The organism is Bacillus cereus group sp. RP37 (genome assembly GCF_040459695.1).
GTDB lineage: Bacteria > Bacillota > Bacilli > Bacillales > Bacillaceae_G > Bacillus_A.
Genome location: NZ_JARVHP010000001.1, coordinates 4,369,908 through 4,484,842, shown reverse-complemented (window position 1 = coordinate 4,484,842; position 114,935 = coordinate 4,369,908). Strand labels below are relative to the sequence as shown.

Below are 114,935 nucleotides of genomic sequence, written 5' to 3'. Positions count from 1 at the left end.
TCTTTCTTTAATGAGCTGTTTTTCAATTTCGAAACGTTCCTCGCCAATCGGATATTGAAAAACAAGTTTATGGTCAGGGAAAGAAAATCCACCTGTTGTTTCAGGATTGAATCCGACTACAAATTTCCAATAAGGGTCTCGACTAGACAATGGATATTGTGTAACCCCTGTAGCGATTAATGTATAGCTAAAGATGAAATGCACGATATAATAAATGCCAATCATGCCAATTAGCTTTGATATAACCATTTTTTTATTCAGTTTCTTATCACCAATTATATGAGTGATAAGTAAGAAAAGAATGAGAGCTAGTAAAATAACAATACCAATCGGTCTCATAATATCGCCAAATGCAATAAGAATACTAACAAATATCCATGCATATGAATGCGAGATTCCTTTTTTTACGAGAAGATAAAAACCACCGTAGAATAGAAATGTTGCGAGATGCTGATTTGTTAGTACAGAAGTCATCATAATGTTAGGAATGTACGTTGCGAAAATAAGTGCGGCAACTCTACCGCTAAATTCATTAAATAGATGCGTAGCTATGCGATATATAAAGTATGTAATGCCAGTACAGTACAGTATGTTTAATAGTTTAATCGCTAGTACACCTTCACCAAACAATTTGATGACACCAGCTTGGTACATTGTAAAGCCTAATTGATATACCCAAGTAGTAAAATATGCTTTGTCCGCGAATGAGAAATTGTTATTTGCTGCATCAACGGCTCCGTTATACATTTGTTCGAAATCTTGTACGACATTTGTTTGAACTGTTAACACCCATGCAAGACGAAGTGTGAACGCTAGTAGACAAATAAAGATGATAAATTGTGTTTGAGTGAAAAACCGATTCACGATGATAGACATGAATATAATACCGATTAGAACGACTATAAGTGCCACTATAAGGAAATAGGGATGATCGTACTTCGGTTCAGTTATTAAAAATTGCAATGAGTATATAAGAGTCATTGCAAAAAATAACAATGTTAATATTTGCAGTGATTTAAATGCAAATGCATATAATCTAGGCATAATGATCCTCCGTCGTATGTAATATCTTTGTAGTTATTTCTATATAAACAGAAATAACTACGTCATTATATCATAAAGGATTTTACGGTTGTAAAAGGAATGGGGAGCATAGGGCAATTAATAGGGTATATAAATATTTTAATATAATAAAATATTCATTTTAAAAAGACTGTATGTTAATTTTTGTTTATCATGTTTATATAATTAGTATATAATCGGTGTTGGAATGATAAATTCGTAGATTACGAGGAGGATTACATAACCGTGAAGAAATTTTCAAAAGGTATTACAGCAGTTGCGTTAACGGGGTCATTGTTTTTAACTCCTATTTCAAGTTATGCGGCGAGTGATGATATTACAGGTCATCTATTTGAGCAGCATATGCGTACTCTTATTAATAAAGGGATCATGTCAGGATATGGAAATAATGTGTATTCACCTGACAAAGAGATAACGAGAGCAGAGTTTGCTACATTAGTAGCGAAAGCCCTGCAACTTCCACAAGCAGATTCGAATTTTAATGATGTGCCAAAAGCATACGGATTATATGACGGTGTAAGTAGAGCGTTCGGAGCGGGAATTATTAAAGGGCGTAGTCCTGAGACTTTTGCACCAAATGATGTGATTACACGTGAAGAAATGGCCGTAATGGTAAAGCAGGCACTAGATTATAAAAAGGTTAACGTAAATGTAAGCCCGCTTACATTTGCTGATACGAATCGTATTAACTATAAAGAACATGTACAAGTTATGGTAGCAACGGGTATTATTAAAGGCTATCCAGAAGATAATACGTTTAGACCACACTTATCAGCGACAAGAGGTATGGCTTCGGCGATGCTGAACTTAATGCTTGGTAAAATTGGTAACAACGGTGGGGAAACTCCAATAGAAACAAAGAATTATGTGTTGTTAAATGATGCAGGAAAAGTAGTAGAGCGTTACACTACATATAAAGAAGCTGTTACAGCTGCACAAAATAAAGGCATGAATGCAGTGAAGTATGAAAATGAATACGTATGGATTAAAGATGGCTTTGCAGCGGCGAAGCAAATTTCTGGAGATACAATTAATGTTTACGGTGATAATTTAAAAACAGTATATACGTACATTCAGTATGGAACGGAACTTAAAGTGTTAGAAGTTGGAGAAGATCGTGTGAAAGTACAACTCTCTGATTTAACAGGTTATGTGCAAAAAAATGAAGTCACTTTAATTCCTGAAAATGAAATGAAGAAGTCATCTTATTACGTAAAACCAGATGGATATTTATATCACAGATATTTCACGTATAATACAAGCTCACCTGGATATACAGAATATAGATTTGGTGCAGCCCCTTCGTTCATGAAACAAGGGCAATCAATGTATAGTGTAGATGGAAAAACATTCGGAAATGAAACGTTCTATCAATATTTTAATTACGTATCATTACGTTCTAAAACAGAGTACACGGCAGAACAATTAGATAGTTATATAAAATCAGTTAAAGCAGATTCTCCATTAATCGGTTTAGGTGCGAAATTTAAAGAAGTAGAAAGCAAGTATAATGTAAATGCATTATTCCTATATTCATTAGCAGCTCATGAGAGTGATTTTGGGACAAGTAGGCTTGCACGAGAAAAAAATAATTTATTTGGCTTAAATGCAACAGATAATAGTCCATTTGGTAACGGTCTATCATTTAATTCAAAAGAAGATTGTATTGAACATGCTGCAAAAGTATATATGAGTGAAGGATATTTAAATCCAGGGCATTGGCGCTATACGGCAACATATACAGGTGATAAAGCTGGCGGTTTAAATATGAAATATGCATCTGATGCAAACTGGGGTAAAAAAGTAGCAGGGCATATGTTCCGTTTTGATTCGTACTTAGGTAAAAAAGAGTACAACAAATATAAGCTTGCACGTGTAACGAATAAGGTAGAAGTGAAAAAGGATCCTCGTACGTCGAATGAACGACTGTATAACTTAACGGCAAATAAAGTTGTTACGATTACAGGCGAAGAAACAATAAATGGACAAGCGTGGGTTAAAATCATTTCTGATGACCCTGCTGTAAATGAAGCGTATGTGGCAAAAGAAAATATAGAGTACGTAAAACACCAATAAAGAAAAAACAAAAGGACTGGTCACTTAGAGGATCAGTCTTTTTGTTTTTCGAAAAAAATGAATGAGCGTACTGGATGTTATTTAATAACATTTATATGAAAATAATCCCACTTTATAGAAATTTATAACAAATAATTCGACAAAATAACAAAAATAAAGCGTATTCTTGTCGAAGAGTGTCGATAATTTTAAAAAGTATAAATTGTCATTTCATTTATATTATGTGCTATAATGCTATTTGTATATTAAATACAAGCGATGTATGTACGTTTACATATTAGAAAAGTTGATAAATATATAATTCGACAAATATTGTAAATTTGTCGAATTATGCGATAAAAAAATCTTTTAAAAAAAAGAATTATGACGTATTATATACATGGTTTAACTTTTTGGAAAAAGATAGTATTTATTATGGCTAATAAATTACTATTCTCCAAAAAGTGTTTGTAGATTAATATATGAATTTAGTAAATCACTAGTTTTTCAAATACATATTTCTAAAGCTAGTATTATATTTCTCAAGGAGGAAAATAAATCAATGGCAAAAAATAAGTCTTTTAACAAATTAATGGCTGGTACAATGACAGCTGCAATGGTGGCTGGCGTAGTAGCTCCAGTTGCTACAGCAGCAGAAGAGAGTGCATTTAAAGATGTTCCTAAAGGACATTGGTCTGCAGATGCGATCAACTCTATGGCTGCAAAAGGTATTATCGTAGGTATTGGTGATGGCCTATTCGGATTTGGTAACGATGTAACTCGTGCTCAAGTAGCTACTTTCATGGTAAAAGCGAAAGGCATTGAAGCTGGTTCAACGAAAACTCCATTCACAGATGTACCAGAAAGCAGCATTTATGCTAAATTCATCGCAGCTGCTGAAGCTAACAAAATCATGGCTGGTTTAGGCGACAATAAATTCGGTCCAGACGAGAAATTAACTCGTGCACAAATGGCACAGCTTCTTGTTAACGCATACGGTTTCAAAGCTGATGAAAACAACAAAAAATCTTTCAATGACATCGAAGGTTTACCTTGGGCAACTGCAAAATCTTCAATTGAAGCTCTTGCAAGTTTAGGTATCGTAGCTGGTGAAGGTGAAGGCAAATTTAATCCAAATGGTGTTGTAACTCGTGAGCAAGCTGCACAGTTCATCTACAATGCTATGAACTATCACCCAGAAGTAAAAACAGAAGCTAAAGTTGAATCTGTAAGTGCAATCAACGCGCAAGAAATTAAAGTTACATTCACAAACCCAGTAAATGAAAAATCTGCGGTTAACGAAGCTAACTACATTTTCAAACAAAATGGTGCTGATTTAACAGCTGCTGATTTTGAAGGTGAAGCTGGTAAAAAAGGTATTCTTTCAAAAGATGGTAAGAGCGTAACGTTCAAATTAAAAACTGAGAAAGCATTTGCTAACTCTGACAAATATGCAGTACATTCAACTACAGGCGTATTAGGTGCTGACTTAAAACCTGTAGAAAAATACCTTGATTCAGAAAAAACATTCTCTGATTCAAAAGCTCCAGAATTATTAGGTGCACGCGTTATTGGTAAAACAGTTGAGTTAACATTCAACAAACCAGTAAAAGAAAATGCTGACGTTAAAATTGACGGCGTTAAAATCGAAGGTGCAAAAGTTGCAAGTAAAACACCAGGTGTATACACTTTAACAACTTCTGCAATTGATAATAATGGAATCTTCGCAAAAGGCGATCATGAAGTAGTTGTATACGATGCTGAAGATACATTACGCGTAAATGCTAATAAAGCATCAATCTTAACAACAAAATACACTGTATCTTCTGATACAACAGCACCAGAAGTGAAAGAAGTTAAAGCTATTAACAACCGTACTTTCAAAGTTACATTCTCAGAGCCATTAAGCCAACACCCTGAAGTAACTGTGAAAAAAGGTAACTACACGTTCCCAACAGCAGCATATGATACTGTAGGCGGCAACGGTGTAGTACAATTTACAATTGATCCACAAGATGCAACTTCATACATCGTTTCTGTTAAAGAAGATGAAAAGGGAGCTCGTAACCCATTATATGCAGGTAGCGAAAAGAACGTTGATTTAAGTGTTAACCTTAAAAACTTCAAAGATACAGTAAACTTACTTGGTAAACCAGTTGATATGAGTGTTTCTTTAACTGAAGATACTGCTACACCAAAAGTATCTACTGATAGCTTAAACAAAATTGAAGGTAATAACTTACTAGTTAAATTCAACGGTAAAATTGCTGTAAATAATAAAAACCAAATCGTAGTACGTGACAAAGATGGCGTAGTTGTAACATCTGAAATCACAGCTGTTGGCGATGTATTAAACATTAAACTTGCTTCAGCAGCAAAAGATGAGCCATACACAGTAGAAGTAAAAGCTGGTGCTGTTAACTTTGCAAAAGATGAGAACTTAGCTTCTTACTCTGTAAACACTAATAGCAACGTTGCATTTAATACAACTGTTTCTACAACAGGTATCGTAACACCTGTAGTAGAAAAAAATGCTGACATTATTTCAATCGAAGGCGATGTAATCACTGTAAATTACGGTCAAGACATGAGCGGTAACGCGAAAGATGTAGAGAACTACAAAATTGACGGTAAAGCATTACCAGCAGGTACAACTGCAGAGTTCGTTGGTAGCAAACAAATCGTTAAGATTTCTTTACCTAAAAATTATTTTGCAAAAGCTCAAGATGCTAAATTTACAATTAGCACAAACGTATTAACTGCTTCTGGAAGCAAAGTAGTAGCTAACGCTCAAACAAAAGCTCCAGTTGAAAGCTTAATCAAATTCGCTGATAACACAGCTCCAAAATTAGCAAGCGCTGTTTATGTGAAAGCTACGAATGAAGCTGAAGTTTCAAATACAATCAAAGTTACATTTGATGAGAACGTTAAAGAGTTCGCTGCAGATGACGCTCAATTTATCAATGACTTAAAAGTTGTTGTAAATGGCAACAATACAGCAGTTAAAGGTATTAAGCATGGCGGCGAAAAAGAGAAAAACGTTGTTTACTTAACAACTGAAAAAGAGCTAAACGTTGCTCAAGCTGCAACAATTAGTGTAGTACCAAAAGGTGCATATAACCAAGAAATCAACATTACAGATGCTGCAGGTAACAAGTTATCACTTGGTAACGTAACTGCATCAACTGCTATTGTTCAAAAATAATAATAGATAGTATATCTGTTATTGACGAAAAACCCTTGCAGGAAATTTCCTGCAAGGGTTTTTTTCTATGATTCAGTTATGTGCGAGCATGGGACTTATGCTGTTTGATTGTTGCAAGAAGTAAACATAGCAAGTATAAAAAATGCCATGCCCTTAAAATAGGGGCATGGCATTTCAATGTTATTCAATTTCCAAATCAACAACCATATAAGCAAGTATGACAGTAAAGAATATACTTACGGCTGGTGCTGTTAATACGTGGCCGGACATAAAGCCGATTCCGAGCGATAGGACGAGTGTGCTAGTTAGTAGCATATGTTTTACGCTAAATAGCTTCTTGAAGTTTGTGATGATGCGAATGAATATTTTTATACCGAAATAAAGAAGCGGTAGTAAGTACATAAGGAATCCGACAATACCAAATGCGAAGAATATGTCGTAAAAATCCATTTCGACTAACTTCATTTTTGTTGTATAGTTACCAGCGTAGCCCATTCCAAATAGTTTTTGAGACAGTGGTGCTTCTTTATAGTATTGTTTATATACTTTTAAAAATTTGTCGCGATCACTGTAAATTAAACTTTTCACTTCAGAGTCTGTTAGTTCGCCTTGTTTATGTTCTTCTTCTTCAACTACTTTTCCTTCTTTTCGGTCTTTTTCTTCTTGTACTGATTTTTTGTATTCATATATTTGTAAATGGATGGTCATGTTTTTTGCGATAGGAGTTTGCGGTGTAAGTACGAGTAACCCTCCTAATACGACAGCAGCAACAATTGTATTTACAAGATATGTGAATCCTTTTCCTTCTTTTTTACGATGAATCATATATTCAATGAATAGGAAGAAAAGGGCGATACCTAGTGTAATAACGATGGCACCATAGCCTACTTTTGTTCCAATCATAATGCTTGCATACATCGCAAGTACAGTTGGAATCCAGTAATACGCTTTTGAGAAAGAAGTTGTTTTATGAACCGAGTATAAGACAACGATTGGGAACATAATGGCGAAAATGGAACTTAAATCATTTCCAGCAAAGAACCATCCTCTTGAACCGATCTTTGAGTTTGGATAGCTTGGGAAATCTGTACCAGTTGCCATAGCTGCGATGATTGAAATACTTAAAATTAACGTTGCATATAAGAAGTACGTAATGATTTTATGAAACGCATATTCGTTATTTTTTAATTCTTTTAGTGCGATAATATATCCAAACAGTAGTACAATTGGATATACACTTTTCAAAATAAATTTCACTTCTTCTCCAAATGAAACTGGAGATTTGACCATTAAATTATTCACAAGGCCGATTGCGAGTACGATGCCAAATAGACATAAATAAAGAATATACTTTTTCGCGCCTTGTTGTTTATGATGAAGAAGTAGATAACCTAATGCAAGAAGCATAAAGGCGAAACGGACTACGATTCCGACTGTTGCACTCATGTGTAATACATAGATTGAAAAAGATGTTAATAAATCTAAAATTGGTTGAAACACAATGAATAGCAGTAGGAAATGCGGGAAGGAATTAGCCGTCTGTTTTAACTTAGTAACCATATGTTCCTCCATTTCTTCATTCCTTTATTTCAAAACCTCTATATTAATAGGAAGGAAAAAGAATTTCTATATTTAATTTTTTATATCAAACTTAAGAATACACCATTTCATTGTAATGGTAAATAGATGAAAAGTATGGATAAACCGACTTTAATTTCTATATTTTTCAACGGAATTGTATGTTTTATACAAGGTCATATACAAATTACGAGATTATTAGACAGAAAATTAAGAAAAAAGAAGGGTTTTTCACCTTCTTTCTATAATTATATAAGTATAATCTTTATGTAGAAAAGAGGGGGATATATAATGGAAGTAACAAGTAAAACAGAATCTGTCGTTGTGAAATATGAAGGGCGCGTTGCAACGGTTATGGTCAATCGCCCAGAAGTGTTAAATGCATTAGATGAGCCAACGTTAAAAGAGCTATTACAAAAACTGAAAGAAGTAGCGGAGAGTTCTGCACATATTGTTGTGTTATGCGGGAACGGCCGTGGTTTTTCTGCGGGCGGAGATATTAAATCGATGCTTTCAAGTAATGATGAAAGCAAGTTTGATGGTATTATGAATACCATTTCTGAAGTTGTCGTGACTTTATATACGATGCCGAAGCTTGTGATTAGTGCTATTCATGGACCAACTGCTGGTCTTGGATTAAGTATTGCATTAACAGCTGACTATGTAATGGCGGATATTTCATCAATTATTGCGATGAACTTTATTGGAATCGCTTTAATTCCAGATGGTGGCGGCCATTTCTTCCTTCAAAAGCGCGTCGGTGAAAACATGACGAAGCAGATTATTTGGGAAGGAAAGAAATTATCAGCAACGGAAGCGCTTGATATCGGTTTAATTGATGAAGTAATCAGCGAGGATTTCCAAACGGCTGTGAAGCAAAAAATTAGTGAATGGTCACAAAAGCCGATTAAAGCAATGATTCAAACGAAGCAAATTTTATGTGAAGTAAATCGCTCTAATTTAGAACAAACGCTGCAGCTTGAAAAACGCGGGCAATATGCGATGAGACAAACAGCGGACCATAAAGAAGGTATTGCTGCATTTTTAGAAAAGCGTTTGCCAGCATTTAAAGGAGAATAAAATGAAATTTTAATTAGTGGTAGTTTTACTGCCGGCTAATTTAGAGTAAAGGGGAGAAAGTGCTAACACATTTTAGTATAATTGTGTTAGCACTTTTTTTAAGGAGTAATATATGAAGAAAATTATCGGTGTTATCGGCATGATTGTAATAGCATATTATGCTTTGCATAGTACACCATCTATGGCGGTGCGAACTGCTTTGTTTTTTGAAGGACATCCAAGCGTTGCGTTTTCTGGCGGGGTGACGAAAGAAAAAGATGTGAAAAAAGAAGCAATTCCAGCTGCGTACCAAACTTTATATGGTAAGGAAGAAGAATCAGAGCACTATTTCTTTCCGCATGTAAGAGCACATGGATCAGGAATTGATATGCTTAGTGCGTGTGTGACGAAGAAGTGGTTTTTCTATACAGCAGAGCTCGGATGTTATTAAACATAGGAGGATAAATGATGTCAGCATATAACAAGTTAGTAAGAGATCGTGTTCCAGAGAAGATTTTAATGTCTGGAAAAACATATACAGCACAAAATTTAACAGGACAAGCATACATACAAGCTTTAGCGAAAATTGGAACAGAAGAAATTCGTGAATTTGCTTCTATGAAAGAGCGTGAACATGCGCTAGATTCTCTTGCGGATGCACTGGAAGTGATCATCTCATTAGCGCGTGCAGAAGGTGCAACAATTGAAGATGTAGAACGTCTTCGTAAGCGAAAAGAAATAGAGCGCGGTGGGTTTGAAAGAGGCATTTATTTATTAGATGTTTCAGAAGAATAGTTTCGTAGGGAAAGTATGGCGTTAGTGAGTAACGCTATGCTTTTTTGTTGCAAATAAACTAATAATGAAGAAGATAGCTGTTAATATCCAGCCAATTGTAATAGAAGTAGTAGTGTGAACTGCATAAGAAACTTGTAAACAAAGTAAGGGTGCTAGAAACCAAATGAGTGCAGTGTATATATTTTTTTTTGATATATTCATATTTTATACCTCCTTTTGTATACTAAAAAGAATTTTACCGCAATTTAGAAAATTAAGCTATATGAGTAGAGGATTTATAGTAAATTCGGTATACTAAATAATAGAGAAAATGAGGAGGAAACGACAATGGCACATCATACGAAAGAAACGATGGAACTTATTAAGGAGCTTGTCTCTATTCCGAGTCCGTCTGGAAATACAGAGAAAATCATTCGTTTTATTGAAAACTATGTAAGTGAGTGGAACGTAGAAACGAAGCGTAACAATAAAGGGGCTCTCATTTTAACGGTAAAAGGTAAAAATGATGCACAGCACCGTTTATTAACGGCACACGTTGATACGTTAGGTGCGATGGTGAAAGAAATTAAGTCTGACGGTCGTCTGAGTCTTTCTATGATTGGTGGATTTCGCTGGAACTCTGTAGAAGGGGAATATTGCGAAATTGAAACATCAAGCGGTAAGACGTATACAGGAACGATTTTAATGCATCAAACATCTGTGCATGTATATAAAGATGCAGGTGAAGCGAAACGTGATGAGAAAAATATTGAGGTTCGTATTGATGAGCGTGTCTTTTCAGCTGATGAAGTACGTGAATTAGGAATTGAAGTAGGAGACTTCGTTTCATTCGATCCGCGCGTTCAAATTACAGACAGTGGATACATAAAATCACGTCATTTAGATGACAAAGTAAGTGTTGCGATTCTATTAAAATTAATTAAAAGATTACAAGACGAAAACGTAACATTACCATATACAACTCATTTCTTAATTTCTAATAATGAAGAGATTGGGTACGGTGGTAACTCTAACATTCCAGAAGAAACGGTTGAATATTTAGCAGTTGATATGGGGGCGTTAGGTGATGGACAAGCATCTGACGAATATACAGTATCTATTTGTGCAAAAGACTCTAGCGGTCCGTATCATTATGCACTGCGTAAACATTTAGTAGAGCTTGCGAAAACGAATCATATTGAATATAAAGTAGATATTTATCCGTACTATGGATCGGATGCATCAGCTGCGATTCACGCTGGATTTGATGTGAAACATGCATTAATTGGAGCGGGTATTGATTCTTCTCATGCATTTGAGCGTACACATGAAAGTTCGATTGCACATACAGAAGCGTTAGTATATGCATATGTAATGTCTCATTTAATTGAAGGATAATTTCATAGAAAATAGAAAGGGCTGATTGAAAATGTTGTTTTTAATCAGCTTTTTATTTGGGGATAAATATGAAGAAACTATTGATGGGTGGTATCGTAGTAAGTTTAGCGTTAAGTGGATGTTCTACAGAAAGTGCTAAAGAAATTTCAGGGGAAAAGGAAGTAAATAAGGTAGAGAATATTAAGGTAAGACATATGTCGAAGAAAACTTTAGGTAGTATAGAAAGGGCGATTCGTTTAATGAATAACGAATCTCTTTTTTGAATTTCATTTATATTTATTGTTCCTTATATATTCATCTTTAATAATATGAGCGGGAAACGTATTTACTACAGTGATAGAATGTTATAAACTATTATAGGAGTTATTTTCCAATTAATATTTTTAATATTAGTTTGATTAAGAGAATTATATAACGTGAGATTTCGAGAGGAGATTTAATTTTTATGAAGTACAAGGCAATAGCTGCTGGTATGTTAGCAGCAAGTTTACTAGCTTATCCAGTTAGTAGTTTAGCAGAAACGAAGAAGTTTTCAGATGTTCGAGACGACTCATTTGCAAAAGACGCAATTTACTATTTAGTAGAGCGAGATGTCATTAGCGGTATGACAAGTGATACGTTTGCTCCAAAAGGTCTTTTAACACGTGCGGAAGCAGCGACAATTATAGCGAAAGCAATTGGATTAAAAGTGGATCCAGCTGGGAAACCATCTTTTCATGATTCAAAAAATCATTGGGCAACTCAGTATATTGCAGCAATTGAAAAAGAAAATATCATTGCAGGCCGAGGAGCAGGCGTATTTGATCCTGATGGAAAAGTAACGCGTGCTGAAATGGCTTCTATGCTTGTTAAGGCTTATAAATTAAAAGGTTTAGTACCAGCCCCAATCACGAATCCATTTACTGATTTAGAAGGTCATTTCGGTAAAGAAGCAGCAAATATTTTAGTAGCGTTAGAGATTTCTGCTGGTACTGGGAAGACAATTTGGAGCCCGGATCTGTCTATACCACGTGAGCAAGCAGCGCAAATGACGTATAAAGCGGACAAGCTAAAGAAAAATAATGATAATACTAGCAAACCAGAAGAAACAACGAAGGAAATGTATATAGATCGTAAGTTCATTACATATCACCAACCATCTTTATCATCAGGAATCACTGACATGCAACATGAGCCACAAAAAGTTGTAGTAAAAGAAGAGCGAGATGGATGGATTAAAATTGTAACGAGCAAAGGTGAGAAATGGACACCTTTAAAAGAAAAAACAGAAGTTATTAATGAAGGATTTACAACATATGCAGAAGCGTCACATTCTTCTAAAGTGCTAGCGAAACGTGAAGCGCAAAAAGTAGTAGTTATTGAAGAAAAAGATAGTTGGATTCGTATCCGTACAAATAGTGGCTTCCAATGGGTTGATAAAAATCAATTAAATCCAGCGAAGCAAGATAACTTCCTAGAAGGTAAAGCGATTATTATTGATCCAGGTCACGGTGGAATTGACTCGGGCAATCCTGGTTATTATGAGAAAGAAAGCGAAACAGTATTAGACGTATCATTACGATTACAGAAAATATTTGAGCAAAAGGCACCATTTACTGTGATGTTCACTCGTACAGATGATACACGCCCAGGAACAAGTGGTCCTGATTCATTAAAGAAACGTGTAGAGTTTGCTCAAAAAAATAATGGAGATATTTTTGTAAGTATCCATGCTAATGGTTCTGAAAAGAAAAATGGACAAGGTACAGAAACATTATATTATAAGTCAGCAGCGCCAAGAGCAACGAATCCACATGTACAAGACAGTATTTTATTAGCACAAAAAATTCAAGACCGTCTTGTAGCAGCACTTGGAACAAAAGATCGTGGTGTGAGACATCAGGACTTATACGTAACTAGAGAAAATACAATGCCAGCTGTATTAACAGAATTAGCATTTGTAGATAATAAAAGTGATGCAGATAAAATTGCTACACCAAAACAGAGACAAGATGCAGCCGAAGCGATTTATCAAGGTATTTTAGATTATTACGAAGCAAAGGGTAATAGCGTATCTTCTTTCCGTTAATAAATAAAAAGAGATTGCCAATGGCAGTCTCTTTTATTTATTAACGTTTCTCTTTATTTCTGGCATGTGATATCATTTAATTTTACGTGAAAAGATATTCGAATAATTGTAATCATAATAATTTTAAACGATAAAGGATGATAATAGATTGAGTAATCATAGTAAAACACCTGCATGTATATATACGTATGCGTTTCGTGAGGAGGAGCGTGCTTTATGTTACTTGGAAATGCGCTCGTTCTTTGGAATGGAGTCTCACGTTAATATTTTGAAAAGTGATGTCAAAATTGATCCGAGTAGAAGTGCGTTTATGAAAGAGCGCGTTGAGGTTATGTATGAAGGAGACGACTTAGACAGTATTCTAAAACAAGTGGAACAAATTGATTTGGCGGGGGCGTCATTTAAAGTTATCTTCGTTAAAATAAATGACCTTGGGAAAGAAAATAAAATTGAATATGGGGAAAGACGTCTCATTGAACGCGACCTCGGTATGCATATTGAAGGAGAAGCGGATGTTCGTAATCCAGAGCGTGTATTCGGGATTGTTCCTCTTGGAGGACGCTGGTACTTCGGACACTATGTAGAAAGTGAGCCAGTTTGGTATCATCACATAAAAAAACCGCATAGCTATTCGACATCTCTTAGCACACGTGTTGCGAGATCGGTTGCAAATATTGCTGTACCAAATCCAGATGGAGTACGAGCAATTGACCCGTGCTGCGGTATTGGAACAGTAGTAGTAGAAGCACTTTCTATGGGGATTAACATCGTTGGTAGAGATATTAATCCACTTGTAGTTCTTGGAACGAGAAAAAACATCGCACATTTCGAGTTTGAAGGAACAGTAACAAAAGGTCCAATCGAAGAAATTACGGAGAACTACGACGTTGCCATTATCGATATGCCGTATGACTTATTTACGCATGCCACACCAGAAGACCAGTTCTCCATTCTTTCAAGTGCGCGCCGCATCGCTAAAAAGGTAGTCGTTGTCACGATGGAAACAATGGACGACATGATCCATGAAGCAGGATTCGAAATTACCGATCGCTGTGTTACAAGAAAAGGATCATTTACTAGACAAATTCTTGTTTGTGAATAAGAAAGGTCACCCGTTTGGGTGACTTTTTTTGCTTTGTATGAATGTGGGATTGGTTGGTGGAATGGAGGAGTGATTTGGTGGGAATTGTTGAATCGCTGATAAATGCCGAGAAGCACTCGATAACAGATTACTCTTTTTTTGTCTTCTCCTGTTCTGCAGTTAGTAAATTACGTAAGACATGTCCGCGGTAACTTTCTAATTTTCGTCCTTCATGATAGCGCACGCCTAATTTTTTTAGTTCAGCTACGTACCAGCCTTTTGTTCCATAGTACATTGGATCACTTCCTTTTTCTTTTGAACAGTATATGTGGCGGGGGGAGAGAATTTTCTATTTTATTCAGCATTAGTGCTACAAATTTGAAAAACATGTAAGAAGAATATGATATTACTTCTATTTTTAGTTTATAAAAATAGGTTTTATAGTAAGAATTTCTAAAAATATAAAGGGGGAATATGCTTTGTTTCCAGGTACTTTATATGAAACACATGTTAAAACAAAAAATTTAGAAGTGGCAAAGGAGTTTTATACTAAACTTGGATTATTTCATGCTCTCACAATTGAAGAACGCCGTGTAGCATTCTTTTGGTTTGATAAAGATAATAAAAAGGAACAAATGCTGGGTATTTGGGAGGTATCAGAAGACGCATTCCATACAAGTCACTTTGCATTCAAGGTTAACTATGAAGAAATCATTCATGCAAGAGAATGGCTTCTTAATAAAGGAATAAACCCAAGGGCCGCTTTTGGTCTTGAACCTTCCGAGCCTATGGTCCAGACTTGGACACCTACTGCAAATCTTTATTTTTATGATCCTGACGGTAATTCTTTAGAATTTCTATGTTTACTTCCTGAAAAGAAAAACGTAAAACAAGATGTCATGTATTTAAGTGAGTGGGAAAAATTGCCGAATTGAATTTGATTTTGGCTCAAATCCCGCAAATCTATTTTAAAAGGAACTATAACCTCGCCTATGCGGCATCACACCCTGAGTTTTCGGGGTTTTTTGTTTTGGATTTGGTGAGTACGGGACTAGGGGTTAATACTCACCGACTGTCTACTGTATAAAAAAGTAGACAGTAGTGTATGCTTTTTTAAACAATGTATACAAATCTATACCCTATGCGTTGGCATGATATTTGCAAAGGAAATAGTATCAACATATAGGGGAGAGATAGAAATGAAGGTTAGTAAAATATACACGACAATTGATGCGCACGTAGCTGGGGAACCGCTTCGAATTATTACGGGCGGCGTGCCAGACATAAAAGGAGAAACGCAGCTGGAAAGACGCGCATACTGCATGGAACATTTGGATCATCTTCGCGAAATTCTTATGTATGAGCCGAGGGGACATCACGGTATGTACGGTTGTATTATTACACCGCCAGCAAGTGCTCACGCTGATTTTGGTGTGTTATTTATGCACAATGAAGGTTGGAGTACGATGTGTGGTCATGGCATTATTGCTGTTATTACAGTCGGAATTGAAACTGGTATGTTTGAAGTGACAGGTGAGAAACAAAAGTTCATCATTGATAGCCCTGCTGGGGAAGTGATTGCGTACGCAAAATATAACGGTAGCGAAGTAGAGTCCGTATCATTTGAGAATGTCCCTTCATTTGTATACAAAAAAGACGTTCCTATTAAAATAGATAACTATGAATTTCAAGTAGATATCGCGTTTGGCGGAGCATTCTACGCTGTTGTGGATAGTAAAGAATTTGGTTTGAAGGTCGATTTTAAAGACTTAGCTGCTATTCAAACGTGGGGCGGTAAAATTAAGCACTACATTGAGAGCAAAATGGAAGTAAAGCATCCACTTGAAGAAGGGCTAAAAGGAATATACGGCGTTATTTTCTCAGATGAACCGAAAGAAGAAGATGCAACTTTACGAAATGTAACGATCTTTGCTGACGGGCAAGTGGACCGTTCTCCTTGTGGCACAGGAACTTCCGCAAGAATCGCAACCCTTTTTGAAAAAGATGTTTTACAAAAGGGAGAAATTTTCGTCCATGAATGCATTACTGACGGGAAATTTGAGGGAGAAGTATTGTCGGTAACAGCGGTAGATACATATGAAGCTGTCGTTCCGAAAGTAACAGGGAATGCATTTATTACAGGATTTCATCAGTTCGTTGTAGACCCGAGAGATGATTTGAATCGGGGATTTTTGTTAGGATAAGAAGAGGGGTGAATAAATATGTTAGTCATAAGCGCGAACGAACAAAGAAACTTAGTAAATATGAACGAAGTCATTGCATACGCGGCGCTTGCTTTAAAAGAATTTTCCGCAGAAAGAACAATCACGCCAATACGAGGTTCCTTACCATTTGCGAACGAGCAAAATACGGCATTGATTATGCCTTCAGTAGCGGAAGGACTTGAGGCAATCGGTTTAAAAGTAGTAACAGTAGTCCCTGAGAACAAAAAGATAGGAAAGAAAACGATAAACGGGATTGTTATGCTATCTGACTTTCAAACGGGAGAACCGCTCGCACTTTTAGAAGGATTCTACTTAACGATGATTCGAACAGGCGCCCTATCAGGAGTAGCGACAAAACATTTAGCTCGTCATAACGCCAAAACTTTATGTATTATCGGCACTGGTGAACAGGCGAAAGGAATCGCTGAAGCTGTATTTGCGGTGAGAGATATTGAAAAGGTCATTTTATACAATCGAACAGAAGAAAAAGCATATGCATTTGCGCAATATATACAAGAGAAGTTTGGTAAACCGGCTTATGTTAAAACAAATGCAAATGAAGCAATAAGCGAAGCAGACATCATCGTCACAACTACGAATGCATCCACACCAGTCTTCTCAGAAAAACTACAAAAAGGCGTCCACATAAACGCCGTCGGCTCATTCAGGCCAAGCATGCAAGAATTACCATCTCACGCTATCGCGGGTGCTAACAAAGTAGTAGTCGAATCAAAAGAAGCAGCACTAGAAGAGACAGGTGACCTTCAAGTTCCGATACAAGAAGGTCTATTTGAGGCAAGCAACATTCACGCCGAGCTTGGTCAAATTATAAGTGGTGAAAGAGCTGGTAGAGAGAACGACGAAGAGATTACTATTTTCAAATCAGTTGGTTTGGCAGTAGTGGATATTATCGTTGCGAAGTATTTGTATGAGAGAGCGGTGGAGAGTGGGGTGGGGAATAGGATTGATTTTTGAGAGACTGCCTTTTGGTGGTCTTTTTTGCATGGAATTTTGTGAAGTAAGAAAAATTGAATATTAATATTCTAATATTCAATAGAGAGATAAAATATTTAACAATTCATAATAAAATATTATAATTGTATTTAGTAAAATTAACCAATTTATATTTTGCTTATTATGTATTAAAGGGGAAATGAAAATGGCTGGACAAATTCGTATGTCACCAGAGGAGCTTAAATCAAAAGCGACTCAATATGGACAAGGTGCAAATCAAATTGAGGACATTTTAAGTCAATTACAAAACTTACAAAATGAATTAAGAGGAGAATGGGAAGGTCGTGCTTTCGAAGGTTTTGATCAACAGTTCAATGAATTAAAGCCAAAAGTACAAAACTTCGCACAGTTATTACAAGAAATTAATATGCAGCTGAATAAAACTGCAGAGGCTGTTGCTTCTCATGATGAAGAATTATCACGTAATTTCGGTTTGAAATAAAAATTGTCATACTCTATATAACAAGCATTTCAAATGAGCCATACAGCTTATAGTGTATGGCTCATTTGATTGCATACCTAGCAAGTGATATTAATAGGGATATATATTTAATGAGATTTCTTTGATGCGTTTGGAAAACTTATAGAAAGGGTTTGAAAGAATGGGACAATTTCAAAGTAATTTACAAACAGCAACGCAAATTGCTACGAAAATGGGATCAGCCTCTGATAGGATTCAAAGTGCAACCAGTCGTTCTATAACAAAGGCGACGCGTACAACGTTGTCTGTTAATTTCAAATCACAAGAAGCAAATCAGCAAGTTTTAGACTTGACGAAACAATTTTCCGCTGCTTTTCAACAAGCGGTTGATAATATTCATTCGGTAGCTAAAGAATTTGAGAGAATGGATAACGAACTTCACAATACTTTTCGCTAATGTGACAACCTACGTAAAGTAAAATAGTAGGAGGAATATGATGAGTCAAGATATTGAAAAACAAATTAATCAAGTAAATCAAAAGTTACGAAGTGTATTTGAAGAACAGGACCGAAATCAATCTGCGATTCAAGCTCAAGAACAAGCGGAAGCAGATTTTTATGAATGTAGAAGTCGAAATCGTCTTTTGTTTGATCGAATTTTAGGAACTTGGCATGGTGATAGAAAAATGTCTCAGTTTTTTATGAATACATATCAAGAGGCACAACATATTGAACGAAAAGTCACATTTGAATTGGAAAACCAAAAAGCAACGTTGCTTAAAGAAAGACGAGACCTTAATGATTTAGAAAACGCCCTTTCCTATCAACAACAACAATTAGCAAGGGAGGTCAATTCATGAGCTTAAATATGTATTTAGGAGAAGTACAAGGCCAAACTCAAAGCATGAATGCTGTATGTACCGCTACCATTCAAGGTATGGAACAAGCCATTCAGTCAATTGACGCTTTTGCAGTTGATACTGTTATAGCAGTGCAAAATCATTTTTTGTACAAACTTTTCGGCCTCTAGCGCAAGGGATTATTTACTTATGTGAAGAACTAATTCGTCAGAATGATGCTTTTCCAAGTCAATTTCAATCACAAGTCGCTTCTACAGATGTTATTGAACAAGAAATAAGAGAACAAATACAGGAAATCAATCAATCGATTGCAAGTATAGAAATGATGAATGCTGTTACACCAATGCCTGGAATAGATGCACTTGTGGCTGTTTTAGTTGAGATGAGAAAAAAACTTGAAGAAAAACTAGAGCATTTATATGAATTCAATTATACTTCTAGTATTAATTATGATACGGCACTCCAACTAGCCGCTAACATTGCGACGGGTTTAGCGGAAGTCCAAAGTGGAAAAGGTTTTAGTCCCGTAAGTGGTACATTTAGTACACAGGGATTGAATATGGACTGGACGACTTCCATTCAAAAAATGACAGAAGCTAAGGCACGCGAAGCGGATAATTTTGTAAATAACAATTTATCAGATGATAATATCGAAGAAGGTACAATGTATGATACCAACCCTGAAAAATCTACGCTTAGAAAAATTTGGGATGGTATATACGTTGGTTCCGGGGAAGTTATTGGAGGTATTGTAGAAGGGTTTGATTCATTAGATGATACAGTAACAAAAGAAAATATTAAGTATGCTATAGGTCACCCTTTAGAGACGGCATATACTATGTGTAATACTTTTTCGGATTCATTTATGAATGATGTTTGGCATGGTGATTTAGAAAGTGGTACAAAGTGGGGAACAAATATTTTTATGGGATTTGGGTTAGGATGGATTGGGGATAAAGGGATAAGCAGAGTAGGGAGAGTAACTACACTCGGTGGAGGTACGAATCTAGCAAAATTCTCAGAAGGTATCTCGTCTGTTTCGAATCAAATACCATTGAAAGATAGATTTGCTTTTGCTGGTGGAACTACTTTAAAATCTAATATTACAGGCGATACTTTTACACAAGCTAAAGATACTTTTTTATTCTTCGATAAATTCAAATCACACCCTAATTCTGTTTTCTTGAATAATAAAGCTGTTGAACATCTTTTTCATGGAAACTTTAATAGAAATAGAGAACCTGGTGGGTACCATCATGAGAGTATGATGGGAGGCGGAAAAATAAAACCTGGAACTGAGTCACCACCTAATCGTTTTGGTGTATATACTGCTGAAATCGAAGTTAGTGGGGTTCTAAAGGAATCACCATCCACCTTTTTCCCAAAACATTGGGATAGAACTCAAGTAATGGAAGCCATTCATGAGGCTTTTAATAATAAAAGACATCGACATGGCAATGTATATTCTGGTAAGACTTCTGAGGGAATGGAAATTAGATTTGTTCTTATTAATGATAAAATTATAACTGTTTATCCAAAGTACTAAAGATGGTGAGGTACCAAAAATGAAATATGATTATAAAATAACAAAATATGAAGATGTAGATTCTTTAAAAATAGAATTACCTAAAGAAATAGAAATTGTAGCCACATTTTTAGAAGATGATATCCAAGGGATTCCCATTAAATGGTGGTTACAACAAATCGATGAAGTATTAAACAACATAAAAGAATATAATGAATTCCAAGGTAATTTATGTGCGGTTCAAGTGAAAAAAGAAGAAACTCTACTAGTCGATTTATATTCTAACCATGACCCCAATATATGTAAAATAGAAACAACTGAACTTAGAGATTTAATTGAGATATGGGGAGAAGCACAAAAAAATGTATAAAAATAACAATTAAAAAATTAATTTTTATAAAAACATTTAAATTAAGACTCTTCTTAAGCGTGGGCTAGATAGCTCACGCTTTTTATTTTGGGTGACTATAACATTTATTTTTTTAAATTTATAATCATATTATTTGTTAGGGACAAACTTTAGAGGATGGAAAAATGGTAAAAGTAAAAAGCCTACATATTCGGATGATCCGCAAGAAATTCGAAATAAGTTGGTTGGAAAGGAATTCAAATCATTCGATGAATTTAGAGCTGAGTTTTGGAAAACAGTTGCTGATTCGAGCTACGCAAACGAATTTAATCGCATGAACAGGATGAGGATGCTGGAAGGTAAAGCACCTTATACTCCCGGATCAGAGCAGTATGGAGCACATAAAGTGTATGTCTTACACCACAAGCAACCTATTCATCAAGGGGGCGATGTCTATAACCTTGATAACTTAATTATTGTATCTCCTAAGACTCACCAAACCATCTTAGACCCTGCTTATCATTTTGGAAAAAAAGGGTTATAAATTTATAAGGGGTAGATAACATGAACAGTAAAATGACTAAAGATGAGCTTATTAAACTTGTAGAACAAATATGTGATCCTAAATTACCAGATGAGTTGGGTAGTAAGTATATTGATATCTTAAAGGCGAATGTGCCTCACCCAGCTCCGAGTGACCTGATTTTTTGGGATTTTAGAGACTTAACTCCAGAAGAAATAGTAGAGATTGCTTTGAACTACAAAGAAAAAGAAGAGAAATAAAATATTAACGGACAAGCTGCCCCCCTAAAAATGGGCGGCTTTCTTCATTATCTAAGCCAACTTACATAAAAATCACTAGCCGTAATATAGTACTTATGCCCCTTCGAATTATAAACACGATACTGTGGATACCCATTGACATTTACCTTTGCGTCGATTGTAAATCCAAACCCTACGCGTCAACTGTACCAGCAACATCTTTATCCTGCCAAGAAGGAGCATCATAAAAACGTATATTGTTAACTTTCGAAACAACTCGCTTCCCTACAATAGAGAAATCTACTGTACTTTTCTTGTTAAACTTCACATAAGATGGATCGTTCTTAATCCATTGTTCTCCACTAAGATTTAACCAACCATCCTTTTCAGCCAATACAGCATAATATAAATCATTAGCATCAATTTATTACTTTCCCATTAGTATTTTACCTCTACGTTATACTACATTACCTATTTAGAACTATAACAAACACATATGTTGTAAAATACATTTTTTTGAGGATACTTTAACCATTTATTGTTATAATTATATCTGCAATATTTTCTCAGGAGAGTTCCTATAAAGAACAATAGAATAATGGACATACATACTAGGCACTCTCCTTCTTTAATAGGGGGTATTAAAATGAATAATGTTACTTGGATTGGGGTAAATAAAAAAGAAATTACAGATGAACATATTCAACAAGTAGAACAATATTTGGGTGTTAAATTTCCTATTGATTTTATTGAATGTGTGAAAAAATATGATGGTGGTTATCCACGCCCTAAAATATTTGATATACCTAATCAAGATGAAAATGTGTTTAGTAAACTTTTAACTTTTGATTTAGAAAGTGAAAATTCCATTATTCAAGTATATGAATATATAAAAGATAGATTAGTAGATAAGGTATATCCTTTTGGCAAAGATTCGTTTGGAAATCACTTATGCTTTGATTATCGGAATAATTCTCAATCACCAACTATTGTATTTTGGGAACATGAGGAAGAAGAGATAGAAAAAGCAATTTATCCTGTTTGTTCATCTTTGACTGAATTGCTTAATAGCTTACGTGATTATGAAGACGAGGACGAATAATTAATTATGAGTAACAAAAGTAAGACTTATGTGTATTACGCATAAGTCTTTTTAATATTATCTCAAAGTTAAGAAGAAGTTTTTATTGTTTTTATAGTAATTAATATGTACTCTGATTCGTATACAGCATCTAAAATATTACGTGAAGAACTAAAGGATGCAGGGATTGAACCACCCCCATATTCTAATGCAGCACATCATCTAACACCTTGGAACGATAGTAGGGCAGAAAAGGCACAAAAATTATTAAAGGAATTTGAGATAGACCATGATTCGGCGACTAATGGAGTATTTTTACCTTATAAAGTTAATGAATACGTGACTACTGAAGTCTTACACATAGGAAAGCATAGTTCAGAGTACATACTTGAAGTAGAGAGAGTATTAAGTCTTGTTAAGAAACGGGACGGTACTCAAGAAGATGCTGTTGACGCCTTACATGATATAAGAGAACGGTTATTGAATGGTGAATTAAAATTAAATAAACCGAAGAAAGAGTAATCTTATAATAGAAAAATAACAAAGGAGAGTAAAAATGAAAATTTGGGAATTAAAGAGTTCATTTGATGACTATGAATCCTTTCAACTATTGAACTTAGAAGAAGATTCTAAAAAGTATTTTGAAGGAAAAATTGACTCGGCAGTAAAAGCATCTGATTCATGGGGAGAAATACGTATTAAATGTGTAGAAGAAGGAAATCAAAGTGATTTGCCTCATTTTTGGGGAGAAGTTGGTACACCAATGGTTAGTGGGAAAGCTAAAAAATTTTTAGAGTCTATACTTGGTGATAATGTAGAATTTCTTCCCCTAGTTCATGATGTGACGGGAGAAGTGTATTATATAATTAACGTTTTAAATACAATAGATGCTATCGACTATGAGAAAGCTATACTAAAGAAACTACGTTCTGGCTTAGTAATAGATTTCAAAAAATACGCATTCTTACCTAATATCGTTAAGAACCAAACAATATTTAAAGTTTACTTAAATGAAATATTACATATTCCTTCCATTTTTGTATCAGATGAATTTAGAAATACAGTGTTAGAAAGTGATTTAAAAGGTTTTGAATTTATAGAGGTATGGGATTCAGAAGCAAACATGTAAAAGAAAGGTCTAAAATAACTGATAGAAGCTGAAGCAATGGTTTACATTAACTAGACACTTACAAGATGGAGATAGTATTGATATAGATTGGCCTATACCAAAATATAATATTTATCCTAAAGGGGAATAAATTGAGAAAGAAGGTTTTTATATGTGGAAAGATACGCTTTTAGAAGTTGAAAAAACAATGAAAAGTTTTAACCTCAAACTGAATAAACCAGCAAAAGATACTGAAGTTCAAAGATTAAGAGAACGTGTTAAAGAAAGCTTTAATATTGATTTGCCTAATGAGTATGAGGAATTTCTTAGAACTGTAAATGGCTTCGAATTTGATGGTCTGATAATTTATGGAGTTGACCCTTCTTTACTAGAAACAGAAAGAGATGAAACAGTTTATGGACTTTTAGAAAATAATAAGATTTGGTATGAGAATGAGTGGCAACAAGAGTACCTTTTCCTTGGAGATTCAGATATAGCATGGTTTTGTAAAAACATATCTGAAGGTACTTACTTAGAACTTGATAAACCATCTGGTACAGTGATGGAAACATATAATGATTTCAATACAATGCTTGAGGAAGCATTGAAACCAACTCTTCTTTAGTAAGGAGGTAGTAAAAAATATGTTTAACTTTTTGAAAAAATATGTTGTAGCAGACAAGAGTGTTAAATCTAATCAAACACCTATTTTTTATCCTTTACGAAAAGAAGAGATAGCAGAAGCAGTGGATTTGTTGAAAATGCAGTTTCCAAAAGAACTAAAGCGTTTTTATGTGGAAATTGGCTATGGATTTTTAAAGGCTAATAAGACTCTTATTAACAGATTCATGGACCAATTTTCTGTTGTAGATTTTCGTTTAAGACAAGATATTTATGAATATAATCCTAATTTGGACGATGTCGATGATGAAGAATCACTAGTATTTTTTGAAGTATCAGAGATTAGCTTTTTAACAATTAAATTTAAGCAGGAAAATGAATTAGGTCAATGTCCTATATATTATGGCTCAACGAAAATAGCGGATTCTTTAGAAGAATTTTTAATAAAAATGGAAGGAAATCCTGATTATTATATTTAATAGATATCAATTCTCTTTTTTAGAGTGGTGCATTATTGGTTCATCATTTTAAGAAATGTTTTCTAGCTTATGTGATTGCGAAGATAAAGAATAATTAATTATGAGTAACAAAAGTAAGACTTATGTGAATTACGCATAAGTCTTTTTAATATTATCCCCAAGTTAAGAAGATTGAGGGGGAAAATTTTCATGAATCTAGGGGGGCTAGTTTAAAAGACAATTAAATATACCTAGATTTCAACACCCGATTAGTCAAAAAATGGTACCATTAACAGATAGTAATGGTAAAAGGATATTAAATGATAATAAACAGCCTATTATGACTCGAGAATTTACATATGAAGTAAAAGGTCAATCAAGATCATTCAGAGGGTCATAAGTTTGGAGAAGGTGGAGTTGGAGATCATCCACCGCATCATAATGTAAGACCTGAATACAATACACGAACAGGACAGGTAGATGGTATGGAGGATCATTATTATTTTGAGAAGAGAAATAATAAATAGGGAGTATAAAAATGATTGATCAATTTAAATTTTTAAATCCACAAGCGTTAATTAGTATTTTTGGGAAAATACCAAAGTTGGAAGAATCAGAGTTATTAGATGTGCGTCTTAAAAGAGATGGTCCGACTTTAGTTATTCAATTGATGACAAAGTAAAATGTTGAAAACAAGCCAAAGCGATGGAATAAGTGGGATGTAATTTATGTAGAGATATCTTTCTTTACTATTCATAATTTAACAATAAAAGGTTTAGGGACAGAAAATATAATTGATTATTTTGAAATAAATACGATAGAAGAAGAAGGTTTATTAAAAATTAAGTGTAAGAATCAAATGTTAGTTGAGTGCTCGTTTGAATGGGCAAAGGTAGAAGGGGTAACCCCAGGTTTAATAGGATTACCATAATTTTGATGGGAAGTAGATAGTTAATTTTTATAATATTCATATTTTAATATTTTGGGGTTAAATAAGGAATGTATAAAGGACATTTGAAACGTTGATAGTATTGCAAACATATGAAGCGGAAATTACTAAAATTAAGATACCTGATTATATACCTGTATTAGGTGATTATGATAGAAGTGTCAAAGGTGAGATTATAATAGGTGGGTATGGTTATAGATTCCGCAGGAGTTTCATTTAAGTTTGAGAAGGAAGCGAGATAATAGAATGCGAAAATTTTCAAAAATAGTTATATGTGTTGGTGCGTTAATAATGATTATACTGGGCATGATTGTATATGATACATGGAAGGATAGGATTTATTTTTGTTTAGCTGTACTTTTTGTTACCGTACTTTCTTTACTATGGAATATAGTTGCTCATAATATTATGGATAAATTTTGAAAAAAGGAGAATGAATAGCTATGAAACTTTTAATGATTGGAACAATAGCAGGGTGGTTTAATTAACATGAAAAGAAATACAGATTTTAATAAAAAAGTTTTTGAATATTACATGGCTCTTTATGCTGTAAATGATATAAGATCGACTATAATTACTCTTGTGATTGGGATAGCAGATATATTTGTGCTTTTGCCTGCTTTTGCGAATCCTGTTCAACCGATATATATGTACATAATAGTTCCACCAATTGCTTTTTTAAATGTATGGGCAATATGGATTGTTATAAATCCTAGGAAGCGGCAATTACAATACACTCTATTTCGTGGGGTATTTGGCATCGTATGTTCAGTAGGATTATTAGTTATAACCCAAAAGTTTGCATATGGAATGTTAGGATTACAAACTCCAATCTATTTTGTTTTTTCAGTTGGTTTGTATATTTTTGCTTTGAATTATTATTATAAAAATCATATTAAAAAACTTCAGAAACCAATCAAAAAATCAAAATCATCGAAAAAAAACTCTGGTTTCGGAGTAGTGGCGTTTATAGGATTGGGTCAACTCGTTGCTAATATCAGTCTTGGTTTTGCAACGCAAAAGATGGTAGCAATTGTATTAATGTGTGTATATTCCATGCTTTCGTTTATGTTGTTTCATTTCATTATGGAACTCCATAGGTATTATTATTTAAGGAAGCATATAGAAGATGGGGGTAGAACACATGAAACCTTTTAAAGAGGTTTATTGAATTTTAAGTATTGTGATTTATGGAAGGAAACAAAAACTTATGGTTAAAGAACCTGTGATGTATGACTATATTGGCTGTTTTTATCTAGAAGGAGGAAAGCTGATATGCAAGCATTTAAAGTTGGGAAATTAGTCACATTCGTTGCAATTATAATACTTCTTGTAGTTGCTATTTTATCTCCTTACAACTTATTTAAAAAGATTTATTTTATTATTGGTGTTCTTATTATTGGCGCAATTTCACTTGGTGCAAATAAATTCTTTGAACTGATACACAGTAAATTTGATAAGAAATGATATTACTTATGTGATATGGAAATTCCCCTCTAAATCATTAAGGTTTTAGAGGGGAATTTCCATAATATGATTTTACCGGATTACGTGGAACTAAATTAGTTTATCACTATATTGGTGGTGGTCAAGCTGTTGGTGTTCCGCTGCGACTACATCCTGGTTTTGGAGGGATTCATAACGCAGAAAAAGCGATTGGAGCATGGGGGAAAGATGCAGGATATGTAGAAATGCTTCAGAAATGTATTGAACATCATACATTAGGCGGTAAATAAAAAAATGAAAAATGAAATGGAAAATTGTTTTGATAAAATAATTAGAGAGTGGCAAGACTGTAATAATTCATTGCCAAAATCTTTATGGATAGAAGAAGCAGATACTTTTATCTATGAGGGAGAACCAGATACAGAAGGGTACGTATTCTGGAAACCTTTAGAAAAAAATATAATTCATGATTTTTCTAATATAGAAAAAGATTTGGGGATACAATTACATAATTCAATTAAAGAATATTATAATTCTTATTGGTTTTTAGACTTAGGAGGTAATTATTTAGGTTATGATTTTGAATTAAATCCTGTTATACCAGGAATTGAACTGCATGATTTTTATGTATCTTTACAAAGATACCAAGGCGCACATGATAATCAACTGAATAATATTCCTATTGGTATGGAATTTAATGGTTTCTTGGTAGTTGTAGATAATGAAAATGGACAAGTAAAGTTAGAAGATTATGAAAGCGAAAGCTTCGAAGTTATTTGTGATAGTTTAGCAGAATTAATTTTAAATCTTTCATAAGATATATTAAAAAATAAAAAGTAAAAGTTGACTCTTATGAGTCCGCTTTTACTTTTTTAAATATATAGTTTGGATTTATTTTTAAAAATTAGATAAGGAATGTATAAAGGACATCTGAAACATTGATAGTATTGCAAACATATGAAGCGGAAATTACTAAAATTAAGATACCTGATTATATACCTGTATTAGGTGATTATAATATAAGTGTCAAAGGTGAGATTATAATAGGTGGGTATGTTTATAGATTCCGCAGGAGTTTCATTTAAGTTTGAGAAGGAAGCGAGATAATAGAATGCGAAAATTTTCAAAAATAGTTATATGTGTTGGTGCGTTAATAATGATTATACTGGGCATGAGTATACATGATACATGGAAGGATAGAATTTATTTTTCTTTAGCTGTACTTTTTGTCACCGTACTTTCTTTACTATGGAATATAGTTGCTCATAATATTATGGATAAATTTAAAAAAAAGGAGAATAAATAGCTATGAAACTTTTACCGATTGGAACAGTAGCGGGGTGGTTTAATTAATATGAAAAAAAGTATAGATTTTAATAAGAAAGCTTTTGCACATTATATGGCTCTTTATCCTGTAAATGAAATAAGAGTCCACGTAATATAGTAATGACTTGGAAATTATGCGAAATTTATATATATAATATAGATTCCCCAAAGAATGTAACTAACTTGTGTTATGATATACATTGTAAATTCGAAACCAGTGAGCTTTCTTTCTCTTTTTATTTTTCGTAAATACAGATAAAAACAAAAAGTAGATAAAAGCATTAAGAATACAGAAACATTATATATATTCTCTATACTAGTAATAACCGATCAACTCCTCACCTGAAAATTAGTTAGTATAGAATAAGCATATCATATGAAAGTTTAACTTACTTCAAATCTACTTTTTTTCAACAGAATATACTTAATATTTTCATATTTAACAGAAATACTTGTTTAAAAAGATAAAAGATTCTAATTTTAGTTCATTTACTTATAAGATATCAGGCTTATTATTCATGAGGGTTAGGTGCAATATAAGCTGGAGCTGGCCCGCAAGTTACTGCAAAAGCAAATAACATCGCAGGCTTATATGGTAGCCCAAGCAATGAAAGCATTCCCAATGCTCCCCAGTAATCCCCTTTCTTAAGATACGATTTTATTTGATTAAAATATGATTTACTAATACCTAATGCATCCTGCCAACATCTTTCCCAAACATTACTTGAGTACATATTAGATGGAATATCCTCATCTTTAGTTACTTATTTCTAGTCATTAGATTTTAGATATAAAATACTCTGCTTCACATTAATGAAGTGAAAGAATTGAAGATTTTATTATTTCCAAGGGGAATCCCACTGCCGATAATGAAGAGTTGTTTTACCTTTGTAAAAGCATATCGACGTGAGGAATATTATCTTCTAAATATGTTTCCGATATAGCTTGAAAACCAAAGGAACTGTAGAATTTTTTTAAATAATCTTGGGCTTGAATTTTAACAGTTGTTTCTTTTAATTCGTTTTGAATAAAATCTAGCCCTTTTTTTATAAGTTTCTCTGCAATTCTTTGGCCCCTGTATTCTTTCTTTACAAAGACTCTTCCAATAGATATCTCTTGATAGGTAACACCTGCAGGAACAATCCTTAAATAGGCAATGATTTCTCCATTGTCTTCTTTAAAAAGATGATAAGAAAAAGAATCATTACCATCAACTTCTAGATAAGGGCAATTTTGTTCAACCACAAAAACGGAGGTTCTTTCTTTTAAAAGATTGTATAGCTCAGTATTTGTTAACTCGTCAAATTTTTTTAATTTCCAACTCATTAAATTTCACCTCTTGTTTTTTGTTGCATTTGCAATGAAAAATGCATGTATTAAATCTAACCTAACTTTATTGCATTTGCAACAAAAATAATGATGAAGTGTTTTAGCTCCCTTTTATATAATCAATAATTTCTTTTGTTTCCTTTTTTAACAAATTCCCAATCAACTTCTACATTTTTTCTCAGTTTTTGAAGAAGATTAAAAATAATCTCTACTTCCAGTTCAGAAAATCCCTCTAATGCAACCTTATTGGAATGATCATTTTCTCTTTTTATAAAAGGATAAACATTTTTGCCTTTCACTGTTGGAAAAAGCTTTTTAATTTTTTGGTTATGTTCATCATTTTTCTTATTAATAAATCCATTTATTTCTAGTTTTTTTATAGCACGAGCTGCTGTTGTTCGGTCAACTTTTATCATCTCAGCTACCTTTTCTTGAATGATTCCTGGATTTTCACATATTCGGACAAGGTACAAATATTGCCCTTTTGTAAGGTCAAATTCTTTAAATTCAATATTACTTATCGAATCCAAAGCCCTTGCAATCATTCCAATTTCACGAAGAATTTCTTTCATAATTAACTCCCTTAATAGATATTTTTTGTTGCAAATACAATGAAAAGTCTATCTATTAAACGTAACGTATTTTCGTTGTATTTGCAACAAATGATAAAGAGGGTGGGTAAAGTGCAATATGTTTTTTATGTAGTAGGAATTTTAATATTAACCCTTGGTATTTCTTTTACAATACAATCAGATCTTGGAACTTCACCTTTTGATGCACTTTTGGTGGGACTATCCCAAAACGTGGGGCTAACGGTAGGAAGTTGGGAAATCATTCTAGCTTTCCTATTGATTGGTTGTAATTCATGTTTAAAAAGACAAAGACCTGAAGTTTCGGGGGGCTGATATTGAACTACTTTATGCCAGTGACTGAAAAAGTATTAGACCGTGTATTTACACACTCTAGTACAACATCACATTCTGATACAGATAAAAACCATTCAAAATAGGATGGTTTTTGTGGTTCTTATTTCATGAAGAAGCAAGTTAGTGCCGCAAGAACGACTATACTTATAACCGGTTCCTTAACGTACAGGGAATCGGTTAATCTGTGTCTAAATTGTGTCTAAACGTAAAGTTTTGGTGATCCCATGCCCATCAACTTAAAAATTTTATAACACCCCAAAACGAGAAAATTGAACATTTTCACCTGGAGATGCCAATTTTCTCGTTTTGGGGGTATTTGCTTTTCTTAGCTTGATGGTGATGGGGTAGCACCATCAAAATGTTCTTTTTTCTTCAAAGCTTTTATTGCTTCACTTAAATAAATAGTATTCTACATACTAATTGCATTAATTATGAGGTTTAGTGCACTACTTCTTGGAAGTTGATCTTGTAGCGCTCTTTATCGTAATTCACTATGTTTTCCAAAGAAAATGGTGAAAGAAAAGGCGATGAATACATTTACAAAATGACAAAACTGTAAGAATACACGAATGTTTGTAAGAAAGTTCGATGTTTTCCTTTTTCTTTTTTTATTATAGTGAAAAAGAAGAACGAAATATTCTCTTATGTAGGAAAGGAAGATAATAATGATTGATCTATTAAATAAATGGATGTTAGAAAGTACAGGCAATTTTAATATCGTTGTAGGACTTACAGCACTTCTATTTTTGGGTTCAGTAATTGCACTTATTATTATTTACAAAAAAATTGGTAAACCAGATGCAAGAACAAATCCTATTTATTTTAAAATTATTTCTTGTATGTTTACTACTCAAATTCTAATGAATTGCATATTTATTTCTTTAGTTGGTAAAGATATCGAGAATTTCCGTCAAATTTTTATATTATTTGAAGCCTTTGTATTCTTCGTTGGAGCTATTTATTCGTTTAAATTATATAGACAAGAATTTAAATAATTTACTTGCAAGAAACAATAAAAAACAGTAGTGATTTTATACACTACTGTTTTTAGTGTTCATTTTCAAATGTAAACTTTTTATTTTTAGTTAACTGTATATTCTATACATGCTCAGATAACATAACGCATCATTATCGGGATTCAACTTATTTAGAAAACTATTAAAAGTCCTCCAGATTGTTTAACTGGAGGACTTTAGTGTTCACATAATATAACGTTATTGGAAGTTGATTAATATTAGCTTATTTGTCTTATAAGTTAAATCGAGAACAATTAGATCCCAAAATATTTCAGTTCTTTTTGTATGTTATTTAAGGCAAACCTCTTTCGTTCTTTAAAGAAGTTCTTTGGTTCGTTTGAAGATAATCTCCAAAGAAGTCGTGTATCCTGAGGTTGTTAGAGTAAGGGCTTGAACAAATTCCCAACCATCCTCAGCATGTTCGATAATAATACGCTTATAATCTTCTTTGGGTTGCCCTTTCCATCCATCAATTTCGACTTTCACAAATTTGTAATCATACATATTCTCTCCCCCTTTTTTTCCTAATTGTACCATTTGGAAGGAGCGATGTATTGTACTTTTTTGACTGTATACTCTATACACGTTTGGTTAACATAAAGCATCAAATTATCGGTAGAAAAGACAAAGTTTTCCCCTTACTCTCACAAGGGATACGCCTTTGTCTTTTTCTATGATTCTATGCATCTTTTTATACATTCCTATTCTGGTGCGGTTTTATGGCTCTCGTTTGTTACTGAATGAGCCGAAAAACTGTATAAAATCTTGCATACTCTTAGCTTGTTTTTTCTATGGAATGCTGTCGATACCTTTTTAATGCATAAAGAAAAAACACCCTAAGGTGCCTTCCTCTGACTTGAACCACTTTAATTTTAATAATATTTGGACTCCCATCCAAATATTATTTTGTCGAATGAAAATAAAAAAAGAGAGCTTCCGCTTATGTGAAGATCATTTATCTAGTAATTAGCATTTAATAATTATGATAAATACAAGCATTGTAAGGAGGTGTGTACATGAATGGAAAAAATGAGTTTTTGAGTGGAGCAGCGTTTGATCCGAATTTACTGGGTCCTACATTACCACCTATTCCGCCGTTTACTTTGCCTACAGGACCCACTGGTCCAACAGGCCCTACTGGATTAACAGGTGTAACAGGAGCGACAGGCCCAACCGGTCCAACAGGAGAAACAGGTCCGACTGGAGCAACCGGCCCAACCGGTCCAACGGGAGAAACAGGTCCGACTGGAGTAACCGGCCCAACCGGTCCAACGGGAGAAACAGGTCCGACTGGAGCAACCGGCCCAACCGGTCCAACGGGAGAAACAGGTCCGACTGGAGTAACCGGCTCAACAGGTCCCACAGGAGCAACTGAAGGCTGTCTTTGTGATTGCTGTGTTTTCCCTATGCAGAACGTTTTACAACAACTTATTGGACAGACTGTGATTCTTGGCACAATTGCAGATACGCCCAACACGCCACCACTTTTCTTTTTATTTACTATCACGTCTGTGAATGATTTTTTAGTTACAGTTACAGACGGCACCGCAACCTTCGTGGTCAATATTTCTGATGTAACAGGGGTAGGTTTTTTACCGCCAGGACCACCTATAACATTACTTCCACCTGTCGATGTAGGATGTGAGTGTGAATGTCGTGAACGACCAATTAGACAATTATTGGATGCATTTATTGGATCTACAGTAAGTCTTTTAGCAAGTAATGGTTCTATTGCAGCAGATTTTAACGTGGAACAAACAGGACTAGGTATAGTACTAGGTACATTACCTATAAACCCAACTACAACCGTTAGGTTTGCTATTTCAACTTGTAAAATTACAGCTGTGGATATAACTCCTACTGCGACGTAGTTCATTTCTATCAAGAGGTCAGGAAATCTTTGTAGAATTTGCTTCAAACCAAAATGGAAAGTTTGCTTAAGGGTCATTTTTATATACTGCTGGAACGATATTATATTAATAGATTAAGTAAAAATAAGAAGAGAGCCAATCGGCACTCTTCTTGTTTTTGGTGAAATTTCACTTCTTTGTTTTGGAAATGCTTTCTTTTATGATGAAATCAAATAATAGTATATCTAGCGTTTTCAAGTACAATGGAACTACAATCTTGTTGACGTCCATCGTACTGCTCAAAAGCCCATTAGATATCGTTACAAAATGTGAAATTTCTTATCAATTGTAAAAAGAAAATATTAATATATTGCCGTAAAAAAAGACACCCAAAGGTGCCTTCCTGCGACTTGAACCATCTTAATTTTAATAATATGTATTGGACTCCCATCCGAATATTATTTTCCCATGTTATGATAGCTATTGTATCGTCAATTCCAAAATCTCCAAAGAACAATACTTTTTCCCCATACAATGTTTCTCCTTAATTTTACTAGTTTCTTAAATGGATTATAATTAACTATCGTTATATAATGTTATAATTATGTATTTTGTAGTACTGTATATGAATGAATTCATTTAGTTAACATACACTTTGGTTAATAATGAACCAATTCCTTTTGTATTACACGAAATGGTATATAAATACTGATCTTAATGCGTTTTTTCTGGTATCCTATGCTCACCAAGTGGCACCCAAAACTCAAAAAATGTATATTTCGACCTGGAAATGCAAATTTTCTCGTTTTGGTGTATTTGCTTTTCTTAGCTTGATGGGCATGAATAGTGACCCCTATTTTAGGATTCTTTGGCTTTCTAAACGCTAAGGGTGCATGGAAAGAGGCTGGATTTTTGATGATTGTATCTGCAATAGGTTTATTTGTTTGTGTAAATCAAATTATATTTTATCTTATCTTATCTATTCCACGGCTTGGCACTTTTACTTAGTGGACTAAATAATATTTTTTGCAAGAAGTAATACATCAAGAGCAAAAAATTATTAATTAAGGAGTGGTAAGTGTGAAATATTTTGTATTTGAAGATGATGAATTAATAGGGGGATGGAATTTTAGAAAGGTTTTCTCCTGGCTTAGTAGAGGTACCAAATGAGGGAATTGTGACGGAAAACATATAAAATGTTATAATATCATTTGGAATATATAACCTTTTGATTCTAGGAAACAAAAAATCTACTAATTGTTATATCGCAAAGAGAGAAAGGAAATAAATATGTTTATAAAAAAAGTAATAAGTAGGGGGCGCGTTCAGAGTTTACTCATTCCTATTTTGTTTCTGGCACTTATTATATCTGCTTCTAGCGTAGAAGCATCAGAACAACAAGCCATAAATAAAAAACGTGAACTACGTGCCGTTTGGATTTCAACTGTGTTCAATATCGATTGGCCAGTGAAAGGTGCAAGCGCTGATGAACAAAAGAAACAGTTTATTAACATCTTAGATGATGTTAAATCAATGGGGATGAATGCTGTTGTTGTACAAGTAAGGCCAACTGGTGATGCATTTTATCCATCAAAACATAGCCCATGGTCAGAGTATTTAACAGGTACACAAGGAAAAGACCCAGGCTATGACCCACTAGCATTTATGGTAGAAGAAGCGCATAAGCGCAATCTAGAATTCCACGCATGGTTGAACCCATATCGCATTACAACAAGTCACCAAGATGTAAACAAACTAGCTGTAAATCACCCAGCTAAACAACATCCTGATTGGGTTGTTAAACACGGCAAGCAACTGCTCTATAACCCTGGCATCCCAGCTGTTCGAGACTATATTAAAAATAGCACTCTCGAAATTGTCCAAAACTATGATGTAGACGCGATTCATATGGATGATTATTTCTATCCATACGCAGATGCGGAAAATTTCAAGGATGAAACAACTTACGAAACATACGGGAAAGGTGAAAATAAAGACGATTGGAGACGTGAGAATGTCAACACACTTGTTCGCGATTTATCAACAAGTATTAAACAAACAAAATCTCACGTGAAATTCGGAATTAGCCCATTCGGTATTTGGAGAAACAAACATAATGACACACAAGGTTCTGAGACAAATGGCTTATCCGCTTACGACAACATCTATGCTGACTCAAGATTATGGGTGCATAAAGAATGGGTGGACTATTTAACACCTCAAGTTTATTGGAGCATAGGCTATAATGCCGCAAACTATGACGTAATAACAAAATGGTGGAACAACGAAGCACAAGGAAAGAACATACACCTATACATTGGACAAGCTGCTTACAAGATTAATAACGATTCGGACAAGGCCTGGGAGAACCCGGCTGAGACAAACAATCAATTGGCTCTTAACTCAACACTTCAAAATGTAAAAGGAAGTATGTTCTTTAGTTACCGCAATTTAAAGACAAATATATTAGGTATCAAAGATCAATTACGAGCAAATGCGTACAAATACCCAGCATTAATTCCAACTATGCCCTGGTTAGATAACTCTGCGCCAAGTAAGCCTTCTATACATTCTGTGACAGACGGCTCTAACGGTGCAACAATCTCATGGAATAACAATGCTGGTAATGACGCGGCCTATTTCGTTATCTATCGTTTTAACAGAGGACAACTAATCGACGGAAACAACTCATCTGTGATTGTCACAACAATTCGTAACAACGGTTCAAAGGTACTATCATATGTAGACAAGGCAGTAACGAATAGTAGTGACTACACATACGCAGTTTCAGCAGTAGACCGCCTTCATAACGAAAGTGACCTAGTTCCGGCTTCTACGCCTGAACCTGAACCTGAACCAAAAACGCAATTTAAAGATGTATCTACTAACCACTGGGCTTTGACTTATATTAATTTTCTAGCTGAAAAGAAAATTATTTCAGGTTTCCCAGACGGGACATTCAAACCAGAAGACAGACTCACTCGTTTACAAGCTATTTTTATGATTTTGAACGAAAAAGGTATTAAAGATGTATCTAATGTATCCAATCCTAATTTTATCGACGTAAATCCTAGTACTTATGGGTACAAAGAAATTGCAAAAGCAGTTGAATTAGGTATTGTTACAGGCAAAGTAAACGACAGCGGCCAAAAATATTTCGATCCAAATGGCGTGTTAACCCGTGCTGAAATGGCAACTATTTTAACTCGTAACTATAATTTAAATGGGACACACAGCGAAGAATTTTCAGATGTTCCAAAAGATTATTGGGCACATCCGTACATTCAATCATTAGCCAAAAATGGTATTGCGGTTGGATATGGCAATGGAATGTTCGGACCAGGGGATCCGTTAAAACGAGAACAGTTTGCGACTATGATGGCGAGAACGATAAATAAGGAATTACGTTAACATTTTAACGCCAAATATATTTTGAATAAAAAAGGTTCTTCACCAGAAGGTGTGATTAGAATTTTATCACAATCATTCTCCTCAGTAATTATTGATATTAAAAGTATAATAAAGTAAGTGCTAATAATATTGTATAAACAATTTATAAATTTTTGTTAAAGAATCCTTGATGAACAAGGATTCTTTTTTGTTACAAATCCACAATTGGGGTACTGCCACATGCCCATCACCCTAAGAAAAACAATACCCCAAAACGAGAAAATTGACATCTCCAGATGAAAATGTACAATTTTTTTGATTTGGGGATGCTTCAAAATATTAGCTTGATAGCAATGGGGTAGTACCCCTAAAATGTGAATTTACAATATTAATTTGTTTCTAGTCTTAAAAATGAATAACTTTAACATCGATAAGGATTTTGAGATAAGCCATACGAGATACTTGTAAGCCTTAGCTGAAGTGTAAAATTAATTAAATATCTATCAATAGAATAAATCATATTGATAGATATTTAACATTGTAAATCTGCAAGTTCTTGATGTTATTTCAGTTAAAAAAACTTCAGGAACCAATCAAAAAATCAAAGTCATCGAAAAAAACTCTGGTTTCGGAGTAGTGGTTTTTATAGGGTTGGGTCAACTCGTTGCTAATATCAGTCTTGGTTTTGCAACACAAAAGACAGTAGCAATTGTATTAATGTGTGTATACTCAATGCTTTCGTTTATGTTGTTTCATTTTATTATGGAACTTCATAGGTATTATTATTTAAGGAAGCATATAGAAGATGGAGGGAAAATACGTATAGGCTTTTAAAGAGAATTTGTTGCATTTCAAGTATATAATCGCATTCTTCTTATGGAAGCCATTCACGAGACTTATAGTAATAAAAGATGTATAAGTGGAAGATTATATTCTGGTAAAACATCTGAAGGAATGGAAATTAGGTTTGTTCTTATTAATGATAAGATTATAACTGTTTATCCAATGTATTAAAGAATGTGAGGTACTCAAAAATGAAAGTAACTACTCAGCCCATAGTTAAAAATGCAAGACAATATAGAGGTAATTGCTAAGAAGCACTCCCCCTAAGTTTCAGATGAAATTAAATGATTGAATATTTATATTTAAATAATCGACTATTTATGCTTTAATATTTCTATGTACACAACTGGGATAATTAGGGATTTATATTTAATATGTTTTAAGAAAGGGGAATGTTTTTTATATGGAAACTCCAGAAAATCAATTTAAACGTGCACTTAATCCTTGGTTCTCCATTTGGACAAAACCACGTGATACAATGAAAGAAATTTTTATATCCAAACCTAAGAATGTGTTTTTACTCATTTTATTAGGCTCATTCGTACAGACTTTAGATCGAGCATCTTCTAAAAATATGGCGGATTCAATAAGTAGTCCATTTTCACTAATCTCAATAGTTATATTCGGTACCTTCGTTGCTTTCTTAATTTATTATTTTTTGCTACCAGCGTTATTTAATTGGGTGGCAAAAAAACTTGGTGGACAAGGTACCTTTGAAAAAACACGTTACTCAGTTGCCTATTCTTATATCCCTTACGTTTATTCTCTTATATTAGTTTGGGTGCCTTCATTTTTCTTGTTTGGGATAGAAAACTTTACGAGTGAGACACCGAAAATGGAGAGTAGCATAACTTTAACGATTGTGTTTCTTATTTTTGCCATAATTGATATAGTTATTGGAATTTGGACAATCATTATTTCCTTAAAATGTTTAGGAGAAGCACACCAATTTTCAGCATGGAAAGCATTATTAACAATAATAGTGTCCTTTATGATTATTATTCTTCCTTTGGTAATAATAGTATTTCTTATAGTAGGGGTTACAACCCTTTAATAATTTATTTGCTTCTTATTTATCCAAACGTTTTCTACTTGCTGTTAGTAAGTGTTACAGGATGAACAACCACATGATTCGGATGTTCCACTTGGCGAAGCGTATAACCTTTATGATCAAATTGATCGCCCGTTTTACGGCCTGTTTTTTTATTATCGGTGTTAACAGGAATTTGTGAAGGCAAACTTGAAAATCAAAATATTAAACCATTAAAACCTTAGGGGAGCTGGGTAGATTGTCTTTGTTTGTCCCTTATTTTCCAATTGGAGAATAAGGGACAAATTTTTATGGAGGAGTAAATGCAGCCTTTGTTACCATTCCCGCCATTCTTCTGTTATATCTTCTTCGGATTCTAAGCCAGCTATTCGTGCTGCTGTATCGATAAATCCATAGAGATCTTCTCTTTCCATTGTTTCGATAAAATGGTCATGTTCGATATTTAGTTCATTTATTTTAATAACTACCTCTTTAACAACTTGCATTACTTCGACTTCGGTTGGATTCTCACCTAATTGCTGTAAATGGTTAATGTAAGTGTCAAGAACCTTATTTGTTGCACTTATATTTTCTTCAGTGAAAAATTCCCCATCTTCATCATACTCAACCCATGAGGCTGTTGGTTTGTTTTTTTTCAATTCATCAAATGTCATGATAACCTCCTAAAAGTGTTTTTTATCTTTAATCCCATTCTACATTTTTGATCATATATAACAATCATTTTAGAGGGATTTCTTTTAGGTTGCTAGTTTCTATTACCTTTAATGCCTCGGAATTTTTCATACCTAGTAAGCTCCATATATTTGATATATATAATGCTACCATGAATCAACTTTCTATTTTCCACTCTGTGTATCATATGGAGAGGGAAATTAAGTTTTAGTTGATATGTTTCAAAAACATTGAGCATGGTTAGAGATTTTGAGGTTGTTTGATTACGAGATATATGTAATTTTCACGTTATTTTTGTTTATTTTTGTCCACTTCAAGTAACATTTCAGCTGCTTGATTCATTGTTTTTATTATAAAATCAAACGTTTCACTAGCTTGGCGAACTTTAGCAGGGTCTTCGCTTAATAAACCTTCTGTTAGTAAGTCTATAAATTTGTCTATTTTTGGTGGTACTTCTTCCACTTTTGCTTGCACTTCATTATATTCTTCACTTGGATTATAACTTCTCAGTTCGTTCGCGATACCTTTTAGAGTTGCTTCATTTTCAATAATTGTCATCGCCCTATCTGAAGATGGAAGGTTTTCATTTCCACTGATAAAATTGGTGGAGAAGCAAAAGGTGCATTGATAGATGCTGGTTTTAAAGCAGGAGATTTTACAATTCATGAACAGTTGTTAAGGGCTGAAGTTAAAGCTCAATTTGGTGGAGGTATAGGTGGAGAAGCAAAGATTGCTGGTACTTTTAATGACATTGGTGTAGATCATGATTCTGGAACATTACATGTTAAATTGGGAGATGCTGAGGCTAGTGTTTTCGCTAAAGATGGTTATTATGGTTTTGGTGCAAAGGCTGATTTAGCTAAGGTTGAGGGAGAAGTTAAACTAGAGTTGCCTTTTACTGATTGGAAATTAGTTGTTGGTGGGGATGTAGCTTAGGGTAGTATAGGTGGAGAGGCCAAATTTGGATTGAAAAATGAATTCAGTGTTGGTCTTGGTATTGGTTTAGGAATAAAACTTGGAGTAGAAAAGTAGAGAAAAGGGTTAGGATGTTATAATTTATAAGGGGGGAAGTTTTTTGCTTTCATTGCAGGTGTTTAAAAAGCTTTTAATTATTTTCGGTCTTATTGCTGTTCCTTCTAGTTTATTAGCTCTTTGGTTTGGAGCAGATGCTACTTTTAAAGAGAAAATGATATTATCTCTAATTTTTGGAATAGTGATGCCATTAGCCTTTTTTATTTTTTATAAAATTACATCTTTATTTTTAAAATAATGATTAGTTTATTTAGGCGGAGTTTTGTATGGGAAATATACATATACCAAAATTACCAATTGGAGGCGAATTATTACCAATTGGTTCTGTAGTTCTTATAGAAGAAATTAATCAACCTCTTATGATTTATGGAAGAAAGCAACAACAAGCTGATAATAAATTATGGGATTATGTTTCTTGTCCATATCCTCATGGTAATTTATCAAAAGAATATAATGTGTTTTTTAATCATAATCAAATAATTCATTTATTATTTAAGGGTTTCGAAACAGAGGATGAATTAGAATTAAGAAGTAAATTATCTGAGTTTTAGTGGAAATGGAGAAAATATAATATGGTTTTAGGAATTTCATATTCTGATATTTTTCGTATCATAATTATTGTTTTGGTTTTTTTCATTTTTTGGAGATTGAATACTTGGTATAATAAAAAATATAATGTTCCTAAGGTTTTTCAATGGTTTCCTAGAAGATGGGGAAAAAGAAAAGTTTCAGAGCATTTGTCTCAACTAGATAAAAAGTTAGAAGCTGAAGGTAAAGGTATCTGGGTTACAATCTATGCTATAGATTTGTACATTGTAACTATTCCTTGTACAGTAAAAAAATATAAATCTTAATACATATATGTTTATAAAAAAGACCTTTTATTTTAAAATAAAAGGTCTTTTTTATGATGATTGAAATAGTAATTTTAAGTAAATTAAATTTGAAATGTATCAAGAATATTATCTTTTTCTTCTTTATTAATTCCAATATATTTCAGGGTGATGTGTGGTGTGCTATGGTTAAGAATTTCTTGTAACATAGCAACATCTTTTGTTTGTTTATAGAACCAATAGCCGAAGGTTTTTCGCATGGTGTGGGTACCAATGGACTCTACAATTGCAAAATCTCCGGCTTTTTGCAATTGTCGATAAGCCTGGATCTTACTAATGGGTTGATCTCCTTTTCGAGAAGGGAATAACCAGGTACTTTCTAGTATTTGGCTATAAGAGTATACTTCGTCAAAAATAGAAGTAAGGTTAATCATACGTTCTTTCTTCGTTTTTCCCTCTTTGATCTTGAATTCTTTTCTCTTTTTTCGTTTTAACTTTAATATAGTTTGTGTTTCGATTTGGAGTAGATCGCTAATACGCAATCCTGTATTGATTCCAATTAGAAATAAAATATAATCTCGTTTTGAACAGTGGCGTTTTAGGGAACATTTCATATCTTCGATCTGTTCTTTACTACGGATGGGTTGGACATCAATGAGATGTGGTGTTTTGTCCATGGATTTTCGACCACTTTATTTACAGTGTTTTGAATGTATACTTTTGTTATATAAATTGAGGATATCAAAGGGAATTGTTGAGAAGTCAATATTTAAGGGGAAATGAATGTAAACTAATAATAAAAAGTTTGCTTTTATATTAGAAAAGGTTAGTCCCTCACTCCACTCCAGCTAAAAACCTCACACCCAAAAACAAAGGGGAACTCAATTGTTCAAACTCATATAAAGTTTCAATCTTGTCTAAGCATCCATTAGGATATACAATGGATCATCCATTTTTCTTTACATAATCTCCAGATACAGTCCATATCAACTATAGATTCTTGTCTTATGCTAAATGTAATCAAAAAGCAAGTAGATAAAGATAATGACTAAAACATTAACTCTAGATACTTTTTTGATGAATATTATAAATAAACAGGAGGTAATGAAAGATGTTTAAAACATTATTAGCAGGAGCACTTTTAAGTACAGGATTAGTAGCGGGAGGTGCAGATGATGCGAAAATGGACAATTTAAAGTCAAATGAAAATAGTTCAAATCAAGTAATTACACAGAGTGCAGATGGAACAACGTCTTTCTCACAAAACTTTGATTTACCTAAAGATGCAGTGCCAGCAACTCCTAAAGGAAACGCAAAAACTGTTGAAAGAACAGAGGGTACAGGTTCTCAAGAAGGAAAAATGGTACCAACAAAAGAAGGTACAGATTCTCAACCTGGATTTGAAATGGGAGCCCCTGAAAAACCAGAGCATGCAAAAACTGTTGAAAGAACAGAGGGTACGGATTCTCAAGAAGGAAAAATGGTACCAGCAAAAGAAGGAAATTAAATAATATATAGTTATAACGAGGAGCATCCAAAAAGTGGTGCTCTTTTTATATTATAGGAATTAACTAGTTCTACTGAATATAGAACTGTAGGAGGAATTGAGACTAGAACGTGGGGGCCTATCTCTTCAAATCATGGTGTTTAGGGCAATAGTTTTGGTGGTAACGTTACAATACAAACATTTTATTAGAGATTTTCTAAATTTACATACACTCTAGATAGACTACATATCAACTTCAGATACTTATTTTATGATACAAGTAATCAAACAAAAGGAGGGCAATACAAAATGATTAAAACAGTATTAACAGGGCACTCTTTTATGTACAGGAGATTATTAGCAGGTGGAGCAAATGTTGAAGATGTACAGACAGATAAGCATATTCCATATGAACAAAATGAATTGTAGCAAATTCTAGAAAAGTAGGATTCGAAGAAGTTTGAGTTATAAAAAGAAAATAGATAAATATAGTGAAATAGATAAATAAACAAGAGAAAAGTACTTTGTGTATATCACAGGTGATTTTTATTTTCATTTGGATATAGGACTTGAATCAAATTTTTATACTAAAATATATACGGCAAAAAGGAGGGAGTACATTGCACAAAATTATTTATGGAATATTAATTTTAATTTATACTTTGTATTCATTTTTTGTAAGTGACGGAAGTGAAGTAAGGTTTATTATGCTGTTAACTATAGTACTTATCTTTTCTGTGGTTTTAGAAAAAGGAAATGCAAACAAAACGACTGATTAAGGGTCGTTTTGTTTGCATTTTTTAATTGGCTATTATAGTCCAGATGCTTTAGGGGGAGCGCCAAATTTCGTTTTTGAGACACTATTAAATTTTTAGTTGATGAAAATACGGTACAACTCCTACTAGAGAAAACACCCGCCAAAATAGAAAACTTTTAACCTATTATCCTTTATTCCGTAGCTTTTAAGGTATTTAACACGACTTTGGTTGCGTCTGCAATAAGTTTATCATCGTATTCAGCATCTTCTTTATCATGATTAGAAAGTATAGCAAGAACAATCGGATTTTTATTTGGTGGCCAAATAATTGCGATATCATTTCTTGTTCCGTAAGATCCCGCGCCTGTTTTATCAGCTACTTCCCATCCTTTTGGTACGCCAGCACGAATCAATTTATCTCCAGTTGTATTTCTCTTCATCCAATCTACTAATAGTTCACGTTTTTCTATTGGAAGTGCAGTTCCTAATGTAAATGATTGAAGTGTCTTAGCTATTGCTTCTGGTGTACTGGTATCATGTGTTTCTCCTGGATGCACTTCATTTAATTCAGGTTCAAATCGTTCTGAAGTAGTAACAGTATCTCCCATTTCTTTCAAGATTTTTTCAAATTCAGAGGGACCTCCTAACTGTTTAAGAATCAAATTATGTGCTGTGCTGTCACTATATCGAACAGAAGCATCTGCAAGTTCTTTTAACGTCATTCCTGTATCAACATGCTTTTCAGTAATTGGATTATAATTAGAAAGATCTTCATGAGTATACGTAATCCTTTGATCAAGAGCTTCTAATGAGTTCTTGCGTAAAAGAGCGCCCACAGCTAATGATTTAGATGTAGATGCAAACGCAAAACGATCATTTGAATGATAAGCAATAGTTTGATTCGTACCTGTGTCCAGTGCATAAATACCAAGCTTAGCATCATATTCTTTTTCAAGTTTAGCAAAAGATTGATTTCCTGTATTTTCTTGTTTAATTTGATTAGCTTGATTCGTTTGTTTAGGTGGTTCAGATTGAGCATTACTATTGGAACAGCCTATAAGTGATACACATGAAAGTAATACTACAGGTACAATCTTTTTGTAATGTAAAATGTTACAGAACTTGTTTAAAACGAACATAAATTTTCAACCTCTTTCAAGAATATATGGATTTTGTCTAGGTATTCTAAATACCAATGCAATTAAAGATGGCATTGGGTAACAATACTACTGCAGCTAAAATTTCACAGGTTAAATGACATCCAAAACATTTATCCCGCTATTTGCCGGGCAGTAAGACCCCCGCTGATTAAAGTTTCACTTTATAGGATTGATAAGTCACAGTTTGCGTTATTTCTTTTTTGTTTCCACTTGTAATGGTTCACCTGTGAAAGTATTACAATACATGTTTTTTACTTTTGGGAATAATAAGTCCTTTCATTTTTTTATAATACATAAAAATAGATGTCAAACGGGATATGTTGTATCCAATCTGGACAACTCATATTAGAAATACACTTATTAGACACTCTAAGTAATAAATTTGTTCCACTTTAAGAGGAGGAAGAATTTGGGGTTTGTAAAATAACAATGGAACTACGTGTTTTTTCGTCATACAAAAACCTCTACATATAAGTAGAGGTTTTTAAATTGTATATGAATGAATTATGCTTTTTTAGAAAAAGAAAATCGAGTTCAGGTAAACGAAGAACATAGAATACGTAATTTTAACTAGATTTATTATTAGCTAGTTTATCTCCACCATTAAGCTCCGCCTCAATCTGCGAAGTCTTCGATGACTCATCCATACGCCAATACGTAATAAAGCTTATTGCGATACATCCAGCTACGTAGAAGTAGAATAGTGATTCCATTCCGATACTCTTTAGCCATAATGCGATGAACTCAGCTGTTCCGCCGAATATCGCAACTGTTAGTGCATATGGTAAACCTACGCCAAGTGCGCGAATTTCAGTTGGGAAGAGTTCGGCTTTTACAATTGCGTTAATGGATGTGTAACCAGTAACGATAATGAGGCCGATCATCATGAGTAAGAATGCTACGATTGGCTCTGTCGTTTTTTCCATAAAGAAGAAGATTGGTGCTGTTAGTAACGTTCCGAGAATACCGAATGCCATTAATAGTGGGCGGCGTCCGATTTTATCGGAAAGTAGCCCTGCAATTGGCTGAAGTACGACGAAAATAAGTAGTGCGACAAAGTTAATCCAGCTTACAACTTCTTTCGGGAGACCGACTGTGTTTACCATGAACTTTTGTAAATATGTTGTGTACGTATAAAATGCAACAGTTCCTCCTAGTGTTAGACCGACTACTGTTAATACTGCTTTCGGGTGTTTCATAAGAGCGCGAACAGTTCCTGCGCTTTCTCGTTTTTGCGATTTTATGTTTGAGAACTGCTCCGATTCATCCATCGTGCGGCGAAGCCATAATACAGCTACTGCGCCCATCGCTCCAATAATGAATGGAATGCGCCAGCCCCAAGATTTCATATCTGGTTCGCTTAGTAATTGCTGAAGAACAATTTGAACACCTAACGCAACCATTTGTCCAGCAACGAGCGTTACATATTGGAAGCTTGAATAAAAACCGCGGCGACCACTACTAGCCATTTCAGATAAATACGTTGCGGAAGTTCCGTATTCTCCGCCAAGTGATAACCCTTGAAGTAAACGAGCAAGAACTAATATAATTGGTGCCATAATCCCGATGCTTTCGTAACTAGGTGTACAGGCGATAATTAAAGAACCACCGGCCATAACTGTAATCGAAAGTGTTAACGCTGCCCGGCGTCCGTGCCGATCGGCATAGCGTCCCATTAATAAACTTCCGATAGGGCGCATTAAAAACCCAACTGCGAAAATAGCCGCAGTGTTCAGTAACTGACTCGTTGGATCGCCTTTAGGAAAGAACTCAGCTGAAAAATAAACAGCGAAAGCAGAGTAAACGTACCAGTCATACCATTCAATTAAATTGCCGACAGAACCTTTGAAAATATTGCCGGCGACTCGTTTTGAGTTTGCTTGAGCCATAATAATTCCTCCTCTTGCTTAGAAATAAAAGTTAAATATGAAAGCGTTTTTATTGTAGTTGAATTGTACTGTCTATAGAATAAAATCTCAATATTGTGACAATTTTATTCTTTTTGTACTTTATGTACATGGAGAGTTTTAATAGTTGCTTCATTATTAGTTTTGTCATAATAATAGAAAAAGGAGATTGATAGTTTAGAATATTTTATCAAAGGATATGAAGCATGAAGAAATCACGCAAAGTGTCATTACAAACGAAAATAGTAAGCTTAATTATTACGTTAATTTTATTTGTCGTTCTTCTATTAGCGGGAATATTTGTGTACATTCAGTCCGTTGATACGAAGCGACAAGTGGAGCAGCTAGCACTGCAAACAGCGAAGTCGCTTTCTTTTATGCCTGCTATAAAAGATGCTTTTCAAAATAACGAGCATAAAAGTACCATTCAATCCATTGCGGAACAAGTTCGTGAGCAAGCTGGTGCAGATTATGTCATTATAGAAGATCGCTTAGGGGTTATGTATTCTCATTCTAATTCGGAGTTAATTGGCACAAAGAGTAACAATCCATATAACTATGAAGCACTTACTTTTGGTGGCTATTATACGCTCGAAGGCAATGGGAAAAGTGGTCCGGCTTTAATGGCAAAGGCACCCATTATTGTTCATAACGGAGACTACGATCAAGTCGTAGGTGTTGTGACAGTAGAGTTTTCAATAAAAGGTATCGAATCTAACATACTGAGCAGAACGAAAGACATTATACTCTTTTCCTTAGCTGTATTACTAGCCGGAATTGTTGGTGGCATTCTTTTAGCACGTAGCATTCGTAAAGATACACTCGGTTTAGAGCCGAATGAAATTGCAGCGTTATACCGGGAACGAAGCGCGATACTACTTTCTATAAAAGAAGGGATTATAGCCATCGATCAAAATGGTTTTATTACGATGATGAATACGTCGGCAGAAGAAATGCTGCATGTAAATGGTGATTATATGCAGCAGCACATTTCAAAAGTTTTGCCGGAATTTAATATGGAAAGAGTGCTAGAAAATGATCAAGAAATCGCGTTTCAAGATAAAGTGTTTATTTTAAATAGGACACCGATACTTGAAAATAATAATACGGTAGGCGTTGTATGTAGTTTTAGAGATAAAACAGAACTGAAAAACTTAGTGAATACGATATCTGAGGTAAGAAAGTATTCTGAGGATTTACGCGCTCAAACACATGAATTTACAAATAAACTTTTCGTCCTATCAGGATTACTCCAGTTAGGACATTACAAAGAAGCGATTGAATTTATCCAACACGAATCTAACATTCATCAAAGTCAAAACCATATTTTATTCCATCAAATTCATGATGCGAAAGTACAAGCTATTTTATTAGGAAAAATCGGAACAGCGTCTGAGAAGAAAATTGATTTTCATATTGAAGGAGATAGTGCGCTTCATCCGTTACCAGACCATATAAAAGTTTCGCACCTTATTACGATACTTGGAAACATAATCGACAATGCGTTTGATGCGGTGAGTACACAAGAGGAGAAGAGTGTTTCTTTCTTTGTTACCGATATTGGGCACGATATTGTGTTTGAAGTGATAGATAGCGGGATCGGGATACCGGCAGAAAAAATAACGACCATTTTTCAAAAAGGATTTTCAACGAAAGGAAACAATCGTGGTTACGGACTAGCAAACGTGAAAGAAATGGTAGATCTACTAGAAGGAACGATTGAAATTCAAAACGAGAAAAATGGGGGAGCTATTTTTACAATTTACCTTCCAAAAACATTGAGAGAAAGTACATGACAAACAGGGGGATGGGCATATGTTGAAGGTTGCAATTGCAGAAGATGATTTCCGCGTCGCGCAAATTCAAGAGGAGTTTTTATCAAAAATAAAGGACGTAAAAGTAATCGGAAAAGCATTGAACGCGAAAGAAACGATGGAACTACTACAAAAGAAAGAAATCGACTTGCTTCTATTAGATAACTATTTACCAGATGGAATCGGAACCGACTTATTGCCACAAATTCATGCTGACTTTCCAAATGTTGACGTCATTATGGTTACGGCGGCGAATGAAAACTATATGCTAGAAAAAGCAATTCGAAACGGCGTAAGTAACTACCTTATAAAACCAGTCACGTTAGAAAAATTTGTTCGCACAATTGAAGACTATAAAAGAAAGAAGCAATTATTACATCGTAACAGTGAAGTAAATCAAACACTCATAGATAATTTCTTCGGCATTTCGCAAACACAAGACATAAAAAACTTACCTACAGGTGTGGATCCGTTAACACTGCAAAAAGTGAAAGGAATTATAAAAGGATTTGAAGAGGGCATTACAATAGAAGAAATGGGAGAACAAATGGGTGCCTCCAGAACAACCGCAAGAAGATATTTAGAATACTTAGTAGCGACAAACGAATGCACAGTAGAGTACACATACGGCATTATCGGACGTCCAGAACGAAAATATCGCATAGGACGAGGACTATGAAAAAACAATTATTACTATGTATATGGATCATGACAGGAGTAATAGCTGGTTGTTCTTCGGAAAAATCTCAAACGAATACAGTAAACATAGAAGAAGTAGAAATCGTTGCGCCAAACGTTCAAGGAGCGGGATGGGACTTAACAGCACGAGCGATGCAAAAAACGCTGACAGAAGAAAAAATCTTCACAAAACCAATCACAGTCACAAACAAAGTTGGTGGTAGCGGTGACGTCGGATGGAAATATACGAAACAAAAAGGCGGCCACGTACTGGCGATTAACTCAAGCTTACTCATAACGAACAACCTACTAGGCCACAGTAAACTAACATATAAAGACTTCACACCACTTGCAACACTCGCATCAGATTGGGAAGTCGTTGTCGTATCAAAAGAATCAAATATAGAAAACGCAAAACAACTAATGGAACAACTAAAACAAGACAAGAAAAACTTCAAAATCGGCGTTGCCCCCGGCCTAGGAAACGACGATCACCTATCATTCATACAAGTAAGCAAAGCATTCGGCATAAACCCTGCCGAACTACAATTCTTCGTCTACGAAAACAAAGAAAAAATCATAAACGCTCTAACGAACAAACAAATCAGCGCCGCAACCATGACCCTATCCGAAGCCGAAAAACAATACAAATCCGGCAAAATAAAAATACTAGCCGTATCCGCACCAAAACGCCTAGACCGACTACCAGAAATCCCAACATGGAAAGAACAAGGAATCGACGTCATCTTCCAGCACTGGAAGGGAATTATGGGCCCGAAAGATATGACGGAGGAAGAAGTTGCTTATTGGGATAGTGTCATTAAGAAGATGGTGGAGAGTGATAGTTGGAAGGGGATTTTGAGGGAGCGGGGTTGGGAGAGTTTTTATAAGGGGAGTGGGGAGAGTAGTGGGTTTTGGGAGGAGAGTAGTGGGTGGTATAGGGGGATGGTTGGTGGAGCTAGAGTTGATAAGTAATTTTAGCCACCTGTATTCATGAAATATTGATATCATTCTTAGTATATTTATTTAGAATTTTAAATACAGATTAGTTGATTCAATAAGTTTTTATATAGATTTTTCCTTTTATAATGATAATTCATTATTAGGGTTTCATATTTAAGATAGAAAGGGAAATCTAAAGAGGAGTATAATTAAACTGAATAAAAAATATTAAAGGTGTAAGACGGGGGAATTATGATGATACATACTTTAGTAAGGGGACAAAAGATAGACGTTACAAAGAATCATCCAGAGATGAAAGGATTACTGGTAGATTTAACTTGGAATGCCCCGATGAATATGGATGCAGATGCATCAGCTTTTTTAGTAGGGTTTAACGGGAAAATTACTAAAGAAGAGGATTTCGTTTTCTATGGACAACCATATTCTAGTTGTCGATCTGTTCAATTAAATCAAAATATCACAAATGGAAGTAAACAAAGGTTTTCAATAGATTTTACGCATATAAAAGATGAGGTACAAAAGATTGTATTTTCGATTACAATTCATAATGCTGAAGAGAAGAAACAGGCGCTACGAGATGTTTCCCATATTCAATTGAAAATAAGTAACGCACAATCAGGATTAGAAATTATTCATTTTCCTATCACACATCCATTTACAGATGAAAGTGCTATTATTGTTGGAGAGTTATATCGACATGGAGGAGGATGGAAGTTCAATCCTATTGGATCTGGCTATTTTGGTGGGTTAGCTGCATTGTGTACAAGTTTTGGAATAGAGATTGCAGATGATGAAAAACAAACTGCTCCTTCTGTAGAGAAGAAAATAATTCCTACTCCGCCTCCAGTACAAAAAACTATTAATGCAGTGAAGGTTGAATTGAAGAAAAAACAATCTATAAATATACAAAAATCTAAAATGGTAACAGCTACTTTAGAGTGGGAAACAAATAAAGACCTAGACTTATATTGTTTTTACGTGACAACTAATGGAGAGATAGGAAAGGTTTATTATAAAAATCTAGGTTCATCTAAAGTGGCACCGTATATTGTGTTGGATGGTGATTCGCAAGAACCAGGAAAAGAAACAATCCGTATTTACCGACCAGAAGCTTTAAAATATATTTTATTTGCTGCGTATAGTGCTGTCGGAAATGGAATAGGTAGTTTCTATTCTATGAAGGCTAAAGCTGTTGTCGATAATCATATGGGAAGCGTTGTAACAGCACCGTTATTAGAAATAAATGACCATGCTTATTGGGTGTGCATTGCTCATATTGATTTCACCAATTCAAATGAGATGAAAATTTCACATGTAGAAAGTTACTCGAAAGATCACTCAGAAGCTTCGCCACTGTTGTACGAGAACGGGAAGTTTCGAATGGATGTAGGGCCGATTGAATTTAAAAATGAAGAGGATTATCAGAAGTATTTTCAATGATAATGAAGGCGTAGATAATTTTAATGATTTGCGTATATTAAATGGATTATAGCTGGATAAGTTATATATCATCTAGCTATAATCCACTTTTATTAATGAAAAAGAGTAGGAAGGAATAGTTATTTATCCATCTTGTTAATAATTTGAGCAATGTACGAATTATTTAACCAATAACACTGCTTTGTAATGTGCTGACCATCAGGTAAAGTTACTTTATCTGCACCATTGCGGGCTTTTGGTCTAATATGTGTAACACCGTTGAAAGTCATTTTTGGTAAGTTGTTTAATTCAACTTCTTTATCACCACGTTTTTTATATTCAATTTGAATACCTTCATTTATAACTTTATTAACTTCTTCCCATAGTTCACGTATTTCTTTTTCTATTGTAGGGACAGGCATGTTCCAAAGCTTAATGCCTTTAAAGTAGAGTTTACGGTTTGGGTTTTCTTTTTTTGTTTGGTTAAATTCAAAAATTACGAATAAAAATTTGGTTTGATAGAAGCGTTCTCGAATTTCGCTTTCTTCCCATGATTCGTTTGTCCATTGATGAAAATCAATCGTTTCAAATGACATGCTTTGTTCTGGCTTTCCGTTTGGTTCTAAACGAATTGTTTTGAACTCTATATTGGCTTTTGCAAATTCTTCAATTTTATCGAGTCGAGTTCCTTTAATACCAAGTAAAGAGCTTACTAGTAATGGAACAAAGTTCTTGGTTGTAGGTTTGTACTCGATAGATAATTCTTGAGCGATTTCTTGATCAGTTAAGCCTATGTAATTTTCAAATTTTGAATAAAGGATTTCTTCTAAAGATTTTCCTTTTAGTTCATTTGTTGTTGTAAAACTTACTAGTTCTTCGTTTAGGTGATACCTGCGAACTAGTGCTGTCATGTAAAAAGGCTTTAACGAAAAAGCTCTTTGCATTGCTGGAATTTCAGAATGCGGTTGTGAGCGAAGTGAATTTTTATTGGAACCTTTTGTACAAGCTCCTAAATAGTTTGTATCACCTTCGGATAATTCATGTGCTTTGCCGGAACGAATTTTATTTACGATGGTTTCCCAGTCTTGTTTAATTATTTCTAAATCAGCTTCAGGATAGGTGAACAGAAGGCTTTTTGTAATATGAAAATCTTTACGGTCTACACCAGGTACCCATTCATAGAACATTAATAGTAGTTTTTCGTTTTTCTTCCAAAAGCTTGATGTTTCAAAGTGTGTATAAACTTCTTCCATATAGTTGATAATATTTAAGACTAGTCGTTCTTTGGCTGATAATGAACCGTTTTTATTTTGTTTAAATGCAGTTACTTTTAGTTCAATACCAAGGTGTTTAAAATCAGCTTCTGCGTTCGAATTGACTTCATATCCAAAGAAGCTTTCCTCAATTACTTGCCCTAGCCCACCTTTTGATTTTGCATTTGCGAGTCGGTCAGTTGTATCGATTTCACCAAATGTTTTTCCTTCAGCTTCATGTGCTTTTTTCATTAGTTCTTCTATTGTAGTGTAGTCCATAATTATCTCCTTTCTGTATCCAGTGCTGCGTTGTATGATTTTAAACATTACATATTAAAGTTATGCTATAATAAAAAGCTGTTTCAAATTTATATAAGTAAAATTTATAAGAGGGAAAAGGCAGTTTTTATTATTAGATAATAGTTATATTGAATTTATTCAAGAGGAGTCATGTCCTTTATAATATTGATAAAGTGCGAACAGTTTTCTTAATTGGTACAAGCCAAACAAGGAAATACAAAAAAGTACGGTTCTTGAAATGTTATAGTTGATCTTTTCCTCACTTTTTATTATAATGAAGCATAGATAAATAAAATACCGAAAGGATGTTCGTGTATTTATGGTGAAAGTAGTAGAACTTTTCGCGGGAGTAGGAGGTTTTAGATTAGGACTAGAAGCAAACGAAAACTTTGAAGTTCTTTGGGGAAACCAGTGGGAACCCTCAACTAAAGCACAACATGCATTTAATTGTTATGCAACTCGCTTTGAAAATAAAGGAATACATGTAAATAGAGATATAGCGGAAGCTTGGCCGGAAATACCTGAGCATGATTTATTAGTAGGAGGTTTCCCTTGCCAAGACTATTCTGTAGCACGTACTTTATCAAATGAAAAAGGAATACAAGGGAAAAAAGGTGTTCTTTTTTGGGAGATAATGAACATAGTTAATTCTCGCAAGCCAAGATTTGTTTTGTTAGAGAATGTAGATAGATTATTGAAGTCACCAGCAAAACAAAGAGGTCGTGACTTTTCTATTATGCTGGCGAGCTTTAGAGATGCAGGATATGTAGTGGAATGGAGAGTCATTAACGCTGCGGATTATGGGAATTCACAAAGAAGACGAAGAGTATTTATTTTTGCGTACTTAAAAGAATCTCATTTCACATTTGTTCAAAGTAAAATGAAGCCGTTAGAGATATTGTGTGAAAATGGATTTTTCGCTCCGATTTTTAAAGTGCATGAAGCGCCTGAGGAAAACAAAAAAAGAGGGCAATTTGGGTTGCCGGTCGATATTATTGAGGTTTCTGATACATTTAAAGCTGAATACTATAATTCTGGCGTAATGATGGATGGACAAGTTTATACTGAAGAAGTAGTTCCGGTAACTGAAAATCCAGAGACTTTAGGTGAAGTTGTTCAAAAAGTATATGATAAATTTGGCCCTGCAGATGAATCATATTATTTGAAAATGGATAAGGTTAACAAAAAGGGCAGAACGGAATTTGAGGAACTCAAGTATCTTAAAGGTCCTAAAAAAGAAGAAAGAGTATCAAAAGCAACAGGTCATAAATATTTCTACTCTGAGGGAGGAATGGCTTTCCCTGATGATTTAGATAAGCCTGGACGCACAATGTTAACAAGTGAAGGAACATGTAATAGAAGTTCCCATGTAATTGAAGATCCTTATACAAAAAGGCTAAGATATTTAACGCCAGCTGAATGTGAGTTATTAAATGGTTTCCCGATGGATTGGACGAATACGGGGATGCCACAAAGAAATAGATACTTTTGTATGGGTAATGCTTTAGTGGTTGACTTGGTGGAACGAATGGGTGAGAGGATTTTAGAGATTAACGAAGAAGAAGAGAAGATGGATAGTATTGTGCAGTTGAGTTTATTTTAGGAAACATATATAACATATGTTTAGGAGATATTTAAAATAATAAAGTGTTGGGATAACCTGGGTGCTATAGTTATAGGCTTGGGTTATTTTTTTTGAATTGAGAATGAAGGAGGTAATAGGGGAATAATCAATTTTATTGTGGAATGATAATCCACTAATTTCCTTTTTCTTAATACCAACAATTCCTCTATAGATATTGTATAATATGGAATATATTCGAAACGTATTTTTATATTAAGAGGTGTTACATCATTGGAGAAATATACATTTGATTTTCTACAAGAGATCTTCCCTGAGTTATCGGAGATGGGTAGGGATATTGAAAATATTTTTTATCAAGATCCCCAATCGGTTTTAATTAAGGGAAGAATATTTGCAGAGCTATTATCAAAACGCATTGCGGAAGAGCATGAACTGTACGACGTACAATATTTAAAGCAAGTAGAACGTATCCAAAAGTTAGAAAGAGAAGATATTTTATCAAAGGAAATTTCACGTGCGTTTGATACAATTCGTTATCTAGGAAATAAAGCGGCACATGAACATATTGAAAGTGGAGTAGAGAGTGCTTTTAAAATGCATAAAAATCTATTCCAAATCGCAGTGTGGTTTATGGAGATATACGGGAGTTATGAGTTTGTTGCCCCGAAATACAAACATCCACAGCCGAAGAGTAGTGTACATATTGTGGAGAAATTAGAAGAAAAGATATCTGCTAGTTTAGAAGAAAAGTTAAAAATGCTAATTGAGATTGCAAGTAAACAAAATACATCAAATCAAACTGAGGAATTAACAGAAATAAATAACGCTGAGATTGCAGTAGGGTTAGAAATTGAAGATAAACAGTCTGTGGATAATGAAGAAGAAGCAGATAACAATTTTGTGTATGATGATTTTATTTTAGGAGAAGGAGAGAGCTATTTACTAGCAGAACTCTCGAAGCTGAAAGAATCATCTCAAGAGGCTATCGAAAATCCTAATGAATTTAGTTCGTTTAAGGATTATTTACATGTTGAAAGAACGATACAGAACGATATGATGTCTGCTCTAACAGCAGCAGCTGGGCAAAATACAAGTCAATTAATTTTCTTGTGTGGTAGCGTTGGAGATGGGAAATCACATTTATTATCGTATGTCAAAAATAAATATCCTGAATTGATGGGAGAGTTTTCGGTGCATAATGATGCTACGGAAAGTTTTGATCCACAAAAGAGTTCCCTTGATACATTAGCGGAAGTATTAAAGCCATATAGTGACAGTGAGATTGATGGTTCTAGATGCAAGCTAATTTTAGCTATTAACCTAGGAGTTCTGCATAACTTTATTGAATCAGATTATGCAAAAGAGCACTATCAAATTTTAACGAAATTTATTGAGGAATCAGGAATATTCGAGGCAAATGAAGTTGCTACTAATCAACAAAGCGGTAATTTCCACTTGATTAGCTTTAGTGATTATCAACCTTTTGAATTAACTAGTGAAGGGCCAAAATCAGATTACTTTTCATCTATTTTAAAGCGAATTGTGGTTGAGTCAGAAAAAAATCCATTCTATCAAGCCTATTTGAAGGATAAGCAACGTGGTATAAATGGATTCTTCATGGTGAATTATGAGTTATTGCAACAGCAACAAATACGAGATGGTGTTTTAAGTATATTAATTGAAGCAATAGTTAAGCATAAGATGATTATTTCGACACGTTCTATGCTTAATTTTATTTATGATATTTTAGTACCTTCTCATGGGAATGAAGATTTTCTGGGGGCAGGTATGATGGAAAAAACCGAAGCCTTATTGCCGAATTTATTATTTGATGGTCAAGAAAAATCAAATTTACTAGCAGTTATTTCTAAAATGGATCCAATTCATTTACGTTCAAATAGTGTAGACCAAATGCTAATTGAGCTAAACAATTCAGTAAATATGAAGAATACTTTCCAAAAGCATTTGGATTTACATGGACTTGATGGATGGATAGAAGAGCTAGAAGAGATGGGGTCTTTCTTTGAGCTAAGTGATTCATCTAGACAGGTATTCAATAAAACATTAATACGTATGTCATTCTTTTTATCTCCCGTTTTGAATGAAATGTTTGCGGATGAAAATTATAAAAAATATATGGAATATTTATATGCCTTTAATAAGGGGAATCGATCTGATTTAAGAGAGATGTATAATTTAGCGAGAGAATCGATATTCTTGTGGAACGGACGTCCGAAATCAGATTATGTATTTATGGATTATTCAAATGATACTACTCAGGTGGCACAGTCTCTTAAAATCAAGCCATTTGTAGGACATTTGAAAGGGGTAGAACCAGAGGTTTTAAATCGATTTAAATTAAATATATTACTTGCTTTTTCTAATGAAGATAAAGTAGCACCTGTATATTTAGAAATTGATTATCCGTTATATGAAATGATGGTTAAACTTTCAAAAGGTTATCGTCCGAATAAAAAGGATAAAGAAGATTGTATTCAGTTCGTTGAATTTGTGGATAAGATAATGAAATTAGGAAATAGAGAAAAAGAATTATTGTTTGTTCAATCTAATGAAAATGGAATGTTTAAACTAACATACGACGAAGATTTTGAAGAATTTACGTTTAGAAGGGATTAAAAAATGATTGTAAGAGAGAATTTAGAGGATTTAAAAAGCTCGCTGAGTATTAAATCAGAAAAATTAGGATTAAAACATACAATAAATAAAAAAGCTCCTCTGTTACCTTTCTCTACCCGAGGAACAGAGCGGGCAAAATTTGCAAAAGGGTTTCAGGGAGTATTAGGAGAGTTTACGCGTCTAGTCAGCGGAAATAAGTTAAAAATGGAAGTTAACCTAGAAGAACTTATTGGAGAGATTAGTAAATCTGTTGATGTATCAAAGCAAGATAAGTCGCAATTTGAACAAATACTACGTACCTTTCTGCAGGATAGTGACAATATAATTAAAATTTTTCATTTGCATTTGTTTCAATATTTACCATTAAGTGATAAGGCTGATAAAAAAGGAGAACAAGATATTGCTAGATTCCTTTTAGACGTCTTATTAGGTGAAAAAGAAACAGTAGAAGAGATTTTTGGAAAAAGCGATTCAACAGATTTAATGTCACGTCTTGTGTTAAAACAATTAAATCATTTGGAGAGCGACGAAAAAGAACGCCGTCCTTATATTAATCAAATTCCATTTATCTCGAAGCTATTCAAAGAAGATTTTCAATTTTTAGCGGAACATAAAGATTATTTTAGAACTCATTATCACTTGTTTCTTAGTTATTATTACTTTTTATATATTACTCAATTGACTTTAAAGCTTTCACAAGTTGGGAAAGCGAACTTTAGTGAGAACAACGAAGTTTATTTTACACTTGACTGGGAGTCTACGAGTAGGAATAGAAAAGGTTATACTCATGGTTATCAAATGATTAAAGATACAGGTAGACATTTACTACTACATATTAATTGCTTAGAACATTTAAATTTCCTAATGGGAGTAGAAAAAGCAGGTGGCTATCCTGAATTAAAGGAAACATATCAGCAATTATCTGATGAGGATAAAAAAGTATTTTTAGAGATGCTTTGTGATTGGGTTATGGAATATAGAAGACATTTAGGTCTTGGGGCTTATGAAGGAAATTTAGAATTAGAATATGATACGCTTGTACAATCCTTATTCCGTAGTATAGAAGAAGCCTATGAAAAAGATACGATGCAAGGCCCTCGACATAGATACTCTTTATCAATAGAAGAGGTTGGGAAAAAATATTTCTTAAAAACTCGAGGTTCACTTGGTTATATGCTTAATATTAGTCAAGATATGTTATTGCTACTAACAGCATTGAGTTTAAAAAAGGAAAGAAAACCTTTGAAGCAAGTATTTATAGATTTAGAGGCTAGAGGTTTATTCTTCGATCGTTATTCAAAAGAAGAAATTGTACAGTTATTTGATAAGCTGAATTTAATAGACAAAAAAAGTGATAGCGGTGATGCACAGTATGTTAAACCAATTTTATAATTATCTTTCAGATAAACTAATAAATTATTTACAAGCGGAAAATCTTAGAGGTGGAGAGCGATTTTACCTTCAATTTGATAATCATGAACAAGTGCAAGCATTTTATGACACATTAAAAGAACAAGATTTATCGCAGGCGTTTTATTATCAGCATAAGCAAGGAGCTCCATACGAAACGATTGCTATTAAGGTTTCAGAGGAAATGAAAGTAGTTGTTGCGACTACATCGGCAAATGTTACTCCGGACTTTTTAGTAACACTTCGTAATGAAGTCGGTGAACAAAAGGATGTTTGGGAGAAAACAGCTTTACTTAGTATATGTCATGAGACACTGGACAGTATTAAGGGTGGGAGCAGTGATTTACAAAAAGAAGGTATGCCATTTAATGTGAAATCAATTTTGAAAACATTAAAAGAGGAAATTGAAACTTCTAAGTTAAACAAAGATGAAAAGGAAGTACTATCATTTTATTTACGTAAAAAATTGGATGATACAATTGTGCGACCATCTCTTTGGGATTATGAAGAAATTCTTGGTTTTTTATCAAAACAAGAGATTACTAGAGAAGATTATTCTAATTTAGGCATTTTCTATGATGAAAATTTAAATCAATTCACTTCAGCTCAAATGAAAAAAAGATTAGAAGAGAATGCTTCATTCTTTGAGAAAGTACAACATATGCACGAGTATGAGCATTTAGAGAGTCAATTAGAAAAATTATTTGATGAGAAGGGTGTTACTCGTTTAAAGAAAGAAGATTGGCAGCAAGAGGATTATGTTTTTGTTAAAGAGTCTAATGACAATTTGATAGCAACAGATCGTGCGCTAGAATACAGTGAATCCACAAAAAAATATTCAAAAGAGGGTTTGTTGTACTGGGAGAAAGCACAGGCTGATACAAAGGCTGGAAGACGTAAACGACATATCATTGTATTTAATCCTACACAGATAGAAAATATCAATCTGAACTTTGAATTTGAAGAAAAGTTGAAGAAGGAATATATTCATAAAAATTCACAGGGTTTTTGTGGGATATCTGGGAAAAAGCTAACTGTTAGTTTAGCGCACAAGAAAAATGTAACTTCATTCCATAAAGTTGTATATACACATAAAATGCAATCTAAGTCGAAATATGAGTTTCATATTGCTGTTGTAGAATGTGAAGCCGCGTTTTTACAATCTCTGCAAACAATTTATGAAGTGAATGTGAATAAGAAAAATGTAGTTATGAATAAAGCTGAAGAATGTATTATTTTTGGAGATATTTCTAATGAGCCAGAAGAAGTATTTATTGAGGAAGATGCACAGATTATAAATTGGCAAGGTGGAAGTTTTGAAGTCTCTGAATCTTCCCCTGCATGGAATGATGATAGCTTATCATTTTCTGTTCAAATTGAAACATCTTTAATTCCTATTCTTATTAGAGAGCAGGTTGCAAAGACTGTTCCAGTATCAGGAGAAAGGATATGGAAATTAAAAAGAGAACATCAAGAAAGCTTTGAATATAACCTTGATACAAATAAATTAAAACAAGGTGCAAGGGAATTTTCAGCACGAGAAGGATTTCGAAATTATTTGCAAGACGAGAGAGTATGGGTTGAAAATGAAATTGCTTTTGCAGTTAGAGGGGTATCAGGCCTAAATAAGGTTGAATTAGCAATTAATCCATCATTGAGAGAGGTGTACCAAGAATTATTAAATTACTATAAATTTAATAATACGGTTCCTAGTCTTTGTTTTGTGGATGATCAATTAAGAGAGTTGTCCATAAGATACTTGAAAGCTTTTAACGAAAGCGTTGCTCATATACAAGAAAATGTAATGTTAAAAGAAGAAGAAAAGAACCTATTTAAATTGGGAGTTATTGAAGAGGAACAAAGAGTTATACTAACACCGTTGCATCCTCTTAATGTTGCCTACCAGTTAAGTATTAATGATGAAATGAAAAATGAAGTAATTGAGATGCATATTTTAAATCGTATGCACCCTAACAATCTATTGCCATATATATATGGACAGAATGATGAATTGTATCGTCCAGTTTCTCAAAATGAAGCGCCTGAATGGATTGTTTATGAACCACTTCATAAGGTTGCGATTGGGGAATCAAATGCATTTTTAGCTAATGTAGTTGAAGAAAAGCTTCAACAATTTGTGGAGCATTTCCAATACTTATTTTTACAAGAATCTAAGTCTCCGATACGAATCAATGTGATTAATATAAATAATGATAAAGAAGTTGTAAGAGGTTTAGTACAGTTTATTAAGAAGCAGGTAGATAAAAAAGGGCCGTCCAAAATTATACCAGTAGAGGTTGCTTTATATCATGAGAGTAATATACTAAGCGCCTTTGAAAAGTTTTCTATATATGATGATGTTCAAAAATTCGAGGAGTTCTTTGAGTTATCGTTAGCATCAAAGAATCTCGATGCTGTAGACGTATTAAGGCTGATTCGAGAAAATGTTTTCTATTATAAACTTATTGGTACGAAAGAATATGGTTACGCTCATATTTCATTCTATAAAATGATTTCAAATGAGAAGCATGCGAAAAGTACAATGGAAGATATTGAAACAGGATTATCTTTAAATGGAATGTTATCATCTCTATCATCTATTAGTACAGAAGTAGATTATCGTACAGGATTTGGATTAAAAAATGTATTGAATAATGAACATTTGTTAATTCAAACTGCTAGAGGAATGAATGAATTAGGAAGTAATTTAAATAACGATGGTACAAACCCTTATCGTAAGAACGAAACAATTGTTACGAGAACATCTACCTATGATGAACAAGTTTTAGAACATTTATATGAATCTTCTTATTGGGTAACATTTATTGAACCTAATGTAGGTTTAGATTTCTTCCAAGATTCATCACGTAATTTATTGGTTATTCATTATAGTGATCAATATTCTTCATCAAGTCAGTATGATGCAATTACAGTAACGGATAAAGCAAGACAATACCGAGCGGTTATTGAACAGTATTTAGCGGAAAAAGAAATTGTATCGACACCTGAAAAAATTAATACAGCTATTAGAGCTTTCAATAGTTTAAATGGTGAGTGGTTACTACGAATTATAGGAAGTAAGGGACAATTCTCAAGAGAAAAGTTAAGTATTATTTCAGCTGTGAAGTATATATTAAGTGCTTTAGATCATGAGAATATTTTATGGGTTCCTATCTCATTAGAAGAAATATTGCGTGTTGCTGGAGCGGTGAAATTAACGAAAAGTGAAGGTGTATTTTCTGCGAAAAATCTAGGCGGAAAAGGTGCACATAGTGACGATTTACTGTTAATCGGAGTAGAAATGCAAGATGATAATTTATCAGTGCATTATTATCCAGTGGAAGTGAAAATCGGCTTAAATCAAGACAGTGCTATTGCAAAAGCAAAAGAGCAAATTAATGCTACTAAGCGACTATTTGATACGCAACTTTCTAAAACAAGTGAAGATGGTTTACATGTATTTAAACATAAGTTTTTCCGAAACTTCTTTGTACAGTTATTGCTAGCAAATGCCAAGAAATTTATTACAAACAACATTTGGCCAGAAAAATCTTATGAGAAAATTGAAGAACTAAAGAAAAGATTATTAAATGATGATTACGAAATGAGTGGACATTTGGATGATAAAATCGGAAAAGGAGCAATTTTATCATTCAAAAAGGAACAATCATGGAGGTCCATGAAAATAGAAGAAGATATTTTATTAGTGGAATTAACCGAAGAGGATGGATATGAAGGAGTAGTCGAAGAAATTGAGGCACTCAAAATGAAAATCCATTCTGGTGGGACTGATATTAATCCAGATAGATTATTGAATCAGAATCATGACTTCAATCAAGATTTAAAAAACTCTAGCAATAAAGTCGTTCCAACTGTACCTCATTCTGAAGAAGAAAAAGAATTAAAGGACATCCGTGTTTTGTTAGGAACAGTAGAGGGATCGACTCAAGAAATATATTGGGAATTCGGAAATCCAGAGCTAGCAAATAGACATATTTTAATTTCGGGTAAATCAGGGCAAGGTAAGAGTTATTTCATTCAATGTCTGCTTCTTGAACTGGCGCAAAATGGAATTTCTAGTATGATATTTGACTATACAGATGGATTTAAGAATTCTAAGTTAGAACCGGAATTTAAAGAGAAACTGCAAGATAATGTTGAACAATTCCTAGTAGCAAAAGACAAATTCCCAATAAATCCATTTAGACGAAATCAAAAAGAATTGGATGAAGGAATTTATATCGATGAAGATAATACAGATGTTGCTGAAAGAATTAAAAGTGTATTTTCTGCTGTATATAAAGATTTAGGTATCCAGCAACAAAACGCTATATATGAAGCGGTAATGCGTGGTTTAGATAAATATGGTGAGGATATGAATTTAAATTATTTATTAGCGGAGTTAGAAGAAGATACTTCTGGACCAGCTAAAACAGCAAGGTCACAAATTAAGCCATTTATTGATAAGAATCCATTTAATCATAATGCTGTATATAATTGGGGAGACATACTGAACCAAGAAGGTAAAGTGTTTATTGTACAATTAACAGGTTTTAATAGAGATGTACAGCTCATGATTACAGAATTTATCTTATGGGATATTTGGAATTATCAATTGCACCACGGAGATAAAAATAAACCATTCCCAGTTATATTAGATGAAGCACAAAATCTTGATCATAGAGAGAAATCGCCAAGTGCCAAAATTTTAACTGAAGGAAGGAAATTTGGCTGGTCAGGTTGGTATGCAACACAATCATTAAAAGGCCAATTTACAACGGATGAAATTTCACGACTACAAAATTCAAGCCAAAAAGTGTATTTCATGCCGCCAGAAAATGAAATTAGTGCTATTGCATCAAACCTTGCGCAAGATTCAGCTGTACGTAAAGAATGGGAAAAACGACTTGCAACATTGAAGAAAGGCCAATGTATTACTTCTGGACCAATGTTACAGAAGGATGGTACGTTGAAGTCGGGGAGTCCTGTTATTATTAATATTAGTGCGTTGCAGGATAGATTGAAGTAGTAATTTAATAATGATATGAAAGTTTTAGAAAACCACTTTGGACGGTATATTTGTTTGAGGTGGTTTTTGTATTGTTAATCATGTTGAAAGCTAGAAATAATAGGAGGTCCTCCTTGCCAAGGCTTTTAAAATTTTTAAGTGATTTTCATAGAGCGTAAGGTGAAGGGAATTCGTGACTAGATAAATTCTTAGTATTTAAAGAGCCTGTATACGGTTGATCTTTTAATTTAGCGGAGATATAATAGGTGAATCATAAAAATGAAAGGGGGAAAAGGGGTGAATTTTATGATTCCTTTGACTGGTATTTCAATCTTGTTTCTCTTCTATTGGTGTGTTGTGAATCAATATATTGTTGTTAAATGGAACGCTATTTTTAAGAAATTTAATGAAAATGTAGTGTTTGGGATATTTATTACATGTATGTTATTTTGGTTGGAGTATTTATTTCAAATGTTTTTTGATAGATAATCAGTTTTTATGAGATAAATAGACACAGTGGGGTATGTAAGATGTTTCATTGTGTCTATTTTTTCAGAACTAATTATAGTTTCTTTCTTGCACCTCCCCCAACGTCATCCCCTAACCTAAAGAAGGCAAATCAAAAAGGGGGGCAAAACCACTCATGAAAACCACCACAAAAGAAAAAAGAAACACCATCATCATGTTACTACTCTCAGCCGCAATAGGAATCTTTTCACCACTACTCATGTACATTACATTGGCACGGAAAAATGAGGTGTACAAATATCATTGCCGAAAGGCGTTCAACTTTCATTTATTAATCTTTCTTCTATTTAATATTAGTTCACGTATTAGTGATGTTTTGTTTTGGATTGTATTTGCCTTTGAGGTCGTTCAAGTAATTATTGTTGCGTGGAAAGTAATACGCGATGAACCATATCGTTATTTCATTCTAATTCCGTTCTTTAAAGAAGATAAGTACACGGTGGAAGGAGAATAGGTGATGAAACAAGAAGTGGAGATAAGGGGAAAGCGAATTTTTATTATGATTGCAGTGTTGTTTATTGCGATTTATATCGTTTTACGAAATAGAAAGTATGAGTACTTTTATGATGGTATTAATGAGTATGAAAATCGTTATAGAGGGAATGGTCCCCTTGTATTGCTTGTTGTAGGTTTGTTTCAATATTGTAGGCAGAATGAGATGAGTTTTTCTCATATGCTCCAGTATGTGACAGAGAAGTTAGCGGAGTAGGTGATGATATGGCGTGGATGATTAGTGAGTTTGCAAGTGTTGGGGATGTTACGGTGCGGACGCTTCGTTATTATGACAAAATTAATTTATTAAAGCCAAGTGATTATACTGAGGGTGGGCATCGATTATATACGAAAGATGATTTGTATGTGCTACAGCAAATTCAATCGTTTAAGCATCTCGGTTTTTCACTTGGGGAAATTCAAAATATTATATTGCAGCGTGATATAGAGACGGAAGAATTTTTAAGGCAAATGCATTTTCAAAGGGAATTGCTTTTGGCAGAGCAAGAAAGAATTGCGAAGGTACTTTCGCATATGGATGAGATGACGAAGAAGTTTCAAAAGGAAGAACAAGTGGATATCGCTTTGTTTTCTTCATTTTTGCAAACTTTTATATGGGAGAAAGAAAATAAGGAATGGTTAGAGGAACATTTTTCAAAAGAGAGTGTTCGAGCGTTTTATAATAATAAGGAACTAAAAGAAAAATTTGATCGGCGATTTATGGATGTGATAGGGAAATTAAAAAAGTATAAGGAAGAAGAGAAGGATCCGGGTCATCATGACGTTCAAGTTAGCTTGAAAGAATTTTTCAATTTAATAGAAGAGGTAACGAATTATCTTGATACACCTCAAAGTGATATAGAGGATATAATTAATCAATCGAGCTTTCCACTATCCAAATTCCCAGCTCTCTTCACAACTGAAGAAGAAAACTATATAAAAGAAGCAATGAAGCAGTTTAACAACTAGTTAAACTGCTTTTCCATTATAATAGAAGAAAAAACTAAACGGAGGAAAACCCCATGCCAACCTACAACAAACTAATCCGAAACAAAATCCCACAAATCATAAAAGCTAACGGAAAAACACCCACAACAAGAACCCTATCCGAAGAAGAATACATAAAAGAAATCTGCAAAAAAACAGAAGAAGAACTAACCGATAATTAACCCCTCATAAGCCCCTTACAAGCCCCTACCAAGTAATAAATCACTAAGAAAAAACATAACAAAACAAAAACACCAACAAACACCGTAGTAGGAGTCGAAAAAAATTTTGAAATAACACGCCAAAAACCCTGCCATCCTCCCATATATATTATGAAGAGGTTTTCACTTTTGAACGGAGACGGGAGGAATTAGGATGGCGGTGTATCGTAATGTGCAGGTGAATTTTTGGCAGGATGATTTTGTTTTGGATTTGACGCCGGAGGAGCGGTATTTTTATGTGTATTTGTTGACTTGTTCGAAGACGACGCAGTGCGGGATTTTTCCTTTTCCGAAGCGGTTAGCTGAGATGGAGACGGGTTATAATCGGGAGACTGTCGATAAGCTTGTGCAGCGCTTTGTTGATTATGGAAAGATTCTTTATGATGCGGATACTCGGGAGTTATTTGTTTTAAATTGGCTTCGTTATAATCCTGTGACGAATACGAATGTGGAGAAGTGTGTGTTTCGTGAGCTTAAGGGTGTGAAGAATAAGGAGTTTGTACATATGTTTCTTCAGAAATGCGTAGAGGAGGAGCTGAATGTTCCGATGCTGTTAGCGCATTTCGGTATGCCAGGTGATTTGGCTGTGGATGATGCCGATCCGATTTGTGAGGAGGCAGAGGAAGAAGAGGTTGTAGAGGAGGAAACGGGAAGTCGCGTGTTTTCTTTTTATGAGCAACATTTTGGTAGTTTGTCTCCGCATACGGTGGAGGAATTGAGTGCGTGGATGGAAGATTTGTCAGAGGAGCTTGTGCTAAAGGCTCTTCAAATTGCGTTTGAGAATAATAAGCGGACGGTTGCTTATGTGAAGGGGATTTTGAGAGGGTGGCACGGGAAAGGGTTTACGAAAGTGTGTGAGGTTGAGGCGGATACGGCTCAGTTTCGGAAGAAGGAGTCGTCTGTTAGTACGGGGGAGACGGAGGAGTTTTTGGCGAGGTGTGAGGAGTGGGAGAAGAGTGCGCCGTCTGAGGAAGAGTTGCAGCGCTTTTTAGCGGAGCGCGGGTGGCGGCCATGAGTATTCAAAATGTGGAGGCGGAGAAGACTGTGTTAGGTTCTCTATTACTTGATGGAGAGCTTATTAAGGAGTGCCGTTTGACGGAGCAGTATTTTTCGATGCCGGTGCATAAGTCTATATTTCAGTTAATGCGAAAAATGGAAGAAGAGGGGCAAGCGATTGATCTTGTGACGTTCACTTCTAGGATAGATCCGAAATTTTTGCAGGGAATCGGGGGAATGGAGTATTTTATCGGGTTAATGGATGGTGTGCCTACTACTAGCAACTTCTCTTATTATGAGGGGCTTGTTCGAGGTGCCTGGAAAATGTATCAGGCTGGTGTTCTCGGGCACAAGATGGGAGAGCGTCTTATTGCGGAGAAGAATGAGAAAATTATTGGTGAGACGATTACGGCACTTTGCGAGTTAGAGGAAAAGGACTGTGTATGTGAGTTTGATTTGAAGGATGCGTTAGTTGATTTATATGAAGAGCTTCATCAAGATGCGAAAGAGATTACTGGTATTGAGACTGGTTATATATCGCTAAATAAAATGACGTGCGGATTGCAGGAAGGTGATTTTGTCGTTCTTGGTGCGCGTCCTTCTATGGGGAAGACTGCGTTTGCGCTAAATGTTGGACTGCATGCGGCGAAGTCTGGAGCGGCGGTTGGATTGTGTTCATTAGAGATGAGTAGTAAGCAATTGTTAAAAAGAATGGCTTCTTGCGTAGGCGAGGTGTCAGGAGGCAGACTGAAAAATCCGAAGCATCGTTTTGCGATGGAAGACTGGGAGAAGGTGAGTCAGGCGTTTGCGGAGATTGGTGAGTTGCCGCTTGAGATTTACGACAATGCAGGAGTTACGGTGCAAGATATTTGGATGCAAACTCGTAAGTTAAAGAGGAAGCACGGTGATAAAAAGATTTTAATTATTGTAGATTACTTGCAGCTTATTACGGGCGATCCGAAGCATAAGGGCAATCGATTTCAAGAGATTAGTGAGATTTCGCGTAAGCTTAAGGTATTAGCACGTGAATTACATGTTTGTGTAGTAGCGTTGTCGCAATTGTCTCGTTCCGTAGAGTCACGTCAAGATAAGCGCCCTCTTTTATCTGATTTAAGAGAGACGGGACAAATTGAGCAAGATGCGGATGTCATTATGCTTATGTATCGAGAGGATTATTATGATAAGGAGACGATGCAGAAAGAGATGACGGAGATTCATGTGGCGAAGCATCGGAATGGACCTGTGGGTAGTTTTAAACTGCGATTTTTGAAGGAGTTTGGGCGGTTTGTCGAGGAGAAATAGTGAAAAGGATCGAGTATCGCTTTGCAAATAAAATAAAGCATAAGTGTTCCATTTCATTAACTTATGCTTTATTTTTTGATTCTTTCAATATGTTTCTTATTTTCCCATAAAGAAAGATCTTCTCTCTGCAGTAATCCATTGCTGCAAATCATCTTGGCTACGTCGGACAAGTCGATTTACTAAAACATCATGCCATACATAATCCTCTAATAGGTATATATGAACGGGGTCATCTGTATAAAAAGCAATATTACGCTCTTCAAGTGATGGTCCATAAATCATCTCTTTAGAATCTATCGATAAAATGAACCAATGTTCTGTAGATAAGGTTTCTGTATAAGGTGTTATACGATGGGCTTCTAGATTTTTGATGGGATTTTCAACATGCAGGGTAATACCTTGTATTGTAACTTTATCAGCTACTTCAGATAGATCCTCTTCTAACGCTTCATACATCTCATCCCACATTGAAATGACAATACGTTGTTCTGCTTTTTTTATTAATGCCTGACAATAGCTAATGATTGTTTTATTGTCTTTTAACGTAATCACTCGATTATCCGTTTTTTCCTCGGAAGTTTCTAGTTTTTTTAATGAATCACTGATTCCTTCATAAGTAGACTGCCATTCTGATTGAGCCTTTTGTAAAAAGACTTCAACCGGTAGAGGTGAATAGCGAGTGGTGTCATTTATTTCTTCCTTCATGACAATTCCTTTTTCTACAAGGTTACCCAAAATCTCATAAATTCGCGCTCTTGGGACACCCGAATCCTTACTCACTTGGTAGGCTGTGACAGGCCCTTGTTTAACAAGAGATACATAAGATTTAGCTTCATATTCATTAAAACCCATTTTTTTAAGCTGTTGCACTATGTAATCCACTTTTTTCGTCCTCCGATGTTTGCTTTTATCCCGCTTTAACGGGCAGTAAGACCCCCACCTCAAAATTCAGCGGAAGCAAAGAAGTTAGGTGGGGGATCAACTGCCCGTAAAAGCCCGATTGGTGAGGGCTAATAATCAGTGGGGGATGAACAAAACCCCCCACTGATTAAAGTTTCACTTTATATTTCAACGTTACAATAACTGTTTACATTTAGCAAATTATTAGTTACTATTCTGATAGTCACTAAAGGGGAGGTTAATAACATGGATTTTTATTTAGACCCATCCGTATTAATGATTTTGATTGCTTTTGGATTTTTAGCTGCATTTATTGATTCAGTTGTAGGTGGTGGTGGACTCATTGCCTTACCTGCTTTATTATTTACAGGATTGAATCCAGCAAGTGCAGTAGCTACGAATAAACTAGCGTCGACAATGGGGTGTGCAACTAGTAATATTGTGTTTTATCGTTCTGGTAATCTTGATTTGAAATCGGCGTTTAAATTAGTTCCACTCACTTTCATAGGTTCCATAATAGGGGCATGGACCGTCCATTTAATGAACCCAGAAGTACTGAAGCCATTGATGCTGATCATGCTTGGTGCGGTGGCTATTTATACGATATTCAAAAAGGATTGGGGTAGTATTTCCACTCATAAGAAATTGTCTGGTCGACACGTCATTATTTTTACTTTTTTTGTTTTTACTATTGGTTTTTATGATGGATTTCTAGGTCCTGGAACAGGTTCGTTTTTAATGTTTTCTCTTTTATTTATCGGGTATGATTTTTTAAAAGCAGCAGGTAATGCGAAGCTTCTTAATTTAGGAAGTAATGTTGGGGCATTGTTGATGTTTATGTATGTAGGGCAAGTAAACTATGCGTATGGTTTTATAATGGGGATTGCTCAAATTGCTGGAGGGATTGTTGGTTCCCAATTTGCTATAAAAAAAGGAAGTGGGTATGTTCGTGCTCTTTTCATTACAGTAACTTGTTTATTGTTAGCGAAAAATCTGTATGACTTTATTCAGTAAGTAATCAAAGAACGTAGAAAAGGTCAAATATGTAAACTACATCAAGTATAAGAAGATACTAAGGAGAAATTCCTTTTAACATTTTTTCGATGCTACCTTGTTTGAAGATAGCATCGAAAAAGAAAATCTAAGTGAAGAGCATGAAAATAATATAAACTCATATTTTTCTAGGGTATGTTTATTGATCATAGTGAAATGTTTACTCTATATTCTTCTTATAATTAGGCCTCAACAAACTCTTAAAATCCAACTCAGCAATCAACACACTTACTAATATAAGTGTCGCCCCTAAGTATCCTTTTCCAGTAAGTGTTTCACCCGTGAAAACGAAAGCAAAGCCTGCGGAAAAGACAGGTTCTAATGAAAAGATAAGTCCGGTATGTGTGGGCGTCGTGTATTGCTGGGCAATTACTTGCACGATGAATGCGACTGCGGTGCAAAATATGCTTAAGGCTAAGATGATGAGCCATGAGTTGGTTGTGCTAGGCAGCTTTGGTGTTTCTATAATGAATGAAAAAATAAGACTAAATAGGCCGACGAAACCGAGTTGTATGACTCCAAGTGCAATGGAATTTACATGTTTCGTTACGCTTCCAGTAATGATGACGTGGATCGCATAAAATAGGGCAGACAGTATGCAAAATATATCGCCATTACCGATTTTGAATTCGCTCGTTAATGTTAATAAACCAATTCCTATTATCGTTAAAATGATTCCTACTATAACTTTCTTTTCAGGAATGTGTTTTAAAAATATAGCTGATAATATTGGAATGAAAATGACTGTGAGACATAATAAGAAACCAGCATTAGAAACACTTGTATACTTTGTACCGAAAGTCGCGAAAATGTAAACGATAAATAAAACAGAAGCCAGTATAAATGCATATTTTACAGTTTTAAAATCAACTTTGAATAAATGTTTGTAAAATATTAAACCTGATAAAAGAAAGGCAATAATAAATCGTAATGCGATTAAATTATATTCTTCTATGCCATCAAGTCCAAGCTTTGTAAGTAGGATGGATGCACCCCAAAAGAATGTAACTAGTAGTAGCATTAAATCCGCTTTTAATTGTAGTTTCATTTCTATTCCCTCGTTATGTATAAAATTTTAAATCCCATACCCCTATCCCCATTTTTTATTTTAATATTAATTCTGAATATTTGAAATAGAAATTTATCGACGTTTTTTTTCATAACAATTGGGAAGTAATAGCATGTATATAAAAAGCCCAGTTTAGAAGGGCTTTTTTACTATGTAAAATTTCATTTGTTTTGTTTACATAATATCTTTACAATCATTTGATAAAACAAAGTCAACTGCATATTGTGAGGGGGGATGGTTATCCCTTCTTTCTATTCGGAAGGAAAGGAGGTGATAATATGGAGTTTTTGATTGATCTTGTAAAAGAGTTTCTGAAAGCGACTGTGCGCGAAGTTTCAGCGTATTTTTTGCGGAAGCAACTTCTAGATAAGGACAACAAAAAACCCACTCCGCGCCGTAGGAAGCAGAAGGGTGGGTTTCGTAAAAAGAAATAACTTATAATAACTACCACCCTATACGGTAGCAGTTAGGGAAGAGATGTTAGCGCATCTCTTCTTTTATTATATGCCATTTTATTTGATGTCATACTTATATAGTATTCTACCGAAAATATATCATATTCCTATTTTATGGTCAATTTGATTACATTTCCTCCGTAACATCATACCGAAGCAACTGTCCCTGATCATAAAACCTTTCAAAAATAAGCCCCATTACATAGAAAAATACGAGACCGAAACCAACATGAATAAGTGTAAAAGTAGCGCCAAATGAAGAAAATTCATACACGAGAATTGGCAATTTTGCAGTTGTCCAAACGCCTAAGAAAAATACGATGTACCGAATGCTGGCGCCTTTTTTTAATAGTAGTGCTGCCATTGGGAAGGCAACGTAGAGAGGGCCAGCTGCAATTCCGCCTAATAATAAAGAGAATAAGATTCCATATATGCCGGACTTTTCTCCCATATATTTCATGAGCGTTTCTTTCTTCACCCATTGATCAAGTAATCCTACAAATACTAGGACAGGGGGGAGTAGAAACAACATATCTAAAATGCTATTCCCCGTTAATTGTAATGCGCTCCATCCTAAAGATTGATTTATAAAAGTTAAGACAAAGAGCCCCAGTAATAAAATGAAAAAGAAGCGATATTTTTTTAGTTCCTTCATACCATCACCACCCAAATGATATAGGAGAATAGGAGTGACATGAGTAATGCAGATGCATTACGTGCGTAAGCAAAACTTCGTCCGAATATTTTTTGTTCCATCGGCAATGTTGTAATTCCTACTGACATAAATGTAGACATGAGTGCCGCAACTTGAGGTAGACCTGCGCCGTGTTGTAATAGCGTATTACCAAGTGGGAACACGACGAAGCTTGGAATAAGTGCAACGGAGCCGAGTATCGCTGAATAAATAATACCTAACAATCCAGACTGTTCTCCAATGATAGAAGAGATGAAGGACGGTGTTAATATAGAAAGCGATAAGCCAACGAAAAGCATGATGGAAAGCATGGCGGGTAGAAGATTGCGAAACATTTTCCATGACTTACATAGAGCTTCTTTCGTTTTCGTACGATCCTTCATAAAAGAAATCCCCGTAAGAATAATGGCTAAAGTGTAAAGGATCACGCCATTAATCATGATCAGATTCCTTTAAGTCTTTATATTTATCTAAGAAAAAGGATAAGTTCTTCATTTTTTCTTCAATATCCATTTGGAAATCTGCCAATTGTTCCTTTCCAGCAGGTGTAATTTTGTACATCTTTCTCGGTTTGTCTTGATGATCTGTACTTACGTAAGATTCAATTGAACCTTCGTTTTCTAATTTTTTTAGTGTGCGATATAAAATGGCGCTATCGATTGGATTGACTGGAAGTTCTTCTTCGCACTTTTGCAATAATTGCCCACCATAGTTATCCCCCTCAGCTAAAAATAACAAAAGAAATGCACCTGTATGTCTTCCTGTATGTTTCATGAATAGACCTCCTAGAATGAATTAGGATTTATACTGTTAATGACAGTATACTGTTGTTAACAGTATATGGTGCATGAAGTGTTATGTCAATTTGTAATGTTACATGTACTGAAAACGGTGTAAGAAAACTTGCTACGAGCAAAGCACAAATGGAAACTAAAATAAAGGAAGGGTAGGATATTTAAAATGAAGTGTACAACAGAATTGGTATGAGGGTTATTGGATGTACATCTATGGCCGCACTTCATGCAACAGGGGCAATAGCGCTTATAATAAAAATGATAGGTAAACAAGAAATAGAAATACTTCTTTATCTGGTGAAATTCTATCTAATTGTTTATTCTCAACGACTAGGATTTCCAAATACACAAGAAGGTTATGGATTAATCCAATTCAAATAAATAAAAAAGGCACCTTAGTATGCCTTTTTTATTACCACACTATGATATGTAGTTAATAATAAACTAATAAATTTCTTCATTTCTCTCTTCATTGGCAAACATGGTTTTTCTAATATTAAATGTTATGATCGCAAGTATAGAAATAATAATAATATTAGTGAGCTGACTGAAAAACTCATTATTTAATAACTGCGGTAAATTTCCTATCAAGATAATACAGATTGTTGTATATACTAAAAATGTTCCAATCCAAGAAATAATGTAATTAATAAATGCGGCTATTCTAGGGAAGTTAATAACTAGATAATTTAAAACAATGTAATATAGAACACAAGAAAGGATAAAAAATATAATATCCCAAAAATAAACGGCATACCCACTTGCTATGTTTACCGATATGAGTTTATGTAATGAATAAGCAGTGAATCCTCCTAAAAATAAAAAATCAACTAACACAGCTACGGTTCTACTAACCATTTTAGAAATCTTATAAAGGATAAATAATAAGAATAACAGTATAGGTAATATTAGTATCATTATTTTTTCACCTCCAATTTATTTATATAAAATAATTATAACAAATATAGAAAAATTAACCATATGAATAGGGGGAATTTTTATAATTATCAATCATATTAGGATGCCGTATTTAGGTGGAAAAATACGAAAGGTTCTTATCCGTCTGTTCCACATTCTACAGAAGATAGGAGCTGTACATCCAAAAACACAAAAAAAAGACACTCTCAAGAGTGCCTCCCCTTAGCAGCCGAATCCGCCGCCCCAACAACTAGCTCCAACGATGATTAATAAAATAAAGAGTACAACAAGTAAAGCAAATCCGCCGCCGAAACCACAGCCTCCACCACAACTACCGCCATAGCCCATATTAACTCCTCCTTCCATAAAGACCATTAATTAATGGATTTAATTTACTTTATGTTTTTACGGATAAACTTGAGCAGGTCCTTTTGAAAAATAAAAGATACTTGGGATTTTATAAGAGTTGACAACCTTATTTTGTCACCGGTATTGGGTCGTTTACATATTGTATTTTATTCTGTGTATTGGGGGAAGGAGGATCTGTATGGCTAATTCTGAAATGATTTTACGCTTACTTACGGATTTAAAGATTGAACAGCAAGCTTTAAAAGAGCAGTTGGAAAAAATACAAACAGCTGTGACTACTCTTGAAGAAAAATCAGCGATTGTGGAAGAGAAACCAACGACTATTGAAGAAAAACCAGCTGTTGCTGCTGCAAAGCAAAGAGCTTATTCTGGACGCCCAACATCTTTTCGTGATTGGAGAGCATCTTCGCAAAAAAATTCTTAAAAATATAAGAAAAGAAGACATCGATTACGATGTCTTCTTTTGCTTGTACAATCCAAATGCGATAAGAAGGTATATATCATATTGCTTTAAAAATAAGAAGAAAATAACGATTGTCGACTCCTGTTTTAGTATAGCACGTAATGATGAAAAATTTTATGTAATATTGCATATATATAGATTATATAATCTTTAGCGTATATATTTTAGTTGTCTGTTATTTTTTTAATTCATTTACTTATATTATTTTTGGAGCGCCCCAGTGATGGGGCCTTTTTTTATAATTGTGTTAAAGCGGAAACCCCTCAAGCATAAGGAGGGGTTACATGACTAGGAAAATGGTTATTGGTGTTTAATGAGGTGAAGACCTGGATGTTGCTTCTGAATTTCTTCTAAATGGATTACTATTTGTTTTTAAACTGTTCCCCATAAGTGATAAACCATGCCGATAACAAAAAATGCTAGTCCTACAAACAAAACAATTAAAGCAAGCATTCCGTTTTTATTATGTTCCATACAGTCAGCTCCTTTTTTTATATACATACAAAAAGCCCTTAGTCGTAATTATGGCTAAAGGTTCCATTTCTCATACTTTTTAGTTTTTAAAGAAAAGGTACCTTATGGTGTCTTTTCTTTAAGGGGCATGGTAACGATTAGATGTTCTGGTTACAAAATAAAACAGGCTCCATAAAGGAGCGACCTTATTACGGACATAGTATTCTACTTTTTTTTTCTTTGTAATTCAATGCAATCTCTACTATTTCTTCAGGTGTTAAGTCTCTAAAATCCCAAAAGATTAAGTCACTTGGAGCTGGGTGGGGTACATTCTCTTTTAAGATATCAATATACTTACTACCTAACTCATCTGGCAATTTAGGATCACATATTTGCTCTACAAGTTTAATAAGCTCTTCTTTAGTCATTTTACTATTCATGTTATATTCCTCCTATCATTTATAGCCTTTTTCTCCAAAAATGGTAAGATGGATCTAATATTGTTTGATGAATCTTAGGAGATACAATGATTAAGTTATCAAGGTTATAGACATCTCCACTTTTATTAATAGGCTGTTTCGGATGTAGTATATATTTATTATTGTTACCGCAATGTTCTGTTATTGGTGAGTAAGGTGCCTTACCTTTTTTCATAAGTTTTATATTCATAGAACTAAATTCTTTAGCATAGCTCGAATCAGAAAGTGTTTTCCAAAATTCTTCTCGAACTTCTTGCGGAATAATACCAATAGCACCATCATTATACATTAACTTCTTTTGGGTACCTAAACTTCGTTCGAGGTTAAAACTTGAGGTCACTGTACCTGGTGTCTTTCTTTTTACTGCACTTGAAGTTTTGGTAAACATAATGGAGGGATTTTTTGGGGAGAAGGAACAGCTTAGAGCAGTATTAACAAAAGGTAAACAACTAGCAGGAGAATATGAAGAATGAAATAGGCAATATAATAGGGCAAAGAGACATATTCTTTTAAGTGGAGCCTTACTAGTAATCATTTTAGTTATTTTAGAAATAATTGTTATATCAATAAAATAAATTATATCTATGACTCTTATATTAAAAGAACTTTTTATAACTAATACAGGTCAATGGCCTATGCTGATAGGAATTAACGTAATCATAGCATTAATTCTTTTGTTTTTTCCAATTATTAAACAAGTCACTAAGATTTATGTTTATTTCATAGGCAAGTGCTTTTTATTAAATAAACAAAAAAGACTAAAGAAAGAAATGTCACATAAGTTGGATTAACTTATTCATTCTACACAATTACCTCAATTATTTTGCGAAACTAAAATAATTGATAAATTTATGGAGTATTTAGATATACATCAAGCTGATAGTCTAAAGGAATGTGTAAAGCTTTATAAAGAAGAGGAAAGACATGATAAAATATTAGAGGGAATAGGAAATCTAAAAAAAGAAATGTCTGCCGTCGGCGAAAAAGTATCCGATGTTAGTGATAGAATATAAATAATCTTTTTTTATGCAAAAATAAAGAAAAGACACCCATATAAGAGTGTCTTTTCCGATAGTTTGTTTAGCAGAAGCAAGAAGCTCCAACGATGATTAATAAAATGAATAACACAACTAATAATGCAAATCCTCCAGAAAAACCGCAGCTTCCGCCGCAACTACCACCAAATCCCATAACAGTTCCTCCTTTAATAAGAGGGGAAAACAAAGGGTCACTCGTGTTTTTTAACGGATTCCATTTACTTTATGTTTTGACGTATAAACGTGAGCAGGTCCTTTTGAAAATAAAAAAGACACCTTGAGGTGCCTTTTGTCCCATGTATTTCATTCATATTCGTTAGTATAAAATTCTTTTATTAGTTTTATTTCATTTGTATCTGGGTTAAATTTAAATATTTTAATTTGATTAGATTCGTCTTTATAGGCAAATGTATTATCGCCAACTTGGGTCATATTGCTGGTGTTTACGATAGGGTCACTACCATGGTCAGTGATTTCCACAGTTTTCTCACGATCCCAAAACGCAATGACAATGATCAAGATGATAAGGCATATACGTATGTTACGTAGTTCTCTCGATACAGTATTCTCCATTTAATAGTCTCCTTCGTTGTTTAATAGATTTTGTTTATAAAAGAGATAATTATTATGAAAATAAATAAAAAAGACACTTTCAAGTGTCTTTTTTATTTGAGTTATGCGCATTACTTAATAAGACGCTAGTTCCTCATTCCGGATATGAGTAACTATGTAGGGTAATTAAATTATAACATTTTAACCAGTAATGGGTCTATATGGAATTTTATAGATAATTATGTTTGATTATTTAGAATGATATATGTAGTGAAAGGTATACGTTACCTACAGTAATTGTAAAATATAATGATGTATATAACTAGTCTTGTAATGAATGTAAGCAACAGCTGATCGATTGTTAGTATTTTCTTTGTAAAAAAATATTCAATAATTTATCGTTGCAACCGCTTACTCTTTGTGTATAATAAAGGTAAGTTAATAAGTAAAAGGATTGTTACTGTTCGGCAGGCAAAACCTAAATTGATCTAGAGGCTACGGGTGTAGTGTAGCTTTTGGAATCAGTTTAGGTTTTTTTATTACCTTTTGTGACTTTAAGAAGAAGAAGGCGGAACAATATGAGAATCCATAAAATCTTAAATAACAATGTTGTTTGTACGATGAAGGATAATGAGACAGAAGTTGTACTTATGGGCAGAGGTTTGGGATTTCAGAAAAAAGTTGGCGATGCGATTGATGAATCTAAGATAGAAAAAACCTTTGTGCTAGAAACAAGAGAATTGTCAGAGAAACTTGCTAGGTTACTTACTGAAATTCCTGTAGAAAATTTAGAGATTACAGAGAGAATTATTCAGTTTGCTAAGACTGTTTTGCCGGGGACTTTAAGTGATTATATTTATCTTACATTAACGGATCACTTAAGTTTCGCCTTAACTCGGCATAAAGAAGGAATGGATCTCAAAAATACTTTGCTTTGGGAGATTAAGAGATTCTATCAGAAAGAGTTTGAAATTGGTCTACAAGCTTTGAACATCATTGAAGAAGAGACTGGGTTTAGACTTTCTGAAGATGAAGCAGGGTCAATTGCACTACATTTCGTGAATGCGCAGCAAGGAGAGCCGGCGATGCAACAAACGGTAGCGATGACGAAAATCGTCCAAGATATTTTAAATGTTGTAAAGTACCACTATAAGATGAACTTAGATGAAAGTTCATTTAATTATAGCCGGTTTGTAACACATTTACGATATTTCGCTCAGCGTTTAATGCAGAAGGAATTGAACTCGGCCGATGATGATTTTTTATACGAGCAAGTAAAAAGTAAGTACGAAGAGGCATATTGTTGTACAGAAAAGATTGAAGCATACTTGCAAAAAGCACATAATAGTCATCTTTCAAAAGATGAAAAAGTGTATGTAACGTTGCACATTCATCGTGTAACAAAACGCAATGAATTATGTAATTGAATAAACGGGATTGTTACTGTTTGGCAGGCAAAACCTAAATTGACTTGTAATGGAGTGATTCGTATGTATCGCACCGTTATGGTTAGTTTAGGTTTTTTCTTTTATAAAAATGGGATGATTGTAGGGAGGGGAAATTACTATGAAGTATGAGCAATTGGCAAAAGACATACTGAAACATGTTGGGGGAAGAGAAAACATAAATAGCGTTGTACATTGTATAACTCGATTACGATTTCAGTTAAAAGATGAGGGGAAAGCAAATACGGAAGTACTGAAGGGCATGGAAGATATTGTGACTGTTATGAAAAGCGGCGGACAATATCAAGTTGTAATTGGTAACCATGTATCCGACGTGTATAAAGCGGTTATTGTTGCCGGGGGATTTCAAGAAACAGAGGAAGAAAGTGCGAGTGAGAAGAAAAAGAGTAGTCTTATAGATATTCTTTCTAGCATTTTTACTCCTATTTTAGGGGTGTTAGCTGCAACAGGGATGATTAAAGGGTTTAATGCACTATTTGTGGCGTTAGGCTGGTTAAGTACACAGTCAGGAACGTATCAAATATTAAATGCGGTAGGCGATTCGTTATTTTATTTCTTCCCAATCTTCCTTGGATATACAGCAAGTAAGAAATTCGGGGGATCACCATTCATCGGTATGGCAATTGGAGGAGCGTTAGTCTATCCGGCTTTATCCGGTTTAAAAGCAAGTGAGCCATTATATACGTTATTTGCAGGAACGATGTTTGAATCACCCATTCATATTACGTTTTTAGGCATACCAGTTATTTTAATGAACTATGCATCATCTGTAATTCCAATTATTCTCGCTTCTTATTTTGGAGCGAAAGTAGAACATTCTTTAAAGAAAGTGATTCCAGATGTTGTGAAAACATTTTTATTACCATTTTTCACATTATTAATCGTTGTACCAGTTACATTTCTCGTTATTGGTCCAATTGCGACGTGGGCAGGGCAGTTTTTAGGACAGGCGACGCTTTGGGTTTATCATGCAAGCCCATTAGTAGCGGGTGCTTTACTCGGTGCTTTCTGGCAAGTGCTTGTCATATTCGGCCTTCATTGGGGCGTCGTTCCGATTGGCTATAACAATTTAGCAGTACACGGTATTGATCCAATACTAGCGCTTATATTTGCTGCTTCATTTGCTCAAATTGGTGCTGTGCTTGGCGTTTGGGTGAAAACGAAAGATAAGAAATTAAAAACACTAAGTATTCCAGCTTTTATTTCAGGTATTTTCGGTGTTACAGAGCCGGCGATTTATGGTATTACACTTCCTCTTAAAAAGCCGTTTATTATGAGTTGTATCGCTGGAGGAATTGGCGGCGCAATACTTGGCGTATTTGGTACACAAGCTTATATGACAGGCGGGCTTGGCATATTTACGCTTCCCACATTTATTAGTCCGAAAGATGGGATTACAGCTGGATTTTGGGGAGCAATTGTTTCGATGGTTGTTTCTTTAATAGTCGGTTTTATTCTGACTTACTTATTCGGTTTTACGAAAAAACAAACATCTACAGAAACAGAGGAAACAAGTAATAAAATTGCTGCATCAAGCGATGATGAGGTAATATTTAGTCCTTTCCATGGTGTAGTTATGCCACTTCAAAATATTGACGATGCTGCATTTGCATCAGGTGCGTTAGGAGAAGGAGTTGCGATCGAGCCTTCAGAAGGAAAGTTGTTTTCACCAGTTTCAGGTACGATTTCTGCGCTTTTCCCGACGAATCATGCAGTAGGAATTACATCGGATTCAGGAGCTGAAATTTTAATCCACATTGGGATGGATACTGTGAAATTAAATGGCGAATTTTTCTCTTCTCATATTGAACAAGGAGCGAGAGTAGAAAAAGGGCAATTACTTATTGAGTTTCATATAGCTGAAATTCAAAAGGCGGGTTATATTGTGACAACACCAGTTGTTGTTACAAATTATGATAAATATAGCTTGAAAAAAACAGAAGTAGAAAAGATACAAGCAGGAGATTCCTTACTAAAGTTAGGAGTTAAACAGTAGTACATTTCATACAGGTTCAAACGAAGAAAGGTATTCTTTAAAACTTATAATACCTTTCCTCGTTCATTCTTATATAAAGGAGTTTTTCTATATGTCTAAAGTGATTTTTCCTAAAGGATTTTTATGGGGTGGAGCGACTGCAGCCAATCAAGTTGAAGGCGCATATGTAGAAGACGGAAAAGGATTAACGACGGTTGATTTATTACCAACTGGTGAAAACCGCTGGGACATTATGAAAGGAAATATTCATTCCTTTACACCGGTAGAAGGGGAGTTTTACCCATCACACGAAGCAATTGATTTTTATCATCGTTATAAAGAAGATATCGCTCTATTTGCAGAAATGGGATTTAAAGCGTTACGCGTATCTATTGCTTGGACACGTATTTTCCCAAATGGTGATGATGAAAATCCAAATGAGGCAGGATTACAGTTTTATGATAACGTATTTGATGAACTATTAAAGCACGGTATTGAACCAGTCGTTACGATGGCTCACTTTGATGTGCCTGTTCATTTAGTAGAAAAGTATGGAAGCTGGAGAAGTAGAAAGCTTGTAAACTTCTTCGAGACGTATGCAAAAACGATTTTTAATAGATATAAAGATAAAGTGAAATATTGGATGACATTTAACGAAATTAATATGCTTTTACATTTACCTTTCATGGGAGCAGGTCTAGCCTTTAAAGAAGGCGATAATAAAAAACAAATTCAGTATCAAGCGGCGCATCACCAGCTTGTCGCAAGTGCGTTAGCTGTAAAAGCGTGTCATGAAATCATTCCAGATGCAAAAATCGGTTGTATGCTTGCTGCTGGTGCAACGTATCCATATACATGTAATCCAGATGACATCCAACGCGCGATGGAACAAGACCGTGAATCATTCTTCTTCATTGATGTACAAGCAAGAGGAGCATATCCTGGATACGCAAAACGATTCTTTACAGATAACAATGTAACAATTGAAATGGAAAAAGAAGACGAGGTAATTTTAAAAGAACATACAGTTGATTATATTGGATTTAGCTACTATGCAAGCCGAGCAACAAGTACAGATCCAGAAGTATTAAAAAGCATAACGAGCGGAAATGTATTCGGTTCGGTTGAAAATCCGTATCTTGAAAAATCAGAGTGGGGATGGACGATTGATCCGAAAGGCTTCCGCATTACGGCGAACCAACTTTACGATCGTTACCAAAAGCCTTTATTTGTCGTTGAAAATGGCCTCGGTGCAATTGATCAATTAAATGATGAAGACGAAGTGAACGATGAATACCGTATTGATTACCTAGAAAAGCATATGATTGAAATGTCAGAAGCAATTCAAGACGGAGTAGATATTATCGGATACACAAGTTGGGGCCCGATTGACCTTGTAAGTGCTTCTACTGGAGAAATGAAAAAACGTTACGGATATATATACGTTGATAAAGATAATGAAGGAAAAGGTTCATTAAACAGATCGAAGAAGAAAAGCTTCGATTGGTATAAAGAAGTAATTGAGACGAATGGTGGGAGCTTGGAGTCTTAAGTATGAAAGGGAGACATCTTAATGGATGTCTTCTTTTTTCGTTGTGAATAAAGTATGGAAATTGATTTCCCTTTACACAAAGATAACGGTATAATATAGTTAAGTTAAGTGAACTTAACTATTAAATAAAACAAAATAACAGCATGGAGGAAGAACGCTATGACGAGAACGTATAAAGAAGTAATTAATGAAATGAACCGAGCCTATAATGAATTCTACATTTTACTATTTCAGGAGTTGAAAGATGAGTACGGTCTTACAGGACAGCAAGAGAGTATGCTATTTCATATTAATTTAAATGAAAACACGACAGCAAATCACATTGCGACTACTTTTAATATATCAAAAAGTGCTGTTAGCCAAGTTTTATCGAAATTAGAAAAACAGAAGATGATTTCGAAACAAGTTAATCCTAACAATAAACGGGAGTATTTCCTTACGCTTGGTCCAAACGGTAGTAAGTATATAGAGCGGTTGTCTGAGTTAGATGATGTATTAATTGAGAAGTATTTTTCTAAAATCGATATCGGTGCTTTAGAACAAATGACGGATACATTAACGAAAATAAATAAAGTGATATTAGAAGAAAAACAGAAGGATCTTGATAGTAATGAGTAAGAACTTAGATGAGGTAATGAGTAGAAAGGAGGAGAAGCGTGTGATGAGTTACATACCAAATATGATGACGATAGCTAATTTTATTTGTGGGATATTGGCCATTTATTCTGTTTTCGTTCAAGATATGTATGGTGCAGTCATGTTCATTATTACAGGTATGGTATTTGATTTGTTTGATGGTATAGTTGCTCGGAAACTGGATGCTGTTTCGGAAATTGGCGGAGAGTTAGATTCATTTGCGGATTTAGTTACCTTTGGTGTGGCGCCGTCTATTCTTGCCTATAGTGTCGCGTTAAAAGATTTGCAGTCTATCGGGATGATATGCGCACTTGCTTATAGTATTTGCGGAATGCTGCGGCTTGCGAGATTTAACACGCAGCAAAGCAAACTCCCAACATTTATCGGCATGCCCATTCCATTTGCGGCAATGTGTCTCCTTATTTTATGCCTCCTGAACAATCCAGTTTCCGTGGCGTTTGGCACATGCGTACTCGCTTATTTAATGGTAAGCAAAATCAAATTCCCCCATTTTAAAAAAGATATATCGGAAAGCTTGAAGTCCGAAAGATGGAATTAAAGAGAAAGGTAAGGAACAGAACATGATTCGTATGGCATTAAGATCATTCAACATACAAATGTATTGTTTACTAGGCGTAATGTTATTAGGGTGGCTTGTGACACCTTTTCCAGCCCAGTTTGTAGGGATAAGCATTGGCCTTTTGGTGAGTATGTACTGCGCCTGGATTTTAGGAAGGCGTATTGAAAAGTTCGGAGATAGCATCGTAAAAAAAGAGAAAGCACCGATGCTCGGCATGATGAATCGGTTTGCAGCCGCAATACTCGGCGCGATTATTATGTATGAAATTGAACACCGTGAATTCATGTGGACATTTGCTGCGGGAATTATGGGTGGATATTTCTTGGTTATTATTAATTTGGGGTATTACAGTATGAGAGATGAGAAGGAATAAGGTGCTGTGTAAATAACTAATTTGGATGATTTGAATGTAAAAACCTAAAAACCTAAAAACCCTCCTTTATAGAAAGCTTTTTATTACAAAGAAAAGACACCCATATAAGAGTGTCTTTTCCGATAGTTTTTTAGCAGAAGCAAGAAGCTCCAACAATGATCAATAAAATAAACAATACAACTAGTAAAGCAAAGCCGCCGCCACAACCACTACTACAACTACCACCAAATCCCATAATAGTTCCTCCTTTAATAAGAGGGGAAAACAAGGGGTCACTCATGTATTTTAATGGATTCAACTTACTTTATGTTTTTTACACAATAATTGAGCAGGTCCTTTTGAAAATAAAGAAAAGACACCCTAAGGTGCCTTCCTCCGACTTGAACCATCTTAATTTTAATAATATTGGACTCCCGTCCGAATATTATTTTACCATGTTAAGTTGTTTTGGGAAATGTTCCATATCGATAATTGCAATAAACGTTTTAGTTTTGGAATTATGTATCTGTCTAAACGTTGAAATTAATAAAGGAACGATATACGTGAGGGTATTTATGAGTGATTACAATCATACGATTAAAAAGAACCCCATAAATGATAAACCATTCCACTAACAAAAAACACTAATCCTAAAAACAAAACAATTAAAGCAAGTACTCCATTTTGATTATGTTCCATAAAATTAGCTCCTTTTAGAATTATTTTTATCCCGCTTTAATGGGCAGTAAGACCCCCACCTCAAAATTCAGCAAAAGCAAAGAAGTTAGGTGGGGGATCAACTGCTCATAAAAGTCCGATTGGTGAGGGCTGATTAAAGTTTCACTTTATATACAAAAAAGCCTTTAGTCGTAATTATGGCTAAAGGCTTTGAGCGTTATACTTTTTAGTTAATAAAATCTTATAAGAAGAATTTATAACGTTTTTTATCGAATTTGGAACTGAAAATGTACTAGCTTGATAATGAAGCCTGGCTATTAGAATTGAAAAATTTTAGTTTTATTATAATTAATAGAAATGAGAGTAGTGTGAATATAAAGCCGCTCCAAATAAGCTGGTGAATACCTAAGTTTGAAATGAACCAGCCTCCAATAGTGGTTCCTAAAGTAATTCCGAGATTTGAGAACGAAACGAATAGACTGTTACCAAATTCAGGTGCTTCTTTAGCTTCACTTATTAACCATGTTTGACCAACAATTAATCCACCAGCATGTACGATTCCCCAAATGAATACTATAAAAATCATTGGAACAAGGTAGGAACCTAAATAATAAACCAATATGTAAACAATAGAATATAGAATAGGGAATGATATTACAGTGTTTATTATGCTTTTTTGCAGAAGACCACCAAATAAATGATTACCTAAAATCATAACTATACCAAATATGAATAGCATGATACTGATGAGAGATCCATTCATGGAAGTTACTTTTGCAAGGTACTCAGCGAAGTAGCTGTATACGGAAAACATGGCTGCAAAAAGGAATGTGACGGTTAAAATATTTAACCATAATCCTGGTTTGCCGAGAATACGAATTTGTTTGCCGAAAGACATTTTTTCTTTAACAGGCATAGAAGGAAGTAGCAGTAGTATTCCAATGAATGCAAGAGTGTTAACGAATGCTCCGAATAAGAAAGCCATTTCGAGTGAAAATTGGTCTGCAAGGTAAGAGGTTAGTGGTACACCTAAAGCAAAGCCAACAGTAATTCCCATGAAAACTTTTGTAACTGCTTGACCGCCCTTTTCTGGAGGGACAAGTTTAGCAGCTGTTACAAGAGCGATTGAAAAGAAGAGTGGATGAAGCGCTGCCGGTAAAATACGAAAAATAAGCATGATTTCAAATTGTGTTGTATAAGCGTAGATTATATTTGAAATAACAAAAACAAAGATTGCTGTTAATAAAATTATTTTGCGATTAATACTAGAGACGAGCAAAATTAAAAATGGACCAGAAATAGCAACAACTAGCGCGAATATACTTACTAAAAATCCAGCTTGTGTAGTTGAAATTCCGAACTTTTCAGTGATTTGTGGTAATACGCCGACAATACCCATCTCGGTAGTAATAATTCCGAACACACCTATTGCGAGTGTCAGAATAAGTAAAGGATTTACTTTTTTCATTTATAAAACTCTCCATTCGTATCAGTATTTTGAAAGTAAATTCATTAACAAAGAAGCATTATTATAAGCGTGATTGGATGCCAATATTATCTGGAGTATGTAATCCGAAATACAATAACAGATATCTAAATAACTAGATATGATGTGTTAAAAAAAATTCTCCTTTCGATGTTTCTTGCTTTTATAGGCAGTGCAATTTATACAAAAATTATTGGATACCTGTAAAAAAGCAGAATGTGTGAAAGCTAATAATCAATTAGTATGCTGATTGATTATTAGCTTTCATTTTATAATTCGTTTTGGACGTATTCAGAAAACTCTCGTATTGTTTTTTCATTTCGACGATAGTAGGTCCATTTTCCAATTCGGTCAGACTCTAGTAAGCCTGCTTTTTTCATAGTTAATAAATAACTAGAAATAACCGATTGGGCTAAGCCAGTTTTAAGCTGGATATCTCCTACACATACGCCAACTTGAAAGTTAAGGTCTTGTTCTAGATAAGGTTTTTCATCGAAATGGTTTTCTGGATTTTTCAACCAGGATAAAATTTGACATCTTGTTTCATTTGACAATGCTTTATAAATTAATAAAGGTTCCATAAGGATATTATATCTACTTTTATAGATTTGTAAATGGGTTTTAGTGATTTTAAGGGAAGAAGGTATAGTTGATCCCTTTGAATAGGCATAAGGTGCTCTTGATCTGTACCCTTTGTAAAGGACATTCTAAAAAAAGTTAGGCAACCTAAAAAAGATGATTTCTGTATGCAAACAGGAGTCATCTTCTTTAAATTCTATTGATAGCAAGAGTGATTATAGTACGGCATATATTTCTTAATTTCATGTTTTAACTGAACAAACGATTCACATGATTATATATACTGTATGGATGAAAATACTATAGAGGTTGCATGTGAAGATTTAAGAAAAATTTTATGTTTACCCCACTTTTTATTTTAAAAGTTTTTCCTATCCTATAAACAAGTTACATCAAGAAGGATACTAAAAACGACAAAGTCATAGATGAAGATGTAAAGTTAGGGGATTCTACATGCATACAGAGGTTTTGATTAGTTATTTATATACTTATTTTTTTACTATTATTTTTTGTATTATGTTTCAAGTTGGAGTTTATTTTAAAGCGAAAAGAACTATATCTATTCGGCATTTTCTATGGGTATATGTTTTTCTGTTTTACCTTTCGCTCGTGTATAAGGTGACGCAAATCGCGACTGTATGGGATATAAGTAGATACGAAACGTGGATTCGTGTAAATCAAATTAATTTGACTCTATTTGATACGGCAGGTAGTACTACGTATCTTTTGAACATTGTACTGTTTATGCCGTTTGGTTTTTTATTACCGACTATTTGGCCGCAGTTTAGAAAAATGAAAAACACCGTATGTGCAGGATTCTTTTTTTCATTGGCAATTGAGTTAAATCAATTACTAAATAATAGAATTACAGATATTGATGATTTATTTACGAATACCCTCGGGGCAATTGTTGGGTATGTAATATATAGAGTTTTATTTAAAATGATATGTAAAAGAGAGGGGAAAAAGCTTGATACCGACTCGTCTCTAGTTATAAAATACGAGGCTGTTTTTTGTTTAGTGTGTTCATTTGTAGGGGCGATGTTAATATATTATCCAGCTTTATTTGGAAGACCTGTCATCATTCAGTGAGGTGATTATGCTCTTGTGAGATATCCTAGTTTATAAAATGATTCTAGTTCTCTAGGCTCAAACAAGGTAAAATGTGAACGGCTCATCCCTTTTTCTAACTTAATAGATACAGTTCATGTATTACATGTTAGGTAGGTGTAAATGTGTTAAGTGTTCAATTATCTCAATACTTACTAAAAGAGTCTCAACCAGCTCTTCATACTGATGGAAAACGAGTGTATATGTTAAAAGATGAAGGGTTATCACCGTATCCTATTTATTTAAATCACCCTATTATGATAGGAGTGGGGACGAATTGGAATCAGCATATAGGATTTGAAGAAATCATTAAAGGGTTTTTCCATCTTGAGCAGATTACAGATGAGCTAACTATTGATTTAAGAATATGAGAGAAGAAATAGATGAGTAAACCCTCAAGTATAGAACGATATACTTGAGGGTTTTTATTATATAAATTTTTAGTTTGTAAAATTTATATAGATGTTTTTACATAAAAAAGTTTGATCATTTTATACTTGCGTATCTTCCTCAATTGCGTCCGATTGTTGAATCATGAAATGTGAAAAAATCTTTATAAATGAAACATCAGTTATTGACGTTTAATAATTCTCTTTCAACTATGCTTCCTTCATAAACAAAACGTTTAAATAGGCTACACTCTCCTGTAAAAAAGCTTGATGCTCTTCAATACCTCTTCTTTTACACCAACCAATGGCATTAAACGCATCGGTAAAGCGATAAAACGGTAAAACTTCTTGTAAATTAATAAGTGGACGAATGGACTCATAGCCTTTTTTATATGCATCCCATGTTCCAGGAGATTTCATGAGAATATCACTATTAATTTTTGTAAAGTTTATTTCGGTTGCACCAATTCGGGCACTTTCAAAATCAATGATGCCGACTACTTGATTTTCATGAACTAAAATATTACCTGGTCGAAAATCCATATGTATAAAACTAGGTCCATCTGGAGCTGGAAGTAATTTCACTTGACGGTCAAAATGCTTCAATGATTGTTCGTATAAACAAGGATCGATCACTTCTTTTACATCTTCTGCAAAGGAATAAAATTGTCGCTCAATAAACTCAGACCATTTCCCATATACATTGGAAACAGAGCTTTTGAAATCCTGCTCATTTGGAATGATTGCATGCAGCATGGCATGGTGTACTCCGATATGATAAGCTAAAGCCGTATCCACCTTCTCTGTAATCGGAACACCTTTGATTTCGGATAATAATAAAGCACCAGTGACATCTTCATTACCTTCCCAATAGTCTAATCTTTCTGGTACAGGTAGCTCATTGTGTAATCGTTTAAGTACAGTATACTCACGTTCAAGCTTTACTTTGGAATAAGGAATTTTTATATATACCGTACGATGATTAATTAGCTGGATTTTATATACAGTTGAACTAAAAGACTCAGGAACGTTCTCGACTGATAACACATTCAACTTAAATTTATCTATTACTTGTTGTAACATATCCATTAGAAAAACCCCATTTCAGTACCGTTTATCTTTTTCAGTACCTCTAACAATATTTCAAATATAATATATATATATGTTATATTTGAAATATTAATCTATTACATGTTCCTTTTTCGGGGTTCACTTCATTTCGCTAGAAGGCTTTTTTATTTTTTCCTAGAATGAACAGTAATGTATAATCTAATTCCTTCATGTAATAAGGAGGCAGTAAAATTTGAACAGGAAAATTTGGTTTGTATTTACTTGTTTTGCTTTTTTAGTAGCTAGTTATATTGTTGTCCAATATTCTATTATGGATGGATTTCAAACAGGACTTGTAAAAGCGAAGCTTATGTATGGGTCTAAATTAAGTGAGTTCTGGTATAGTATGTTATTTATACATATTACAACTAGTATAGTAGCATTAGTAATTGGTCCGTTTACATTATCCACAAAATTTAGAGAAAGGAATATCAACCGTCATCGAATAGTTGGGAGAATCTATATGGTTGGTATATTATTAGGCGGCGTTTCTGGACTGTACCTATCCTTTTATGCTACGGGAGGATTGGTAGCGAAGCTAGGTTTCGGTTTGTTATCCGTATTTTGGCTAACATCAGCATATCAAGCATTACATAGAGTTAAGAATAAAAAAATTAAAGAACATCGAAAGTGGATGATTAGAAATTACGCTTTAACCTTTGCGGCAGTTACATTAAGAATTTGGCTACCGTTGTTTATCGTTCTATTTGGAATAGAGCGGTTTGAATTTAGCTACGCTATTATTGCTTGGTTAGCGTGGGTACCCAATTTAATTGTTGCAGAATTATTCATAAGACAAAGACGTAATAAAGGAAAATACCAGGGAAATGAGGATTTACATTTTTAATGTAAATTTGCTGTAATATTGAAGGCAGAATTCCTTAGTAATTGAATTTTTTTAAATAGGTGAACTACGTACAAAAATAGGAGGGCCAATTGAAGCCATCCTATTTTTATTTGTATTACCAACTAGCAGTTTCTGTAGTTTCCTTCAACCACTTCACCCAATCCAAATCCTCCACCTTAAGCAAACTGAGCGAAACACCTTTCATATCTAAAGAAGTTAGAAGGGTACCGACCTTTACGAATGTAATCTGTAATCCTTCCAGTTCACATAAACGGCGAATGTCATTTGCGAAAATGTATTGTTCCATTAATGGCGTTGCACCGAGTCCATTAATGAGGATGGCGAAGTTGTCACCTTTTCTCCAGCGATAAATACTTTTTAGTTTGTTCATCAGTTCGATCGCTAATATTTCAGAAGAGGATAGTGCTTCTTTACGGTAACCTTTTTCACCATGAATGCCGACGCCGTAAAAGACTTCATCGTCGTTTAATGTGAATGAAGCTTTACCTTGTACTGGATCGTTTGCAGGTGAAAGGGCGACTCCTAATGTGTGTAAGTTTTCGGTGATAGAACGGCCGAGTGCTGTTAGTTCTTCTAAAGAATGACCTTCAAGAGCGGCCGCACCAAGTATTTTTTGAACGAAAACAGTGCCAGCGACGCCGCGTCTTCTTTTATTAAAAGAAGCATCATCTTCAATTGAAACGTCGTCATTTACGATGATGTGTTCAATTTGTCTTCCTTCTTCTTTTGCGATTTGCATTGCTGCTAGGAAGTTCTCAACGTCATCTTTAAAGTTTTTAATGATGAATAAAATACTTTTTTCTTTTGGCATGAGGCGAGTAGCCGCTACAATTTGTTCGACTGTAGGCGGAGTGAAGATGCTACCGTTTACTGCCACTGTAAGCATTCCTTTTCCTACATAGCCAATATCAGCAGGCTCATGTCCGCTACCACCGCCGCTTATGATAACAACGTTTTGCTTCAGCTTTTCGATATCTTTTACATAAATGATGTTATTTGCTACGTCGTAACTTACTTTGTCGTTATGTTCAAAATAAAAGCCATGCAGCATATCTTGAACGATATTTTGTACATCATTCATAATCTTTTTCATTGCTTTTGCCACCCTTTAATTACTTTGCTGATTGCTCCAGTAATAGTAGTAATTGATTGTTTATCATATTTTTCATGAGTGAAGACATAATAGACGGATCTACTTCGCATTTACTTTCAATCCAATCTTTTATCGTTCCAACGAAGCCGTGACTATAAAAGGAGGCAATCGTATTTTTTGTCTCATCAGAAAGGCTGAATCCACAGCTCACAGATAATTCATCAATAATCTTCATATATAAGTTTTTCGTATGCTCAAATAAATAGTGATTAAACGAGTTTTGCTCAATGACTTTAAAAGCATTTCGGTAAAATTTTTGATTTTCATAAAAGTAATCAAATAATAAATCAAAAATGTTTTCCCATGTTTCATAGTCGAGAAAGTCGATAATATTTTCTTTCGTTTCTTCTTTATAAATCCAGCTTAATAGTTCGAATTTATCTTTAAAATGATAATAAAAAGTTTGCCTACGCATTTGACAGTGTAACATAATATCGCTCACTGATATTTTATGAAACGACTCTGTTTCCATTAAATACTTCAATGAGTTCGCGATTATCTTTTTAGAAATTATAGAAGAGGTCATCTAAATCATCCCTAGAATGTTATTAATATAAAAATCCTATCTATAAATGAGAGCGGTGTCTTTAGACAGATTGTCCATTTTGTCCGTTTACTATAAAACGCTTTCATTTTAACATGAGTAGTAAGAAGAAGATTTCAAATATATCACAATATATTAAAGGAATTGAGGGAGAATCACAATGAAAAAGATTATAAACAAACCAGAAACATTAGTAATGGAAATGTGTAACGGAATGGTTATGGCTCATCCAGAGCTTGAGCTTTTGAAAAAATATAAAGTCATTAAGAAGAAAGAAATGAACGAAAACAAAGTAACGTTAATTAGTGGCGGCGGTAGTGGTCATGAGCCAGCGCATGCAGGACTAGTCGGAAAAGGAATGTTAGATGCGGCGGTGTGCGGAGATGTGTTTGCGTCGCCTTCACAAATTCAGGTGTATCAAGCAATTAAAGAAACAGCTAGTAAAAAAGGTACGTTATTAATTATTAAAAATTACAGCGGCGATATTATGAATTTCAAAAACGGAGCGCATTTAGCGACGGAAGATGGAATTGAAGTTGACTACGTAAAAGTAGACGATGATATTGCAGTAGAGGATAGTTTGTATACAGTAGGACGCCGCGGCGTTGCGGGCGTTATTCTCGTTCATAAAATTGCCGGCGCAGCAGCGGAAGCAGGTATGGATTTAGGAGCGGTGAAAGCTGTAGCGGAAAAAGCAGCGGCTAACGTGCGCACAATCGGTTTAGCGTTAACGTCTTGTACAGTTCCAGCGAGCGGATCACCTACTTTCACACTTGCGGAAGATGAAATGGAATACGGCGTAGGTATTCACGGTGAACCAGGAATTAAACGTGAAAAAATGTTGTCAGCGGATGAATTAGCGAACCGTATGACAAACGATCTTGTAAAAGATTTAGGAGTAAAAGACGGCGAAGAAATTGCGCTTCTAGTTAACGGTTTTGGCGGAACACCACTGCAAGAACTTTACTTATTTAATAACGCCGTGACGCGAGAATTAGCTGCTAGAAACATTAAAATTAATAGAGTATTCGTCGGAAACTATATGACGAGTATCGATATGGCTGGTATGTCTTTAACAGTAATGAAACTAGACGATGAGCTAAAAACATTACTATCGAAAGAGTGTAATACACCAGCGTTTAAAGTAGATGGGCCAGTTGAAAGTGTTGAGTACGTGAATGTGCTTGAAGAGACAGAAGAGAAGGAAGTTTCCTTTGAAATAGAAACGGCGGAAGAGCACGCTGTTATTAAAGATAATGTTATTACATTAAACAACATGATCTATCTCGTTGATAAAATGAGCGACGTTATTATTAAAAATGAAGTACCGTTCTGTGAGTTAGATACACACGCAGGTGACGGCGACTTCGGAATGAGTGTGGCAAAAGGATTTAAGCAACTAAAACGTGAGTGGCATTCTATTGTAGATCAAGAGAACGTAACGATCGGATCATTCCTTGACGGTTGTTCGATGATTATTATGGAACATTGCGGCGGCGCATCTGGTCCAATTTGGGGCGGAGCATTCCGCGCAGCTAGTAAAGCAGCAGGCGAGAAGCGTGAGTTAACAGTGAAAGAATTCGCTGAAATGTTGCAAGCAGCACTGCAAGGTATACAATCTATCGGAGAAAGATCGTTCGGTAGAGGAGCGGTAGTTGGTGATAAAACGCTTGTTGACGCACTTGCTCCATGTGTAGACTCTTGGTTAGCTAGCGCTTCAAACGAAGAAGACATGAAAACTGCCTTCGAAAAAGGAGCAGAAGCAGCGGTTAAAGGAGCAGAGTATACGAAAGAAATCGTAGCTCGCATGGGCCGCGCCGGTACAGTTGGTGAAAGAAGCTTAGGCTATCCAGATGCAGGTGCGCATGCGCTTGGAGTTATCTTTACGGAGATTGCGGGTAGTTTGAAATAGAAGTTAGAAGATCCCCTCTGCCTTGTGGTGGAGGGGATTTTTTGTAGTTGAGTGATATATAATTTAGCTAGATGTTTTCTCTGTAAAGATATGTATGTTTATAAATACGATAAGGATTTTAAAAGAAGAAACGTGAGTTCTCATATAAATATGGATATGATCCAAAACTTGTACCAACAGTGACGATTGAAACAGGAAAGGGGTTATTACATACTATTATTACTAATGCGCAGAACTTGAGACGTGATGAACGTGTAGCCTTAGGAAATGAAAAATGGAGCTCTTCTTTACAAGAGGAATTAAAGAATATAGTTTCTGATTTTGAAAAAGCGGGATTTTCTAAAGAAACTATTAGAGGAACTTTAGAACAACAATATAGAATGCTTGATAAGTTAAAAGTAAAATATGAAAGGATTGAGTATTAATGAGTATACTTGAGAACTTAAATGCAGTTTTCACTTTAGAAACACAAGAACCTCCAGCAACTAAAGAAACGATTCAAGAATTACAAGGTTTTTCATCAATAGATGTTCCTTCAGATTATATAGAGATAATTCAACATTGTACAGATGCAGAGATTAATGTAAATAATGAAATATATATCCGTATTTGGAGTCCAGCAGGTTGCATAGAGATGAATGAAGCTCATAATATCCAAAAATATATACCTAACTCACTTGCAATTGGTGATGATGAAGGTGGGAAAGTGCTATTATATGCAAATGGAAAAGAAGGATTTGGATTATATATGGTGGATTTCGGAGATTTAGATATCGAAGAAGCAATTAAAATATCACCTTCTTTGAAACTGTTATTAATAGATGGTGTAGGTGTAGAAAAGTTATTGTTATAATTTTAGGGACATATGAAAACCACTGTATTTTGAAAAGATATGGGCCTTATGCAGCAATATTATGGTTGGCTAATAATGCGAAAGAGCATTCTAATGTGTTTAATAAATTGTATTTAAATTTATTTGTAGAAAGAAACAGTAAATACGTTTGGGTATGGATATTGTCTACAAGTTTTGTGTCTGCACTCATGCATGAGCCTAGTGTATTGAATTTCGCATTCTATTTATATATGCTTTACTTTTCTTAAGATACGGTCTTTTTTCGGCTATATTAGCTCATAGTTCATATAATTTGTTTTCAGGAATTATATATGGAGTAAATGTTTCAACGGAACAATCAAAGGTTAATACAACAAGCGTTATACAATATACGCATGGAGAGCCGTGGGGCTGACGTAATATTGAAGTATAAAGAGTTATTAGATCAAAGTGAAGAAAAAGTAATTATTAGGTATTATATAGATGAAACGCTCAAATGAGCGTTTTTTTATTTTTATAATCAGATGATTTATTTTCATATATACCGCAGTAAAAACTTATTCCTGACTAAAAAAAGACACCCTATGGTGCCTCCACCGGAATGGTATTTGTATTAACTACAACCACGTCTACCAAGAGAATTAGGTTGAAGGACATCTCGATTCTAATGTTTTATTCATTAAATATCTCCGGCTTCTCCACTCTAAATGATTTCACCTCACCACATTCTAAACAAAATGTAGTTAAGAGTTTGCAACGTTTCCCTACTGAAAAGAGCCTACTAGAATCATCTTCACAAACATATGCATGATAAGCAGATCCAACTCTTCCTTCTTTAAATGTAGTAGAACCACAATTCTCACATCGTTTATTTTTCATGCTACTAACACCTCTTTTGCTGTGTTTTTAAGATAGAAGTAAAGCAACTTGGTTATACATGATGTTTTCGACATAAGACACCATAGACCTTTATATATTCGCAAGTAAAGAAACATAATACCCTTATAAATCGCTATAACAATATGATTTTTCATATATCATTTAATGTATATCGGAAAAATAAGTATTAAAATATTGATTTTTATTATTCAGATGATTATAATAAATGAAAATCAAACAATTCTTATGTTGAGAAGTGGAGGGACGGGCCCTATGAAACTTCGGCAACCTCGTATGAGACGAAAGGTGCCAAATCCTGCAGGTGAAGAAACACCTGAAAGATAAGAGCGGTTCAATTAGTCAAGAAGGCTACTCTTATTTGAATAAGAGTAGCTTTTTTTATGGCTAAGAGATGAAGGGGGAGTATGTAGTGGAGTATGGTTTTTGGTTGCCGATTTTTGGGGGATGGCTTCGAAATGTAGGTGATGAATCTATGCCGCCTACGTTTGAATATGCAAAACAAACAGCGCAAGCGGCAGAACAATTAGGTTTTTCAACAACACTTATTGCAGAATTAAACTTAAATGATATAAAAGGTATTTCAGCACCAAGTTTAGAAGCGTGGACAACTGCGGCAGCACTTGCAGCAGTAACGGATAAATTAGAGATTATGACAGCTGTAAGACCTGGCTTCCACAATCCAGCGGTTACAGCGAAAATGGCAGCGAATATCGATCAATTAAGTAATGGTCGTTTTACATTGAATGTAGTTTCAGCGTGGTGGGAAGAAGAAGCGAGACAGTACGGCGGAGTATTTACCGCACATGATGAAAGATATGATCGCACAGAGGAATTTGTAACAATTTTGAAAGAGCTTTGGAAAGAAGACGAGTTTTCTTATAAGGGGAACTTTTATGAGCTTCAGAATACACATTTAAGTCCAAAACCTGTGCAGAAACAAGGTATCAAGCTTTATGCAGGTGGTGAGAGTGAGAGAGGAAAAGAGGTCATTGTAAATCACGCAGATGCATATGTCATGCACGGCGGAACAGTGGAAGAAGTATCACTGAAAATAGAAGATATGAAGAATCGTAGAAAGAAAGTTACAGAGGAGCCATTGCAGTCATTCGGGCTTGCGGATTACGTCATTTGTCGTGATACAGAAGAAGAGGCAGTAGAGGAATGGAGACGCATAACGGATGTGAAAGACGATGCGTTAGGTTACGCGGGTTACCAAGACTTTATTAGTAAATCGCATTTGGAACAGCAAGTGAAGTTGAATGATTATTCCGTATCTAATCGTGGATTACGTCCTAATTTAATTGGAACACCAGAACAAATTGCAGAAAGGATACTCGCTTTTGAAAAAGTGGGTGTTACTTTATTACTTTTACAATTTTCGCCACAGCTTGAAGAGATGAAACGATTTTCTGAAAAAGTGATGCCATTAGTTGAAGCAAAAAGAAAGGAATTGATTACAAATGAGTAAAATTTACATATTACATGAGAATAAGGAATGGACGGATCATTTAGTGAAAAGGTTGGAAGAACTGGAGTTACCGTATGAGGAATGGTTTTTAAATGAAGGAACAATTACGTTAGAACAAGAACCTCCCCAAGGTGTTTTTTATAGCCGCATGAGTGCTTCTTCACATACGAGAGGTCATAGATATGCACCTGAGTTGACGGAAGGAGTTCTTGCTTGGTTAGAGGGATATGGGCGCACAGTATTTAATGGGTCTCGTGCATTACGTCTTGAAGTAAGTAAATTGAATCAATATGCAGCATTAAGAAATTTTGGTATACAAGTGCCGAAAACAATTGGTGCTGTTGGACGTGATCATATAGTAAAGGCAGCAAGGGAGTTAGGGGAAGTACCGTTCATTACAAAGCATAATCGTGCAGGGAAAGGCCTTGGCGTTCAACTATTTCATTCCATTGATGCTTTAGAGCAATATTTGGATAGTCCGGCGTTTGAAGAACCTATTGATGGAATTACTTTAATCCAGCAATATATTGAAGCGCCAGAACCATATATTACACGTTGTGAATTTGTAGGCGGTCAGTTTGTATATGCAGTTAAAGTAGATACATCAGAAGGATTCGAGCTTTGTCCAGCGGATGCATGCTCGATTCAAGATGCTTTCTGCCCAGTAGGAGAAGAGAGTAAGAAAGAAGCGTCAACAAAATTTGAAATTATACCGGACTTCCACGAGCCGATCATTGAGCAGTACAAAGAATTTTTGAAAGAAAATGAAATTACTGTTGCTGGTATTGAATTTATTCGCAGTTTGGATGGAATAATTTATACGTATGATATTAATACAAACACAAACTATAATTCTGACGCAGAGTCTGTAGCGAATCAATTTGGTATGCTTGAGCTTGCTAAATTTCTTGGAAGAGAATTAGAGAAACAAGTAGAGTCAGTTAAATAGTGTTGATTAAAAAATAAGGTTCTGGTGCAAATATAGAAAAAAAGAAGAGATAGCAGATTTTATAGGTGAAAGATCATTCGGTAGAGGAGCAGTAGTTGGTGATAAAACGCTTGTTGATGTACTTGCTCCATGTGTAGACTCTTGGTTAGCTAGCGCTTCAAACGAAGAAGATATGAAAACTGCCTTTGAAAAAGGAGCAGAAGCAGCTGTTAAAGGCGCAGAGTACACGAAAGAAATCGTAGCTCGCATGGGCCGCGCTGGTACAGTTGGCGAAAGAAGTTTAGGCTATCCAGATGCAGGTGCACATGCGCTTGGAGTTATCTTTACGGAGATTGCGGGTAGTTTGAAATAGGAATGAGAAGATCCCCTCTGCCTTAAGGTGGAGGGGATCTTTATTGATAACCATCATTCTTCCAGTGAAAACTTTTATTTGTTAGCCAATCTAGAAGCAGCCTCTTCAACTTCTTTATAGGCATTTTGTAATACTTCATTTGGATCTAGTACTGCTGTTCCTTGTGCACGAACGATTTGATAATCTTCAATACCAAGGAAGTTAAACATTGCTTTTAGATATTTATGAGAGTATTCCACTTCTGTATACCAATCATCATTTGTATAGATCCCTCCACTTGCTTGTATAACAAGCATTCTTCTTCCATCTTTAAGTAGTCCCACTGATCCAGTTTCAGTATATTTAAATGTTTCACGTGCAATCATGATATTGTCCATGTAATCTTTTAACTTTGATGGAATATTAAAGTTGTGCAAAGGTAATACGATTACATACGTATTTGCACTTTTAAATTGTTGTAAAATTTCGGACATACGCTCCGTTACTTTTTGTTCTTCACCAGTTAACTTCTGTTCAGTTCCTTGTTTTTCCCATGCACTTAAAACAGTTTTATCTATCATTGGTACTACATCATCGTATAAATTAATCTGTTCAATCGTTTCATTATTAGGAATGAATTCTGTATAAGATTCTAAAAAATGGTTAAAAACCTTAATGCTGACTGATGATGTATCATCCACTTTCGGATGTGCGTTTATAATAAGTGTTTTGTTCATTTGTATTTCCCCTTTTTAAAAGTTTTTACGTTTTAATTAAAGACTAAGTTAATCGCCGATTAACTTAGTCTTTAATATAAACTTTGAAATTATTTTTGTCAAATGAAATACATACTATTCTAAAAGCCCGATTGGTGAGGGCTGATAATCAGTGGGGGATGAACACCATCCACTGATTAAAGTTTCACTTTATTTGACTAAAATTCTAAATGGTCCTAAGATACAATTTGATAACCCTTAAAATAAAAAGCAGGTGATTTGTATATGCAATATAGTGTTGGGGTTGAATATGCCTTGCATTGCTTAGTTTATTTAATTAATACTCCTTCCAAGGAAAGTGTTGGAATAAAAGATTTGGCAGAGTTCCAAGGACTTTCTGAAACATTTCTTTCAAAAGTTTTCGGTAAATTATCTAAAGCTGGCATTGTGAGTTCTGTCCCAGGTGTAAAGGGAGGATATAGGTTAGCTAAGTCTCCAGGAGATATTTCTTTTTGGGATGTAATAGAAGCTGTCGAAGGCCCGAAACCTATTTTTCAATGTAAAAATATTGTACAGAATGGTCTACTATATCGAGATGAGGCTTGTAATTCTTGTGAACCTAGCAATTCTTCTTGTACAATTAACTTAGTAATGCTTGAAGCAGAAGAACACATGCGTGAGTTTCTCCGTAAAAAGACTCTTGCATGGTTAGATAAAGAACTTGATATTGTTTTACCTGAAAAGATAAGGGTAGATACTCGTGAATACTTCAAACAAAAAAACTCTAACTAAATCGCCATGACGAATTAGTTAGAGTTTTTTTGTGATTGCAGCTTATCGATTTTCCAGTGTGCTCCTAGAGGATCTAAAGAGCTTTCAATATAAAACATATATTCATCTGCGGTACCTGGTACTTCAAAAGCTATTTTCAATTCTACCGTTTCATTTGGTTTAACTTGTATATCAGAAAGGTTTTGATCAAGCACTTTTCCTTCATAGGCCTTTCCGTCTTTTTCATCTTTTAAGTTATATTTTAATTCTGATAGTCCAATCGTTTGACCTCGTACATTTTTTACAGAGACATTAACAACGACGGAATCATTGCTAGCATTTAAATATGCACTTTGAACGGCGGTCAAGTAATAGCCTCCCTTAACACTCTCACCAACTAATAAAATACCTTGTTCCAAGCGGCTCATATCTTCTTTTTCTTCAAAATTTATTACTTCTTCATTTTCATTTTTTGCGGTTGGTTCTTCTATTGGACCACTTTCAATGGCACTATCTTTTTTATCTTGTGTGCAAGCAGCCATAACACTGACTAATACTAGAATGAAAGTAAGTAATATGGATAATTTCCTCATAAAATGTATCTGTCTCCTTAAGTTTCTCAATTTTGTGCAACTATACATATAAGATTAACATAATGTCTCATTATTGGCTCAAAATAGGGGACCTTTTAGACACCTTATTCTTTTTACTTTTACTATACATTCGATTGGTTCTCGCGATATTTGTTAATCTTTTAAAACATTGGCTTAGTAATACCAAGGGTTATTATAAATATATTAATCACATAATTTGTCCCTATCAAAATGAACGTTTTTTGCATCTAATATACTGTAAGTATATTTTATTTTGAAAGGATGTGATTATATGGCTCATAAATCTACTGGAGTGTTTCGAGTTCCGGTTTCTGAAAATGGGATTATTCCAACTGCTCTCAACATTATGTTAAACAATGATTCACGCTGTCATACTAGTAATGTAACGGTAACTGTTAAGAGAAGTCGAAACATTTCTTTCCCAACTCAAAATGAATTAGTTGAAATTTCTCGTACTTTTGTTTCTTTAGAACCAAACAGAACGACTAAGATTGTATTGTTTACTCCAGAATTCCAAATAGAAGATTTTCTTGATGTTATCATTAGTGGAAATAAAGATGATGTTAAGGATGTTCTTGTATATTCTTTCTTAGCAGATTCAGCAGGTCACAATTTGCCATCTACTGTTTTCAGAAATGCAGAATACACTTTTGCTTGCTGACACCGTGATGATGTATTCTTTACTGTTATATATCTGAAGGGAAATGTTAAATAGGAGTTGATTTAACTTTTATTTGGGTTCTCCAAAGAAGTCTGTTTTAGCCAAATAAACAAGGAACCGACTAATAGGTTCCTTGTTTATTTGAATTTAACATGAAATTTCGTGTCAACGATTCCGAAAGCAACCTGGTTATAAATGATGTTTTCGACATAAGACACCATAGCCCTTTATATATTCGCAAGTAAAACAACATAATATCACTATGAATTCTTATAACAATATGAGTTTTTGCATATTTCAAAACTTAATATATCCTTCAAAAAATTTTAATAGTATAATATGTTTTGTCATATTCTTTTAGATTTTTCGACAAAATATAAAATAGAGAACGTATTGGGAGAAGGAATTATGTACACAAAATTATTAAAATCAATTACATCATTATCACTTATTGGTGGCGCTTTATTGTATACAAATGGCAGTGATGTGAGAGCTGCTGAGGCGGGTGCTTTTTCTGATGTGCCTACATCGCATTGGTCGTATCCGGCGATTAAAGATTTAGCGAGTAAAAATATTATTTCTGGTTATGGAAATGGAATATTTGGTTTTGGAGATGTTGCGACGAGGGAGCAAGTAGCTGCTTTAGTGTATCGAGTTATGCTACCGAATAAACAAGGCGGAACGTTTAGTAATAATAATACTCTTTACATATTAAAAGACGGATCTAAGTTTAATAATCCTTATGGTGATATTAATCAGAACTCTACGATGTTTCCTGAGGAAATTTTAATGTTAACGAATGCAGGGGTATTTAAAGGGGATGAGAAAGGGAATTTTAGACCGAAAGCTCCTGTGAATCGCGCAGAAATGGCACAAATTCTTACAAACGCTTTCCATCTTTCTGCGAAACAAAAGCATACATTTAATGATGTTCCAAATGGTTTTTGGGGTGAAAACGCTATTAGCGCAGTGCAGTCAACCGGAATTGCTTCTGGTACAGGCGAAGGAAAATTTGAGCCATCTAAAACGGTAACACGTGAACAGTATGCACAGTTTTTATATAATACTTTGAAATATAAAAAGCCTGAAGTTGCGGTGCAAGATACAGGGGATGCGGCATTATTAGCAGCATTTAAAGATGAAGTGCAAAAGCGTATTAATGCGTACGAAACGAATATTACACTTCCATATAAAACGAAAAATAGTAATCAGGAAGAAGTAATGAAGACACTTTTCAACGCCTATAAAGAAGTCGCAAGTAAAAATGAGTATACAAATTATAATAGATCGAATGTTTCATATGGTATTTCTGGATCACCTGGAAATTATACGTTTACGTTAAAGATTACATATCGTGAAACGAAAGAACAAACGGAATATGTAATGAAGCAAGCAAAGGCAATTGTTTCTTCTATTACGCAAGTTGGAATGGATGATCATGAAAAAGTGAAGGCGATTCATGATTATGTCGTAAAACATATTTCTTACGATACGTCTTATAAAGCTTACACAGCATATGAAGCGCTCGTAAATCGTTCTGCGGTTTGCCAAGGTTACGCACTATTAACCTATCAATTATTAAAAGAAGCTGGAATTGAGAACCACTTTGTAGTAGGAACTGGAGACGGTCAGCCTCATGCTTGGAACTTGGTGAAAATCGAAAACAAATGGTATCACCTCGATACAACATTCGATGATCCAGTGCCAGATGAACAAGGCCGCGTAACGTATTCCTATTTCAACTTATCAGATGAGCAAATCGCAAGAAATCATGAGTGGAACAGAAATGATTATCCGCAAGCTACAACAAATTATTATAGTACATTAACAAATAAAATTGCGGCAGGTAGTACGAAAAACCCTGCATATCAGCAAATTTTAAAAGATACAAAATTAAATTATTTAGGAAATGAATACATCGCAAATAACTATAATGAATTCAAAAATAAAATGCAGCAACGTTATAACGAAAAGTCACCAAAAATCGAAATCCTTTATAAACAATCAATGGATGGCGCATTGCAAGATGTGAAAAAAGTAATTGGAGAAATCGGTTATCCGCAAGGGGCGAACCGTGTTTCTTATAAAGCTGAGCCGTATAATGCAAAAGAAGGATATTCTTTAGTGACGATTACGTTTATGTAGTGAGAATGGGAAAAAGCATCTGTTTTAGATGCTTTTTTATTATTTTAGTTCGACAAAATATGACAAAGGAACATAGCTGCATCTGTTATGATAACTTTGGTAATTTTACATTTTGGAGGATTAATAATGAACAAAAAGAAGATTTTAGCTGCGTTAATAGGAATCATAGTGTTACTTGTAATTATTAATGTAGTTATTGCGAAGGGAAAAACGACATCAACTAGTGAAAAAATGTACACTGAGAAAGAATACAATAAATTAGTAGATGAACATTATGAAGAAATGCAAAAGTTAAAAAGTGATATGAGTGTATTAGAAACTGAAAAAAAATCTCTTGATGCGCAAGTTAAGAAGTTAAAAGATGAATTAGCGAAAAAAGAGCAAGAAGTAGTACAACAGCCAGTTCAACAAGAACAACCTAAGCAACAACCAGCCCCAGCTCCACGGCCGGAAACGAAAGAAGAACCGAAACCAGAACAGCCTACAGGCGCATTCGCAAATCCTGTGAAAAGTATAAATAAAACAGATGCAATGAACAAAGTGAAAGAAAAAGCGAAGCAAGACTTCCAAGATGACTATATGACGCAAAACTTTGTTGCGGATGAACAATCAAAAGCATTTGATTTCTTAAACGGAGTAGAGATCAAATCACAAGAAGAATTGAACGTGATGAAGAATGCATTAAAAGATTTTCCTAACGATTTTATGACCGCGAAGTTTGTTTACGAAGAACAAATGAAGGCGAAGAATAAGCAATGATAATATGAAAAACGCTATCTTTTAAAAAGATAGCGTTTTTTGTTATGGGTTATAAAATTATTCCTGTATTTGACATATACAGTCTAACTGTATAAAATGAAACTATACAGTTGAACTATATAGTTTGGCTATATATTTATCGTTACATTGGAGGTCTTTATGAATAGAGATAAAAATTTACCATTAACGGAAACAACCTATTACGTTCTTTTAGCTTTATTAGAGCCAGCTCATGGTTATTTAATTATGCAAAAGGTGGAGGAACTGAGTAATCATCAAGTGAAAATCGCAGCGGGTACATTGTATGGTGCGGTTGAAAATTTATTAAAACAAGGGTTAATAGAATCGGTAAAAAGTGAAGATAAACGAAGAAAAGTGTATGTCATTACGGAACGTGGGAAAGAAGTATTGCACTTAGACTTTATGAGAATGCAACACATTATTGAGGTTACAAAGAGTTTATTACACGTATAGTTAGGGGGAAACGATGATGTGGAGATTGAAATTCTTTTTAGACTTTGAGAAAGAGGAAAAATGGTTAGAAGAGATGGCTTGGAAAGGCTATCAACTAGAAAGCAATACATTTGGTTATACATTTAGATATACAGAGCCGGAAGATGCGACGATTAGAATAGACCATAGAGTATTTAGTAGAAAAAGTGAATTTATTAATTACTGCACATTATTTGAAGATAGTGGCTGGGAGCATATAGCTGGTAATCGGTGGTCAGGTACGTACTATTTTAAAAAGATAAATGAAGAAAGTGAAGATGACATTTTTTCAGATCAAATGTCACGAGCAGGGAAGTATAAACGTCTATCTAAAACCTTTTTAGAATTAGCGATCTGTTATTTGCCGATATTATTTCTATTTATGTATAATAATACGATTAATGTAGAAGCATTTGTAAATCCGAAAGAACTATACTTGACGCCAGGATTATGGGATAAGCAAGGCGTATCATTTCTATGGTCATTCTTATTTGAAACGCCATTTGCATTAATGAGAGGACTGTTTTGGACGTTTATCCCTGTTGTGACATGTATGTATTTTGTTTGCTCTTATAAAGCAAATCGGTTGTATGAAGAGAGAAGATGATAGGAGAAATCCCCTTAAAGCTGATGCTTTGAGGGGATTTTTTGAGTTCGTAAATGGTATCTTTTTAAAATGGATAAAGGGAAAGAATGCGCATTGGAAACAAGTTATTATGATTTTTATTGTGCGAACAATACCAAATGGAATAATATTCTTAAAATATCCAAAATAAACCTAAATTAAGGTTTTTATATGTTAATATGGAAAAAGATGTGTGCAATATTCTTTATGAACATTTTATTTTAAGGATAAGGGGATTCAATTATGAATTTTAAACAACTAATCTTGGCGGGGACAGTTATCGCATCAACAACACTAGCGCCTCTAACAAATGTGCAAGCAGAAAACACAACAGGATTTAAAGATGTTCCTGAAAATCACTGGTCTTATAAAGCGATTATGGATTTGCAAGAGAAAAATATTGTATCGGGTTATGGAAATGGAATATTTGGTTTTGGTGATAGTATTACACGCGGACAAGTAGCTAGAATGTTATATGCCTACTTGAAGCCAACGGATGAACCTAACTTACCAAACCCTTACACAGATGTGAAAAATCATATGTTTGAAAAAGAGATTTTAACTCTTAGTAAAGCTGGTATTATAAGTGGATTTGGTGATGGAAGATTTGGTCCAGATAGTATTTTAACGCGTGAACAATTGGCTGCTGTATTAACAAATGCTTTTCATTTAAAAGCAACATCTACTACCACTTTTAAAGATGTAAATAAAAATTACTGGGCAACAAATGCTATCAGCGCATTACAAGAAAATAAAATTGCTGCTGGCACGGGTGATAATAAGTTTGAACCTTACAAAATTGTAACTCGTGAGCAGTATGCACAATTCTTATACAATGCAATTATTAAATTTGAAAAACCAGAAAAAGAGCCTGAGTCAAAGCCTACTGTTATCCCGCAAGAGTTAGCAGACGATGATATTTATTATTATGAAGGTTGGATGGAGAGCTCATCTGTACTGAAAAGATCTGTATCTAAGGAAGCACAAAATTTTGTTACTCAAATCAACACAAAATATAATGCGGAATTAAAGTATGCAGCGATAGGCGGTCCCGGTTCAGAGGTCGTTTTATTCTCTCCGGTATTAGAGGGGATTCCAGAATTTTATGGGAATTTCACTGTCAGGGGCGATGATGAAAATAACTATACTGTTAATTTTGTAATTGATAGAGGTCAAGGTAATACGGCGTTACTAGAGTTAGGGAAAAAGTGGATCACTATGATAAATCCAAACTTAGATTTGAGTACAGAGATTGATAACATAGTGGCTTCTAATACACGTACAGGTACATTTGATATAAATAAAAACAATCTTAAAATAGAGATAAGCTTAGAGAAGCAAAATTCTAGTAGCGATCTAATGCGTGTTGAAATCCGCAAGTAAAAAAGAGGAGTGAAGTTTCACTCCTCTTTTACTTTCTCTACTTTTATCCTGCTATTTATTAACCGTAAAGCCCAATTCGTGAAGGCTAATAATCAGTGGGGAAGGAAAAAACACTGATTATAGTTTCAATTTATTTTTGGTATATTTAGTTTTAATTGGTTTTTAATACCTTTTTATTTTTTGAGTGTGATATACTTAATGATAATAATATTCCTTAGGAGGATGATTATCATTCATATACTTTTAGGTATTATTGGAGCAATTGTTTTACTTGCTTTTGTTATCCATCCAGGCGTCCCAGACAAACGTGTCCCTCTAAAAAATAAACTCGCAGTAATTCTTCCATTGATTGTTATATCTGGTTTAATTTCATTGTATATATAATTTGAAAAAGTACGTACCTTAATTTAGTAAAAACCTCACTAGAACTACCACTATGGCTTCTTCTTCACCATAATTATGAACTAATTCCTTTATTTCGGTTCCTACGTAATATATAAGATATACAATGTGAATTTTATTGGTATGTTACACCGGTTTAGCATGTGGTTTTACCTTTAATTAATAGCTTGTTCCCTTGTTAATCATTGCATGGATTACAAAAATATCTAATACAGAAGACCGGCATACATAAACTATTGTATTTCTCAATAAACAAAACAACTTAATATGGTAAAATAATAGTTGGATGGGAGTCCAAATATTATTAAAATTAAGATGGTTCAAGTCGGAAGAAGGCACCTTAGGGTGTCTTTTTCTTTTTTCCAAATGACAGTTTTGACCTAAAGAAGTTAAATCTTCAATGGATGATTCCCATGAATATATAGATAAAGTTCATCCATATATTTGTAGAAAGGAGGAATTCAAATGAAGAGAGATGATAATAAGATTGGTCACTTTACATCTGAAAAAGGGAAAGAAGATTTTCAAATTTCCTACGATGAATCAATGGCACTTCTTCCAGAACCTAACGATACGAAAGATATAGAAACTACATATGGCATAATTCGTACTTATTATTTTACTAAAGAGGAAAATAAACATAAGGAACCAATACTTTTACTCCCTAGACGTGGTGCATCTACTCCAATGTGGGTACCAAATTTAGAAGGGTTAAGGGAGAAAAGGCCTGTTTACACAATAGATTTACTCGGTGAACCTGGAATGAGTGTGCAAACGAAGGTGATCGAAAACCAAAAACAACAAGCAGAATGGTTAAATGAAGTAATTGAAGGATTAGGTTTAGAAAAAGTGCATATCGTGGGTGTCTCCATTGGAGGGTGGACAACAATGAACTTGGCTAGATATAATCCTGAGCATATTGCGACGGCTAGTTTATTGGACCCAGTCTTTGTATTTGCGCAAATATCCATAAAGATGATTCTAGCATCTATTCCAGCTTCCGTTCCTATTGTACCTAAGTTTATAAGAGAAAAGATGTTAAGCTATGTTTCTGGGGGAGCAGAGATAAATGACGATGAGCCTATCGCTAAGTTAATCGAGTCGGGTATGCGTAATTATAAATTGAAAACACCAGCACCTGATCTATTTAGTAAAGAAGACTTAAAAAATATCAATATTCCAGTGCTTGCATTAATGGCTGAAAAAAGTACGATGCATAATTCGGTAAAAGCAGTTGAAACTGGGGAAAAATATGTGAAAGATATCGATATAGTGAACTGGAAAAATGCATCTCACGCAATCAATGGTGAGTTCTCTAACGAGGTTAATGCTAGAATTCTTGATTTTGTAGAAAAACATGCTAATGATAACTAAGTTGAACGTGGAAGATATGTTGTCATAACAACTTTATCTTAGGGGAATGTAGCTCATTTTTAGTTTTGGGATATTTTACTTCTTCTATATTTATGAATATGTATAATTACATAAAAATTTAAGGGAAAAGAGAGTATACTTTCTTATTGTGTAATAAAGATAAAGCCCGCCTACGGAAATAGGTGGGCTTTTTTTACATATAAAGAAAAGACAACTGTAAGGTGCCTTCCTTCGAGTTGAAACATTTTACGTTTCATAATACGTATGAATTTCCATTCGAATATTATTTTACTAGGTTAAGTTTTGTGGTAATCATCCTTATCGCTTCATATTCACTTAATTCTTTTTTTCTTTTGTAAAAGAATTTGGTGCATTTTAAACATTGTAGAGGAACATAGGAAAATAGTGATTATCTTTCTATATAGTTGGCACTCTAATCGCTCCTGTTTTACATTACGATAATGGTCTATTTCGAATTCGCAGTTTTCTGTTATTTTTAAGGAGACTGTATTGGATATATATGCTAATATAGGGGGGCGATTATACAGAAAACTGAAAAAATGGAGGCAATTATGAAAACTTTTATATATATGGTGAGACACGGGGATTCACCAAAGTTTGGAAAAGAAAAAACAAGAGGATTAACTGAAAAAGGAAAATTAGATGTTCAACGAATAACAGATGCATTACAAGATGAGGGAATCGACGTTGTTATCTCAAGTCCATACGATCGTTCAATTCTAACCGTTCAGCAGTTAGCGAAGCAAATAGGACAAGAAGTTTTAGTATTTGAGGACTTAAAAGAAAGAATTTTTATTGCTGAAGAGGAACGAATGTCGGATAAAGAATTATTCCCTTTAATAAAAAAGTCATTCTTAGACCCCGACTTTGCTTTAATGGGAGGAGAGTCTAATGTCGACTGTCAGAAACGTGCTATAAAAGTCTTAAAAGAATTATTAAACACCTATCGAGGACAGAAAATAGTATTAGGCACTCATGGAGCTATAATGACTTTGATGATGGGGTATTATGACAGTAAGTATGATTTGAATTTTTTACTACAGACATCAAAACCAGATATATATAGGATGGAATTCAATGGACAGGAATTGGTGGGAGTTAAAAGATTGTGGGAAATTTCATAGATTGACTTTATTCATCCATAGCTTCTCCCAATGACGTGTATTATAAACAATAGGGTTACTGCGGTAACTCTTTTTCTTATGGCACTGACGGGGGATTGATTTCAACAATCTAAAAAATTCGGTTCCTTAGCGTACAAAATTCAAGTTTTGTTCTTGCTATCTCGAGGTGAAATGGGAGGGAATGTTTTTGGGCAGGATACCTTTAAAAATTTTTAAAAAATTAATCGTATTTTTTTTCTTATGCGGTATTGTTGCTTATTCTATATTTCAGATTATTTTTGTCTGGAGTGTTTCGACAGGATTAGGGAGGGATGATATAGTCGGATTTTCTGATAATAAGTATGTAATTGGCCGTCCACCTGTTAGCTATAATTTATATAAAAAAGATAGTGGAGAAACTATATTAGATAATGTTATTGGTTATAAAAAGGGGAAAACTAAAAGCTATGTTCGAAATGAAGTTGAATTTGTAGTGATAGATGAGATAAAGGGTAGCTATGAACTGTATAAAATAGAAAATGCTTCAGAAAAGGATATAGAACGGATGAAAGAAATGAAGAAATTAGAATAATAGAGACTATCTGAAAGGTAAAGAAGCACACTTGTTATTGTTAGATCTAAAAAATGGTTTAGACTGATAACTGAGTTTTGTTTCATGAAAAGAGTCATTATTAATATAAAGTATTTGGGGTTCAGTCCCATTGTCATCAAGCTAAAATTTTATCGAACCTCCAGAACGAAATTTTGTGCTAACTTGTAACAAAAAAGCTCATTTTCTCGTTTTGGGGTAATTCTGAATTCTTAAGTTGATAGGCATGGCTTCTGCACATTGAGGGGGGATTTTTTTATGAAGAAAAGACACTCACATGAGTGTCTTTTCGATAGTTTTTTAGCAGAAGCATGCCGCTCCAACGATGATTAATAGAATAAACAATACAACTAATAAAGCAAATCCTCCAGCGAAGCCACAGCCGCCACAACTACCACCAAATCCCATAACAGTTCCTCCTTTAAATAGGAGAGGGAAAACAAAGGTTCACTCATGTGTTTTAACGGATTCCATTTACTTTATGCTTTTACGAATAAATGGAGCAGGTCCTTTTCAAAATAGATTTATTCTTAGAAGGAATTCAAAGGCAAAACAGGAGAATCTATATGATTCTTTAAGGGCGAATAAATGAAAAATAAAATATCCAAACATGCAGATACAAATCCGCTTTTATACCTTTCACTAAAAATAATAATAGCATTATATATTATAAGGAATACTTGTCCTTAATTGTAAAGGAAAGGGGGGAATTGATATGAGTTATGGCTATGGTTATCCTCCTGAAAAATGTTGTAAACATCATAATGAAATTTTATCAACGGGTGTATTACGTAGACATTCCGCTACATTATTTCTTACTGTTGAGGCTATGAATGTTGATCCAGATGATACTCATAGAGTAACAGTTGAAATGTTTGATTGGTCATCGGGTTCTCCGGTATTGTTACCATTAGTAGACCCTTCAACACAAACATTGGCACCTAATCGATATGTTACTTTTCGTTCAGCAGCTCTTCCTCCAGGACTTTTTGCTTATGAAGTAAGAATCATTCGTCCAAAAGATAGAGATGTTGTTACGAATGTTTTTGGTCTTAGTGCAATCGTATTTAACCCACAAGAAGGAAATAATGTTTTACAACATGATTTAGCAAAATTAGACCTTAAATAGATTTTGTAAAAGTCCATTTATTGGACGTGATTAAACAAAAGAGTAGGATTATATCCTGCTCTTTTGTTTTAACATCAACTATATTAGAGTTTTAAAAAAATCTTTCATCATTTTAGCATCTTTAATGTTCACCGTCACACCTTTTACTTTATCTTTCTTCTCATCTTTAGCAATTGTAATTTGCTCCTTATTATCAACCCAAACAAGAAATTCTTCTTTTGAGTCATCTTTATATGTAACGGTAATAGTAGAATGTGCAGATTCTCTCTTTTTTTGATCTAAAGTGATTGTTTTAGGTGTTCCATTTTGAACTGCTGAAACGATAGATTTTATCATTTCTTCGTTATCTGTTTGAGATTTGGAAGTAGTATGATTTGTTGTTTGGAGTATTTCAATGTCTGTAATATTAGCGGAATTTAATTGAAATGTATTTTGTGTATGTTCTTGCTTAACTTGTGAAGCTTTATCTGTAGCCGAGGTGCTTGTACAGCCTATTAAAGTGAACGATAGAGCGGTTAGAGTGCATATAGATATGATTTTTTTCATAGTATCCCTCCTTATGTTTAATTATAACAATTTTCTGTTATTTCAGGTAGTTATTGTAAGGAGAAGATGTTTTAAAGTGGTAAATTATGTTGTTCATTCTCTATTAAAATCAAAATTTACATAACTTTTTTCATATTTTATGTTTAACATTTCGAAAATGGGTGTACTACATATAATATAACAAATAATTCATTTTAAAGGAGGAAGTTAAAGATGGAAACGAAGTATAGTAAACCTTTTGTATATGAATTTATTACGGAGAAAGAGGTCATGAACGCAGCGAATGATCTAGTGAAGAAAGGAATAGACCAAAAAGATATTTACGTATTAACACATGAGAAAGAAAGGACAGATAGAATCGCAGACAATGCAGACGTGAATACAATTGGTATAAAAGAGGAAGGACTTGGAACAAGCATTATGAATGTCTTTCAAAAAACGGGAGATCAGTTAAGAAATAAGATGCAGGAGTTAGGGCTTAATGAGGAAGAAGCGAACTTCTACGAAGAAAAGCTGGATGAAGGGAAAATCTTGTTATTCGTTAAGGATTTAGAAAGAGTCGGTGAATGGTTACAAGAAAGAAGATGCACGTATACCCTTTAAATCTTTAAATCTATAAATCTATTACGAAAAGGAGATTGTAAATATGAGTGAGAACGGGCTAAAAGAACAAATTACTGGTAAAGTTGAAAAGAAAAAAGGACAAGTAAAAGAAGGAATTGGTGAAATTACAGAAGATAGAGAGTTAAAAAATGAAGGGAAGTGGGAGAAGACGAAGGGAACTGTAAAAGAAAAAGTCGGAAAAGTGAAACAAAAGATAAGTGATGGATTGGATAACAAAGAATAATACATGTTTATCAAGCTTTGGTTAAACGCCAAAGCTTGATAAATCCATTATAAAAATATATAGGAGGTCTAATTGTGGGACTTATTATTACGTGTATTGTAGGTGGACTTATTGGGGCGTTAGCTGGAATGATTACAGGAAAAGACTTTCCTTTAGGTATAGTTGGTAATGTGATTGCTGGTTTAATTGGATCTTGGGTAGGTAGTGCGTTATTTGGTCATTGGGGTCCTGAATGGGGAGGCATTTTTGTTCTTCCAGCGTTATTAGGTGCAATCGTCTTTATTTTAATCGTTACATTCTTCTCTAGAATGCTACGGAAAGCGTAAGTATGATAATGAATAGTAATCTTAAGTTTATTATATATAGCTATAAAGTTAATGAACTGATAAAAATACATAAAAAAGCATCCAATTAAAATAATTTGGATGCTTTTTTTATGTAATCTGCATACGAATGAGTGGGGAATAAAGAATTCCCCACTCATGAAAATTACACTTTCTATTATGTATTAAACCATCGTTACTTTCTTACAATTATTTATTCTTACGACCTGCCTTGGTTCTATATGAGATAAGTCCTCGCTATTACCTATATCCACTACAATTGTATTCGTTAGTATGTTAATAATGGAACCAATTAATTTTGTAGCATGATCGTGTCGATAAGAAAATTGAACGAAATCTCCCTTTTTAAAGTTGTGCTCTTCCATAGATAGATCCCCCTAAAAATAATGTTTATACATAATACATACACAAATTTATAAGGTTTAAACATTTGTTAGTATTTTTTATGTGTTAAGCTGAGAAAGATGTGGAAAATTTATCCCGCTTTAACGGGCAGTAAGACCCCCACCTCAAAATTCAGCGGAAGCAAAGAAGTTAGGTGGGGGATCAACTGTCCGTAAAAGTCCGATTGGTTCAATTAATAATCAGTGGGGGATGAACAAAACCCCCACTGATTAAAGTTTCACTTTATTTATAATAAAAATAAAAAAATATGTTTAAAACTAATTTTTATGGGTAATTAAATAGTAAAAGTTTGAGATAAGGGGGCGGAAATGATGAATTTGGCAATAAATATTTTGCAAAATGATTTAGGTTATACGGTACAACTTAATGGTGAAATTGATGCGTATACGGCATCAGATTTAAAAAATAAGATTATGCCTATTGCAAGCGAGAAAGAGGTTTATATCGTAGTAGATTTTAATAAGGTAGAGTATATGGATAGTACTGGTTTAGGCGTTTTTATAGCTTTATTAAAAGCAGTTAAGAAAAATGATGGAAAACTAGAGTTTATTGGTGTATCTAAAAGGTTAAAGAGATTATTTGATATTACAGGGTTAACAGAAATATTAAATTTGAATTCCGATTTTGAAAAAGTAGAAAGAAGGTGACTAGGGATGATGGAGAGATTTGAAAAGATAGAAATGAAAATTCCTGCAAAGGCAGAATATGTCGCTATTATTCGTTTAACAATGGCTGGTGTTGCGAATCGAATGGGCTTTGCTTATGACGATATAGAAGATATGAAAATTGCTATTAGTGAAGCATGTACAAACATTGTACAACATGCATATAAAGAAGACGTTGGAGAGATTACAATGGTCTTTGGTCTATATGAAGATCGATTAGAAATTATGGTTGCGGATAATGGGGTTAGTTTTGATTTTAGCACCTTAAAAAGTAAAGTTGGTCCGTATGATATTAATAAACCAGTAGAGAACTTGCCGGAAAATGGTTTAGGTTTATATTTAATAAATACGTTAATGGATGATATACAAATCATGCATGATGAGGGCATGACAGTTTTAATGACAAAATATATACAAAGAGAGCAGGTGGAGAATGATGGAAATCCAATCTCAACCTACAATTCTTACTAAAGAAGACGTTATTAAACTAATTGCAGAATTTCAACAAAACCAATGTGATGAAGCACAGGAAAGGTTAGTTGACCATTATAAAAATCTCGTATATTCCATTGCATATCGCTATTCGAAAGGCGGGCCGATGCATGAGGATATTATACAAGTAGGGATGTTAGGGCTCTTAGGCGCAATAAGAAGGTATGATTATTCGATAGGAAATGCTTTTGAGCCGTTTGCAATACCTACGATAGTAGGGGAAATTAAGAAGTATTTACGTGATAAAACATGGGGCATTCATGTTCCGAGGCGAATTAAAGATTTGGGCGGGAAAATTAAACTTGCGATAGAGGAGCTAACAGATTACCTGCAACGTTCACCGAAGATTATAGAGATTGCGGATCATTTAGGACTATCAGAAGAGGAAGTTCTAGAAATTATGGATGCTAAAAATAATTATCGAGTATCTTCCT

At 34.3% G+C, this 114,935-nt stretch carries 119 protein-coding genes, 16 pseudogenes and 1 riboswitch (2 of these 136 cut by a window edge); of the genes and pseudogenes, 94 read left to right on the top strand and 41 right to left on the bottom strand.

The window, feature by feature from the left end:
* Positions 1-1,044, bottom strand: partial view of a glycosyltransferase family 39 protein gene (locus QCI44_RS23740; RefSeq protein WP_016089139.1) — the 5' portion only. It extends 390 nt beyond the left edge of the window; the window shows 1,044 of its 1,434 coding nt (coding positions 1-1,044); its start codon is at positions 1,042-1,044; its stop codon lies beyond the left edge, outside the window.
* Positions 1,045-1,308: 264 nt separating this feature from the next.
* On the opposite strand from QCI44_RS23740, the gene QCI44_RS23735 reads away from it, so the two are divergent.
* Entirely contained in the window at positions 1,309-3,159 is a 1,851-nt protein-coding gene (locus tag QCI44_RS23735; RefSeq protein ID WP_016133727.1) for an S-layer homology domain-containing protein, read from the top strand.
* A gap of 541 nt (positions 3,160-3,700) precedes the next feature.
* The gene (locus QCI44_RS23730; protein WP_016133728.1) at positions 3,701-6,343 is read left to right on the top strand and encodes an S-layer homology domain-containing protein; all 2,643 of its coding nucleotides are present in this window, start codon (positions 3,701-3,703) and stop codon (positions 6,341-6,343) included.
* Positions 6,344-6,523: 180 nt separating this feature from the next.
* Here QCI44_RS23730 and QCI44_RS23725 read toward each other — a convergent pair whose 3' ends face one another.
* The gene (locus QCI44_RS23725) at positions 6,524-7,903 is read right to left on the bottom strand and encodes an O-antigen ligase family protein (protein WP_016133729.1); all 1,380 of its coding nucleotides are present in this window, start codon (positions 7,901-7,903) and stop codon (positions 6,524-6,526) included.
* Between the two features lie 309 nt (positions 7,904-8,212).
* Here QCI44_RS23725 and QCI44_RS23720 point away from each other — a divergent pair, with 309 nt between their 5' ends.
* The 3 genes from QCI44_RS23720 to QCI44_RS23710 all read left to right on the top strand — a co-directional run bounded on the left by QCI44_RS23720 (position 8,213) and on the right by QCI44_RS23710 (position 9,775).
* On the top strand, positions 8,213-9,001 hold the full coding sequence (locus QCI44_RS23720) for an enoyl-CoA hydratase (protein ID WP_016089135.1): 789 nt from the start codon (positions 8,213-8,215) through the stop codon (positions 8,999-9,001).
* A gap of 112 nt (positions 9,002-9,113) precedes the next feature.
* Positions 9,114-9,431 carry a hypothetical protein gene (locus QCI44_RS23715; RefSeq protein ID WP_016133730.1) on the top strand — a complete coding sequence of 106 codons (318 nt, stop codon included), beginning with the start codon at positions 9,114-9,116 and terminating at the stop codon, positions 9,429-9,431.
* Positions 9,432-9,448: 17 nt separating this feature from the next.
* Entirely contained in the window at positions 9,449-9,775 is a 327-nt protein-coding gene (locus QCI44_RS23710; protein WP_016089133.1) for a nucleoside triphosphate pyrophosphohydrolase, read from the top strand.
* A 21-nt stretch (positions 9,776-9,796) separates the two neighbouring features.
* Here QCI44_RS23710 and QCI44_RS23705 read toward each other — a convergent pair whose 3' ends face one another.
* Positions 9,797-9,976, bottom strand: coding sequence for a hypothetical protein (locus QCI44_RS23705; RefSeq protein WP_016133731.1), 180 nt, complete (start codon positions 9,974-9,976; stop codon positions 9,797-9,799).
* A gap of 126 nt (positions 9,977-10,102) precedes the next feature.
* On the opposite strand from QCI44_RS23705, the gene QCI44_RS23700 reads away from it, so the two are divergent.
* The 4 genes from QCI44_RS23700 (at position 10,103) to QCI44_RS23685 (ending at position 14,322) form a co-directional block, all read left to right on the top strand.
* Positions 10,103-11,152, top strand: coding sequence for a M42 family metallopeptidase (locus QCI44_RS23700; protein ID WP_016133732.1), 1,050 nt, complete (start codon positions 10,103-10,105; stop codon positions 11,150-11,152).
* 68 nt (positions 11,153-11,220) lie between these two features.
* On the top strand, positions 11,221-11,415 hold the full coding sequence (locus QCI44_RS23695; protein WP_016133733.1) for a hypothetical protein: 195 nt from the start codon (positions 11,221-11,223) through the stop codon (positions 11,413-11,415).
* Positions 11,416-11,597: 182 nt separating this feature from the next.
* A complete protein-coding gene (locus QCI44_RS23690) occupies positions 11,598-13,220 on the top strand; it encodes an N-acetylmuramoyl-L-alanine amidase (protein WP_016133734.1) in 1,623 nt (540 codons plus the stop codon).
* A 148-nt stretch (positions 13,221-13,368) separates the two neighbouring features.
* A complete protein-coding gene (locus tag QCI44_RS23685; protein WP_088083367.1) occupies positions 13,369-14,322 on the top strand; it encodes a TRM11 family SAM-dependent methyltransferase in 954 nt (317 codons plus the stop codon).
* Positions 14,323-14,449: 127 nt separating this feature from the next.
* Here QCI44_RS23685 and QCI44_RS23680 read toward each other — a convergent pair.
* Positions 14,450-14,649 (bottom strand): annotated as a pseudogene (locus QCI44_RS23680) (YflJ family protein); the annotation flags it as partial.
* A gap of 131 nt (positions 14,650-14,780) precedes the next feature.
* On the opposite strand from QCI44_RS23680, the gene QCI44_RS23675 reads away from it, so the two are divergent.
* The 10 genes and pseudogenes from QCI44_RS23675 (at position 14,781) to QCI44_RS23630 (ending at position 21,478) form a co-directional block, all read left to right on the top strand.
* Positions 14,781-15,236: a VOC family protein gene (locus tag QCI44_RS23675; protein WP_016089127.1), complete on the top strand. Its 456-nt coding sequence runs from the start codon at positions 14,781-14,783 to the stop codon at positions 15,234-15,236.
* Positions 15,237-15,452: 216 nt separating this feature from the next.
* The gene (locus tag QCI44_RS23670) at positions 15,453-16,505 is read left to right on the top strand and encodes a proline racemase family protein (protein WP_116349135.1); all 1,053 of its coding nucleotides are present in this window, start codon (positions 15,453-15,455) and stop codon (positions 16,503-16,505) included.
* 18 nt (positions 16,506-16,523) lie between these two features.
* Complete coding sequence (locus QCI44_RS23665; RefSeq protein ID WP_353811466.1) at positions 16,524-17,501, top strand: ornithine cyclodeaminase family protein; 978 nt, start codon at positions 16,524-16,526, stop codon at positions 17,499-17,501.
* A 184-nt stretch (positions 17,502-17,685) separates the two neighbouring features.
* The gene (locus tag QCI44_RS23660) at positions 17,686-17,982 is read left to right on the top strand and encodes a WXG100 family type VII secretion target (protein WP_098412904.1); all 297 of its coding nucleotides are present in this window, start codon (positions 17,686-17,688) and stop codon (positions 17,980-17,982) included.
* 160 nt (positions 17,983-18,142) lie between these two features.
* On the top strand, positions 18,143-18,418 hold the full coding sequence (locus tag QCI44_RS23655; RefSeq protein WP_064472781.1) for a TIGR04197 family type VII secretion effector: 276 nt from the start codon (positions 18,143-18,145) through the stop codon (positions 18,416-18,418).
* 40 nt (positions 18,419-18,458) lie between these two features.
* Positions 18,459-18,821: a DUF3958 family protein gene (locus tag QCI44_RS23650; RefSeq protein ID WP_353811465.1), complete on the top strand. Its 363-nt coding sequence runs from the start codon at positions 18,459-18,461 to the stop codon at positions 18,819-18,821.
* Positions 18,818-20,367, top strand: a pseudogene (locus QCI44_RS23645) (EndoU domain-containing protein). Before QCI44_RS23650 ends, QCI44_RS23645 begins: the two are co-directional and overlap by 4 nt.
* Before the next feature lie 19 nt (positions 20,368-20,386).
* Complete coding sequence (locus QCI44_RS23640; RefSeq protein ID WP_000872945.1) at positions 20,387-20,716, top strand: hypothetical protein; 330 nt, start codon at positions 20,387-20,389, stop codon at positions 20,714-20,716.
* A 166-nt stretch (positions 20,717-20,882) separates the two neighbouring features.
* Positions 20,883-21,239 (top strand): annotated as a pseudogene (locus QCI44_RS23635) (T7SS effector LXG polymorphic toxin); the annotation flags it as partial.
* Between the two features lie 20 nt (positions 21,240-21,259).
* A complete protein-coding gene (locus tag QCI44_RS23630; protein ID WP_003193833.1) occupies positions 21,260-21,478 on the top strand; it encodes a bacteriocin immunity protein in 219 nt (72 codons plus the stop codon).
* Positions 21,479-21,525: 47 nt separating this feature from the next.
* Here QCI44_RS23630 and QCI44_RS23625 read toward each other — a convergent pair.
* Positions 21,526-21,860: pseudogene (locus QCI44_RS23625) on the bottom strand (thioredoxin domain-containing protein); the annotation flags it as partial.
* A 243-nt stretch (positions 21,861-22,103) separates the two neighbouring features.
* Between QCI44_RS23625 and QCI44_RS23620 the strand changes: the two are divergent.
* The 12 genes and pseudogenes from QCI44_RS23620 (at position 22,104) to QCI44_RS23565 (ending at position 27,936) form a co-directional block, all read left to right on the top strand.
* A complete protein-coding gene (locus QCI44_RS23620; RefSeq protein ID WP_353811464.1) occupies positions 22,104-22,559 on the top strand; it encodes an SMI1/KNR4 family protein in 456 nt (151 codons plus the stop codon).
* 105 nt (positions 22,560-22,664) lie between these two features.
* On the top strand, positions 22,665-23,060 hold the full coding sequence (locus QCI44_RS23615) for an AHH domain-containing protein (protein ID WP_098412901.1): 396 nt from the start codon (positions 22,665-22,667) through the stop codon (positions 23,058-23,060).
* A gap of 34 nt (positions 23,061-23,094) precedes the next feature.
* On the top strand, positions 23,095-23,667 hold the full coding sequence (locus tag QCI44_RS23610) for an imm11 family protein (RefSeq protein WP_098412900.1): 573 nt from the start codon (positions 23,095-23,097) through the stop codon (positions 23,665-23,667).
* Positions 23,668-23,818: 151 nt separating this feature from the next.
* On the top strand, positions 23,819-24,271 hold the full coding sequence (locus tag QCI44_RS23605) for a YrhA family protein (RefSeq protein ID WP_000265347.1): 453 nt from the start codon (positions 23,819-23,821) through the stop codon (positions 24,269-24,271).
* A 19-nt stretch (positions 24,272-24,290) separates the two neighbouring features.
* Positions 24,291-24,746, top strand: a complete 456-nt coding sequence (locus QCI44_RS23600) for an SMI1/KNR4 family protein (protein WP_098412899.1) — start codon at positions 24,291-24,293, stop codon at positions 24,744-24,746.
* A 416-nt stretch (positions 24,747-25,162) separates the two neighbouring features.
* Positions 25,163-25,252 (top strand): annotated as a pseudogene (locus tag QCI44_RS23595) (HNH/endonuclease VII fold putative polymorphic toxin); the annotation flags it as partial.
* An 11-nt stretch (positions 25,253-25,263) separates the two neighbouring features.
* Positions 25,264-25,656: pseudogene (locus QCI44_RS23590) on the top strand (immunity 50 family protein).
* Between the two features lie 507 nt (positions 25,657-26,163).
* On the top strand, positions 26,164-26,832 hold the full coding sequence (locus tag QCI44_RS23585) for a hypothetical protein (protein ID WP_098412897.1): 669 nt from the start codon (positions 26,164-26,166) through the stop codon (positions 26,830-26,832).
* Between the two features lie 13 nt (positions 26,833-26,845).
* Positions 26,846-26,938: pseudogene (locus tag QCI44_RS23580) on the top strand (DUF4176 domain-containing protein); the annotation flags it as partial.
* A gap of 11 nt (positions 26,939-26,949) precedes the next feature.
* Positions 26,950-27,141, top strand: coding sequence for a hypothetical protein (locus QCI44_RS23575; RefSeq protein WP_001147551.1), 192 nt, complete (start codon positions 26,950-26,952; stop codon positions 27,139-27,141).
* Positions 27,142-27,251: 110 nt separating this feature from the next.
* Positions 27,252-27,410, top strand: coding sequence for a hypothetical protein (locus tag QCI44_RS23570; RefSeq protein ID WP_346724763.1), 159 nt, complete (start codon positions 27,252-27,254; stop codon positions 27,408-27,410).
* 4 nt (positions 27,411-27,414) lie between these two features.
* Positions 27,415-27,936, top strand: a complete 522-nt coding sequence (locus QCI44_RS23565; protein WP_098412896.1) for a SecY-interacting protein Syd — start codon at positions 27,415-27,417, stop codon at positions 27,934-27,936.
* Positions 27,937-28,958: 1,022 nt separating this feature from the next.
* On the opposite strand, the gene QCI44_RS23560 is transcribed toward QCI44_RS23565, so the two are convergent.
* The 3 genes from QCI44_RS23560 to QCI44_RS23550 form a co-directional block, all read right to left on the bottom strand.
* Positions 28,959-29,180 carry a hypothetical protein gene (locus tag QCI44_RS23560; protein WP_016089120.1) on the bottom strand — a complete coding sequence of 74 codons (222 nt, stop codon included), beginning with the start codon at positions 29,178-29,180 and terminating at the stop codon, positions 28,959-28,961.
* Between the two features lie 148 nt (positions 29,181-29,328).
* Complete coding sequence (locus QCI44_RS23555) at positions 29,329-29,772, bottom strand: GNAT family N-acetyltransferase (RefSeq protein WP_016089119.1); 444 nt, start codon at positions 29,770-29,772, stop codon at positions 29,329-29,331.
* Positions 29,773-29,894: 122 nt separating this feature from the next.
* A complete protein-coding gene (locus QCI44_RS23550) occupies positions 29,895-30,347 on the bottom strand; it encodes a MarR family winged helix-turn-helix transcriptional regulator (protein ID WP_098412895.1) in 453 nt (150 codons plus the stop codon).
* Between the two features lie 111 nt (positions 30,348-30,458).
* Between QCI44_RS23550 and QCI44_RS23545 the strand changes: the two are divergent.
* A pseudogene (locus tag QCI44_RS23545) lies at positions 30,459-30,674 on the top strand (DUF6198 family protein); the annotation flags it as partial.
* Positions 30,675-31,113: 439 nt separating this feature from the next.
* Here the strand turns inward: QCI44_RS23545 and QCI44_RS23540 are convergent.
* Positions 31,114-31,227 (bottom strand): annotated as a pseudogene (locus tag QCI44_RS23540) (transposase); the annotation flags it as partial.
* 139 nt (positions 31,228-31,366) lie between these two features.
* Between QCI44_RS23540 and QCI44_RS23535 the strand changes: the two are divergent.
* Entirely contained in the window at positions 31,367-31,696 is a 330-nt protein-coding gene (locus QCI44_RS23535; protein WP_016089116.1) for a hypothetical protein, read from the top strand.
* Positions 31,697-32,032: 336 nt separating this feature from the next.
* Here QCI44_RS23535 and QCI44_RS23530 read toward each other — a convergent pair whose 3' ends face one another.
* Positions 32,033-32,221: a DUF4177 domain-containing protein gene (locus tag QCI44_RS23530; RefSeq protein WP_016133748.1), complete on the bottom strand. Its 189-nt coding sequence runs from the start codon at positions 32,219-32,221 to the stop codon at positions 32,033-32,035.
* A 512-nt stretch (positions 32,222-32,733) separates the two neighbouring features.
* Here QCI44_RS23530 and QCI44_RS23525 point away from each other — a divergent pair.
* From QCI44_RS23525 to QCI44_RS23510, 4 genes and pseudogenes are all read left to right on the top strand, one after another.
* Positions 32,734-33,588 carry an exosporium leader peptide-containing protein gene (locus tag QCI44_RS23525; protein WP_199641912.1) on the top strand — a complete coding sequence of 285 codons (855 nt, stop codon included), beginning with the start codon at positions 32,734-32,736 and terminating at the stop codon, positions 33,586-33,588.
* 1,269 nt (positions 33,589-34,857) lie between these two features.
* Positions 34,858-36,978 (top strand): family 10 glycosylhydrolase, encoded by a 2,121-nt coding sequence (locus QCI44_RS23520; protein WP_116363251.1) that lies wholly within the window; start codon positions 34,858-34,860, stop codon positions 36,976-36,978.
* Between the two features lie 550 nt (positions 36,979-37,528).
* Positions 37,529-37,791 (top strand): annotated as a pseudogene (locus tag QCI44_RS23515) (hypothetical protein); the annotation flags it as partial.
* A gap of 412 nt (positions 37,792-38,203) precedes the next feature.
* The gene (locus QCI44_RS23510) at positions 38,204-38,854 is read left to right on the top strand and encodes a Yip1 family protein (RefSeq protein ID WP_016133755.1); all 651 of its coding nucleotides are present in this window, start codon (positions 38,204-38,206) and stop codon (positions 38,852-38,854) included.
* A gap of 311 nt (positions 38,855-39,165) precedes the next feature.
* Here the strand turns inward: QCI44_RS23510 and QCI44_RS23505 are convergent, their stop codons facing one another.
* Positions 39,166-39,504: a hypothetical protein gene (locus tag QCI44_RS23505; RefSeq protein ID WP_016133756.1), complete on the bottom strand. Its 339-nt coding sequence runs from the start codon at positions 39,502-39,504 to the stop codon at positions 39,166-39,168.
* Positions 39,505-39,811: 307 nt separating this feature from the next.
* Positions 39,812-40,081: a hypothetical protein gene (locus tag QCI44_RS23500; RefSeq protein ID WP_016133757.1), complete on the bottom strand. Its 270-nt coding sequence runs from the start codon at positions 40,079-40,081 to the stop codon at positions 39,812-39,814.
* A 66-nt stretch (positions 40,082-40,147) separates the two neighbouring features.
* Between QCI44_RS23500 and QCI44_RS23495 the strand changes: the two genes are divergently transcribed.
* The 4 genes from QCI44_RS23495 to QCI44_RS23480 all read left to right on the top strand — a co-directional run bounded on the left by QCI44_RS23495 (position 40,148) and on the right by QCI44_RS23480 (position 41,409).
* Positions 40,148-40,459 (top strand): hypothetical protein, encoded by a 312-nt coding sequence (locus QCI44_RS23495; RefSeq protein WP_016133758.1) that lies wholly within the window; start codon positions 40,148-40,150, stop codon positions 40,457-40,459.
* A 139-nt stretch (positions 40,460-40,598) separates the two neighbouring features.
* Positions 40,599-40,793: a hypothetical protein gene (locus QCI44_RS23490; protein ID WP_016133759.1), complete on the top strand. Its 195-nt coding sequence runs from the start codon at positions 40,599-40,601 to the stop codon at positions 40,791-40,793.
* A 28-nt stretch (positions 40,794-40,821) separates the two neighbouring features.
* The gene (locus QCI44_RS23485) at positions 40,822-41,106 is read left to right on the top strand and encodes a DUF4176 domain-containing protein (RefSeq protein WP_016133760.1); all 285 of its coding nucleotides are present in this window, start codon (positions 40,822-40,824) and stop codon (positions 41,104-41,106) included.
* A 21-nt stretch (positions 41,107-41,127) separates the two neighbouring features.
* Positions 41,128-41,409: a hypothetical protein gene (locus QCI44_RS23480; RefSeq protein WP_000242739.1), complete on the top strand. Its 282-nt coding sequence runs from the start codon at positions 41,128-41,130 to the stop codon at positions 41,407-41,409.
* Between the two features lie 83 nt (positions 41,410-41,492).
* Here the strand turns inward: QCI44_RS23480 and QCI44_RS23475 are convergent, their stop codons facing one another.
* Positions 41,493-42,065: a tyrosine-type recombinase/integrase gene (locus QCI44_RS23475; RefSeq protein ID WP_016133761.1), complete on the bottom strand. Its 573-nt coding sequence runs from the start codon at positions 42,063-42,065 to the stop codon at positions 41,493-41,495.
* Between the two features lie 434 nt (positions 42,066-42,499).
* Here QCI44_RS23475 and QCI44_RS23470 point away from each other — a divergent pair, with 434 nt between their 5' ends.
* The gene (locus tag QCI44_RS23470) at positions 42,500-42,895 is read left to right on the top strand and encodes a hypothetical protein (protein ID WP_000477315.1); all 396 of its coding nucleotides are present in this window, start codon (positions 42,500-42,502) and stop codon (positions 42,893-42,895) included.
* Positions 42,896-43,494: 599 nt separating this feature from the next.
* Positions 43,495-43,653 carry a hypothetical protein gene (locus QCI44_RS23465; protein WP_000548946.1) on the top strand — a complete coding sequence of 53 codons (159 nt, stop codon included), beginning with the start codon at positions 43,495-43,497 and terminating at the stop codon, positions 43,651-43,653.
* Between the two features lie 169 nt (positions 43,654-43,822).
* Here QCI44_RS23465 and blaIII read toward each other — a convergent pair whose 3' ends face one another.
* Together blaIII and QCI44_RS23455 are read right to left on the bottom strand one after the other, a co-directional pair.
* Positions 43,823-44,770 carry a class A beta-lactamase BlaIII gene (gene blaIII / locus QCI44_RS23460; protein ID WP_353811463.1) on the bottom strand — a complete coding sequence of 316 codons (948 nt, stop codon included), beginning with the start codon at positions 44,768-44,770 and terminating at the stop codon, positions 43,823-43,825.
* Between the two features lie 587 nt (positions 44,771-45,357).
* Positions 45,358-46,680: an MFS transporter gene (locus tag QCI44_RS23455; RefSeq protein ID WP_353811462.1), complete on the bottom strand. Its 1,323-nt coding sequence runs from the start codon at positions 46,678-46,680 to the stop codon at positions 45,358-45,360.
* A gap of 224 nt (positions 46,681-46,904) precedes the next feature.
* On the opposite strand from QCI44_RS23455, the gene QCI44_RS23450 reads away from it, so the two are divergent.
* The 4 genes from QCI44_RS23450 (at position 46,905) to QCI44_RS23435 (ending at position 51,593) form a co-directional block, all read left to right on the top strand.
* Positions 46,905-48,494 carry an ATP-binding protein gene (locus QCI44_RS23450; RefSeq protein WP_353811461.1) on the top strand — a complete coding sequence of 530 codons (1,590 nt, stop codon included), beginning with the start codon at positions 46,905-46,907 and terminating at the stop codon, positions 48,492-48,494.
* A 19-nt stretch (positions 48,495-48,513) separates the two neighbouring features.
* The gene (locus tag QCI44_RS23445) at positions 48,514-49,191 is read left to right on the top strand and encodes a response regulator (protein WP_016133767.1); all 678 of its coding nucleotides are present in this window, start codon (positions 48,514-48,516) and stop codon (positions 49,189-49,191) included.
* Positions 49,188-50,165 carry a tripartite tricarboxylate transporter substrate binding protein gene (locus QCI44_RS23440; protein ID WP_016133768.1) on the top strand — a complete coding sequence of 326 codons (978 nt, stop codon included), beginning with the start codon at positions 49,188-49,190 and terminating at the stop codon, positions 50,163-50,165. Before QCI44_RS23445 ends, QCI44_RS23440 begins: the two co-directional genes overlap by 4 nt.
* Before the next feature lie 222 nt (positions 50,166-50,387).
* On the top strand, positions 50,388-51,593 hold the full coding sequence (locus QCI44_RS23435; RefSeq protein ID WP_016133769.1) for a TerD family protein: 1,206 nt from the start codon (positions 50,388-50,390) through the stop codon (positions 51,591-51,593).
* A 119-nt stretch (positions 51,594-51,712) separates the two neighbouring features.
* On the opposite strand, the gene QCI44_RS23430 is transcribed toward QCI44_RS23435, so the two are convergent.
* On the bottom strand, positions 51,713-53,104 hold the full coding sequence (locus QCI44_RS23430; RefSeq protein WP_353811460.1) for a Sau3AI family type II restriction endonuclease: 1,392 nt from the start codon (positions 53,102-53,104) through the stop codon (positions 51,713-51,715).
* Between the two features lie 340 nt (positions 53,105-53,444).
* Between QCI44_RS23430 and dcm the strand changes: the two genes are divergently transcribed.
* The 10 genes and pseudogenes from dcm to dnaB all read left to right on the top strand — a co-directional run bounded on the left by dcm (position 53,445) and on the right by dnaB (position 68,291).
* The gene (gene dcm, locus QCI44_RS23425) at positions 53,445-54,728 is read left to right on the top strand and encodes a DNA (cytosine-5-)-methyltransferase (RefSeq protein WP_016133771.1); all 1,284 of its coding nucleotides are present in this window, start codon (positions 53,445-53,447) and stop codon (positions 54,726-54,728) included.
* Between the two features lie 252 nt (positions 54,729-54,980).
* Positions 54,981-57,347 carry a DNA phosphorothioation-dependent restriction protein DptF gene (gene dptF / locus QCI44_RS23420; protein WP_353811459.1) on the top strand — a complete coding sequence of 789 codons (2,367 nt, stop codon included), beginning with the start codon at positions 54,981-54,983 and terminating at the stop codon, positions 57,345-57,347.
* Between the two features lie 3 nt (positions 57,348-57,350).
* The gene (gene dptG / locus QCI44_RS23415; protein ID WP_016133773.1) at positions 57,351-58,739 is read left to right on the top strand and encodes a DNA phosphorothioation-dependent restriction protein DptG; all 1,389 of its coding nucleotides are present in this window, start codon (positions 57,351-57,353) and stop codon (positions 58,737-58,739) included.
* Entirely contained in the window at positions 58,720-63,786 is a 5,067-nt protein-coding gene (dptH, locus tag QCI44_RS23410; RefSeq protein WP_016133774.1) for a DNA phosphorothioation-dependent restriction protein DptH, read from the top strand. Before dptG ends, dptH begins: the two co-directional genes overlap by 20 nt.
* Before the next feature lie 622 nt (positions 63,787-64,408).
* On the top strand, positions 64,409-64,747 hold the full coding sequence (locus tag QCI44_RS23405) for a DUF4870 domain-containing protein (protein WP_016133776.1): 339 nt from the start codon (positions 64,409-64,411) through the stop codon (positions 64,745-64,747).
* A 3-nt stretch (positions 64,748-64,750) separates the two neighbouring features.
* Entirely contained in the window at positions 64,751-65,002 is a 252-nt protein-coding gene (locus tag QCI44_RS23400) for a hypothetical protein (protein ID WP_016133777.1), read from the top strand.
* Positions 65,003-65,010: 8 nt separating this feature from the next.
* Positions 65,011-65,754 carry a MerR family transcriptional regulator gene (locus tag QCI44_RS23395; RefSeq protein WP_016133778.1) on the top strand — a complete coding sequence of 248 codons (744 nt, stop codon included), beginning with the start codon at positions 65,011-65,013 and terminating at the stop codon, positions 65,752-65,754.
* A gap of 53 nt (positions 65,755-65,807) precedes the next feature.
* A pseudogene (locus tag QCI44_RS23390) lies at positions 65,808-65,948 on the top strand (nucleoside triphosphate pyrophosphohydrolase); the annotation flags it as partial.
* Between the two features lie 199 nt (positions 65,949-66,147).
* The gene (locus tag QCI44_RS23385) at positions 66,148-67,008 is read left to right on the top strand and encodes a DnaD domain-containing protein (RefSeq protein ID WP_016133780.1); all 861 of its coding nucleotides are present in this window, start codon (positions 66,148-66,150) and stop codon (positions 67,006-67,008) included.
* Positions 67,005-68,291, top strand: coding sequence for a replicative DNA helicase (dnaB, locus tag QCI44_RS23380; protein WP_016133781.1), 1,287 nt, complete (start codon positions 67,005-67,007; stop codon positions 68,289-68,291). Before QCI44_RS23385 ends, dnaB begins: the two co-directional genes overlap by 4 nt.
* A gap of 96 nt (positions 68,292-68,387) precedes the next feature.
* Here the strand turns inward: dnaB and QCI44_RS23375 are convergent, their stop codons facing one another.
* Positions 68,388-69,173: a TrmB family transcriptional regulator gene (locus QCI44_RS23375; RefSeq protein ID WP_016089082.1), complete on the bottom strand. Its 786-nt coding sequence runs from the start codon at positions 69,171-69,173 to the stop codon at positions 68,388-68,390.
* Between the two features lie 264 nt (positions 69,174-69,437).
* Here QCI44_RS23375 and QCI44_RS23370 point away from each other — a divergent pair, with 264 nt between their 5' ends.
* Positions 69,438-70,205, top strand: a complete 768-nt coding sequence (locus tag QCI44_RS23370; RefSeq protein ID WP_016133782.1) for a TSUP family transporter — start codon at positions 69,438-69,440, stop codon at positions 70,203-70,205.
* A gap of 199 nt (positions 70,206-70,404) precedes the next feature.
* Here the strand turns inward: QCI44_RS23370 and QCI44_RS23365 are convergent, their stop codons facing one another.
* A complete protein-coding gene (locus QCI44_RS23365) occupies positions 70,405-71,292 on the bottom strand; it encodes a DMT family transporter (RefSeq protein ID WP_016133783.1) in 888 nt (295 codons plus the stop codon).
* Between the two features lie 299 nt (positions 71,293-71,591).
* Between QCI44_RS23365 and QCI44_RS23360 the strand changes: the two genes are divergently transcribed.
* Positions 71,592-71,747, top strand: coding sequence for a hypothetical protein (locus QCI44_RS23360; protein WP_016136571.1), 156 nt, complete (start codon positions 71,592-71,594; stop codon positions 71,745-71,747).
* 148 nt (positions 71,748-71,895) lie between these two features.
* On the opposite strand, the gene QCI44_RS23355 is transcribed toward QCI44_RS23360, so the two are convergent.
* The 3 genes from QCI44_RS23355 to QCI44_RS23345 are packed head-to-tail and all read right to left on the bottom strand — an operon-like array spanning position 71,896 to position 73,236.
* Positions 71,896-72,423, bottom strand: coding sequence for a permease (locus QCI44_RS23355; protein ID WP_016089079.1), 528 nt, complete (start codon positions 72,421-72,423; stop codon positions 71,896-71,898).
* Positions 72,420-72,902: a hypothetical protein gene (locus QCI44_RS23350; RefSeq protein WP_353811458.1), complete on the bottom strand. Its 483-nt coding sequence runs from the start codon at positions 72,900-72,902 to the stop codon at positions 72,420-72,422. The genes QCI44_RS23355 and QCI44_RS23350 overlap by 4 nt, the downstream gene beginning before the upstream one ends.
* Positions 72,895-73,236, bottom strand: coding sequence for a PadR family transcriptional regulator (locus tag QCI44_RS23345; protein ID WP_098413117.1), 342 nt, complete (start codon positions 73,234-73,236; stop codon positions 72,895-72,897). The genes QCI44_RS23350 and QCI44_RS23345 overlap by 8 nt, the downstream gene beginning before the upstream one ends.
* Before the next feature lie 233 nt (positions 73,237-73,469).
* On the opposite strand from QCI44_RS23345, the gene QCI44_RS23340 reads away from it, so the two are divergent.
* Entirely contained in the window at positions 73,470-73,637 is a 168-nt protein-coding gene (locus QCI44_RS23340) for a hypothetical protein (protein ID WP_016089077.1), read from the top strand.
* 63 nt (positions 73,638-73,700) lie between these two features.
* On the opposite strand, the gene QCI44_RS23335 is transcribed toward QCI44_RS23340, so the two are convergent.
* Both QCI44_RS23335 and QCI44_RS23330 read right to left on the bottom strand, forming a co-directional pair.
* Entirely contained in the window at positions 73,701-74,174 is a 474-nt protein-coding gene (locus QCI44_RS23335) for a hypothetical protein (protein WP_016089076.1), read from the bottom strand.
* A gap of 222 nt (positions 74,175-74,396) precedes the next feature.
* Positions 74,397-74,522: a YjcZ family sporulation protein gene (locus QCI44_RS23330; protein WP_000540377.1), complete on the bottom strand. Its 126-nt coding sequence runs from the start codon at positions 74,520-74,522 to the stop codon at positions 74,397-74,399.
* Positions 74,523-74,721: 199 nt separating this feature from the next.
* On the opposite strand from QCI44_RS23330, the gene QCI44_RS23325 reads away from it, so the two are divergent.
* Positions 74,722-74,967, top strand: a complete 246-nt coding sequence (locus QCI44_RS23325; protein WP_016133787.1) for a hypothetical protein — start codon at positions 74,722-74,724, stop codon at positions 74,965-74,967.
* Positions 74,968-75,668: 701 nt separating this feature from the next.
* Here QCI44_RS23325 and QCI44_RS23320 read toward each other — a convergent pair.
* The gene (locus tag QCI44_RS23320) at positions 75,669-75,899 is read right to left on the bottom strand and encodes a bacteriocin immunity protein (protein ID WP_098413118.1); all 231 of its coding nucleotides are present in this window, start codon (positions 75,897-75,899) and stop codon (positions 75,669-75,671) included.
* A gap of 19 nt (positions 75,900-75,918) precedes the next feature.
* Positions 75,919-76,320, bottom strand: a pseudogene (locus QCI44_RS23315) (WXG100 family type VII secretion target); the annotation flags it as partial.
* Positions 76,321-76,789: 469 nt separating this feature from the next.
* Here QCI44_RS23315 and QCI44_RS23310 point away from each other — a divergent pair.
* On the top strand, positions 76,790-76,951 hold the full coding sequence (locus QCI44_RS23310; RefSeq protein ID WP_154214097.1) for a hypothetical protein: 162 nt from the start codon (positions 76,790-76,792) through the stop codon (positions 76,949-76,951).
* 67 nt (positions 76,952-77,018) lie between these two features.
* On the opposite strand, the gene QCI44_RS23305 is transcribed toward QCI44_RS23310, so the two are convergent.
* Both QCI44_RS23305 and QCI44_RS23300 read right to left on the bottom strand, forming a co-directional pair.
* A complete protein-coding gene (locus QCI44_RS23305) occupies positions 77,019-77,129 on the bottom strand; it encodes a YjcZ family sporulation protein (RefSeq protein ID WP_000505686.1) in 111 nt (36 codons plus the stop codon).
* A 149-nt stretch (positions 77,130-77,278) separates the two neighbouring features.
* Entirely contained in the window at positions 77,279-77,548 is a 270-nt protein-coding gene (locus QCI44_RS23300) for a YmzC family protein (protein WP_016089072.1), read from the bottom strand.
* A 557-nt stretch (positions 77,549-78,105) separates the two neighbouring features.
* Between QCI44_RS23300 and licT the strand changes: the two genes are divergently transcribed.
* The 6 genes from licT to QCI44_RS23270 all read left to right on the top strand — a co-directional run bounded on the left by licT (position 78,106) and on the right by QCI44_RS23270 (position 84,109).
* A complete protein-coding gene (licT, locus tag QCI44_RS23295) occupies positions 78,106-78,954 on the top strand; it encodes a BglG family transcription antiterminator LicT (RefSeq protein WP_016089071.1) in 849 nt (282 codons plus the stop codon).
* Between the two features lie 139 nt (positions 78,955-79,093).
* On the top strand, positions 79,094-80,989 hold the full coding sequence (locus tag QCI44_RS23290) for a beta-glucoside-specific PTS transporter subunit IIABC (protein WP_088083392.1): 1,896 nt from the start codon (positions 79,094-79,096) through the stop codon (positions 80,987-80,989).
* Between the two features lie 91 nt (positions 80,990-81,080).
* Positions 81,081-82,520: a 6-phospho-beta-glucosidase gene (locus tag QCI44_RS23285; protein WP_016133790.1), complete on the top strand. Its 1,440-nt coding sequence runs from the start codon at positions 81,081-81,083 to the stop codon at positions 82,518-82,520.
* A 159-nt stretch (positions 82,521-82,679) separates the two neighbouring features.
* Complete coding sequence (locus QCI44_RS23280) at positions 82,680-83,138, top strand: MarR family winged helix-turn-helix transcriptional regulator (protein ID WP_088083394.1); 459 nt, start codon at positions 82,680-82,682, stop codon at positions 83,136-83,138.
* Complete coding sequence (gene pssA / locus QCI44_RS23275) at positions 83,131-83,715, top strand: CDP-diacylglycerol--serine O-phosphatidyltransferase (protein ID WP_016133792.1); 585 nt, start codon at positions 83,131-83,133, stop codon at positions 83,713-83,715. Before QCI44_RS23280 ends, pssA begins: the two co-directional genes overlap by 8 nt.
* Before the next feature lie 22 nt (positions 83,716-83,737).
* Complete coding sequence (locus QCI44_RS23270) at positions 83,738-84,109, top strand: ATP synthase subunit I (RefSeq protein ID WP_016133793.1); 372 nt, start codon at positions 83,738-83,740, stop codon at positions 84,107-84,109.
* A gap of 130 nt (positions 84,110-84,239) precedes the next feature.
* On the opposite strand, the gene QCI44_RS23265 is transcribed toward QCI44_RS23270, so the two are convergent.
* From QCI44_RS23265 to QCI44_RS23250, 4 genes and pseudogenes are all read right to left on the bottom strand, one after another.
* Complete coding sequence (locus QCI44_RS23265; protein ID WP_000505689.1) at positions 84,240-84,344, bottom strand: YjcZ family sporulation protein; 105 nt, start codon at positions 84,342-84,344, stop codon at positions 84,240-84,242.
* A 714-nt stretch (positions 84,345-85,058) separates the two neighbouring features.
* Positions 85,059-86,234: an MFS transporter gene (locus QCI44_RS23260; RefSeq protein WP_016133794.1), complete on the bottom strand. Its 1,176-nt coding sequence runs from the start codon at positions 86,232-86,234 to the stop codon at positions 85,059-85,061.
* Between the two features lie 287 nt (positions 86,235-86,521).
* The gene (locus QCI44_RS23255; protein WP_000433539.1) at positions 86,522-86,833 is read right to left on the bottom strand and encodes an ArsR/SmtB family transcription factor; all 312 of its coding nucleotides are present in this window, start codon (positions 86,831-86,833) and stop codon (positions 86,522-86,524) included.
* 194 nt (positions 86,834-87,027) lie between these two features.
* Positions 87,028-87,102, bottom strand: a pseudogene (locus QCI44_RS23250) (TetR family transcriptional regulator); the annotation flags it as partial.
* A 182-nt stretch (positions 87,103-87,284) separates the two neighbouring features.
* Here QCI44_RS23250 and QCI44_RS23245 point away from each other — a divergent pair.
* Together QCI44_RS23245 and QCI44_RS23240 are read left to right on the top strand one after the other, a co-directional pair.
* Positions 87,285-87,923: a VanZ family protein gene (locus tag QCI44_RS23245; RefSeq protein WP_016133795.1), complete on the top strand. Its 639-nt coding sequence runs from the start codon at positions 87,285-87,287 to the stop codon at positions 87,921-87,923.
* A gap of 143 nt (positions 87,924-88,066) precedes the next feature.
* Positions 88,067-88,261 (top strand): annotated as a pseudogene (locus QCI44_RS23240) (hypothetical protein); the annotation flags it as partial.
* 279 nt (positions 88,262-88,540) lie between these two features.
* On the opposite strand, the gene QCI44_RS23235 reads toward QCI44_RS23240, so the two are convergent.
* A complete protein-coding gene (locus tag QCI44_RS23235; RefSeq protein WP_088083395.1) occupies positions 88,541-89,419 on the bottom strand; it encodes a phosphotransferase in 879 nt (292 codons plus the stop codon).
* A gap of 214 nt (positions 89,420-89,633) precedes the next feature.
* On the opposite strand from QCI44_RS23235, the gene QCI44_RS23230 reads away from it, so the two are divergent.
* Positions 89,634-90,287 (top strand): DUF2306 domain-containing protein, encoded by a 654-nt coding sequence (locus QCI44_RS23230; RefSeq protein WP_016089062.1) that lies wholly within the window; start codon positions 89,634-89,636, stop codon positions 90,285-90,287.
* Positions 90,288-90,402: 115 nt separating this feature from the next.
* Here the strand turns inward: QCI44_RS23230 and dhaQ are convergent, their stop codons facing one another.
* Positions 90,403-91,401 carry a DhaKLM operon coactivator DhaQ gene (gene dhaQ, locus QCI44_RS23225; protein WP_088083396.1) on the bottom strand — a complete coding sequence of 333 codons (999 nt, stop codon included), beginning with the start codon at positions 91,399-91,401 and terminating at the stop codon, positions 90,403-90,405.
* 19 nt (positions 91,402-91,420) lie between these two features.
* Complete coding sequence (dhaS, locus tag QCI44_RS23220) at positions 91,421-91,987, bottom strand: dihydroxyacetone kinase transcriptional activator DhaS (RefSeq protein WP_000204210.1); 567 nt, start codon at positions 91,985-91,987, stop codon at positions 91,421-91,423.
* A gap of 178 nt (positions 91,988-92,165) precedes the next feature.
* Between dhaS and dhaK the strand changes: the two genes are divergently transcribed.
* The 3 genes from dhaK to QCI44_RS23205 all read left to right on the top strand — a co-directional run bounded on the left by dhaK (position 92,166) and on the right by QCI44_RS23205 (position 94,770).
* Positions 92,166-93,917: a dihydroxyacetone kinase subunit DhaK gene (gene dhaK, locus QCI44_RS23215; protein WP_088083397.1), complete on the top strand. Its 1,752-nt coding sequence runs from the start codon at positions 92,166-92,168 to the stop codon at positions 93,915-93,917.
* A gap of 179 nt (positions 93,918-94,096) precedes the next feature.
* Complete coding sequence (locus QCI44_RS23210; RefSeq protein WP_098413160.1) at positions 94,097-94,342, top strand: hypothetical protein; 246 nt, start codon at positions 94,097-94,099, stop codon at positions 94,340-94,342.
* A complete protein-coding gene (locus QCI44_RS23205; protein WP_016136582.1) occupies positions 94,342-94,770 on the top strand; it encodes an SMI1/KNR4 family protein in 429 nt (142 codons plus the stop codon). Before QCI44_RS23210 ends, QCI44_RS23205 begins: the two co-directional genes overlap by 1 nt.
* A 651-nt stretch (positions 94,771-95,421) precedes the next feature.
* On the opposite strand, the gene QCI44_RS23200 is transcribed toward QCI44_RS23205, so the two are convergent.
* Complete coding sequence (locus QCI44_RS23200) at positions 95,422-95,628, bottom strand: hypothetical protein (RefSeq protein WP_016136583.1); 207 nt, start codon at positions 95,626-95,628, stop codon at positions 95,422-95,424.
* Positions 95,629-95,869: 241 nt separating this feature from the next.
* Positions 95,870-95,976, top strand: a riboswitch (SAM riboswitch).
* An 82-nt stretch (positions 95,977-96,058) separates the two neighbouring features.
* Here QCI44_RS23200 and QCI44_RS23195 point away from each other — a divergent pair.
* The 3 genes and pseudogenes from QCI44_RS23195 to QCI44_RS23185 form a co-directional block, all read left to right on the top strand.
* Positions 96,059-97,117: an LLM class flavin-dependent oxidoreductase gene (locus QCI44_RS23195; RefSeq protein WP_353811457.1), complete on the top strand. Its 1,059-nt coding sequence runs from the start codon at positions 96,059-96,061 to the stop codon at positions 97,115-97,117.
* Positions 97,110-98,066: an ATP-grasp domain-containing protein gene (locus QCI44_RS23190; protein ID WP_016133807.1), complete on the top strand. Its 957-nt coding sequence runs from the start codon at positions 97,110-97,112 to the stop codon at positions 98,064-98,066. The genes QCI44_RS23195 and QCI44_RS23190 overlap by 8 nt, the downstream gene beginning before the upstream one ends.
* 61 nt (positions 98,067-98,127) lie before the next feature.
* Positions 98,128-98,418 (top strand): annotated as a pseudogene (locus tag QCI44_RS23185) (DAK2 domain-containing protein); the annotation flags it as partial.
* Between the two features lie 74 nt (positions 98,419-98,492).
* Here QCI44_RS23185 and QCI44_RS23180 read toward each other — a convergent pair.
* The gene (locus QCI44_RS23180; RefSeq protein WP_353811456.1) at positions 98,493-99,134 is read right to left on the bottom strand and encodes an FMN-dependent NADH-azoreductase; all 642 of its coding nucleotides are present in this window, start codon (positions 99,132-99,134) and stop codon (positions 98,493-98,495) included.
* Between the two features lie 264 nt (positions 99,135-99,398).
* On the opposite strand from QCI44_RS23180, the gene QCI44_RS23175 reads away from it, so the two are divergent.
* The gene (locus QCI44_RS23175; protein ID WP_002140648.1) at positions 99,399-99,905 is read left to right on the top strand and encodes an RrF2 family transcriptional regulator; all 507 of its coding nucleotides are present in this window, start codon (positions 99,399-99,401) and stop codon (positions 99,903-99,905) included.
* A 14-nt stretch (positions 99,906-99,919) separates the two neighbouring features.
* On the opposite strand, the gene QCI44_RS23170 is transcribed toward QCI44_RS23175, so the two are convergent.
* Complete coding sequence (locus QCI44_RS23170) at positions 99,920-100,477, bottom strand: DUF4352 domain-containing protein (RefSeq protein WP_016136587.1); 558 nt, start codon at positions 100,475-100,477, stop codon at positions 99,920-99,922.
* A gap of 292 nt (positions 100,478-100,769) precedes the next feature.
* On the opposite strand from QCI44_RS23170, the gene QCI44_RS23165 reads away from it, so the two are divergent.
* From QCI44_RS23165 to QCI44_RS23135, 7 genes are all read left to right on the top strand, one after another.
* Entirely contained in the window at positions 100,770-101,159 is a 390-nt protein-coding gene (locus QCI44_RS23165) for a hypothetical protein (protein WP_000940657.1), read from the top strand.
* 408 nt (positions 101,160-101,567) lie between these two features.
* Positions 101,568-103,304, top strand: coding sequence for an S-layer homology domain-containing protein (locus QCI44_RS23160; RefSeq protein ID WP_353811455.1), 1,737 nt, complete (start codon positions 101,568-101,570; stop codon positions 103,302-103,304).
* Between the two features lie 126 nt (positions 103,305-103,430).
* Positions 103,431-104,063: a hypothetical protein gene (locus tag QCI44_RS23155; protein ID WP_016089055.1), complete on the top strand. Its 633-nt coding sequence runs from the start codon at positions 103,431-103,433 to the stop codon at positions 104,061-104,063.
* A gap of 159 nt (positions 104,064-104,222) precedes the next feature.
* Positions 104,223-104,537 (top strand): PadR family transcriptional regulator, encoded by a 315-nt coding sequence (locus QCI44_RS23150; protein ID WP_001078066.1) that lies wholly within the window; start codon positions 104,223-104,225, stop codon positions 104,535-104,537.
* Between the two features lie 13 nt (positions 104,538-104,550).
* Positions 104,551-105,162 carry a DUF2812 domain-containing protein gene (locus QCI44_RS23145; protein ID WP_002108737.1) on the top strand — a complete coding sequence of 204 codons (612 nt, stop codon included), beginning with the start codon at positions 104,551-104,553 and terminating at the stop codon, positions 105,160-105,162.
* Positions 105,163-105,423: 261 nt separating this feature from the next.
* A complete protein-coding gene (locus QCI44_RS23140; RefSeq protein ID WP_016089053.1) occupies positions 105,424-106,563 on the top strand; it encodes an S-layer homology domain-containing protein in 1,140 nt (379 codons plus the stop codon).
* Between the two features lie 867 nt (positions 106,564-107,430).
* Positions 107,431-108,339, top strand: a complete 909-nt coding sequence (locus tag QCI44_RS23135) for an alpha/beta fold hydrolase (protein WP_353811454.1) — start codon at positions 107,431-107,433, stop codon at positions 108,337-108,339.
* A 289-nt stretch (positions 108,340-108,628) separates the two neighbouring features.
* Here the strand turns inward: QCI44_RS23135 and QCI44_RS23130 are convergent.
* Positions 108,629-108,815: pseudogene (locus tag QCI44_RS23130) on the bottom strand (IS4 family transposase); the annotation flags it as partial.
* A gap of 96 nt (positions 108,816-108,911) precedes the next feature.
* Here QCI44_RS23130 and QCI44_RS23125 point away from each other — a divergent pair.
* Positions 108,912-109,484, top strand: coding sequence for a histidine phosphatase family protein (locus QCI44_RS23125; protein WP_016133814.1), 573 nt, complete (start codon positions 108,912-108,914; stop codon positions 109,482-109,484).
* A gap of 187 nt (positions 109,485-109,671) precedes the next feature.
* Positions 109,672-110,055 (top strand): hypothetical protein, encoded by a 384-nt coding sequence (locus tag QCI44_RS23120; protein WP_016133815.1) that lies wholly within the window; start codon positions 109,672-109,674, stop codon positions 110,053-110,055.
* Positions 110,056-110,373: 318 nt separating this feature from the next.
* Here the strand turns inward: QCI44_RS23120 and QCI44_RS23115 are convergent, their stop codons facing one another.
* Complete coding sequence (locus tag QCI44_RS23115) at positions 110,374-110,481, bottom strand: YjcZ family sporulation protein (protein WP_000505670.1); 108 nt, start codon at positions 110,479-110,481, stop codon at positions 110,374-110,376.
* A gap of 307 nt (positions 110,482-110,788) precedes the next feature.
* Here QCI44_RS23115 and QCI44_RS23110 point away from each other — a divergent pair, with 307 nt between their 5' ends.
* Complete coding sequence (locus QCI44_RS23110) at positions 110,789-111,202, top strand: hypothetical protein (protein ID WP_016133816.1); 414 nt, start codon at positions 110,789-110,791, stop codon at positions 111,200-111,202.
* A 78-nt stretch (positions 111,203-111,280) separates the two neighbouring features.
* Here the strand turns inward: QCI44_RS23110 and QCI44_RS23105 are convergent, their stop codons facing one another.
* Positions 111,281-111,748: a hypothetical protein gene (locus tag QCI44_RS23105; protein WP_016089048.1), complete on the bottom strand. Its 468-nt coding sequence runs from the start codon at positions 111,746-111,748 to the stop codon at positions 111,281-111,283.
* A gap of 213 nt (positions 111,749-111,961) precedes the next feature.
* On the opposite strand from QCI44_RS23105, the gene QCI44_RS23100 reads away from it, so the two are divergent.
* From QCI44_RS23100 to QCI44_RS23090, 3 genes are all read left to right on the top strand, one after another.
* On the top strand, positions 111,962-112,351 hold the full coding sequence (locus QCI44_RS23100) for a YflT domain-containing protein (RefSeq protein ID WP_000448813.1): 390 nt from the start codon (positions 111,962-111,964) through the stop codon (positions 112,349-112,351).
* A 43-nt stretch (positions 112,352-112,394) separates the two neighbouring features.
* Positions 112,395-112,595 carry a CsbD family protein gene (locus QCI44_RS23095; protein WP_001293463.1) on the top strand — a complete coding sequence of 67 codons (201 nt, stop codon included), beginning with the start codon at positions 112,395-112,397 and terminating at the stop codon, positions 112,593-112,595.
* A 74-nt stretch (positions 112,596-112,669) separates the two neighbouring features.
* Positions 112,670-112,921, top strand: coding sequence for a GlsB/YeaQ/YmgE family stress response membrane protein (locus QCI44_RS23090; RefSeq protein ID WP_000522903.1), 252 nt, complete (start codon positions 112,670-112,672; stop codon positions 112,919-112,921).
* A 182-nt stretch (positions 112,922-113,103) separates the two neighbouring features.
* Here the strand turns inward: QCI44_RS23090 and QCI44_RS23085 are convergent, their stop codons facing one another.
* Positions 113,104-113,304, bottom strand: a complete 201-nt coding sequence (locus QCI44_RS23085) for a methyltransferase (protein WP_000390991.1) — start codon at positions 113,302-113,304, stop codon at positions 113,104-113,106.
* A 348-nt stretch (positions 113,305-113,652) separates the two neighbouring features.
* On the opposite strand from QCI44_RS23085, the gene rsbV reads away from it, so the two are divergent.
* The 3 genes in view from rsbV to sigB are tightly spaced (at most 6 nt apart) and all read left to right on the top strand, a layout consistent with a single transcriptional unit that may run on beyond the window.
* Positions 113,653-113,991: an anti sigma b factor antagonist RsbV gene (rsbV, locus tag QCI44_RS23080; protein WP_016089045.1), complete on the top strand. Its 339-nt coding sequence runs from the start codon at positions 113,653-113,655 to the stop codon at positions 113,989-113,991.
* Between the two features lie 6 nt (positions 113,992-113,997).
* Positions 113,998-114,480, top strand: a complete 483-nt coding sequence (rsbW, locus tag QCI44_RS23075; RefSeq protein WP_016133818.1) for an anti-sigma B factor RsbW — start codon at positions 113,998-114,000, stop codon at positions 114,478-114,480.
* Positions 114,443-114,935, top strand: partial view of an RNA polymerase sigma factor SigB gene (sigB, locus tag QCI44_RS23070; protein WP_098986618.1) — the 5' portion only. Its footprint extends 284 nt past the window's final position; the window shows 493 of its 777 coding nt (coding positions 1-493); the start codon lies at positions 114,443-114,445; the stop codon falls past the right edge of the window. The genes rsbW and sigB overlap by 38 nt, the downstream gene beginning before the upstream one ends.

Excerpts from the sequence above, each read along its gene's own strand:
- QCI44_RS23435 (WP_016133769.1), top strand. The coding sequence starts at position 50,388 with ATGATACATACTTTAGTAAGGGGACAAAAGATAGACGTTACAAAGAAT.
- QCI44_RS23725 (WP_016133729.1), bottom strand. The coding sequence starts at position 7,903 with ATGGTTACTAAGTTAAAACAGACGGCTAATTCCTTCCCGCATTTCCTA.
- QCI44_RS23270 (WP_016133793.1), top strand. The coding sequence starts at position 83,738 with ATGATTCGTATGGCATTAAGATCATTCAACATACAAATGTATTGTTTA.
- QCI44_RS23115 (WP_000505670.1), bottom strand. The coding sequence starts at position 110,481 with ATGGGATTTGGTGGTAGTTGTGGCGGCTGTGGCTTCGCTGGAGGATTT.
- QCI44_RS23360 (WP_016136571.1), top strand. The coding sequence starts at position 71,592 with ATGGAGTTTTTGATTGATCTTGTAAAAGAGTTTCTGAAAGCGACTGTG.
- dnaB (WP_016133781.1), top strand. The coding sequence starts at position 67,005 with ATGAGTATTCAAAATGTGGAGGCGGAGAAGACTGTGTTAGGTTCTCTA.
- QCI44_RS23510 (WP_016133755.1), top strand. The coding sequence starts at position 38,204 with ATGGAAACTCCAGAAAATCAATTTAAACGTGCACTTAATCCTTGGTTC.
- QCI44_RS23105 (WP_016089048.1), bottom strand. The coding sequence starts at position 111,748 with ATGAAAAAAATCATATCTATATGCACTCTAACCGCTCTATCGTTCACT.
- dptG (WP_016133773.1), top strand. The coding sequence starts at position 57,351 with ATGATTGTAAGAGAGAATTTAGAGGATTTAAAAAGCTCGCTGAGTATT.
- QCI44_RS23470 (WP_000477315.1), top strand. The coding sequence starts at position 42,500 with ATGTTTAAAACATTATTAGCAGGAGCACTTTTAAGTACAGGATTAGTA.
- QCI44_RS23660 (WP_098412904.1), top strand. The coding sequence starts at position 17,686 with ATGGCTGGACAAATTCGTATGTCACCAGAGGAGCTTAAATCAAAAGCG.
- QCI44_RS23160 (WP_353811455.1), top strand. The coding sequence starts at position 101,568 with ATGTACACAAAATTATTAAAATCAATTACATCATTATCACTTATTGGT.
- QCI44_RS23110 (WP_016133816.1), top strand. The coding sequence starts at position 110,789 with ATGAGTTATGGCTATGGTTATCCTCCTGAAAAATGTTGTAAACATCAT.
- QCI44_RS23655 (WP_064472781.1), top strand. The coding sequence starts at position 18,143 with ATGGGACAATTTCAAAGTAATTTACAAACAGCAACGCAAATTGCTACG.
- QCI44_RS23135 (WP_353811454.1), top strand. The coding sequence starts at position 107,431 with ATGAAGAGAGATGATAATAAGATTGGTCACTTTACATCTGAAAAAGGG.
- QCI44_RS23205 (WP_016136582.1), top strand. The coding sequence starts at position 94,342 with ATGAGTATACTTGAGAACTTAAATGCAGTTTTCACTTTAGAAACACAA.
- dhaS (WP_000204210.1), bottom strand. The coding sequence starts at position 91,987 with ATGACCTCTTCTATAATTTCTAAAAAGATAATCGCGAACTCATTGAAG.
- QCI44_RS23170 (WP_016136587.1), bottom strand. The coding sequence starts at position 100,477 with ATGAGGAAATTATCCATATTACTTACTTTCATTCTAGTATTAGTCAGT.
- licT (WP_016089071.1), top strand. The coding sequence starts at position 78,106 with ATGAGAATCCATAAAATCTTAAATAACAATGTTGTTTGTACGATGAAG.
- QCI44_RS23180 (WP_353811456.1), bottom strand. The coding sequence starts at position 99,134 with ATGAACAAAACACTTATTATAAACGCACATCCGAAAGTGGATGATACA.
- QCI44_RS23520 (WP_116363251.1), top strand. The coding sequence starts at position 34,858 with ATGTTTATAAAAAAAGTAATAAGTAGGGGGCGCGTTCAGAGTTTACTC.
- QCI44_RS23350 (WP_353811458.1), bottom strand. The coding sequence starts at position 72,902 with ATGATTAATGGCGTGATCCTTTACACTTTAGCCATTATTCTTACGGGG.
- QCI44_RS23430 (WP_353811460.1), bottom strand. The coding sequence starts at position 53,104 with ATGGACTACACTACAATAGAAGAACTAATGAAAAAAGCACATGAAGCT.
- QCI44_RS23565 (WP_098412896.1), top strand. The coding sequence starts at position 27,415 with ATGAAAAATGAAATGGAAAATTGTTTTGATAAAATAATTAGAGAGTGG.
- QCI44_RS23340 (WP_016089077.1), top strand. The coding sequence starts at position 73,470 with ATGGCCGCACTTCATGCAACAGGGGCAATAGCGCTTATAATAAAAATG.
- QCI44_RS23385 (WP_016133780.1), top strand. The coding sequence starts at position 66,148 with ATGGCGGTGTATCGTAATGTGCAGGTGAATTTTTGGCAGGATGATTTT.
- QCI44_RS23235 (WP_088083395.1), bottom strand. The coding sequence starts at position 89,419 with ATGGATATGTTACAACAAGTAATAGATAAATTTAAGTTGAATGTGTTA.
- QCI44_RS23670 (WP_116349135.1), top strand. The coding sequence starts at position 15,453 with ATGATATTTGCAAAGGAAATAGTATCAACATATAGGGGAGAGATAGAA.
- QCI44_RS23370 (WP_016133782.1), top strand. The coding sequence starts at position 69,438 with ATGGATTTTTATTTAGACCCATCCGTATTAATGATTTTGATTGCTTTT.
- QCI44_RS23610 (WP_098412900.1), top strand. The coding sequence starts at position 23,095 with ATGAAAATTTGGGAATTAAAGAGTTCATTTGATGACTATGAATCCTTT.
- QCI44_RS23445 (WP_016133767.1), top strand. The coding sequence starts at position 48,514 with ATGTTGAAGGTTGCAATTGCAGAAGATGATTTCCGCGTCGCGCAAATT.
- QCI44_RS23605 (WP_000265347.1), top strand. The coding sequence starts at position 23,819 with ATGTGGAAAGATACGCTTTTAGAAGTTGAAAAAACAATGAAAAGTTTT.
- dcm (WP_016133771.1), top strand. The coding sequence starts at position 53,445 with ATGGTGAAAGTAGTAGAACTTTTCGCGGGAGTAGGAGGTTTTAGATTA.
- QCI44_RS23630 (WP_003193833.1), top strand. The coding sequence starts at position 21,260 with ATGAACAGTAAAATGACTAAAGATGAGCTTATTAAACTTGTAGAACAA.
- dptH (WP_016133774.1), top strand. The coding sequence starts at position 58,720 with ATGTTAAACCAATTTTATAATTATCTTTCAGATAAACTAATAAATTAT.
- QCI44_RS23485 (WP_016133760.1), top strand. The coding sequence starts at position 40,822 with ATGGGAAATATACATATACCAAAATTACCAATTGGAGGCGAATTATTA.
- QCI44_RS23155 (WP_016089055.1), top strand. The coding sequence starts at position 103,431 with ATGAACAAAAAGAAGATTTTAGCTGCGTTAATAGGAATCATAGTGTTA.
- QCI44_RS23175 (WP_002140648.1), top strand. The coding sequence starts at position 99,399 with ATGCAATATAGTGTTGGGGTTGAATATGCCTTGCATTGCTTAGTTTAT.
- QCI44_RS23475 (WP_016133761.1), bottom strand. The coding sequence starts at position 42,065 with ATGGACAAAACACCACATCTCATTGATGTCCAACCCATCCGTAGTAAA.
- QCI44_RS23260 (WP_016133794.1), bottom strand. The coding sequence starts at position 86,234 with ATGAAAAAAGTAAATCCTTTACTTATTCTGACACTCGCAATAGGTGTG.
- QCI44_RS23600 (WP_098412899.1), top strand. The coding sequence starts at position 24,291 with ATGTTTAACTTTTTGAAAAAATATGTTGTAGCAGACAAGAGTGTTAAA.
- QCI44_RS23290 (WP_088083392.1), top strand. The coding sequence starts at position 79,094 with ATGAAGTATGAGCAATTGGCAAAAGACATACTGAAACATGTTGGGGGA.
- QCI44_RS23100 (WP_000448813.1), top strand. The coding sequence starts at position 111,962 with ATGGAAACGAAGTATAGTAAACCTTTTGTATATGAATTTATTACGGAG.
- QCI44_RS23405 (WP_016133776.1), top strand. The coding sequence starts at position 64,409 with ATGAAAACCACCACAAAAGAAAAAAGAAACACCATCATCATGTTACTA.
- QCI44_RS23150 (WP_001078066.1), top strand. The coding sequence starts at position 104,223 with ATGAATAGAGATAAAAATTTACCATTAACGGAAACAACCTATTACGTT.
- QCI44_RS23560 (WP_016089120.1), bottom strand. The coding sequence starts at position 29,180 with ATGTACTCAAGTAATGTTTGGGAAAGATGTTGGCAGGATGCATTAGGT.
- QCI44_RS23480 (WP_000242739.1), top strand. The coding sequence starts at position 41,128 with ATGGTTTTAGGAATTTCATATTCTGATATTTTTCGTATCATAATTATT.
- QCI44_RS23620 (WP_353811464.1), top strand. The coding sequence starts at position 22,104 with ATGAATAATGTTACTTGGATTGGGGTAAATAAAAAAGAAATTACAGAT.
- rsbW (WP_016133818.1), top strand. The coding sequence starts at position 113,998 with ATGATGGAGAGATTTGAAAAGATAGAAATGAAAATTCCTGCAAAGGCA.
- QCI44_RS23325 (WP_016133787.1), top strand. The coding sequence starts at position 74,722 with ATGGCTAATTCTGAAATGATTTTACGCTTACTTACGGATTTAAAGATT.
- QCI44_RS23505 (WP_016133756.1), bottom strand. The coding sequence starts at position 39,504 with ATGACATTTGATGAATTGAAAAAAAACAAACCAACAGCCTCATGGGTT.
- QCI44_RS23615 (WP_098412901.1), top strand. The coding sequence starts at position 22,665 with ATGTACTCTGATTCGTATACAGCATCTAAAATATTACGTGAAGAACTA.
- QCI44_RS23695 (WP_016133733.1), top strand. The coding sequence starts at position 11,221 with ATGAAGAAACTATTGATGGGTGGTATCGTAGTAAGTTTAGCGTTAAGT.
- QCI44_RS23690 (WP_016133734.1), top strand. The coding sequence starts at position 11,598 with ATGAAGTACAAGGCAATAGCTGCTGGTATGTTAGCAGCAAGTTTACTA.
- QCI44_RS23665 (WP_353811466.1), top strand. The coding sequence starts at position 16,524 with ATGTTAGTCATAAGCGCGAACGAACAAAGAAACTTAGTAAATATGAAC.
- QCI44_RS23345 (WP_098413117.1), bottom strand. The coding sequence starts at position 73,236 with ATGAAACATACAGGAAGACATACAGGTGCATTTCTTTTGTTATTTTTA.
- QCI44_RS23330 (WP_000540377.1), bottom strand. The coding sequence starts at position 74,522 with ATGGGCTATGGCGGTAGTTGTGGTGGAGGCTGTGGTTTCGGCGGCGGA.
- QCI44_RS23700 (WP_016133732.1), top strand. The coding sequence starts at position 10,103 with ATGGCACATCATACGAAAGAAACGATGGAACTTATTAAGGAGCTTGTC.
- QCI44_RS23555 (WP_016089119.1), bottom strand. The coding sequence starts at position 29,772 with ATGAGTTGGAAATTAAAAAAATTTGACGAGTTAACAAATACTGAGCTA.
- QCI44_RS23585 (WP_098412897.1), top strand. The coding sequence starts at position 26,164 with ATGAAAAGAAATACAGATTTTAATAAAAAAGTTTTTGAATATTACATG.
- QCI44_RS23355 (WP_016089079.1), bottom strand. The coding sequence starts at position 72,423 with ATGAAGGAACTAAAAAAATATCGCTTCTTTTTCATTTTATTACTGGGG.
- QCI44_RS23705 (WP_016133731.1), bottom strand. The coding sequence starts at position 9,976 with ATGAATATATCAAAAAAAAATATATACACTGCACTCATTTGGTTTCTA.
- QCI44_RS23720 (WP_016089135.1), top strand. The coding sequence starts at position 8,213 with ATGGAAGTAACAAGTAAAACAGAATCTGTCGTTGTGAAATATGAAGGG.
- dhaK (WP_088083397.1), top strand. The coding sequence starts at position 92,166 with ATGAAAAAGATTATAAACAAACCAGAAACATTAGTAATGGAAATGTGT.
- QCI44_RS23395 (WP_016133778.1), top strand. The coding sequence starts at position 65,011 with ATGGCGTGGATGATTAGTGAGTTTGCAAGTGTTGGGGATGTTACGGTG.
- QCI44_RS23280 (WP_088083394.1), top strand. The coding sequence starts at position 82,680 with ATGACGAGAACGTATAAAGAAGTAATTAATGAAATGAACCGAGCCTAT.
- QCI44_RS23710 (WP_016089133.1), top strand. The coding sequence starts at position 9,449 with ATGTCAGCATATAACAAGTTAGTAAGAGATCGTGTTCCAGAGAAGATT.
- QCI44_RS23500 (WP_016133757.1), bottom strand. The coding sequence starts at position 40,081 with ATGACAATTATTGAAAATGAAGCAACTCTAAAAGGTATCGCGAACGAA.
- QCI44_RS23715 (WP_016133730.1), top strand. The coding sequence starts at position 9,114 with ATGAAGAAAATTATCGGTGTTATCGGCATGATTGTAATAGCATATTAT.
- QCI44_RS23320 (WP_098413118.1), bottom strand. The coding sequence starts at position 75,899 with ATGAATAGTAAAATGACTAAAGAAGAGCTTATTAAACTTGTAGAGCAA.
- QCI44_RS23300 (WP_016089072.1), bottom strand. The coding sequence starts at position 77,548 with ATGGAGAATACTGTATCGAGAGAACTACGTAACATACGTATATGCCTT.
- QCI44_RS23165 (WP_000940657.1), top strand. The coding sequence starts at position 100,770 with ATGGCTCATAAATCTACTGGAGTGTTTCGAGTTCCGGTTTCTGAAAAT.
- QCI44_RS23200 (WP_016136583.1), bottom strand. The coding sequence starts at position 95,628 with ATGAAAAATAAACGATGTGAGAATTGTGGTTCTACTACATTTAAAGAA.
- QCI44_RS23190 (WP_016133807.1), top strand. The coding sequence starts at position 97,110 with ATGAGTAAAATTTACATATTACATGAGAATAAGGAATGGACGGATCAT.
- QCI44_RS23400 (WP_016133777.1), top strand. The coding sequence starts at position 64,751 with ATGAAACAAGAAGTGGAGATAAGGGGAAAGCGAATTTTTATTATGATT.
- QCI44_RS23310 (WP_154214097.1), top strand. The coding sequence starts at position 76,790 with ATGGAGTATTTAGATATACATCAAGCTGATAGTCTAAAGGAATGTGTA.
- QCI44_RS23440 (WP_016133768.1), top strand. The coding sequence starts at position 49,188 with ATGAAAAAACAATTATTACTATGTATATGGATCATGACAGGAGTAATA.
- QCI44_RS23535 (WP_016089116.1), top strand. The coding sequence starts at position 31,367 with ATGATTGATCTATTAAATAAATGGATGTTAGAAAGTACAGGCAATTTT.
- QCI44_RS23125 (WP_016133814.1), top strand. The coding sequence starts at position 108,912 with ATGAAAACTTTTATATATATGGTGAGACACGGGGATTCACCAAAGTTT.
- dhaQ (WP_088083396.1), bottom strand. The coding sequence starts at position 91,401 with ATGAAAAAGATTATGAATGATGTACAAAATATCGTTCAAGATATGCTG.
- QCI44_RS23650 (WP_353811465.1), top strand. The coding sequence starts at position 18,459 with ATGAGTCAAGATATTGAAAAACAAATTAATCAAGTAAATCAAAAGTTA.
- blaIII (WP_353811463.1), bottom strand. The coding sequence starts at position 44,770 with ATGTTCGTTTTAAACAAGTTCTGTAACATTTTACATTACAAAAAGATT.
- QCI44_RS23365 (WP_016133783.1), bottom strand. The coding sequence starts at position 71,292 with ATGAAACTACAATTAAAAGCGGATTTAATGCTACTACTAGTTACATTC.
- QCI44_RS23640 (WP_000872945.1), top strand. The coding sequence starts at position 20,387 with ATGAAATATGATTATAAAATAACAAAATATGAAGATGTAGATTCTTTA.
- QCI44_RS23305 (WP_000505686.1), bottom strand. The coding sequence starts at position 77,129 with ATGGGATTTGGTGGTAGTTGCGGCGGAAGCTGCGGTTTTTCTGGAGGA.
- QCI44_RS23530 (WP_016133748.1), bottom strand. The coding sequence starts at position 32,221 with ATGTATGATTACAAATTTGTGAAAGTCGAAATTGATGGATGGAAAGGG.
- QCI44_RS23140 (WP_016089053.1), top strand. The coding sequence starts at position 105,424 with ATGAATTTTAAACAACTAATCTTGGCGGGGACAGTTATCGCATCAACA.
- QCI44_RS23255 (WP_000433539.1), bottom strand. The coding sequence starts at position 86,833 with ATGGAACCTTTATTAATTTATAAAGCATTGTCAAATGAAACAAGATGT.
- QCI44_RS23450 (WP_353811461.1), top strand. The coding sequence starts at position 46,905 with ATGAAGAAATCACGCAAAGTGTCATTACAAACGAAAATAGTAAGCTTA.
- QCI44_RS23455 (WP_353811462.1), bottom strand. The coding sequence starts at position 46,680 with ATGGCTCAAGCAAACTCAAAACGAGTCGCCGGCAATATTTTCAAAGGT.
- QCI44_RS23265 (WP_000505689.1), bottom strand. The coding sequence starts at position 84,344 with ATGGGATTTGGTGGTAGTTGTAGTAGTGGTTGTGGCGGCGGCTTTGCT.
- QCI44_RS23525 (WP_199641912.1), top strand. The coding sequence starts at position 32,734 with ATGAATGGAAAAAATGAGTTTTTGAGTGGAGCAGCGTTTGATCCGAAT.
- QCI44_RS23335 (WP_016089076.1), bottom strand. The coding sequence starts at position 74,174 with ATGATACTAATATTACCTATACTGTTATTCTTATTATTTATCCTTTAT.
- QCI44_RS23245 (WP_016133795.1), top strand. The coding sequence starts at position 87,285 with ATGCATACAGAGGTTTTGATTAGTTATTTATATACTTATTTTTTTACT.
- QCI44_RS23575 (WP_001147551.1), top strand. The coding sequence starts at position 26,950 with ATGCAAGCATTTAAAGTTGGGAAATTAGTCACATTCGTTGCAATTATA.
- QCI44_RS23285 (WP_016133790.1), top strand. The coding sequence starts at position 81,081 with ATGTCTAAAGTGATTTTTCCTAAAGGATTTTTATGGGGTGGAGCGACT.
- QCI44_RS23550 (WP_098412895.1), bottom strand. The coding sequence starts at position 30,347 with ATGAAAGAAATTCTTCGTGAAATTGGAATGATTGCAAGGGCTTTGGAT.
- QCI44_RS23145 (WP_002108737.1), top strand. The coding sequence starts at position 104,551 with ATGATGTGGAGATTGAAATTCTTTTTAGACTTTGAGAAAGAGGAAAAA.
- QCI44_RS23085 (WP_000390991.1), bottom strand. The coding sequence starts at position 113,304 with ATGGAAGAGCACAACTTTAAAAAGGGAGATTTCGTTCAATTTTCTTAT.
- QCI44_RS23095 (WP_001293463.1), top strand. The coding sequence starts at position 112,395 with ATGAGTGAGAACGGGCTAAAAGAACAAATTACTGGTAAAGTTGAAAAG.
- QCI44_RS23730 (WP_016133728.1), top strand. The coding sequence starts at position 3,701 with ATGGCAAAAAATAAGTCTTTTAACAAATTAATGGCTGGTACAATGACA.
- rsbV (WP_016089045.1), top strand. The coding sequence starts at position 113,653 with ATGATGAATTTGGCAATAAATATTTTGCAAAATGATTTAGGTTATACG.
- pssA (WP_016133792.1), top strand. The coding sequence starts at position 83,131 with ATGAGTAAGAACTTAGATGAGGTAATGAGTAGAAAGGAGGAGAAGCGT.